We start from the raw sequence: 114,411 nt of genomic DNA, 5'->3' as shown, positions 1-114,411 counted from the left end.
CCGGGTCTGTTCGGCACGGCGCGCGAAGACCGCGACCTCGTGCTGCAGCGTGTCGAGGAGGCCGGTGTCACCGACGGTCGTCATGTCCATCGACATTTCAGGTGTTGTGGGCATGGCCGGGGGCTCACTTCATGAAGGGGGTGCTGGGTTGGGGGACAGGGTACGCGGCTGGAAGGCGGGCCGTACCGGCGCTGCGCAAACCGGTCTCGGAGGTTGGTCACAACGGCCGTTCCCGCCTGTGAACTGCGATGCTGGGGTCATGAGCTATGGCACGGCTGACTCCTTGCGGTCCGTCACCCTCGACGACGTGCGGGGCGCCCAGAAGATGCTGTCGGGTGTGGCGCGGGTGACCGCGATGGAGGGCAGCAGGCACCTCTCCCAGCTGGTCGGGGCGCCGGTGCACTTCAAGTGCGAGAACCTCCAGCGGACGGGATCGTTCAAGCTGCGCGGCGCGTACGTCCGGATCGCCGGGCTGCTGCCGGAGGAGCGGGCCGCCGGGGTGGTCGCCGCGAGCGCCGGCAACCACGCGCAGGGCGTCGCGCTGGCGTCGTCGCTGCTGGGTGTGCGGTCGACCGTGTTCATGCCGAAGGGCGCCCCGCTGCCGAAGATCAGCGCGACCCGGGAGTACGGCGCCGAGGTGCGCCTGCACGGGCAGGTGGTCGACGAGACGCTGGCCGCGGCGCAGGAGTACGCGGCGGAGACGGGCGCGGTGTTCATCCACCCCTTCGACCACCCGGACGTCATCGCGGGGCAGGGCACGGTCGGGCTGGAGATCCTCGAGCAGTGCCCGGAGGTGCGCACGATCGTCGTCGGGATCGGCGGTGGGGGGCTGGCCGCGGGCATCGCGGTCGCGGTGAAGGAGCTGAGGCCGGACGTGCGGATCGTCGGTGTGCAGGCGGAGGGGGCGGCGGCGTATCCCCCCTCGCTGGCGGCCGGGCGTCCGGTGGCGGTGGAGAACCCGGCGACGATGGCCGACGGCATCAGGGTCGGCCGGCCCGGCGACGTGCCGTTCGGGATCGTGGGCGACCTGGTGGACGAGGTGCGCACGGTGACGGAGGACGAGCTGTCCACCGCGCTGCTGCTCTGCCTGGAGCGGGCCAAGCTGGTCGTGGAGCCGGCCGGCGCAAGTCCGGTGGCGGCGCTGCTGAGCGAGCCCGGCGCCTTCGAGGGCCCGGTCGTCGCGGTGCTCTCCGGCGGCAACGTCGATCCGGTGCTGATGCAGCGCGTCCTGCGGCACGGCATGGCCGCGCAGGGCCGCTACCTGGCCGTACGTCTGCGCCTGACGGACCGGCCGGGCGCTCTCGCGACGCTTCTCGGGGTGTTGTCAGTGGTCGACGCTAATGTCCTCGACGTGAGCCATGTACGGACCGATCCCCGGCTCGGGCTCACGGAGGCGGAGGTCGAGCTGCACCTGGAGACGAAGGGTCCGGCGCACTGCGCCGAGGTCGGCCAGGCCCTGCGCGAAGCGGGTTACCTGGTCATCGACTGAGGTCAGGGCGCGGTCGGGATCCTCCTCGTCACTCGTTCGAGAAAGTACGTTGAGAGACGCGATACATCGCGTTAGGGTGTGGCGCGCGCCACCCGCCTTCGGGTGGTGTGACACGTACGAATTCAGGCTTTCTGAAGATTCCCCAACGACGTGGAGACTCATATGCCAGGCGCCATCTACGCCGAAGGTCTGGTGAAGACCTTCGGTGACGTAAGGGCTCTGGACGGCGTCGACCTCGACGTCCCGGAGGGCACGGTCCTCGGCCTGCTCGGGCCGAACGGCGCGGGCAAGACCACCACGGTCCGTTGCCTGACCACCCTCCTGCGCCCCGACAGCGGCCGCGCCGTGGTCGCCGGCCTCGACGTGCTCAAGCACCCCAACGAGGTACGTCGGTCGATCGGCCTGTCCGGCCAGTTCGCCGCGGTCGACGAGTACCTGACCGGCCGCGAGAACCTCCAGATGGTCGGACAGCTGTACCAGATGCGGGCCGGGGCGGCGAAGGCCCGGGCCGCCGAGCTGCTCGACCAGTTCGACCTCGCGGACGCCGCGGACCGCCCCGCCAAGACGTACTCGGGAGGCATGCGCCGCCGCCTCGACCTGGCCGCCGCGCTGGTGGTCTCGCCGCCCGTGATGTTCATGGACGAGCCGACGACCGGCCTCGACCCGCGCAACCGCCAGCTGCTGTGGGACGTCATCAAGCGACTCGTCTCCGGCGGTACCACCCTGCTGCTGACCACCCAGTACCTGGAGGAGGCCGACCACCTCGCGCACGACATCGCGGTCGTCGACCACGGCCGGGTCATCGCCCGCGGCACCTCCGACCAGCTCAAGGCCCGCACCGGCGGCGAGCGCGTGGAGGTCGTGGTGCACGAGCGCGAGCACATCCCGGCCGCCGCCGAGGTGCTGGCCGGCTTCGGCAAGGGCGACACCACCGTCGAGGAGCACACCCGCAAGCTCACCGTGCCCGTCAACGGCGGTGCGAAGCTCCTCGCCGAGGTCATCCGCGAGCTGGACATCCGCGGCATAGAGATCGACGACATCGGTCTGCGCCGCCCCACCCTGGACGACGTCTTCCTGTCCCTGACGGGACACGCGGCCGAGGCCGGGACCGACGAGAACGACGACAACGGCAAGGAGGCCGTGAAATGAGCGCCGTGACCGACGCCGTCCGGAGTACGGCGCCCACCCGCCCCTTCGGGCAGGCCGTCCGCGACTCCCTGGTCGTTGCGAAACGCAACTTGATCAGGATGTCCAGGATCCCCGAGATGGTCATCTTCGGGTTGATCCAGCCCATCATGTTCGTGGTGCTGTTCACCTATGTCTTCGGCGGCTCCATGCAGATCGGCGGCAGCACCAGCGCCACCGACTACACCAACTTCCTCATGGCGGGGATCTTCGCCCAGACCGTCACCTTCGCCACCGCGGGAGCCGGCGCCGGCATCGCCGACGACATGCACAAGGGCCTCATCGACCGGTTCCGCTCCCTGCCCATGGCCCGCGGCGCGGTTCTCACCGGACGCACCCTCGCCGACCTCGTGCAGACCGCCCTGACCCTGCTCGTCCTCGCCGTCGTCGCCCTCCTGGTCGGCTGGCGCGTCGGTTCCGACGGCGACACCGACGCCGCCCGGGTCCTGGCCGCCTTCGGGCTGCTCCTCCTGCTCGGCTACGCGTTCACCTGGATCGGCGCCCTGATCGGCCTGTCCGTGCGCACCCCCGAGGCGGCCACCTCCGGTGGACTGATCTGGCTCTTCCCGGTCACCTTCATCTCGAACGCGTTCGTGGACACCGGCAACATGACGCCCTGGCTGCGGCACATCGCCGAGTGGAACCCCTTCAGCGCCACCGTCCAGGCCTGCCGTGTCCTTTTCGCCAATCCCGGACAGTCCACGTCCGACGCCTGGCCCATGCAGCACCCGGTGTGGGCCTCGCTGATCTACTCGGTGCTCATCGTCCTGGTGTTCCGGACGCTGGCGGTCCGCAAGTACCGCTCCGCCACCGCCTGACCGCCACCGCACCGGGAGCGGCCTCATGACCACCGCATGACGAGGCCCCCGGCGCCACGGGGGCGCCGGGGGCCCGGTCAAAGCGGATGTCGACGGGGACGGGCCGGTCAGCCGTTGTAGGGCTCGGCCTTGAGGATGCGCACGGAGGCCTTCTTGCCGTTCGGCAGCTCGTACTCCGCGTCCTCGCCGACCTTGTGGCCGATCACGCCGGCACCGAGCGGGGACTGCGGCGAGTAGGTCTCGACGTCGGCGCTCGCGTACTCGCGCGAGGCCAGCAGGAAGGTGAGGGTGTCATCCTCGTCACCGTCGAAGGCGATCGTCACGACCATGCCGGGCGCCACGGCACCGTCCGCGGACACCGGGGCCTCGCCGACCTTCGCGTTCTCCAGGAGCTGGGTCAGCTGGCGCACACGGAGCTCCTGCTTGCCCTGCTCCTCCTTGGCCGCGTGGTACCCGCCGTTCTCGCGCAGGTCGCCCTCCTCGCGCGCGGCCGCGATCTTGGCCGCGATCTCCGTGCGCGCAGGACCAGTAAGGTACTCAAGCTCGTCCTTGAGCTTGTTGTACGCCTCCTGGGTCAGCCAGGTGACGTTCTCGCTGGTCTGGGTCACAGGGTGCTCCTCGTCGGTACTGGGAATACAAAGCATCGCCCTACCCGGAAGCATGTTCCTCCAGGGATGGGCGAAACCACGAGCCTAACAATTGAGTGGCCGAAGGGGGAGGACATAAGCCACCAGATTCACGTCAACGCAGGTCAGCGTGTACGTATTCCGGAGGGCGAGCCCGTGGTCTCAGTCGGCGTGACAGCCGAGCAGCTCGGCAGACGTGCCCCTGGCCGTCGTACGGAGCGTGACCACCTTGTCGATCCTCGTGTCGGAACCGGAGAAGCGGAAGTCCTTGCGGCCCACCTCGGTGCCGTCCTCCGCCCGCGAGCGGACCGTGCAGTAGCCGCTCGCGCCCGCGTCCTTGCGGACCTCCAGATGCACCTTCACCGCGTCGTCCGAGATCGAGAAGGCGATCAGCTCGCCGCTGATCTTGTTCCCGCCGACGTAGTGGTAGCCGAAATAGCCCACCAGAGCGAGCAGCAACGCACCCAGGACCGCGCCGGCGACCTTGAGCGTGCGGTCGGCCCGCTGGTCCGAGGAACGGCCGTAGCGGCCCTCGGGTGCTCGCGTGCTCGCCGTACTCATGATCGTCCTCTCGACAACCTCGACAGGGACGGGACGAAAAGTCCCGAAAGGGTTCCTGGGGCACCGCTCAGGAATTATTGACCCCCCGATTCGGTCACTATAGAAGCCGCCGATCGCACCCGTGCCCACGGGGGCGCCGACATACCGAGGATTGAGTCTTGACTGACCAGCTGCGACTGATGGCCGTCCACGCGCACCCCGACGACGAGTCGAGCAAGGGCGCGGCCACCATGGCGAAGTACGTGTCCGAGGGGGTGGACGTGCTGGTCGTGACCTGCACGGGCGGGGAACGCGGCTCCATCCTCAACCCCAAGCTGCAGGGCGACAAGTACATCGAGGAGCACATCCACGAGGTACGCAAGCGGGAGATGGACGAGGCCCGGGAGATCCTCGGCGTCCGTCAGGAGTGGCTCGGCTTCGTCGACTCCGGCCTCCCCGAGGGCGACCCGCTGCCGCCGCTGCCCGAGGGCTGCTTCGCCCTGGAGGACGTCGACAAGGCGGCCGGCGAGCTGGTGAAGCAGATCCGTTCCTTCCGTCCCCAGGTGATCACCACCTACGACGAGAACGGCGGATACCCGCACCCCGACCACATCATGACCCACAAGATCTCGATGGTCGCGTTCGAGGGCGCGGACGACACCGAGAAGTACCCCGAGTCCGAGTTCGGACCGGCGTACCGGCCGCTGAAGCTCTACTACAACCAGGGCTTCAACCGCCCGCGCACCGAGGCGCTGCACCAGGCGATGCTCGACCGGGGCCTGGAGTCCCCCTACGGGGAGTGGCTCAAGCGCTGGGACGAGTCCGGGCACAAGGACCGCACCCTCACCACGCACGTGCCGTGCGCCGACTTCTACGAGATCCGCGACAAGGCGCTGATCGCGCACGCCACGCAGATCGACCCCGACGGGGGCTGGTTCCGGGTGCCGCTGGAGCTCCAGAAGGAGGTCTGGCCGACGGAGGAGTACGAGCTCGCGAAGTCGCGGGTGGATACCTCCCTCCCCGAGGACGACCTCTTCGCGGGCATCCGCGACAATGCCTGATATGAGCGCAAGCGTGAGCCTGGCAGTGACGCAGTTCGCCACCCTCGCCAAGGAGGTGGACGAGGACAAGGTCACCCCGGGCGTCCTCGGATTCATCGTCTTCGCGGTGATGGCCCTGGCCGTGTGGGGCCTGATGAAGTCCATGAACAAGCACATGGGCAAGGTCGACTTCAAGGAGGCCCCGGAGGACACCTCCGACGAGGGCGCCTCCGGCAAGGGCGCCGCGGGGAAGGCCTCCCCGGCGAAGGGCTGAGCCCCGGCACCGGCCGCCGGTCCGGCTCGCGGCCGGGATTCCCGGTACCCGGCCGGGCCGCGATCGGCCGTGCCGTGTGGCGTGCCGCTCTGCACACCGGCCGACACCGGGCCGGAGACCGACACCCGGCCGCACCGGGCCGCACCTGGCCCGCACCGGCCCACACCTTGGGGCCGGGCAGGCTGCTGGCACTGCGCTACCCGGCCCCTGGCTCCAGCCGCTCGGGGCCGGTTCCGAGACCCGCCCCCAGCCTCGCCGCCTCCCGCTCCCCCCTCCCCGTCCTCCCCCCACCTCGTCCCGCCCTCTCACCCCTCCCCGTCCTCGCCGTCCTCCTCCACCACCACTCCCATGACCTCCCGCGCATGCCTCCCCGGCACCATCCCGAGGCGCCACGCCTGCCAGCCCGACTCCAGGCGGATGCCGCGGTCCAGCAGCAGGGCGTAGGCCTCCGCCGACTCGGTGAGCTTGGCGTCCCGTAGGGGGTGGGGTGTGCCGGAGAGCTGTGTCAGTTCCTGCTGGGCCACCGCCGTGCCCACCTCCACGCCGCCCGGCGCCGCGTACGGCAGCAGGGTGCAGCGCAGGAAGCGGGCCCAGTCCTCGCCGCGGCGGTCGCCGTAGGAGGCGAAGAGGGCCGTCGCCTCGTCGCACAGGGCCAGGGCCTGCTCGGTGCGGGCGTTGCCCGCGTCGACGATCGCGAGTTCCAGGCAGGACCAGGCCTCGCCGTGGGCGACGCCGATGCGCTGGAAGTCGGCGCGGGCGTCCACCAGCAGCTGGCGGGCGAAGCCCGAGTTCCGCAGCGAGCCCGTCTGCGCCGCGCGCTGGTCGCGGGTCACCCGCGCCGAGTGATGGCGGGCGCAGGCCAGGCCGTAGACGTCGCGCATCCGGGAGAAGAGGGACCTCGAGCGTTCCAGTTCCCGGACCGCCTGGTCGAGGTCGCCGGTCTCCTCCAGGGCGAGCCCCAGGTAGTAGATCGTCCAGGCCTCGCCCCGCACGTCCTCGTTGTCCCGGTGGCGGGAGGCGGCCGCGCGCAGGCCGTCCACCGCGGGGGACGGGTCGCCGGCGACCAGAAGGGCGCGGGCCAGCTGGGTCAGCGCCCAGGCCTCGCCCCGGCCGTCGCGGGTACGGCCGTACAGGTCGAGGGCGCGGCGCAGCTCGGTCTCCGCGCGTGGGACGTCGCCGCGGCGCAGGTTCAGCTGGCCGAGCTGATAGTGCGCCCACGCCTCGCCGTGCACCGAGCCGCCCTCGCGGTGCAGGACCAGGGACCGGCGCAGCAGGTCCCGGGCCTCCGCCAGCCTCGCCCGGTCCCGTTCCACCGCCGCCAGCGCGTGCATGGTCCACGCCCGGTCCGTCGCCAGCTCGGGGACCGCCTGGAGGTCGAGGGCCTCCCGCAGCTTCGCCGCGGCCTCGGTGAGATGGCCCTGGTGGTGCAGGGTGATGCCCAGGGAGCACAGGGCACGGGCCGCGCCCGCGTCGTGATGGGCCCGCAGATAGAGGTCGACCACCGAACTGAGCGTCGTACGGGCCTTGTCCAGCTCGCCGAGCTGGCGGGCGGCGATGCCCGTACGCCACTGCACGGACCGGACCAGCAGGTCCTTGCCGACCGACTGCGCCAGCTCGCTGATCTCGCCGAGGCGGTAGAGGTCGCCGCGCAGCAGGCAGTAGTCGCACAGGGCGCCGAGCAGGCTGAGGACGGCCGACTGGTCCACGCCGTCCGCCTGGCGCAGGGTCGCCGTGATGAAGCTCGACTCGTCGTCCAGCCAGCGCAGCGCCTCGTCCAGGGAGCTGAAGCCGTGCGGGGTGAAGCGGTCGGAGCGGGTGGACATGTTGCCGTCGACCAGGCGCAGCACCGAGTCCGCGAGTTCGGCGTGGCTGACGATCAGGCGCTCCTGGGCGGCCGTGCGGTCGGCCTGCTCCTCCTCGTCGACCAGGCGGGCCTGGGCGAAGGCGCGGACCAGGTCGTGCAGGCGGTAGCGGTCGCCGCGCACCTGGTCGACCAGGCCCGCCTGCGCGAGGACCGTGAGATGACGGGTCGCCTCGGTGCGGTCGGTCGCGAGGAGGGCCGCCGCGGCGGCCGCGCCGAGCGAGGCGCGTCCCGCCAGCGCCAGCCGCCGCAGCAGCCGGCGGGTCGCCTCCGGCTGGTCGGTGTAGCGCAGCCACAGCGCGCGCTCGACCGGGTCCACCGGGCCGTACGCCTCCAGGTCCGTCGCCAGCCGGCGGGGGGAGCGCGGGCCCAGCGAGGAGCCCGCCACCCGCAGCGCCAGCGGCAGCCCGCCGCACAACTCCCGTATCCGGTCGGCGGATTCGGCGTCGTAAGGGCCCGAGGCGTCCTGTGCGGCCGCGCCCAGCAGCTCCTCCGCGCCCGCCGCCTCCAGGGGCCGCACCGGAAGCTGGTGCACCCAGGCGGACAGGTCCGCGGGCGGGGTCAGCGGGGACCGTGCCGTGACCAGGACGAGGCTGTCGGAGCGTTCCGGGACCAGCGCGCGGACCTGGTCCGGGTCGGCGGCGTCCTCCAGGACCACTGTCACCGGCAGGCCCGTCAGATGCTGGTGGTACAGCTCGCCCAGCCGCTTGACCTGCTGCTCGGGCGAGGAACGCTCACGGAAGAGCAGTTGCTCGCGGGGCGCGCCGAGCCGGTTCAGCAGGTGCAGGAGCGCCTCCCGGGTCGACAGCGGTTCCTCCCGCGCGCCGTGCCCCCGAAGATCGACCACGCACGCGCCCCGGAACCGGTCCCGCAGATCGTGCGCGGCCCGGACCGCGAGCGTGCTGCGGCCACTGCCGGGCGCCCCGTGCAGGACGACCACCGTCGGCCGGGTCGGCGTACTGGCCCGGGCCGTCCGCACCCACTGCCGGATCTGCTCCAGTTCCTGCCGCCGCCCCGCGAACGGCTCGGCCGGCTCGGGCAGTTGGCCGTACGACTGCTCCAGCGCCGTCCGCCCGCGTGCCGCCGCGCTCTTGTCCGCGCCGCGCAATCGCGGGCCCGGCTTCCGCGGTCCCGTCGTCGCGCTCAGCACCCGCTGCTGGTCCAGGAAAGGACGGATGCCGCGCACCTCCAGCGCCGTCAGCCACTCCAGCCGCAACTGCTCCGGCCCGCCGGGCCGGCCGGCCTCGCCCGCGCGGTGGTGCGCGGCCGGCCGATGGGACCCGGCCACCTTCACCACGGTCGTCGCCGCACCGACGACCCCGACGGCCACACCGGCGCCGAGCGCCGTACCCGGACCCGTGCCCAGTGCCAGGTCCGCGACGGCCGTCGTCACCGCCGCGACCCCCGCCACCAGCAGCGGGGCGCCACCGGCGGACTCCCGAGCGTACCGCTGACCGAAGCTGAGCCGGCCCGCCTCCGCCTCCGCGACGGCCCGGGCGTACGCCGCGTACTCCTCGGCGGCGGTCTCCAGCATCGCCTCCAGCGCGCCCCGCGCCCGTGTCGTCAGCACCTGCCGGTCGGTACGGCCGCCCGAACGCCGTACCTCTTCCTCCACGGCCCGTACCAACAGCCGCTCGGCTTCCGCCCGATGGCTGTCCCGCATCTTCACGTCCCCCTCCGGCGGCCACAGCGTGTCCTGGCCAAGTGTGCTGCGGAGGGCGCACGGGCGCGAGGGTGCGGACGGCGACCGCTCGCCGGGGTGCGCCGGCGGGCGTCTCCCGCCCGGCGCGTGCGGGGCGGGAGAGGTCTGACGCGTGCCGGGCGGGGTACTGCGGCAGGATGGACTCCATGGCGAACCGACTGGCCCATGAGACCTCTCCCTACCTCCTCCAGCACGCCGACAACCCGGTCGACTGGTGGCCCTGGTCGGCGGAGGCGTTCGAGGAGGCGCGCAGGCGGCAGGTGCCGGTGCTGCTGAGTGTCGGTTACTCGAGCTGCCACTGGTGTCACGTCATGGCCCACGAGTCCTTCGAGGACCAGGCCACCGCCGACTACCTCAACGAGCACTTCCTGAGCGTCAAGGTCGACCGGGAGGAACGCCCCGACGTCGACGCCGTCTACATGGAGGCCGTGCAGGCCGCCACCGGGCAGGGCGGCTGGCCGATGACCGTGTTCCTGACCCCGGACGCCGAGCCCTTCTACTTCGGGACGTACTTCCCGCCCGCGCCCCGCCACGGGATGCCGTCCTTCCGGCAGGTCCTGGAAGGCGTCAACCAGGCGTGGAGCGACCGGCGAGAGGAGGTCGCCGAGGTCGCCGGGAAGATCGTGCGGGACCTGGCCGGGCGGGAGATCTCCTACGGGGCCGGTACGGCGCCGGGGGAGCAGGAGCAGGCGCAGGCGCTGCTCGGGCTGACCCGGGAGTACGACCCGCAGCGCGGCGGGTTCGGCGGGGCGCCGAAGTTCCCGCCGTCCATGGTGATCGAGTTCCTGCTGCGCCACCACGCCCGCACGGGCGCCGAGGGCGCGCTGCAGATGGCCCAGGACACGTGCGAGCGGATGGCCCGGGGCGGGATCTACGACCAGCTCGGCGGCGGCTTCGCACGCTACTCCGTCGACCGCGACTGGATCGTCCCGCACTTCGAGAAGATGCTGTACGACAACGCGCTGCTGTGCCGGGTGTACGCCCACCTGTGGCGGGCGACGGGCTCCGAGCTGGCGCGCCGGGTGGCCCTGGAGACCGCCGACTTCATGGTGCGCGAACTGCGCACCGCCGAGGGCGGTTTCGCCTCCGCGCTGGACGCCGACAGCGACGACGGCACCGGGAAGCACGTCGAGGGCGCTTACTACGTCTGGACTCCCCAGCAGCTCACCGAGGTGCTCGGCGCGGAGGACGCGGAGCTGGCCGCGCACTACTTCGGGGTCACCGCGGAGGGAACCTTCGAGCAGGGTTCGTCGGTCCTGCAACTTCCCCAGCACGAGGGCGTGTTCGACGCCGAGAAGATCACGTCCGTGAAGGAGCGGCTGCTCGACGCGCGTGCACGACGACCCGCGCCCGGCCGGGACGACAAGGTCGTCGCCGCCTGGAACGGGCTCGCCATCGCCGCGCTCGCCGAGACCGGCGCCTACTTCGACCGCCCCGACCTGGTCGACGCGGCCCTCGCGGCCGGCGACCTCCTCGTCCGTCTGCACCTCGACGACCAGGCACGGCTGGCCCGCACCAGCAAGGACGGGCACGTCGGGGCCAACGCGGGGGTGCTGGAGGACTACGCCGACGTGGCCGAGGGCTTCCTGGCGCTCGCCTCCGTGACCGGGGAGGGAGTGTGGCTGGAGTTCGCCGGCTTCCTGCTCGACCACGTCCTCGTCCGTTTCACCGACGCCGAGTCGGGCGCCCTGTACGACACGGCCGCCGACGCGGAACGGCTCATCCGCCGGCCCCAGGACCCGACCGACAACGCGGCGCCCTCCGGGTGGTCGGCCGCCGCCGGGGCGTTGCTGTCGTATGCCGCCCACACCGGGTCGGAGCCCCACCGGTCGGCCGCCGAGCGGGCGTTGGGCGTCGTGAAGGCGCTCGGGCCGAGGGTGCCCCGGTTCATCGGCTGGGGGCTCGCGGCGGCGGAGGCGCTGCTCGACGGGCCGCGGGAGGTGGCGGTCGTCGGACCGTCCGCCGACGATCCCGGCACGCGTGAGCTGCACCGGACCGCCCTGCTGGGGTCCGCCCCGGGCGCGGTGGTCGCCTGCGGCACGCCGGGTGGCGACGCGTTTCCGTTGCTGGCCGACCGTGTGCTGGTCGAGGGGAAGCCGACGGCGTACGTCTGTCGGGGCTTCGTGTGCGATCTGCCGGTCACCGACGCGGCCGCGTTGCGGGAGAAGCTCACTCCCTGAGGGGTGGTCTCGTCCGCGGGAGGGTGCGGCGCCGTCGTGGCCGGTCGCGCGGTTCCCCGCACCCCTCAGGCGGGGGTTCTCGCCGGGGGTCGACAGGTGCCCGCGATCCTGAGGCGGGGATGCGCGCCCGGCCCACCGGCTGCCCGTGCCCCCGAGGCGGTCGCCCCAGGCCTGGATGAAAGAAGAGCCTGGATGAAAGAAGAGGGGCCGGGGGAACATGCCCCCGGCCCCTCGACGTCCGGTCAGCCCAGTGGATCCGGTACCGGATCCGGCACCGGTTCCGGGGCGGGCCTGGTGACCGTGACCGCCGTGTCCCGCGTGCGCAGGCGGCGGTACACCCACCGGTCCACGACCAGGAAGCGGGCCGTGAAGACGATGGCCATGGCGAGGGCCGTCGCGGGCAGGGCCGCCATGCCGGCCGCGCTGATGAACAGCGCCGCCAGCGGGATGCGGGCGACCAGGTCGGCGTTGCCGACGGCGGCGAACGACAGCAGCCGTACGCCCCGCCGGTGGTGGCGCCGCTGGTTGCGGTAGACGAAGGAGTCGATGAGGGCGAAGTTCCACAGCAGCCCGGCCTGGTTGGCGATGATTTCCGCCGGGGCGTAGTGGAGGCCCGGCGCCCAGGTGGTGAGCAGCCAGAGAAGGGCCAGGTTCGGGACGAAGCCCGACAGGCCGATCAGGCCGAAGACGACGGCCCGGGCGCGGGGGTCGGCGGTGCGCAGGGTGATCAGGTGGCGCAGGAAGCGCATGCCCTCGCGGGCCGTCGACTTGGACTCGCCCGCGTGCCGCTCCCCGAAGGCGTACGGCACCTCGGCGATGCCCTGCGGCCGGCACCGTACCGCCAGTTCGAGGAGGATCTTGTAGCCGAGGGGTTGCAGGCCCTCGTCCTGAGTCGACGCCCGGTCGACCGCCGTGCGGCGGATGGCGAAGAAGCCGCTCATCGGGTCGGTGAGGCCGCTCAGGGCGCGGGGGAAGAGGGACTTGGTGACCAGCGTGGACGTGCTGGAGACCAGCTTGCGGTAGCCGCCGTCCAGGCCGCTGCGGTCGCCGCCGGACGCGTAACGGCTGGCCACGACGAGTTCGGCGCCCGTCACCTCGCCCCGGGCGATCAGGTCGGGGATGAGTTCGGGCGGGTGCTGGAGGTCGGCGTCGATGACGACGATCCAGGGCGCCGAGGCGCGGGCGATGCCCTCGACCACCGCGCCGCCGAGTCCGCCCTCGGGGACGGGGCGGTGGTGCAGGACCACCGGGACGGGGCTGTAGGCGGCCGCCTCCTCGATGACCGCGCAGGTGTGGTCGGTGGAGTCGTCCGCGAAGACGACCTCCGCGCGGGTCCCGGGGGGAATCGCGGCGGAGATGCGGGACAGCAGCTCGTGGATGTTGTCGGCTTCGTTGAAGGTCGGGACGACGATGGACACGTCGGCGGGCAACGCCGTCACCGTGCCTCCTGGGGCTGCGGGGTCTGGACGGGGAGGTGGGCGCCGACGTGCGAGGTCAGCTCCCAGTCGCGGCGCCCGGTGTACTCGCGCCACACGGCGCGCAGCGCGGCGGCCGCGAGGATCACGGCGTAGACGGGACCGCCGAGGATGAGCTTGGCGTAGTGCCCGAAGCCGATGCGGAAGCCGTACTCGCGGCCGAAGTCGTGCAGCGCGACCGCCTCGAAGACGATCATGGCGGCCATCGGCAGCATGGGCAGCCAGGCGAACATCGAGAACGGCAGCGGGACACCGCCGATGACGGCGAAGAGGATGCCCAGCGGGATCATCACGCCGGTCGCGGCCTGCACGAACGGGGTGCTTAGCGTGTAGCGGGCGAGCATCCGCTGGCCGAAGCCGGGCAGCCGGCGCCACTCGCCCTTGCGCAGGACCTGCAGGAAGCCCTGGTTCCAGCGGGTGCGCTGCTTGTAGAGCGCCTTGATCGAGTCGGGCGTCTCCTCGCGGGTGACGAGCGCGGAGTGGTAGGCGACGACGACCTTGGCGCCGCCGCTGGACAGCCGCACGCCCAGGTCGCAGTCCTCGGCGAGGCAGTTGCCGTCCCAGCCGCCGGTCTCCCGCAGCAGCGCGGACCGGACGAAGACGGTGTTGCCGCCGAGCGGGATGAACCCCTTGCGGGCGTGCAGGTGCAGCCGGCTGCGGAACCAGAAGAAGTACTCCAGGCAGTTGCGCAGGCTGTACCAGCTGCTCTGGTAGTTGATCAGCTGGACGCCGCCCTGGACGACGTCGGCGTTCTCCCGCCGGAAGGCGAAGTCGACGTGGCTGAGCAGCTCGGAGTGGACGACGTCCTCGGCGTCGAAGACGCCGATGACCTCGCCGCGGGCGTGCGGCAGCGCCGTGTTGAGGGCGCGGGGCTTGTTCTTCTTGGCGTGGGTGTCGACCACCGTGCGCACCTTGTCGGGGTGCTCGGCGGCCAGTTCGTGGGCGATGGCGGCGGTGCCCGGGTCGTCGTGTCCGACGATCAGCAGGATCTCGTAGTCCGGGTGGTCGATGCGCAGCATCTGCTCGACCGTGTGCCGCAGGACCGCCTCCTCGTGCCGGGCCGGGACCAGGAGTGAGAAGGACAGCTCCGCTCTGCCGTCCGGCGTGGCGAAGGCCGTCGACTCCAGTGTCTCCGGGGTGCGCCAGGCGTGGAGCATCCACCACAGGGTCACGCCGGCGGCGGCCATGAGGATGATCGAATCGATGAAAAGAATGGCGGAGACCACGAATTCCCCCCTCGGTCTTTCTTGGTCACCCTTGATGTGAACGGTTGTTCAACTCGTACGTACGTGGAATGTTCCCGTCCGTCTGCGGCCCCCCGGCCGACGGGACTTCCAGCGGTACTCGCGATCATTCGTGGCCCTTGGCGAGGGGCCGGTTCCCGGCCGGTCCCCTCCCCGGTTCCCCGGAGTTTTCGCGCATGATCGAAGCGGGCTCACGAGCAAAGTATGGCCGAAGTTAGCAGGTTCGGCATTTCCACCGCAATGTGGCCTCGCCGTGATGATCGCCGACGCAAACGGAATCTTAGGTTTCGCTCATATCGGGCCCGGACGTGTGTCATGATGCTCCGGCATGCCTGATTCCGGGGGGTTTCAAGGGGGAGGCCCACGGCTGTCGTCAGGCCTAGAAGTGGGTGGGGGGATTCCGCATGGGGACCGCAATACCGCACACACGTGCGCGTGATGCGTCCGAAACCGCAGTTTCCGAAGGTTCGTCTTCCGTTTCCCGGCCGACGCCGGGAGATTCGGGCAGTGGGCGCACCTCCATACGCGGAAGCGTGTTACGGAATGATGTTTTCTGGGTTGCCCCCGTATTCCTCGCCGGTCTCGTGGTGAGGATCCTCGGAATCGGTAATTACCCCTTCCCGAATGACGACGAGGGCACCTATCTCGCGCAGGCGTGGGCCGTACAGCACGGAGAACTCGCGCATTACACCTACTGGTACGACCACCCGCCGCTGGGCTGGATCCAGCTCGCCGGCTTCTCCTGGCTGCCGAACTGGCTCCTGCCCGACCTGCCCACCTTCGTGCAGGGGCGGATCGCCATGCTGCCGGTGGCCGCGGTGTCGATGGTCCTCGTCTACGTCATCGGCCGGCGCCTCGGCCTGGCCCGTCCCACGGCCGCCGTCGCGATGCTGCTGTACGCGCTGTCGCCGCTCGCCGTGGTGCTGCACCGGCAGATCTACCTCGACAACCTCGCCGTGCTGTGGGTGCTGGCGTCCTTCGCGTTCGCGCTCTCACCGCGCCGTCACCTGTGGCACCACGTCGCGGCCGGCATGGCGTTCGCGGTGGCGGTGCTCTCCAAGGAGACCATCGGGGTCCTGCTGCCCGTCCTGCTGGTCACCCTGTGGCAGGGCAGCCACCCCAGCACCCGCAAGTTCTCCTTCGCCGGCTTCGGCTCCGGCTTCGTCCTGACCGGCCTGTTCTATCCGCTGTACGCCCTGCTCAAGGGCGAGCTGTTCCCCGGCGACGGACACGTGTCGCTGCTCGGCACGCTCAAGTTCCAGCTCGGCGGACGCGAGGGCAGCGGATCGGCCTTCGAGGAGGGCACCGATGCCCACCTGCTGTTCACCGACTGGCTGGACCGGGACCCGTACCTGCTGATCGGCGGTGCCGCCGCGGCCCTGTGCGCGTTCGCCGTGCGACGGCTGCGGCCGGCCGCCCTCGCCGTCCTCGTGCTGGCGCTGGTCGCCCTGCGGCCCGGCGGATACCTGCCGCAGATGTACATCGTGCAGGTCCTGCCGTTCCTGGCGCTCACCCTGGCCGGGCTCGCCCAGGCCGTGGTGACCCGGCTGCCCGGCAGGCCGCACCTGCGGACCGCCGCCGCCGTCGCGGCCGTGGCCGCCGCCGCGGCCTTCGCCGGACCGCACTGGTACGAACGGGACCGCGCCGCCGTGAACGCCGACGACAACGGCGTCTACCACGACGCCTCGCGCTGGCTGCGCGAAACACCCGTCGGCGACCGCGCGAAGGTACGCATCGTCACCGACGGCGTGCTGTGGCTCGACGCGGTCGACGCCGGCTACCGCCCGGGCACCGGTGTCATCTGGCACTACAAGCTCGACCAGGACCCGGCGGTCACCAAGACACTGCCGCACGGCTGGAAGGACATCGACTACGTCGTGTCCACCGCGGCCCTGCGCGGTGAGCGTGAACACCTGCCCACCCTGCGGGCCCTGTTCGCGCACGGCACGCCCGTCGCCACCTTCGGCGAGGGCGGCGGACGGATCGACATCCTCCGCATCGACAACGACGAATGACGCACCACCCGTAATGCCGGGGGGCTCGTGAACAAGGGGGGAACCACCATGTACGGAGCCCGAAGACAACCATGGCGGCGGTCGCTGCCGCGCGGAAGAACCACCCGTCTGCTGCTGACCGCCCTCATGCTCTTCGCCGCCGCCCTCGGGCTCAGCCCGCTGGGCGCCCAACCCGCCACCGCCGCCACCAACCTGGTCAGGAACCCGGGCCTGGAGATCCTCGACGGGCCCTCCCAGTTCCCGCAGTGCTTCGAGAAGTCGGGCTGGGGGGACAACGACTTCACCTTCACCGTCACCGACGACGCCCACTCCGGCAGCCGGGCCGTGCGCATCGAGCTGACCCGGCGCGCCGACGGTGACCGCAAGACGATGATGCTGGAGAACACCTGCGCTCCGCAGGTCACTCCGGACCACCAGTACGACCTGTCGTTCTGGTACAAGTCCACGACGCCGAACGTGGCGTTCACCCTGTTCCGTCACGACACCGTCCAGGGCTGGGTCTACTGGACCGACCTCAAGACCCTGCAGCAGTCCGCCGGCTGGACCCGCACCGAGGTCCGCACCCCGGTCATCCCGCCGGGCACCGACCGGATCACCTGGGGCGGCGCCCTCTACGGCGTGGGCACCCTCACCACCGACGACTACGCGATGACGGACGCCACCGTCCCCTCCGGCCCCGACCCCTGCACCACGGGCGGCACGGGACCGGAGTGCAAGGGGGAGTGGACCGTGCAGACCACCGAGATGCCCGTCCGGGCCATCCACTCGGTGCTGCTGCACACCGGCAAGGTGCTGCTGATCGCCGGTTCCGGCAACGACCTCGACATGTTCGAGGCCGGCACCTTCAAGACGTCCGTCTACGACCCGGTGGCCGGCACCTACACCGACATCCCGACGCCGGAGGACTTCTTCTGCGCCGGACACGTCCAGCTCCCCGACGGCCGCGTGCTGGTCATGGGCGGCAACAAGGACTACGCCCTGCCCGACGGCAGCGTCGGCTACAAGGGCCTGCGGTCCAGCTACGTCTTCGACCCGGACCAGAACAAGTACATCAAGGTCAACGACATGCTGGCGGGCCACTGGTACCCGTCGGCGACCGCGATGGGCAACGGTGACGTCATCTCGCTGGGCGGACTCGCCGAGGACTCCTCGGGCACGGTCGTCAACGAGCACTTCTCCTACGCCCAGAACAAGTGGCTGCCGCTCGGCGAGGCCAAGCAGGCCTGGTCCTTCTGGGGCCTGTACCCGTCGATGATCCTGCTCCAGGACGGCCGCCTCTTCTACACCGGCAGCCACGTCTTCGGCAACGGCCTGCCCGGCACCGGAGCCTCCGTCTACGACTACCAGGCCGGGACCATCGCGGACGTGCCGGGCCTGCGCAAGAAGGACGAGCGGGACCAGTCCATGTCGGTGCTGCTGCCGCCCGCACAGGACCAGAAGGTCATCACCATCGGCGGCGGCAACCACACCGTCTCGCCCGACGCGCACCGGCTCGTCGACGTCATCGACATGAAGGCCGACGCGCCGCGGTACGTACCCGGGCCCGACCTGCCGCAGGGCCACTACCAGGACGGCACCCCGCAGACCGGCGACCAGGGCAAGGTGTACGTCTCGGCGGTCATCCTCCCGGACGGCAAGGTCCTGGAGACCGGCGGCGCCCTGCACACCTACCGCGAGGACCCCGTCTTCGAGGCGTCGATGTACGACCCGGCGACCAACAGGTTCGAGCCGGGCCTGGCCACCGACCCGGTCCCGCGGACGTACCACTCCTCGTCCCTGCTGCTCCCCGACGGCCGCGTCCTGAGCGTCGGTGACAACCCGGGCGACGGCTCCTTCGACCAGCGTGTGTCGATCTACAAGCCGCCGTACCTGTTCAAGGGCGACCGGCCGCAGATCACCTCGGTGGCCAATACCACCTGGGCGTACGGCACCGCGCAGCGCATCACGGTCGACAAGCCGGTGGTCAAGGCGTCCCTGATCCGCCCGGCCGCGATCACCCACTCCTCCGACCCCAACCAGCGTTACGTGGACCTGCCGATGACGGTCGAGGGCAACACCATCGACCTCAGCCTGACCAGCAATCCCAACCTGGCGCCTCCCGGCTGGTACATGCTGTCGGTGGTGGACGCGAACGGCGTTCCGTCGGTGTCCAAGTGGGTGCGCATCGGCGGGAGCGGCCAGGTCGCGGCGGCCCGGGTGCAGCAGTTCGCTGAGGACCTGACCGAGGTTCCGGCGAGCGAGAAGAGCACGGTGAGCCCGAGGAGCACCGCCAGGACCGACATCCAGCACCACCAGGGGCACAAGGGCCACAAGATGCCCGCCGGCTTCGACGGCTGCGACCACTCCTACGGCACCATCAGCCAGTGCGTGCCGTGGACCTTCCCGAAGAAGGTGGACAAGATCGCCGAGCGGTGCGACTGGCTCAAGAAGAAGGGCTACGGCACCGGCCTCCCGGTCGGCGGCCGTGACCGCCACGGCCTGGACCGCAACAAGGACGGCATCGCCTGTGGAAAGGGCGACGTGAGGAGGACGTAGGGCTAGCGGTCGCCCGCGAACTCCTCCAGGGCGCGCTCCACGATGGCCTCCAGCTGTTCGTGGTGCGCGCCCTTCCAGTACGCCCGCCCGCACTCCCGGCACTGCGCGAACACGTCGTACGACCGCTGCGTGCCGTGCTTCAGCTGGTGGGCGACCTCGTCCTTGCTCGCCTCCTTCAGCAGCCCGTTGCACGCGGTGCAGCGCGTCCACGGGTGCAGCTCGGGCGCGAACCGGTCGAGGACGTCCCGGAGTTGGTCGTCGGGGCGGGTGCTGTACACGAACGCGCCGGCCCACAGTTCGCGGCGGCGCAGCAGGCCGCGGTCGCGGCTGAGCATGACCCGCTTCTCGGCGGCGGAGCGGGCGGCGAGCGCCGGGTCGCCGATGTCGGTGGACTCGTACGCCGTGTCCACGCCGAGCAGGCGCAGCCGGCGGGCGAGGGTGCCGAGGTGGACGTCGAGGAGGAAGCGCAGGGGCGCCCCCGGAACCCGCTGCGGGCGCTCGACCGGGCGGACGCTCACCGCCTCGCCGTGCGCCGGGATGTGCGAGACCGGCACCGGACGGCCGTCGACGACCAGCGCGCCGACCTCGGTCAGCGGGACGCCGAGCGACTCGACGACGTGCCCCAGGGTGGAGACCCCGTCGACGGCGAGGGGGCGGACGCCCCCGCGCCGGGCGTGCGGGACGAACAGGGCAAGCTCGGGCGCGACTTCGACGTGGATCTCGGGTGTGCTCACTCGGTCAGGATGGCACGGGGGAGCGGCGGAGCCTCAGGGGTTTTCCCGGGGGAGGCCGTGCTGGAGGACCGCGAGGGCGCGGTCGACGAGGGAGGTGAGGTCGTCCTGGTGGCCCCGCTCGGCCCAGTACAGGGACGCCTCCATCAGCCCGCCGATGAGGGCCATCGCGTAGACCCGCACCTCCAGGCCGTCGGGATCGCGGCCGGTGCGCTCGCCGATGGCGGCGCAGAGCGTGCGGCCGGTGACCGACATGCTCTCCATCATCCGGGAGCGCACCGCGGGGACCTCGACCATCAGCCGGGTGCGCAGCCGCGCCACCTCGACGTCCTCGTCGACGCCGGTGCGTATGGCCTCGCGCATCACGTGCCGGATGCTCTCCGGCCAGGGTTCCTCGGCGGGCCGGGACCGCAGGCCCTCCAGCAGGACCGGGTCGTACTCGTCCGTGAGGACGATGTCCTCCTTGGTCGGGAAGTAGCGGAAGACGGTCGACGGTGACACCTCGGCCCGCTCGGCGATCTGCTCGATCGTGGTGGCCTCGTACCCGTGCTCCGTGACCAGCGCGTAGGTCGCCGAGCGGATCGCCTCGCGCGTCTTGATCTTCTTGCGTTCGCGGAGGCCGAGCCGGGGGCGGTCGGCGGGGGCGAGGGGGGAACGTGCGGCCGTCATGCTGGTCATTGTCGGGCATCGGCCGTCGGGGCGGCCATGCCTGGCGCGTCGGCTTCCGTGCGGCGCGCCGTCCCCGGCAGGAACACGGCCGCCAGCAGCGCCGAGACCAGGGCGGCGACACCGCACACGATCAGGACCAGGCCCATGCCGTGGACGTACACGCCGTTCGCCGAGGCGGCGAGGGGCGCGGAGCCCGCCCGCTCGGCGATCAGGTGGGCGGCGACCACCGAGTCCCCGGCGGTGTCGGCGGCCCCCGCGGGCAGACCGGTCACGTCGAGACGGTCGCGGAAGGCGGCGGAGAGCAGGCTGCCGAGCACCGCGATGCCGATCGCCGCGCCGACCTGACGGAAGGTCATCAGCAGGTCGGAGCCGCTGCCGGCGTGGTCGGCGGGCAGGGTGGCGAGCGCCCGGTCATGGCCGGCAGGAGGGCTAAGCCGAAGCCCAGGCCGGTGATCACGAGCCACAGCGCGGTGAAGCCGTATCCGGAGCCGGTCGCGGTGCGGCCGCCGAGGAGGCCGGCGAAGGCGAGGACCGCCAGGCCCGCGGCGACCGAGGCGCGCGCCCCGAACCGGGCGGCGCGGGGGCGGGACCGCCTTCGCGGCCACCGTGAAGCCGCCGACCAGCGGGAGCAGGCGGATGCCGGTGCCGAGGGCGTCGTTGCCCTGGACGGCCTGGAGGTAGGGCGGCAGGACGAACAGCAGCCCGGACAGGACGAACATCACCAGGGTCGCGGCGACGGTGCTGAGCAGGAAGCAGCGGTGGACGAGGAGGGGCGATGCGTTGTCATGATGGTCTCCGCTGTCGGGGTGGTCGTCGGCGCACGCGAAAGGGCCACGGCTCGCAAGCCGTGGCCCTGGGAGGAGGCGGAAGAAGGTCTACGCGTGCTGGTACGCCACCAGCGAGATGCCGACGTAGTGCACGACGAAGGCGGCCAGCGTGAAGGAGTGGAAGACCTCGTGGAAGCCGAACCACCGCGGTGAGGGGTTGGGCCGCTTGATGCCGTAGATCACGCCGCCCGCGCTGTAGAGCAGGCCGCCGACGACGACGAGGACCAGCACGGCGATGCCGCCGGTGCGCAGGAAATCCGGCAGGAAGAAGACGGCCGCCCAGCCCATCGCGATGTAGCAGGGGGTGTAGAGCCAGCGCGGTGCGCCGACCCAGAACACCCGGAACACGATCCCGGCCACCGCGGCGGCCCAGATGCCCCACAGCAGCCACTGGCCCTTGGCCTCCGGCAGGAGCAGCAGGGTGAGCGGGGTGTAGGTGCCCGCGATGATCAGGAAGATGTTCGCGTGGTCGAGGCGGCGCAGGATGCCGTCCATGCGCGGGGACCAGTTGCCCCGGTGGTACAGCGCGCTCACACCGAACAGCAGGCACGCGGTGAGGGCGTAGATGCCGCAGGCGACGCGGCCGCGCGCGGAGTCGGCGAGCGCGGTGAGCACGAGGCCCGCGATGAGGGCGGCCGGGAACATGCCGAGGTGCAGCCAGCCGCGGAGCTTGGGCTTGACCGGATGCGGCAGGGAGAGCGCGACGGGACCGCGGCCGGCGGCCGGCGTGTCCGTGGGCGCGTCAGGGGCGGACGCAGTCATGCGCCGCATCGTACCTACGGAACCGTAAGTAACGGATCGGTCGGGCGAGATGAGGCACGAAGAGTGGCCATCATCTCACGGTCACCCCCACGTGTGGGAAGAGTGCCCCGGGGGTACACGTGGCGAGCCTCACCCTGCTCATCTGTGACGTCCTCTGGACAGATGCGCTGGAGCGTCGGATGATCAAATGAGTGCGGTCGGCACCGGATGAGCGCTCAGCAGCTCGCTGCGAAGCATCCGGGCCGCGGCCCCCACGGGGCAGACAAGGACAAAATCCCTCACCTAGGAGCGATCGTGGCGCGCGACATCGCGGCTCCCCCCGTCATCCCCACCCAGCACCAGGAACTGATCTCGTGGGTGAACGAGATCGCCGAACTGACGCAGCCGGACAACGTGGTCTGGTGTGACGGATCCGAGGCCGAGTACCAGCGGCTCTGCGATGAGCTGGTCGAGAAGGGCACCTTCCGGAAACTCGACCCGATCAAACGCCCGAACTCCTACTACGCGGCCTCCGACCCGACCGACGTCGCCCGGGTCGAGGACCGCACCTTCATCTGCTCCGAGAAGGAGCAGGACGCGGGCCCGACCAACCACTGGAAGGCCCCCGCCGAGATGCGGGAGATCTTCCAGGGCGAGAAGGGCCTCTTCCGCGGCTCGATGCGCGGCCGGACCATGTACGTCGTGCCCTTCTGCATGGGCCCGCTCGGCTCCCCGCTCTCCGCGATCGGCGTCGAGATCACCGACTCGGCCTACGTCGCCGTCTCCATGCGCACCATGACCCGGATGGGCCGGCCGGTTCTGGACGAGCTCGGCTCCGAGGGCTTCTTCGTGAAGGCCGTGCACACCCTCGGCGCCCCGCTGGAGCCCGGCCAGCAGGACGTCCCGTGGCCCTGCAACCAGACCAAGTACATCTCCCACTTCCCGGAGACCCGCGAGATCTGGTCCTACGGTTCCGGCTACGGCGGCAACGCCCTGCTCGGCAAGAAGTGCTACGCCCTGCGCATCGCCTCCGTCATGGCCCGCGACGAGGGCTGGCTCGCCGAGCACATGCTCATCCTCAAGCTCACCCCGCCGCAGGGCGAGTCCAAGTACGTCGCCGCCGCCTTCCCGAGCGCCTGCGGCAAGACCAACCTCGCCATGCTCGAGCCGACGATCTCCGGCTGGACGGTCGAGACGATCGGCGACGACATCGCCTGGATGCGCTTCGGCGAGGACGGCCGCCTGTACGCCATCAACCCCGAGGCCGGCTTCTTCGGCGTCGCGCCCGGCACCGGCGAGCACACCAACGCCAACGCGATGAAGACGCTGTGGGGCAACTCGGTCTTCACGAACGTGGCGCTCACGGACGACAACGACATCTGGTGGGAGGGCATGACGGAGGAGACCCCGGCCCACCTCACCGACTGGAAGGGCAACGACTGGACGCCGGAGTCCGGGACGCCCGCCGCCCACCCCAACGCCCGCTTCACCGTCCCCGCGGCCCAGTGCCCGATCATCGCGCCCGAGTGGGAGGACCCCAAGGGCGTGCCGATCTCGGCGATCCTCTTCGGCGGGCGCCGCGCCACAGCCGTCCCGCTGGTGACCGAGTCCTTCGACTGGAACCACGGCGTTTTCCTCGGTGCCAACGTGGCCTCCGAGAAGACCGCCGCCGCCGAGGGCAAGGTCGGTGAGCTGCGCCGCGACCCGTTCGCCATGCTGCCGTTCTGCGGCTACAACATGGGCGACTACATGGGCCACTGGATCGACGTCGCCAAGGACAAGGACCCGTCCAAGCTGCCGAAGATCTACTACGTCAACTGGTTCCGCAAGGACGACGAGGGCAAGTTCGTCTGGCCCGGCTTCGGCGAGAACTCCCGCGTCCTGAAGTGGATCGTGGAGCGCCTGGAGGGCAGGGCCGAGGGCGTCGAGACGCCGATCGGCATCCTGCCGACCAAGGAGGCCCTGGACACCGACGGCCTGGAGCTGGCCGACAAGGACCTGGACCTCCTGCTCACCGTCGACAAGGAGGTGTGGCGCGAGGAGGCCGCCCTGGTCCCCGAGCACCTCAACACCTTCGGCGACCACACGCCCAAGGAGCTGTGGGACGAGTACCGCGCACTGGTGCAGCGCCTGGGCTGAGTGAGCCCACCCAAGACGCCGCGGCCGGCTCCGATCGTGCCCTGACCAGCAACATCGTCACGGCCGGCCGCGGTGAGCACCATGGACCGGCGAGGCTCCGCACAACGGCGTGCGGGGCCCTGGGCCCGCCGTCGTCCTCCGTCCGCCCCGACGCGAGGACGACGGCGGGCCCTCGCCCGTCGGCCGGCCGGGGCGTGGGTGGTCCGGGCGGTGAGCTGGCGGTGGACGAGATCCCCGCTCGTGCCCTCGAAGCGGACCCAGGATGTCGAGGACGTCCTCCGTCACCGGCGCCACCGACATCGGAACGCGTCCCGCACGCGTCGTTCGAAGGGATCGCGTCACTGCGCCGCAGAGTGGGCGCGGCCGTCGACGCGGATGTGCCGTTCATGGCGCCCGGTCCGCGCGTCGCTGCGGGTGCACGCGGACCGGGGCCGTTCGAGGGACCCCAGAGGGGTCAGCCGGCGGCGGTCAGTTCCTCTTCCGCCAGCGCGGCGGCGTGCGCGTCCATGCGCTGTGCCGCCAGGATCGCCGCCGCCGTGTCCGCGCGGGACGCCGCGACGACGAGCGCGCGGCCCGCCAGCGTGTGCGCCCGCTGGTGGAGCGCCGCCAGCGGCGGCTCGGACCGGTTGGCGGTCGGGGTCGTACGGACCGGCGTCCGTCCTCCCCGCAGCCGGGCCACCTGCTGCGCGAGCCGTTCGGCCGCGTTGTCCAGGTCGGTGGACGGTGCCGGCGCGCGCAGCTCGTCGGTGACGGCGAGCAGCGCGGCGAGATGGCCCGCGAGCTGGATGTCCAGCTCCTCCTCGCGGGACCGGTGAGGGAAGTCGGAGGTGGCGCCGGCCATCGTGCTGTGGACCGACTTGGTGCGGATCGGTTCGTACATGAGGATGGCCTCCCGTGCTCTGACAGGAAGCCATCCTAGCTTAGATTCCGTCTAAAGTTGAGCCGACCGCAAGATCAGACCTGTGTGACCACGCAGGGTGAGCTCAGGGCTGGCTGTAGCCGTCCAGGAAGCGACCGATGCGGCCCATCGCGTCCCGCAGGTCCGTCACCGTCGGCAGGGTCACCACCCGGAAGTGGTCCGGCTCCGGCCAGTTGAAGCCGGTGCCCTGGACGACCATGATCTTCTCCCGCCGTAGCAGGTCCAGGACCATCCGCCGGTCGTCCTTGATCTTGAACACCGTCGGGTCCAGCCGCGGGAAGAGGTACAGCGCCCCCTTCGGCCGTACGCACGTCACGCCTGGGATCTGGGTGAGCAGCTCGTACGCCGTGTCCATCTGCTCCTTGAGCCGCCCGCCCGGCAGGACGAGGTCGTTGATGGACTGGCGTCCGCTCAGTGCGGCCACGACCCCGTGCTGCCCCGGCATGTTGGCGCACAGCCGCATGTTCGCCAGAATCGTCAGGCCTTCGATGTAGGAGTCGGCGTGGGCGCGCGGGCCGGAGATGGACATCCAGCCGACCCGGTAGCCGGCCACCCGGTACGCCTTCGACATGCCGTTGAAGGTGAGGGTCAGCAGGTCCGGGGCGACCGCGGCGGTCGGGGTGTGCCGGGCGCCGTCGTAGAGGATCTTGTCGTAGATCTCGTCGGAGCAGACCAGCAGGTTGTGGCGGCGGGCGATGTCCGTCAGACCGCGGATCATCGCCTCGTCGTACACCGCGCCCGTCGGGTTGTTCGGGTTGATGATGACGATCGCCTTGGTGCGGTCGGTGACCTTGCGCTCGACGTCCGCGAGGTCCGGCATCCAGTCCGACTGCTCGTCGCAGCGGTAGTGGACGGCCGTGCCGCCGGAGAGTGAGACCGCCGCCGTCCACAGCGGGTAGTCCGGCGCCGGGACGAGGACCTCGTCGCCGTCGTCCAGCAGGCCCTGCATCGCCATCACGATCAGCTCGGAGACCCCGTTGCCGATGAAGACGTGCTCGACGTCGGTCTCGATGCCCAGGGTCTGGTTGTGCATGACGACCGCCCGGCGCGCGGCCAGCAGGCCCTTCGCGTCGCCGTAGCCGTGGGCCGAGGAGACGTTGCGGAGGATGTCCTCCAGGATCTCCGGCGGGCAGTCGAAGCCGAAGGCGGCCGGGTTCCCGGTGTTCAGCTTGAGGATGCGGTGCCCTGCCGCTTCCAGGCGCATCGCCTCCTCGAGAACCGGGCCCCGGATCTCGTAACAGACGTTGGCGAGCTTCGTCGACTGGATCACCTGCATGACTGGGAGCTTACGGCTCGGTAACGCTCCGCGGGGGGTGTTTTCCGCCACGTGAGACGAGCGGTTTGTGGGGGTATCGCCGTCCGCTGTCCCAGGCGCACCACCGGTATCTACAATGCGCGGTCATGTCCAGGCCAGGTGAAAGTGGGATGCCCCCGGTGCGGCCGAATGTGTACCTCCCGAGCGGCGAGGACGCGCCGGCGTACGACGGGTATGCCGATCCGGCCGTCGCGCACGGCTGGCAGAACGCGTACGACGAGACGGCCGAGCTGCCTCGTGTCGGCGCCGCGGCCGGCTCCCCGGCCGACGGGGCGGGTGGCCGTGCCGACCGGCGGCGTGCGGCACGCCGGCCGGGCCGTGTGGCGGTCGGCGCCGGGGCGCTCGGGGTCGTGTCCGTGGCGGCTCTGATCGCGGGGCTGACCCTTTCCGGGGGCGCCGAGGACGCGGAACACGGGAGGCCGGACGGCACGCGGTCGGCATCCGGCGAGCCGGCGGCGCCCGCGGAGTCCGTGTCTCCGTCCGTCTCGGGCTCCGCCGGTACCGCGGAGCCGGCGCGCGATGCGTCTGCCGGGCCGAGTGCCGGGCCGTCCGCGAGCGCCACCGCGTCCGAGGCGCCCGCTGCGTCCCCTTCGGCGAGCGCGGTCACGAGTTCCGCGCCGGCCGCCGTGAGTTCCCCTTCCGCGTCTCCCTCCGGCAAGACCAACGGGAAGGGGCGGGGTCCGGGGGCTTCCAAAGGCCCCCGGTAGGTGGGTGCGCTCCTCCTGAGCCGGGCGTACCGCGGGCGGGGCTTCCAGGGGGCCCCGGTGGGCGGGTGCGCCTCCTGAATCGGAGGTTCCGCGGGGCGCCCGGTCCCGGCTGAAAAGCGGTCCTTGTCGTCTCCCCTCCGCGCACTAACAATGCGCATGACAAACCAGCGGGCGACCGGAAGATCTCCGGTCGCCTCGTCATAAGAGGGGACCCCCACATGAGAAAGCCTCTCGTCGCCGCGCTCTTCGCCCTGGCGATCGCCGGGGCCGGCGCGGCACCCGCGGTCGCGGCGCCCGTGACCGCGGCTCCGGCGGCCACCGCCGAGCCGACGGCCGCCGAGCCGACGGCCGCGGAGCGGGCCGACGCCCGGGCCGCGTCGCCGGCCCTCCAGGCCGTCACCCTCGCCGGGACCGTCGCGCTGAGCAACTGTTCCGGGTCCGTCGTGCGCTTCCCGAAGTCCCTCGACACCGACCCGGCGCTCGTGCTCACCAACGGCCACTGCCTGGAGACCGGCTTCCCGGCGCCCGGCCAGGTGATCGTCAACCGCGCCTCCAGCCGCACCTTCGGCCTGCTGAACTCCGCCGGCACCCGCGTCGCCACGCTGCGCGCCAGCAAGATCGCCTACGCGACGATGACCGACACGGACGCGACGATCTACCAGCTCACCACCAGCTACGCGACCATCCGGAACTCCTACGGCATCAGCGCGCTCACCGTCCAGGACACCCACCCCACCGCCGGCACCGCGATCACGGTCGCCTCCGGCTACTGGAAGCGGCTCTACAGCTGCACCATCGACGGGTTCGTGTACCGGCTGAAGGAGGGCGACTGGACCTGGAAGGACTCGGTCCGCTACACCTCCGCCTGCCAGACGATCGGCGGCACCTCCGGCTCGCCGGTGATCGACCAGGCCACCGGCAGGGTCGTCGCCGTCAACAACACCGGCAACGAGGACGGCGCGACCTGCACGGTGAACAACCCCTGCGAGGTCGACGAGAGCGGCGGCGTCACCGTCCGCCAGGGCATCAACTACGCCCAGCAGACCTACCAGTTCCCCGCCTGCTTCACGACCCGCAACCAGCTGAACCTCAGCGCGAGCGGCTGCACCCTGCCCAAGCCGTAAGGGTCTACGACGGGGTCCTGCGCACCGCCCGCCCCGCCAGTACGTCGGTCCGCCGCCCGTCCTCGATCACGAACCGACCGTCGACCAGGACGTACGGGATGCCGGTGGGCGGCGTGCGCGGGGCGTCGTAGGTGGAGCCCGCCGCGACCGTGCGCGGGTCGAAGAGGACCAGGTCGGCCCGGTACCCCTCACGGACCAGCCCGCGGTCCGGCAGCCGCAGCCGGGCCGCCGGGCGCCCCGTGAGGTGAGCGACGCACTCCTCCAGCGACAGCACCCCCAGCTCCCGGACGTAGTGGCCGAGGTAGTGGGGGAAGGTGCCGTAGGCGCGCGGATGCGGCTTGGCGCCCTGGAGGATGCCGTCCGAGCCCCCGGTGTGCACCCGGTGGCGCATGATCGCCCGGACGTTCTCCTCGTGGCCGACGTGTTGCAGGATCGTCGGGGCCAGCCGGTCCTGCAGCAGGAGGCGGCGGGCGGTGGTCCACGGGGCCTCGCCGCGCAGGTCCGCCGACTCCTGGACCGTGCGGCCGACGTACGCGCCGAGGCCGGGGCTGCCGACGCCCGAGATCTCGATCGTGTCCCACTCGACGGGCACGCCGTGGCAGCCGTCCGCGCCGAGGACCTCCAGGTGGTGGCGGATCCGTTCGGCGGTCTCCTCGTCCGCCAGCCGCCGCAGCACCGCCTCGGGCCCGCCCTCGCTCGCCCAGCTCGGCAGCAGCGCCACGAGCGTGGTACAGCCGGGCGTGTACGGATACGTGTCGAGGGTGATGTCGGCGCCCGCGGCCAGCGCGTCGTCCAGGAGGGCCAGCAGCTCCGGCGCACGGCCCTTGTTCACGCCGAAGTTCATCGTGGCGTGGGCGAGGTGGAGCGGACAGCCCGCCTCCCGGGTCAGCGCCACCATCTCCTCGTACGCCTCCAGGGCGCCCGCGCCGTAGGAGCGGTGGTGCGGGCAGTAGTAGCCGCCGTACGAGGCCACCACCCGGCACAGCTCGGTCAGCTCGGCCTCCTTGGCGTACATGCCGGGCGTGTAGGTGAGGCCGGAGGACAGGCCGACCGCGCCCTGCTCCAGCCCCTCGGCCACCAGCCGCCGCATCCGGTCCAGCTCCTCGGGCGTCGCCTCGCGGTCCTCCCAGCCGACGGCGAGCGCGCGGACGGTCCCCTGGGGGATCAGATAGGCCGCGTTGACGGCGATGCCCCGGTCCAGCCGGTCCAGGTACTCGCCCACCGACCGCCAGTCGAAGTCGATGTCGTCGCCGTGGCCGTTCCAGCCTGCGATCGCACGGCGCACCTCGTCGAGCGTGCGGTCGTCGACGGGCGCGTACGACAGCCCGTCCTGACCGAGGACCTCGAGCGTGACGCCCTGCGCGGCCTTCGCGCTGTGGTCGGGGTCGCGCAGCAGGGCGAGGTCGCTGTGGGCGTGCATGTCGATGAAGCCGGGGGAGAGGACCAGCCCCTCCGCGTCCAGCTCCCGCATCGCCCGGGGCCGCTGGCAGCCCGCCGCCGCGGCCTCCTTGACGACGGACACGATCCGCCCGCGGTCGACCACCACGTCGGCGCGGTACGACGGTTCGCCGGAGCCGTCCACGACGTCCGCGTCCCGGATGACGAGCTCTTCCACGCCTGACCTCCTAGAAGAACGTGCGGATGTAGTCGACGACCGTGCCGTCGGCCTCGGCCAGCGGGATCAGCGCCCACTTGTCGAAGGACGTGCACGGGTGGGACAGGCCCAGGCCGACCCAGTCGCCGACCTCCAAATCCGCCTCGCCGGTGGTGCGCAGCCAGGCGTGCTGGTCGGACAGGGCGGTGACCGAGACACCGGTGGCGGGGCGCTCCGCGCCGTCCCGGCGGATCACCTGGGCGAAGGGCAGGTCCAGGTCGTAGGCCGCGTCGCGCTTGCCCGCGTTGACGAAGGCCTGGTCGGCGGAGGGCCGGGAGACGACCTGCGTCCACAGGCGGAACGCCGGTTCCAGAGCGCCCTCCTCGGGGACGCGGTTGAAGGGCGTCAGCTTGCGGTAGTGGCCGTCGTCGTGCGAGACGTAAGCGCCCGAGCGCAGCAACTTCAGCACGGGAAGGGAGAGTTCGGGGATCTCGGCGAAGACGTCGGCGACCGCGTCGAACCACGCGCTGCCGCCCGCGCTCACCACGATCTCCTCCACGCCCGCGAACCGCCCCGCCTTGTCGAACTCCACGGCCAGGGCGACCAGCCGGCCCAGCCAGGCCCGCACCCGCTCGGCGTCGGCCTGCGGGACCTCGCCCTCGTAGCCCGCCACACCCACCAGCCGCAGGCCGCGCGCGCCGGCCACCGCGTCCGCGACCGCGGCGCACTCCGCCTCCGTCCGCGCGCCGGTGCGGGCGCCCTCGCCGGCGGCCAGTTCGACGACCACGTCGAGCGGGCGCCGCGCCCCGCGCAGGGCCGCGTCCATCAGCTCGACCCCGCGGACGGAGTCGACGTAGCAGACGAGGCGGAAGGCGTCGTCGGCGTCGAGCCGGCCGGAGATCCAGCGCAGGGCCGCCGGGTCCACGACCTCGTTCGCCAGGAAGACCCGCCGGACGCCGTACGCCACCGCCACCCGTACCTGGTGGGGGACCGCGAGGGTGATGCCCCACGCGCCGTGGTCGATCTGCCGTTGGAAGAGCTGCGGGGCCATGGAGGTCTTGCCGTGCGGGGCGAAGGCCAGGCCGTGGCGGGTCGCGTAGGTCTCCATCAGCTCCAGGTTGTGGGTCAGGCGCTCGGCGGACAGGGCGAGGACGGGGGTGGTGAAGCCGCCGGTGAAGAGGTTGCGGCGCTGGGCGGCCAGTTCGCCGACCGTGAGCCCGTCGGCGTCCGGCGGAAGGCCCTTGAAGCGGTGGTCGACACGCGCCTCGGCGAGACGGGCGACGGCTTCGGTACCGGTGTCCAGGGCCATACAAGCCTCCTGAAGTGGTGCGTTGCACTGACTGCAACACTCATTGCGTATATCGCTGAGGGCTGTCTAACATCTCGGCGAACCCGGGGTCAACGGAGCCGCCGCCCCCACGCACGACCTGCCGAGACTGGAGCTACGACCATCGTGACCGCCACCGGACCCTGCAACGCCCCCGACGTCGTGGACGTCGTCGCGCTCGGCGAGTCCATGGTCGCCTTCCTGCCCTCCCGGCCCGGGCGCCTCGCCGACGTCCCCTCCTTCGACCGGGCCATCGGCGGCGCGGAGTCCAACGTGGTGTGCGCCCTGGCGGCCGCCGGGCACCCGGCGCGCTGGGTCAGCCGCGTCGGAGCCGACGGCTTCGGGGACCACCTCGTCGAGACCGTCGGCTCGTACGGGGTCGACGTGACGTCCGTACGGCGGGACGCCGGCCGCCCGACCGGCGTCTACTTCCGCACCGCCGGGGACCGGGCCGCGGACGACCACGAGGTGGCGTACTACCGGGCCGGGTCGGCGGCCTCCGCGATGTCGGCCGGGAACACGGACCTGGCGGCCGTGCGCGCCGGGCGCGTGCTGCACCTGACCGGAATCACCGCGGCCCTGTCCGACGACTGTCTCGGGCTGCTGCGGGAGGCCATGGCGCCCGGCCCCGGCCGGCCGCTCATCTCCTTCGACGTCAACCACCGGCCCGGCCTCTGGCAGGACGGCGCCGGCCCCCGGGTGCTGCGGGAACTGGCGCGTGGCGCCGACCTGGTGTTCGTCGGCGAGGACGAGGCGGAGCAGGTGTGGGACCTGCGGGGCGCCGACGCCGTCCGGGCGGCGTTCCCCGACCCCGAGGTGCTCGTCGTGAAGCAGGGCGCGCGCGGGGCGACCGTCTTCGCCGAGGGGAGCGCCCACCACGTCCCCGCCCCGCGGGTCGACGTCGTCGCCGCCGTCGGCGCCGGGGACGCCTTCGCCGCCGGCTTCCTCTCCGCAACCCTGCGCGGACTGCCCGTACGGGAGCGGCTGCGGCACGGACACCTGGTGGCGGCCGCCACCCTCACCGTGCCCGGCGACCTCGCCGTCCCCCCTCCCCGCGACCTCGCCGACCGGCTGGCCGCCCTCGACGAGGAGACGTGGGGGACACTTCGACTCGGCCCCGGCTGGACCGAAGCCGCGCAGGCCCCGGAGGAGGTACGCACCCCATGAGCCAGACCGTCGACCGCGCCCTGAGCATCCTGCCGCTGCTCGCCGAGGGCCCCGCCGACCTCGGACAGGTCGCCGACCGCCTCGGCGTGCACAAATCAACGGCGCTGCGCCTGCTGCGCACCCTCCACGAGCACGGGCTCGTCTACCGCCAGTCCGACCAGCGCTACCGACTCGGCGCCCGCCTCTTCGCCCTCGCCCAGGAGGCGATGGAGAACCTCGACATCCGCGAGATCGCCCACCCCCACCTGGTCCGGCTCAACGAGCGGTGCGGACACACCGTCCACCTCGCCGTGTACGAGGAGGGCGAGGTCCTCTACATCGACAAGGTGGACAGCCGCTACCCGGTGCGGATGTACTCGCGGATCGGCAAACCCGTCGCGATCACCGTCGCCGCGGTCGCCAAGCTGCTCCTGGCCGACCTGCCCGAACCCGAGCGGCGCGCGGTCGCCGAGAAACTCGACTACCCCCTGTACACGGCCCGTTCCACCGCCAACGCCCCCGCCTTCCTGCGTGAGTTGGAGAAGGTGCGCGAACAGGGCTGGGCCACCGACCTCGGCGGCCACGAGGAGTCCATCAACTGCGTCGCCGCGCCGATCCGCGGCGCCGACGGCCGGGTGGTCGCCGCGATGTCGGTCTCCGCGCCGAACGTCGTCGTCACCGCCGACGAACTCCTCACCCTGCTCCCGCAGGTGCGCCGCACGGCGGACGACATCAGCGGCGAGTACTCCGGAAGAACCCCAGTGAAGGACCCCGCATGACGGACAAGACCGCACTCACCCCCAGCACCCACACCACCCCGCCCGCGAAGTTCTCGCACGGCGTGCGCAAGGGCAACATCCTCCAGGTCGCGGGCCAGGTCGGCTTCCTCCCCGCCGAGGACGGCAAGCCCCCGACGCCCGCCGGGCCCACCCTGCGCGAGCAGACCCTCCAGACCTTCGCCAACGTCAAGGCGATCCTCGAGGAGGGCGGCGCGAGCTGGGACGACGTGATGATGATCCGCGTCTACCTCACGGACGTGGACCACTTCGCCGAGATGAACGAGATCTACAACGCCTACTTCGAGGAGCAGGGCCTCACCCAGCCGCCCGCCGCGCGCACGACGGTCTACGTCGGCCTCCCCGCCGGGCTCCTCATCGAGATCGACGCGCTCGCCGTGCTCGGCTGAGCAGCTGACGGTCGTTCGCCTCCCCACACCCACGACGACGGCACGGCGCCCCCTGTCCCAGGGCGCGCCGTGCCGCGATCCCCCCTGCCCGAAAGCTGCATGTACTTACCCAGAGGACCCCCTTATGCCCCACCCGCTCGCGGCCACCGCTCCCGTCGAAGCCCCGCCCCACACCGGCGGCCTGCTCCTGCTCCTCGACGGCACCGCCGGACTCCTGACGGTCGCCGCCGTCGGTATCGCCCTCCTCCTCTTCCTGATCATCAAGGTCAGACTCCAGCCGTTCGTCGCCCTCCTCGCCGTGTCCATAGCCGTCGGCCTGCTCGCCGGCCTGTCGGTCACCGAACTCTTCGGCACCGTCCAGCGGTCGGCCGCCGTCTCCACCATCGAGTCCGGCATGGGCGGCATCCTCGGCCACGTCGCGATCATCATCGGCCTGGGCACCATGCTCGGCGCGGTCCTCGAGGTCAGCGGCGGCGCCGAGGTCCTGGCCTCGCGCCTGCTGGGCCTGTTCGGCGAGAAGCGGGCGCCGCTCGCGATGGGCATGACCGGCCTCGTCTTCGGCATCCCGGTCTTCTTCGACGTCGGCATCTTCGTCCTCGCGCCGATCGTCTACGCCGCCGCCAAGCGCTCCGGCAGGTCGATCCTGCTGTACTGCCTTCCGCTGCTCGCCGGTCTGTCGATGACCCACGCCTTCCTGCCCCCGCACCCGGGCCCGGTGGCGGCCGCCGGCCTCCTCCACGTCGACCTCGGCTGGGTCATCCTCATGGGCGTCGTCTGCGGCATCCCCGCGGTGCTCGCGGCCTGGGCGTACTCGGCGTGGATCGGCCGTCGCCTCTTCGTCGCCGTGCCGCAGGACATGGTCGAGGCCGCGGCGGAGGCCCGGCTCGCCGTCGTCGAGGAGCAGCGGGCGCAGGGCGTCGAGCCGCGCGAGGACCCGGTGCCGCTGGGCACGGTCCTCGGCATCATCGGTACGCCGCTGGTGCTGATCCTCGCGGCCACCTTCTCCTCGATCGCCCTTGCCCCCTCCACCGGCCGCTCGGTCGTCGAGTTCTTCGGCAGCCCCTTCGTGGCCCTGACCATCGCCCTGCTGCTCGCCTACTACCTGCTCGGCATCCGGCGCGGCTGGTCCCGCAAGTCCCTGGAGACCGTCTCCACGGCCTCGTTGAAGCCGGTCGGCAACATCCTGCTGGTCGTCGGCGCGGGCGGCGTCTTCGGCGCCGTCCTGAAGGCGAGCGGGGTGGCCCAGGCCCTCTCGGACACCTTCAACGACGTCGGCCTGCCGGTGATCGTCCTGTCGTACCTGATCTCGGTGGTGCTGCGGGTCGCCCAGGGCTCGGCGACGGTGGCCATCGTGACGACGGCGGGCATCGTGGCCCCCCTCCTCGCCGAGGGCGACCACTCCCAGGCCTTCGTCGCCCTCGTCATCATGTCCATCTCGGCCGGCTCCATCTTCGCCTCGCACGTGAACGACGGCGGCTTCTGGATGGTGGCGAAGTACTTCGGCATCAGCGAGCGGGACACCCTGAAGACGTGGACCGTGCTGGAGACGGTGCTGTCGGTGGTGGGCTTCGTGGCGGCCGCCGTGCTGAGCCTGCTCGTGTAGGCGTCTGATAACGAAGTTGGGGGCTGGCTGTGTCCGGCACAGGATCGTCGACCATACTGCCCGCTGTGGAGCAGCGCATAGGTTCGAGCAGCCAGCCCCTGGAGGGCGCCGGATTCGACCCGGCATTCATCCCCGGGCTCACCTCGCCCGTGACCGCGGAGCCGGAGGACGCCGGGTCGGAGCCGACCGAGGCGGAGAGCACCGGGACGGACGGCGACGAGGCGGTCGTCGGCAAGGGCGCCGCCTCCGAGGCCGAACCGGCCGACGACGGCGAGGAGGAGACGGGGGAGACCCCCGACGGCCCCGTCTTCGAGGCCGCCGACCGCCGGGCGCGGATCACCGCCGACGCCAGGGGCGTCCGTCTCCGCCTCGACGAGGAGTCGTGCGAGTTCCGCTGGGACGAGATCGGCGCGGTGGAGACGGAGTCGCCCCGGTTCGGCAAGCGGTACACCGTCACCGTGCACACCCCCGACCGCCGTTGGTACCCGATCGAGATCGAGGCGACGGCCAGGGGGCGCTTCAAGGAGTGGGACGAGCAGCTGGACGCGGTGCTGGACGCCTACTTCGACGACAAGGCCGAGTAGCGCCGGCAGGCCCTAACCGCAGTACTGGGCCTCCTTGCCGATCGACCGGTACATGCAGTCCGCGTTCTCCAGCAGTTGGAGGACGGCGTCCTTGTTGCGCGCGGTCTCCCGCTCGATCACCTCGTCGGGCGGGTAGAACCCGCCGCCGGAGGCCGAGCCCGGGTACATCTCGAAGGTGTACCCGAAGATCTTGTGCGTGCCCCAGAGGTAGTCGTCGATCGACCCGTCCGTGATGTACAGGTCGCTCGCCTGCTCCGCGGTGTACCCGTTGCTGGCCGCCATCGAACGGCCCACCGTCGCGAAGGCGTTGCGGTCGTCCGCCGTCATCCCGGTCGTGGTGTCCGCGTACGTGTACCCGAAGGGCCACAGCACCAGCTCGCTGTACGTGTGGAAGTCGATGCCGGCCTTGATCTGCTGGGCGCCGCCGACCACCCGGCTGCGCACGAAGTTCGCCACGACCTTCACCTCGGGCGCCGACTCGGCCGCCGTGCCGCGGTACGTGTCGGAGGACGCCGAGCCCGACGATCCCCCGCAGCAGCCCCACCGGTAGGCCCAGTTGCGGTTGAGGTCCGTACCGACGTACGAGGAACCGGAGTTGGGCTGGCGGTTCTTGCGCCACGAGCGGTAGGAGCCGGTGGCGATGTCGTACTCGCCGCCGTCCGGGTTGATGTCGGGGATGATCCAGATCTCCCGGTTGTTCACCATGTTCGTGACGCGGGAGTCGGTGCCGTAACCGGCGCCCAGCTCGCGGATCAGGTACAGGGCCATCTCGACCGTCAGGTGCTCGCGGGCGTGCTGGTGGTGGGTGAACAGCACCTCCGGCTCGGCCTCGTCCGTGCCGACGTTGTCGCTGATCTTGACGGCGACGATGTCCCGGCCCTGGTACGACTTGCCGATTACCCGCTTGCTGATGACGCCCGGGTAGGCGGCGATGCGCTGGTCGATCTCCGCGGTCATCTCGGCGTAGTTGTGGTACCGCGAGTCGGCGGACGGGAAGTCGTACAGCCGCACCTCGCCCGCGGCGGTGCGGTCGGGCGCGGCACCCACCGGCGCGACCTCGTAGCCCTGCGCGCGCAGCTTCCTGATCTGGTCCGCGCGGCCGGAGACGACGACGGTCTCCTCGTCGGCCTCGTCGACGCTCACCCCGGACGCGGCGATCGCGGTGCGCATCTGGGGCGTGCTGTGGTGGATGTGAATCTCGTACTGGGCGATGTCGTCGACGCCGGCGGCCGCCTTCGGGGCGCTGCCCGCCGCCGCGTCGGTGGCCGTCGCCGAGAGGGGTGCGGCGAGGGCGAGGGCCATCAGAGCGGCGAGGGCGGCGGTTCGTCTGCCGGTGCGGGCCCTCGAGCCGGAGGAGCCGGAGCCCTGTGGGGCCGAGCCGCGCGTGCCTGAGCCGCGTATGCGGAGTCGCATGAACTCTCCTCGATTCTCCAGAAGTCCGGGATCACCGGACATGTGGGGGAGTGGAGCGGGGGGTGGTTCTTCGTGCGACGTGCGGGGTGTGCCGTGCGCTTGCCGCTGCGCTTCCCGTGCGGGATGCGGCTTGCGGGTGCTTGCGGAGGCGCGGGGTGCGGGGTGCGGGGTGCCGCTCATCGTCCGTGTCTGACATGGTCCGGTCAAGAGTGCGCCGACCGCCGGATGGCCGGATCCCTGCGCAACTCGGCCGTACGGCCGCGCGGTTGAGCCTTCCCGGCGGGTCGGGTGGCCGCGCAGTGTACGCGCGGCGGGCGTTCCCGGAGCAGTCCTCGGCAAAGGTCACCCGCGGGTGTGAGACGCGCGTGCATATATGTACGGACCGGGGAAGGCTGAGGGTCCGCACGAACAGGAGCCGCGTCCCCCAGCGCCTCCGACCACACCCTCAGAGGACTGGCTGATCATGGGCGGATCAGCGCCGCGACGGGACTGCCACCTGCCGGTGGAGACGACCAGCTTCGTCGACCGGCGGAGCGAACTGGCCGAAGGGCGTGAGCTGTTGACCAGGGCCCGGCTGGTCACCCTGACCGGCCCCGGAGGCGTCGGCAAGACCCGCCTGGCCGGCCGGATCGCGGCCCGGGTCGCCCGCGCCTTCCCCGACGGCGTGCGCTTCGTGCACCTGTCCGGCCTGTACGACCCGGCCCTCGTCCCGCACGCCGTCGCCGACGCGCTCGGCCTGCGCGACTACTCCGACCGCCCCGCGCTGGCCGCCCTGGTGGAACGCTTACGCGACCGAAGGCTGCTCCTCGTCGTCGACAACTGCGAGCACCTGCTGCCGGCCTGCGCCGAGCTCGCGGGCGCCCTGCTGCACGGCACCACCGGCGTCCGCCTGCTCGCCACCAGCCGCCACCGGCTCGGCCTCACCGAGGAACACCTCCTCGACGTCAGGCCGTTGCCGGTCCCCGACCCGGACGGCGACCTCTCCGCCGCCGACTGCTACCCGGCCCTGGCCCTGTTCGCCGACCGGGCCGCCGCCGTGGTGCCCGGCTTCCGCCTCACCGCCGCCAACCGCGCCTCCGTCGCCCGCCTGTGCCGTCGCCTCGACGGCCTGCCGCTCGCCATCGAACTGGCCGCGGTCCGCATGCGCGTCCTCGACGTCGACCAGCTCCTGCGCCGCCTCGACGACCGCTACCGCCTGCTGACGGCCGGCAGCCCCACGGTCGCCCCCCGCCACCAGACCCTCCGCGCCGCGGTCGACTGGAGCCACGACCTGTGCGGCGAGGTGGAGCAACTGGTCTGGTCCCGTCTGTCGGTCCTGGCGGGCAGCTTCGACCTGGAGACGGCGGAGGCGGTGTGCGGGGGCCCGGGCCGGGCCCCCGCCCCCGCGACCCCGACGGGAAGCGGAGTTCCCTGGACCGCCGCGCCTGCGCGCAGCGCGCCCGCGCCCGCCCCCGACCCGGCTCGGCCGGACGGGAAGCTGCCGTCGACCCCGCCGCCCACCTCCCGGCCCGCCGGGACGGGCGGCCGCCGGACCGAGGCCGGGGGGCCGGGAGCGGAGCCCCCGGGGACGATGCGGGTCCTTCCGCTGGAGCTCGAGCGAAGCCGGGAGCGGGGGACGGAAGGCGCGGCGGGAGCCGAAGAAGCCACGCCCCTCCACCCGCACGACGTCCTCGAAGCCGTGGCCGGCCTGGTCGACAAGTCCGTCCTCAGCCGCGAGACCGACCCCCGAGGTGGCGTCAGGTACCGCCTCCTGGACACCCTCCGCGACTACGGCCTGGAACGCCTGAGGGAACGCCCCGGTGAGGAACACGCCACCCGCCTGCGCCTGCGCGACTGGCTGCAGCACCGGGCCGCGGTCTGCGAACGCGACTGGTTCGGCCCGGACCAGCCCGGCATCGTCGCCCGCCTCCGCGCCGACCAGGACAACCTGCGCGCCGCCCTCGACTTCAGCCTCACCACCCCCGGCGAGGCCCTCGCGGGCCTGCGCCTGGCCGGCACCCTGTGGTTCCACTGGCACGCCTGCGGAGCCCCCCGCGAGGGCCGCTACTGGCTCGACCGTGCCCTGGACGCCAACCCCGAGGACACCCCGGAGCGCGCCCGCGCCCTCTGGGCCGCCGCGCTCCTCGCCGGCTGCCCCGAGGACCTCACCCGGGGCCGCCGCCGCGCCGAACAGGCCCGCGACCTGGCCCACCGCCTCGGTGACGCGGCCGAGGCGGCCCACGCCGAGTACGTCGTCGGCGTCATCCGCCTCTTCAGCGACGACCTCGCCGGGGCGCTGGACCACTTCCGGGCCGGCGTCGCACGCGGCCGCGTCCCCGGCCAACACCTCAGCCTCGTCGGCCTGGACCGCGTCGAACTCGCCTGCGCCCTGTCCTTCCTGGGCCGCGCCGACGAGGCCGTCGCCGTCTGCGAGGAGACCCGCAGACTGTGTGCGGAGCACGGCGAGCGGTGGGTGCTGTCCTACGTGGAACGGATGCTGGCCCTCGCCCACACCGTGAAGGGCGACTGGCGGCAGGCGGAACGGCACGGCCGTGAGGCGCTGCGCCTGAAGCTGGCGGTGCACGACATCCTCGGCATGGGCCTCACCCTGGACCTGCTGGCCCGTATCGCCGCCGAGCGCGGCGCCCACGAGCACGCCGCCGTCCTGATCGGCGGCGCCGACCGCGCCTGGGCCGACGTCGACAGCAGCCGCTGGGGCTCCGCGGCTCTCAACGCCACCCGGCGCGGCAGCGAGGAACGGGCCCGCCGCGCGCTGGGCCGCACCGCCTTCCGCCGGGCCTACGAGCGGGGCGCAGCCCTCGCCCTGACGGACCTCGCCACGCACGCCCTGCGGGACGACGAGCCGGCCCGGCGCACCCCGGGCCAGGCCCGCTCCTCGTCCCCGGCGGGCGAGGCGGTCCCGCGCCCGGCGTCTCCCGCGGGGCCCCGGCCGGCCACGAGCCCCGCACCCGCGACGCACGGGCCGGACACCGTCCGACTCACCCACCGTGAGGCACAGGTCGCCGAACTCATCGCCGAGGGCCTCGCCAACCAGCAGATCGCCGACCGTCTGGTGATCGCCCGCCGCACCGCCGAGGGCCACGTCGAACGCATCCTCAGCAAGCTCGGCTTCAGCAACCGCAGTCAGATCGCCGCCTGGGTGACGGCCCAGCGGTGAGACCCACATCCCACCCGCGGACGGGCACCGCACCCCACCAGCCACACCCACCCACCTGAAGCCCACCCACCTGAAGCCCACCCACCTGAAGCCCACCCACCCACAAACCACCCACCACAACCACCCACCGCAACCCGACGCACACCACAGATGGGGGATCGATGTCCAATCAACCCGTGCGCACGACCGGCTCCTTCGACCACCGCATGGCCGCCCCCGCCACGGACGACGCCTTCCTGGCCGCAGCCCTCCCCTTCCTCGAAGAAGGGCTCACGGCGCCCGACGAGCCCCCGCCCGTGGCCATCGTCGCCCCCGCCAAGCTGGACCTCCTGCGCGACGCCCTCGGCCCCGACGCGGAGAAGATCGGCCTCGTCCCGCACACCGACTGGTACACCGGCTCCGCCGCCAACGCCGTCGCCCGGGCCGCCGGTCACCTCGCCGCGCACGCCGGCCCCGGCGGCCGTCTCCACCTCCTCATGGAGCCGGTGTGGAACGGGCGGGCCGGACGCTCCCCGCGCGAGAGCGCCGAGTGGATCCGCTACGAGGCCCTCGCCAACCTCCTCTTCGCCCCCACGGCCGCCACCGCCCTGTGCGTCTACGACACCCGCACCGCCGGTTCCGCTCTCATCGAGGCCGCCCGCCGCGCCCACCCGGACACCGGGGTGTACGAGCAGCCGGCGCGACTCGCGGCCGAGCTGGACGCCGTACCGCTGCCGCCGCCCCCGAGCGACGCACACCGCCTCGCCGAGCCCGCGCCGGACGCCGTGCGGGCCTGGGCGGCCGGGCGCGGGCTGGGTGCCGCCGACGCCGAGCTGTTCGCGACGGCCGTCACCGAGGCGGCGTCACTCGGGCCGGTCACCGGCGCCCTGCTGTGGGGCGAAGCCCCCGGCTGTGTCTGCGAACTGACCGTGGCCCGTCGCGTCGACGACCCCCTCGCCGGTTTCGTTCCCCCCTCCACTCCCGACCTGGCGCCCGGCCAGGGCCTGTGGTTCGCCCGCCAGGTGTGCGCCTACGTCGACCTCCGCGACGCCGGCGGGGGCCGTACGGCCGTACGCCTCCAGTACGGGTGACCCCTACGTCCCGTGGGTGCCCCCGGGTACCTACAGGTACGGAATCGGGTAGTCCTCCCCGTGTACGGGGTGTCCGGGGAGGTCATCCTGAAGCCATGCTGGAACTCTCCGGGGGGCGCCTCCCGGACCCCCACCCTCCGTACGGCGCCTGTCTCCAACCGCCCCTCAGGGCGGGCAACCTGAGCGTCGGGTACGACCCCCGGCCGTCCGCGGTCGGCGAGGCGCGCGCCGAGGTGCGCCGACAGTTGGAAGGGTGGGGGCTCGCCGATCACGGCGATCTGCTGGACACGGCCGTCCTGCTCGTCAGCGAGCTGGCCACCAACGCCCTGCTGCACTCCGCGAGCCACTTCCGGCTCACGCTGTCCGCCGCGCACGGCGTGCTCCGCTGCGAGGTGACCGACACCGGCCGCCGCACCCCGCAGGTCCTGGAGGCGGGCTGCGCGGAGAGCGGCCGCGGGATGTTCCTGGTGGAGGCGCTCGCCCGGCGCTGGGGCTGTCATCAGGACGGGACGGGCAAGACCGTGTGGTTCGAACTCGGCACCTGTGGGTGCGACGGCTGCGGCCGGCGACTGCGGTAGCGCACCGGCGGGCCGGGCCGCGGCGGCCCGCCCCGCCGCCGGGGCCCGGCCCGGGTGGTCGGCCGGTCCTTGAGCACATCGGGTGGAGATCGCGCACGCCCCCTTGCCGGACCGGCTCCTTTGGGCTTTCTTGACGCTCATGGCGGACACCACGGGAAACCCCACGGACACCGAGGCATCATCCGGCGGCAACGACAACTCGACCCCCCGCAATTCCAGTTGGCGCTACATCGGGCCCGGCATCGTCGTCGCCGCGACCGGCGTCGGCGCCGGTGACCTGGTCGCCACCCTCATCGCCGGCAGCAACTTCGGCTACACCCTGCTCTGGGCGGCGATCCTCGGCTGCCTGGTGAAGATCTCCCTCGCCGAGGCGGCCGGCCGCTGGCACCTCTCCACCGGCCGCACCCTCTTCGACGGCTGGGCGAGCCTGGGCCGCTGGACGACGTACTTCTTCGTCGTCTACGCCGTCGTCTGGGGCTTCGTCTACGGCGCGGCGGCGATGTCGTCCAGCGCGCTGCCGCTGCAGGCGCTGTTCCCCGACGTGATGGACCTCAAGTGGTGGGCCGTCGCCTGCGGGCTGGTGGGCCTGGTGTTCGTCTGGTTCAACAAGTACGCGGTCTTCGAGAAGGTCATGACGGTCCTCGTGGGCGTCATGTTCCTGGTGACCGTGTACCTGGCGATCCGGGTCACCCCGAACCTCCCGGACGCCCTCGCCGGCCTCCTGCCCGTCCTCCCCGACGAGAAGGACTCGGTCCTCAACACCCTCGGCCTGGTCGGCGGCGTCGGCGGCACCATCACCCTCGCGGCCTACGGGTACTGGGTGAACGCCAAGGGCTGGACCGACGCCGGCTGGATGAAGGTGATGCGCCTGGACAACCGCGTCGCCTACGCCACCACCGGCATCTTCGTCATCGCGATGCTCTTCGTCGGCGCGGAACTGCTGCACTCGGCGAACGTGGCCATCGCCGGCGGCGACAAGGGCCTCGTCCAGCTCGGCGACATCCTGGAGAAGGAGTACGGCACGGCGACGGCCAAGTTCTTCCTCATCGGCTTCTTCGCCACCTCCTACACCTCGCTGATCGGCGTCTGGCACGGCGTGAGCCTGATGTTCGCCGACTTCGTCGCCCGCTACCGAGGCCGGGAGGGGACGACCGGCGAGGAGGTCGCCTCCGGTCGGCGCGAGCGCTCCTGGCCGTTCCGCGCGTACCTGCTCTGGCTGACCTTCCCGCCGATCGTCCTGGTCTTCCAGGGCCAGCCGTTCCGCCTCATCATCCTCTACGGCGTGCTGGGCGCGGCCTTCCTGCCGTTCCTCGCGGTCACTCTGATCTGGCTCCTCAACTCCTCCCGCACGCCCAGGGAGTGGCGCAACGGATGGGTGAGCAACGTGATGCTCGCGGGGGCCGGACTGCTGTTCCTGGTGCTGTGCGTGAAGCAGGTCTGGGACCAGCCGTGGTCGGAGTTCTTCTGAACGCGCCGCCGCTCCCTGGCGGCCACCGCCGCTCCGGCGCCGGTCGGGCCGTGACCTCTCCCGCACCGGTCAGGGCATGACCACTCCTGTGCCCGCCAGGCGTGACCACTCCTGTGCCCGTCGGGGCGTGACCACTCCGGAGCCCGTCAGGGCGTCACCTCGCTCTGCTCCCAGGTGGAGCTGAGCGCGATCTTCCGCATCTGCTCGATCGTCAGGGCGGGGTCCTCGCGGGTGGCGTCCTGGTTTTGGTCGCCCGTGTTGAAGGCGCTGACGACCACCCGCAGACCGTCCTTCCGCAGGGTGTCGACCGTCCACATCACCACGCCGGCACCGCCCTTCTCACCCGGCCCCTGACGCGTGTCCACCCGCGTGCCGTCGGCGAGGGTCTCCGCGTCGCTGCCGAAGAGCGTGCCGGCGAGGTCGGACATACCGGGCTGCACATTGACCTGGACGAGGCTCTCGCCCTTGCCGTCGTCGACCACGAAGGAGCCGAACTCCGTCTCCTGGCTGTCGCTCGACACGACCTTCAGGTGCGCGGGCAGCAGGAGCCTGAGCTTGCGCAGGATCGCGACTCCGGAGGTGGGCGGGCCGACGGCGACCGACCCCTCCCCGGCGGCGGTCGGCTTCGGCTCCTCCGGCATGGCGTCGATGATCTCCCGCCACTCCGAGGACGCAGCCAGCGCCTTCAGCTGCGCCGTCGTCAGAGGCGGTTCGGGACGGGTGAGCGGCGCGCCCTTCTGCGCCGGCGAGTTCCACTCGATGACGCTGACGTGGTGCCCCGCCGGGGTGACCAGGTCGGCGCCCCAGGCCTTCGTCTCCACACGGCGGTCGGGATACTCGTAGCCCTGGTAGACGGTGACGGCGGACCCGTCGGGCAGCAGCTCGGTGTCACAGCTGTCCATACCCGACGTCCCGGCTCGCGGGCAGGGCATCACCTGGGCGGACGGGTTGATCTCCCCGGTGCCCGAGTCGACCCGGTCCAGACCCACGGAGACGGAGCCCTCGCCCTTGCCGTCGTCGAACACGCCCACCGCGAGCGGCGGCAGGTCCTCGTCTGTGCCCCTGGCTTCCGTGCTGCGGAACTTGCCATCGGGGAGCAGCCGCTGGAGCGTACGGACCATCTCGTCGGCGGAGACGGCCGCCTTGGCGGTGTCCTTCGGCCCCGGGGTGCCCTTCGCGGCCACCGACGAGGTGCGCGCGTCGGGCGCGGCGCCCCCCGGGAGCAGCAGCGCCCCGCCGACGCCCACGAGGGCGAGGGCGGCCGCGCCCCCCACGATCGCCGCGCGGCGCTGCAGCTGGAGCCTGCGGCCACGGGCCGCGCCGGCGGCGGGGAGTTGGGTGCGGGGGGAGCCGAAGGTGCCGCCTGCCTCGTGCAGGGCGGCGGAGAGCCGGTCCTCGAAGGGATCGCCGTGCTGGTCTGCGGGCATGGTGAACCACCGTTTCCACGAGCTGGTGATGAAGTCGGAGTGGGAGAGGGGCCGGGGGCTACTGCGTGCTGGGGCGTTCGTCAGGGCCGGGCGTACTCGCCGATGTCCTCGCCGAGCAGCTCCCGCAGTCGTCCGAGGGCCCGCGTGCACCGGGTCCGTACGGCCGCCGAGCTGGCGTTCATCGCCCCCGCGGTCTCCTCGATCGAACGGTCCTCCCAGTACCGGAGGACCACGACGGCCCGGTCCTTGGCGGGCAGCCGTCCGAGCGCCTGCAGGAGCGTGAGCCGCAGCGGTACGTCGTCCCCGGCGCCGTCGGCCCGCTCAGGGAAGACGTCCACGGCACGCTCACCGCTGCTGCGCCGCCGCTGGTGTGCGAGGAACGTGCGGGTGAGGACGGTCTGCGCGTACCCGGCCGGGTTGTCGGCCCGCGAGACGCGCCCCCAGCGGACGTACAGCCTGCCGAGGGTCTCCTGGACCAGATCCTCGGCGAGGTGCGTGTCCCCCGCGGTCAGCAGACACGCGGACCGGTACAGCTGCCCCGCGCGCGCCGCAGCGAACTCCGCGTACTCGTCCACGCGGGCCTGCCTCATGAAGCTCCCCCGGATTCTGTCTCGGTCCTCGTCCGCACTGTCCTCACCCCATTGATGGGGTGGGGCGGGGGAAATGTTTCATGGGGAGGGAAAGAATGTGCACAGTCTTCGCATCACCGCGACGCAGGAGGAACCGCCGGATGAGCCAGCAGCCACCGCCACCGGGCTTCGGCCCGCCCCCACCGCACTACGGCGCCCCGCCCCCGTACCACGGCGCCCCGCCCCCGCCCCCGCCCCCGTATCCCGCGCAGCCACCCCGGTACGCCCCGCCGCCACCCCGGTACCCCGCCGCCGTACCGCCCTCCCACCCCGCGCCGGCCGGCCCCGAGTTCATCGCGGTCGACAAGCACAACTCGGTCGTCGTGGACGCCTCGGGCGTGGCCTTCGAGGTGGACGGCGTGTCGGCGGACTTCGACTGGCCCGAGATCCGCAGCGTCCACTACAAGGCGAGCCCCAACGGCAAGGCCCTGATGGTGGCGGTCGTCCACGCCGACGGCAGACTCTACGAGGCCGTGGTGGACGCCAGGCCGCGGGATAAACTGGCGGGCTGGTTCGGGCAGTTGGCGTGGGTGCTGGGGCACTACCGGCCGATGGGGTAGCCGTCAGGGCTGCACAGGGTGCGTCACGACCGCTGCGATCGGCAACGGAGACGTCGTGAGCACATATCCACACGCTTGCGGCGGCCACGGCGGTCCGACGGCCTGGCCGATCAGGCGGGGCGAACCCGGGTGGTGGGGTCGGAGAAGGGGTTCTCCACGTCACCCCAGCTGAAGACGTAATCGCCGGCCGACGCGCTGAACACGGCGGCCACGCCGTTCATGGGAAGTCCGCATTCCTCCCGCAGCCACAAGTCCATGGCGAGTGCGGCTACTTCGGCCCTGTAGTCGCTCAACGGCATGTCGAGGGCGAGCACACGGATCGTGACACCGTCGGGGAACCTGGCGTTGACCTCCCGCGCGTTGAGGGCGACGCCGAAGGACAGCCAGGCAGCATCCTTCCAATGGAGGCCGCCGGGCGGCAAAGCCAACCGCAGTTTCCCGTACACCTGGATGTCCGGAGCGACGGAATCCGTGGACTGCCGTATCTCTGCGGTGAGATCGGCCGTCAGACCCCCGATCGGGCTGCGCAGGCGATACCTGACTGTCCGTGCCATCTCGTCCTTCCGGCGCGCGAGGCCTGCGATCGTCAGGACGTGCGCGCGTCCGGCTGCGGCATGCGCCGCACATCGGTCACCTGCACGTCCTCCGTCTCCGGAGCCCCGAACGCCTCGACGAGGACTCCGTTGGCGGTGCCGGTGACCTCCAAGGCCAAGTGGCTGCCCAACACGCGCAGGTCGAGCCGCGCCCGGGGCGCGCCCGCACGGTCCGGCATCCGGTGGATCCGCGCAGCAGGGTAGTCCAGGGCCGTCAGCTTGGTCTGCATCACCTGGTAGCCGGCCGTCTCGGTGTTCTCGAACGCCTCGATGACGCGCTGAGCGTGCTCCCCGCCATGGCACTCCTCGACGCCGGTCAGCGGCACCTCGTTGACCGGCGCGCGCCCTGTGGAGTCAGAGGTCGAGATTTTCGGGGTCGGCGTCGGCGGTGCGGGATCATCCAGGGGAACCGGTATGTCCCCCTCGGCGTTCGGCACACCCGGCGGGGTCTCACCCGGCCCGTATCTTGGCGTGGACTCACCCTCGTAACCCGGCAGGTCCTCCGGCCTGGGCACGCCTTCGCCGCCGCTGACGCCGGGGGCGTCCGGAGCACAGCTCTGCGTGACGCGGGTCATCAGCGCGAGGAACCGCGTCTCCGGTTCGCCGTCGATCGTCGGAGCGTCCGAAACGGCGGTCGCCGAGACGGCGCTGCCCACGGGCGTCTGCTCGGTGGCGGCGTTCTGTGCACCGCACCCGGCCAGGACCATGCAGCCGAGCGCGGCCGCCGGCACAGACTTCGGGAAGGAGATCGATCGCATGCACGAACCCTGCAGGCTGCCGATCACCACGCACATGAGCGCTCGTACTCACCTCCACCCGTGCAGACACGAAGCCCGCCGCTCACGGCGTCAGAGGAAGTGGTTGGCCTTCCTCGCCTTGATGCCGAGCATCCAGCGAGCCGCCGACGCGGAAGGTGCGCAGACGCAGGGAGGAGTCCGGCGTACCGAGGCGACCGGTTACGCGGTACCGGTCAGGATGGTAGAGACCGTTGGCCAGTCGCTACGCGACTTCGCAGCCGGGTGAGGGCAACAAAGACGCCGTCGCCGCCACTGCCCACGTCCAGGGCCACCCCGACACCGGCATCGCAGCACCGCGGGAAAACCGCGCCGGTCCCGTGCGTGCTCCATGCGCGGATCGTCACATCCGTGGATTGCCGGATGCAATGTGGGCTCTCCGAAAGCCGTTCGGCAGTGGCCCGATGTCGACACCCGGTCCCCATGCCGACGCCCGGCCCCCGGTCGACGCCGAGGACCGGGCGTCCTTCACTCACCCCCCGGCAGGTCTCACGGCAGTGCGTGCACGTGCGGGCCCACCGCGTTCGACCACGCGTTGCCCGCCGTGGCGTCCCAGTTCGTCGACCACGTCATCGCGCCCCGCAGGTCGGGGTACGTCCGCGGCGGCTTGAAGGAGCCGCAGGCGGTGCCCTTCGTCAGGCAGTCCAGGGCGTTGTTGACCACCGTCGGCGAGACGTAGCCGCTGCCCGCGCCCCGGGTCGAGGCCGGCAGGCCCAGGCCCACCTGGGACGGGGCGAGGCCGTTCTCCAGCTGGATGCAGGCCAGGGCGGTCAGGAAGTCCACCGAGCCCTGGCTGTAGACCTTGCCGTCGCAGCCCAGCATCGAACCGCTGTTGTAGTACTGCATGTTGACGACGGTCAGGATGTCCTTCACGTTCAGCGCGGTCTGGAAGTAGGAGTTCGACGTCGACTGCATGTCGATCGTCTGCGGCGCCATCGTGAGGATCATCGACGGGCCCGCCTTCGCCGACAGCGCCCGCAGCGCCTGCGTCATGTACGTCGCGTTGAGGCCGTTCTCCAGGTCGATGTCGACGCCGTCGAAGCCGTACGTCTGCATCAGGGCGAACACCGAGTTCGCGAAGTTGGTCGCGGACGCCGCGTCGTTGACCGTCACCGTGCCGCGCTCGCCGCCGACCGAGACGATGACCTTCTTGCCGGCGGCCTGCTTGGCCCTGATGTCGGCCTTGAACTGGTCGACGGTGTAGCCGTTGAGGCCGGCGGAGTCCAGGTTGAACGTCACCGCGCCCGGTGTCGTCGTCGCGTCGGCGAAGGCCACGGCGATGATGTCGTACTGGGGGGAGACGTCCGAGATCCGCTGGACCGTGGCTCCGTTGTTGAAGTTCTGCCAGTAGCCGGTGACCGCGTGCTTGGGCAGGGAGCCGCCGCCTCCGCCGGTCGCGGCCGTCCTCGCCGTCACCGCCGCCGACTTCACCGACTCGCCGGCCGCGTTGGTCGCCGTGACCTGGAAGGTGTACGAGGTGGAGGCGGCGAGGCCGGTCACGGTCGCCGTCGTGCCGGTCACCGCCGTCACCTTCGCGCCGTCGCGGTAGACGCTGTAGCCGGTGGCGTTCGACACGGGGTTCCATGCCAACGACACCGAGGAGGACGTCGTGCCGGAGACCGCGAGTCCGCTCGGCGCCGACGGGACCGTGGGGGCCGGGTCGCCGCCCCCGCCGCCGTCGGGGCCGTAGACCGAGACGTCGTCGGCGTAGTACGCGGCCTGGCCGTACCAGCCGTGCGTGTACACCGTCACCGACGTGGTCGAGGAGCCCGTCGTGAAGCTCGTCGACAGCTGCTTCCAGGAGGAGGAGTCGGGCGTCCACGTGGACACGTCCGTCGTGCCCGTGCCGGTCGCGCCGAGGTAGGCGTAGCCGCCCCGGACCCACGCGCTCAGCGTGTACGTCGCGTTGGGCTTGACGGCGACCGTCTGGGTGCAGCGGGCGTTGTCCTGGCCGGCCGGGGTCGCCTTCAGGGCGGCCGCGCCGGTGTGCACGGGGGAGGAGACGGTCGTACCGCTCGCCGCCGAGCAGGTCCAGTTGGTGAGGCCGGACTCGAAGCCGGCGTTCTTCGCGTTGTTGACGTCCGCGGCGGACGCCTGAGCCGCGCCCGCCAGGGTGAGGGCGAGCGCGGCGGTCACCGCTCCCGACCAGAACCGAGTCGATCTTTTGTGTGGGGACATGACAACAAGTTGGTCCAGACCAATTGCGTTGTCAAGACGTCCGCATGAGGAGGACCCGTGTGCGCAACCTGCCCCGCTTTGGCCGGACTTGAACGATGAGCAGTTGGTGCACAGCCACGGAAAGTGGTTCTCCGGCCACAGGGGCGTGGATACAGTGCTGAGGTAGTCACGCAATGAAGTCACCTCGGTGCACCGGAGTAACGCCGGTGGGCCGGACCGCGGGAATCGGGGAGCTGCGCGTGCCAACAGCCATTGCCGTGACCGGTGCCGACCTGGCGCTGCCACCACAGGACGAGCGGACCCTGCCCGCCGCCGTCCTCGACGGCCTGGACCGCCGGCCCCTCGACCAGGCCGTCGCCGACGTCCAGATGCTGCTGGAGCAGCACGGGCACCTGATCGTCGTGTACTCGCGGGCCGTCCCCGCGGCCGTCGAACACCGGCTGCACACCATCCGCTCCCTGCTGGAGAGCGACCGCATCGCCCTGTTCCGGCCCGACCTGCCCCCGCTCGGACTCGCCGTCCTGGCCCGCCAGTTGCGCCAGCTCGCCTCCTGCGACCTCGGCCCCGGCGTCCTCGCCTCCGCGGGCCGCCTGCTCACCCACTACATCCACGCGGGAGCCCTCCTCTCCTCCGTCGCCCGCCTCGACCGGATCCCCGTCGGCCTGAAGTCGCACGCCAGGTCCTGGGTTCCCGGCAGCCAGTTCGGGGTGCTCGCCCACCCCACGCCGCAGTTGGTGAAGGTGAGTCCCGAAACCACCCTGCCGGGTCCGGAGTTCGGCACCTGGATGCTGGTCGCCCGGGGACAGCTCACCTCCGACTGGGTCACCGGCACCCTCGCCCCCGCCTGGAAGGTCCAGGGCCTGCGCGAGACCGAGCCGCCCGCCGAGTCCGCCGACTGGTGGGGCACCGGCAGACTCGTCGAGTTCTGCGCCTACCTGCCCGACCTGTCCGTCCTCTACCAACTGGTCACCTCCGTCCGGCAGACCGTCTGCCACTGGTGCGGCATCGACGTCATCGGCGACCGCTGCGTCTTCTGCTCCGCCACCCCGCCTCCCGACTCCGAGACCGCACACCCCGTCCGCGCGCTCACCTCGGGCGGCGGCCGGCACCGCGCGCTCACCGCCGGCGGCTGAACCAGGACCACCGCTCCGACCGAACCCGTCCGCTCGACCCGACCCCCAACGAGGTTGCACGGTTCATGAACTCCCGTCAGCGCCGCGGCGTGATCCTCCTGCTCCTGTCGGTGTTGTGCGCCCTCGGCGCCTTCGCCGGCGTCCTCTCCGTCATCGACGACGTGGAGTCCAAGGTCGGCCCCGAGGTCGCCGCGTACCGGCTCAGGTCCGACATAGCGCCCTACACCCCGCTGACCACAGGACAGTTCGAGAAGATCGAGATGCCGGAGCGCTGGCTCTCGAGGAACGCGGTGACCGACCTCGCCGCCATCCGCGGAAAGATCGCCGTGACGACCCTCAAGAAGGGATCGCTGCTGCAGAGCGACATGATCGTCGAGCAGCCCGCCCTCCAGCCCGGACAGCAGGAGGTCGCCATCATGATCGACGCGGCGACCGGTGTCGCCGGCAAGATCACCCCGGGATCGTCCGTCAACGTCTACGCGACCTTCGAGGGCGCCAAGGACACCGACCCCGACCAGTCGAAGATCATCGTCACCAACGCCCGCGTCCTCGACGTCGGCGAGCTGACCGCCCTCGAACCCGACGCCGACGACCGCGGGCAGCGGCCCACCGACGCGGTCCCCATCACCTTCGCGCTGTCCACCCTCGACGCCCAGCGCATCACCTACGCCGAGTCCTTCGCCAAGCGCGTCCGGCTGGCGCTGGTGGCGCCCGGCACCGACACCGCGGTCCCCGAACAGGACCGTACGTACGAACTCGCCACGGACAAGTGAGAGGCCGCCGCCATGCCCACGAGGATCCTCCCGGCCGTCGGCGACCCGGACGCGGTCCGCTCCCTCACCACCCTGCTCAGTCAGCTCCCCGACGCCGAACCGGTCACCCCGGTCGCCGACTCCACCCAGCTGGTCGACACCCTCGCCCGCCTCGCCGCCGAGTCGGCCGACGAACTGCCCGAGGTCGTGATCGTCCACGAACGCATCGGCCCCGTACCCGCGCTGGAGCTGGTCCGCGAGGTCGCCCTGCGCTTCCCGGCGGTCGGCGTCATCCTCGTCACCACCGACGCCGGCCCCGCCCTCTTCTCCGCCGCCATGGACTCCGGCGCCCGCGGCCTGGTCACCCTGCCCCTGAACTACGAGGAGCTGGCCAACCGCGTCCAGGCCGTCGCCCAGTGGTCGGTCGGCGTACGACGCCATCTGGGCCACGGCGGCGACGTGTTCACCGGCGCCGGCGGCACCGTCGTGACCGTGAGCGGCGCGAAGGGAGGCGTGGGCGCGACCCTCACGGCCGTCCAGCTCGCCCTGGCCGCCCAGGCGTCCGGCCGCCCCACCGCCCTGGTCGACATGGACCTCCAGACCGGTGACATCGCCTCCTACCTGGACGTCCAGTTCCGCCGCTCGGTCGTCGACCTGGCCGCCATCGCCGACATCTCGCCCCGCATCCTCGCCGAGGCCGTCTTCCGCCACGACACCGGCGTGGCCCTCCTCCTCGCCCCCGGCGAGGGCGAGCGCGGCGAGGAGGTCACCGACCGCGCCACCCGCCAGATCGTCAGCGCCCTGCGCTCCCGCTACGAGGTCGTCGTCATCGACTGCGGCGCCCAGCTCGGCGGGGCCGGCGCGGCCGCCGTGGAGATGGCCGACATGGCGCTGCTCGTCACGACCCCGGACGTGGTGGCGGTGCGGGGCGCCAAGCGCACCGTCCGCATGTGGGACCGCCTCCAGGTCCGCAAGGCCGAGGAGACCACCGTCGTGGTCAACCGCCACAGCCGCGCCACCGAGATCCAGCCCTCCCTCATCCGGAAGATCACCGGCACGGCCGTCGCCACGACCACGATCCCCGCCCACTTCAAGGAGCTCCAGGCCGCGGTCGACGCCGGCCGCGTCCACGCCCTCGACGCCAAGGGCAGCGTCCGTCAGGCGATGTGGGCGCTCGCGGGAGAACTGGGCCTGGTCCAGGTGCCGGAGGACGCCCTGCAGCGCAGAGCCGGACGGGCCGCGCGGGGCGGGGACCGGGGGCCTGCGGGCTTCCGGCGGAGGAGGGACTGACGGTGTCTTCACCAGCCGCGCGAGGTGTGTCGTTCCGGGGCGGGCCCAGAGCCCGCGACCGGGGCCAGGTCACCATCGAGTTCCTCGGCATGACCCCGCTGATCATCGTGACCCTGGTGGTGGTGTGGCAGTTCGTGCTGGTGGGGTACACCTTCACGCTCGCGGGGAATGCCGCCGACGAGGCGGTGCGGGCGGGGACGGCGGCGCATCGGGGGGAGCGGGACGCGGCCTGCCGACAGGCCGGCCTGGACAAGCTGGGGGATGCGTGGAGGGGGAACGCCGACGTGACCTGCGGCGGCACCGGCTATGTGAGGGCGGAGGTCACGCTGCGCGTCCCCGTCCTCTTCCCGGGCCTGATCGACTTCCCGTTCCCGGTGCGCGGCCACGCCGGCGCCGTAGAGGAAGAGGACGACTGAGATGTCGTACGACGGACGCGGCAGACGTGACCGGGGCTCAGCACGGGGAAGCCGGCGGGGGAGCGAAAGCAACCGGGGCCGAAGGCGGGCGACCGGAGGGGACCGCGGCCAGGTCGCCCTGGAGTACCTGGGCTTCCTCCCGATCCTCCTCCTGGTCGCCCTGGGCGCCGTACAACTCGGCCTGATCGCGTACACCGCCCAGCAGGCGGGCACGGCGGCCCGGGCGGGAGCCCGCAGCGCGTCCCTCGACCAGGGGGCCGACGGAGCCTGCCGGAACGCCGTCAGCCCCTGGCTGGCCGACGGCACGAGTTGTACGAGCGCGAGCCTGGGCGACGAGGTCCGGGTCACCTCCAGCATCACCATCCCGTCCGTCATCCCCGGCATCGGGGACTTCGGCCGGGCGAGCAAGACGGCCACGATGCCGGTCGACCACTGAGGCCATCGAAGGAAGGCACCGGACATGAGCCTGCGCGCACGCATCACCTCCCCGGAGGAGACGGGCAGCCGTGGCGAGGACGGCCACCTGGTCGCCTCCTACCGCGCCAAGCTGCTGGAGGAGATCGACCTCGCGGAGATGAGCTCGCTGGCCGCGGCCGAGCGCAGGGCCCGCCTGGAGCGGGTGCTGGGCCACATCATCAGCCGCGAGGGCCCCGTGCTGTCGACGGTGGAGCGCTCCCAGCTGATCCGCAGGGTGGTCGACGAGGCCCTCGGCCTCGGCATCCTGGAGCCGCTCCTGGAGGACGCGTCGATCACGGAGATCATGGTGAACGGCCCGGACGCGATCTTCGTGGAGCGGGCGGGCCGGGTGGAACAGCTGCCGCTCCGGTTCGCGTCCGACGACCAGTTGATGCAGACCATCGAGCGCATCGTCTCGACGGTCAACCGCCGCGTCGACGAGACCAACCCGATGGTCGACGCGCGCCTGCCGTCGGGCGAACGCGTGAACGTGATCATCCCCCCGCTGTCCCTGACCGGCCCCACCCTCACCATCCGCCGCTTCCCGCGCTCCTTCACCCTCCACGAACTGACCGGCTTCGGGTCGCTGGACGAGCACATGGTGTACCTGCTGGCCGGCCTGGTGCAGGCGAAGTTCAACGTGATCGTGTCCGGCGCGACGGGCACGGGCAAGACGACCCTGCTGAACGCCCTCTCCGGCCTCATCCCCGAAGGCGAACGCATCATCACCATCGAGGACTCGGCCGAACTCCAGCTCCAGCAGTCCCACGTGATCCGCCTGGAGTCCCGCCCGCCGAACGTCGAGGGCAAGGGCCGCATCACCATCCGCGACCTGGTCCGCAACTCGCTGCGCATGCGCCCGGACCGGATCGTGGTGGGCGAGGTACGCGGCGGCGAGTCGCTCGACATGCTGCAGGCCATGTCGACGGGGCACGACGGCTCCCTGGCCACGGTGCACGCCAACAGCGCGGAGGACGCGCTGATGCGCCTGCAGACCCTGGCCTCCATGTCCGACGTGGAGATTCCCTTCGTCGCCCTCCACGACCAGATCAACAGCGCCGTGGACGTCATCATCCAGCTCACCCGCTTCGCGGACGGGGCACGGCGGGTGACGGAGATCGCCCTCCTCGACAGCCACGGCGGAGAGCCGTACCGCCTCGCGACGATCGCCCGCTTCAACGCCCGGCCGATGGCGGCGGACGGCCGGATCCACGGCGTTTTCGAGTACTTCCCGCTCCCGCGCCGCGCCGCCGACCGCCTCTACATGGCGAGCCAGCCCATCCCGCAGGCCTTCGGTGTGGCCCGCACGTTCGACGAACTGACGACCCGCGAAGCCCGGTAGACAGGACAGGCAGGACACCGCCCCATGGATCTGAACAACCTGATCGCCCTCACCACCGGCGTGACCCTCCTGACCTGCGTCCTGGCCGTCGCGGGCGTCCACACCTACGCCAGGGGGCGCGCCCAGCGGGCGGCCCTGGTCGACCGTCTCTCCGCCACCGGCCGGATCCCGCTCACCGGCCGCAGGCGCCGCTTCCGCACCCTGGACCGGCGTCTGCGCGGTACGCGGCTGGGCCGCAGGCTGGAGCTGAAGCTGGCGGCGACCGGCCTGGACGTGACGCCGGGCGAGTTCTTCGCGTACATGCTGGCGGCCGTGGCGGCCCTGTGGCTGATCGGCCAGGCCACTTTGGCCCCGTTCTTCGGCCCCCTGGCCGGCCTCCTCGGCGTCTGGGCGGCGTGGCAGTTCCTCACCTGGCAGCGCCAGAAACGCATCGAGCGCTTCATCAACCAACTCCCCGAACTGGCCCGCATCCTGGCCAACGCCACCCAGGCCGGCCTCGCCCTGCGCACCGCGATCGGCATGGCGGCGGAGGAGCTGGAGGCACCGGCCGGCGAGGAACTGGCCAAGGTCGCCGACCAGTTGGCCGTCGGCCACTCCCTGGACGACGCCCTCGGCGAGCTGGCGGACCGTCTCCCGTCCCGGGAGCTGGTCGTCCTCGTCACGACCCTCGTCCTCTCCAACCGGGCGGGCGGACAGGTGGTGGGGGCGCTGCGGAACCTGACGGAGACCCTGGAGGAGCGGAAGGAGACACGGCGGGAGGTGCGGACGCAGTTGTCGCAGGTCAACATGACGTCGTACGCCGTGCCCGTGCTGGGCGTCGGCGCGCTGTTCCTCATGAACAGCGTCGAGGACGGCACCCTCGACCGCATGACGGGCTCACCCGTCGGCCAGGCCGCCGTGATCATCGCCTTCGGCCTCTACGCCGTCGGCTTCCTCCTCATCCGCCGCATGTCCCGCATCGACGTCTGAGGCCAGGGGAGGAAACCCGCGCCATGGAACTGCTGCTCGCACTCGTCATGGGCCTCAGCGTCTGGGGCTTCTTCACCGGCCTGCGCATGTACCGCGCCGACGCCAAACTGCCCCCCGACCTCGCACTGGCCCTGGAAGTCGGTTCCACCCGCACCGGCGCGGTCGGCTCCCTCATCGACCGCCTCGGCATGCGGTACGCCCCCGCGGTCCTGCGGCTGATGGGCCCCGGGCAGGTCGCCAGGTACCGGCGCAGGATCGACCTCGCCGGCAACCCCGGCGGCCTGACGATCGACCGCTACGCGGCCCGGCGCGCGGTCTACGGGACGGTCGGCGCCGTCGGCGGCCTGGTCGCGCTCCTCCAGGGCAGCTTCTTCCTCGCCCTCCTCATGGTCGCCTTCGGAGCGTTCTGGTCCGAGGTCGGCATCTGGTCCGCGATCCGGGTGCGCAAGGACGCGATCGAACGGACGCTGCCGGACTTCCTGGACGTGCTCGCCGTCGTGGTGAGCGCGGGCCTCGGCTTCCGCCAGGCCCTCGACCGGGTGGCGTCCCGGTACGAGGGCCCGTGGGCGGACGAGATCCGCATCACGCTCCGCCAGATGGACCTCGGGATGAGCCGCCGTGAGGCCTTCGCCGAACTGCGCCGCCGCAACGACTCCGAGCAGGTCGCCATGTTCGTGACGGCACTCCAGCAGGGCGAGGAACTGGGCGCCCCGATCGTGGACACCCTCGTCTCCATCGCCAAGGACATGCGCCGCACGGACGCGCAGAACGCCCGCCGCAAGGCGGCCCGCGCGGTCCCCAAGGCCACGCTGATGATCACGACGTTCATGGTCCCGGCCACGATGCTCCTCCTCGGCGCGGGCATGCTGCTCGGCTCCGGGACCGACTTCAGCTCCATCACGGGCGAGTAGGCGGGCGGGGCGATGGCCATGACGACACCCCTGAAGGGACGCGGCGGACTGCTCAGGCGTCGCCGCCCGACCGGAGCGGACGGCACGCCGGTTCCCACTCGGACGCAGGATCCCGTCGCCGGCCCATCGCACCGCGCCCCTGAGCGGGAGGCGAAGCGGGAGAGGGGGCTGGACGCGGGGCTGTATGCGGGGCTGGACTCGACCTCGGAGACGGACCCGACCCCGACTGGGGGCGCGGCCCAGGACGCGGACCCGACCTCCTCGACTTCGGGCGCGGCCCCGTACACGACTTCGGCCGCGGTCACTTTGGACGCGGACTCGACCCCGCCCTTGGCCGCGGCTCTGAACGCGACTCCGGCCGCGGCCCCGAACGCGTCTGCGGACACGAACGCGTCTGCGGCCCCGAACGCGTCTGCGGACACGACTCCGGACGTCCCGAGCGGACCGCGGAACCCGCCACCCCCCATCCCCCTCCAGATCAACGCCCTCCAGGCGATGTGCCGCCAGGTCTTCGGCTTCCGCCTCGCCATGATCGCCCTGGCCGCCCCCGCCGCCCTCCTCAACGCGTCCCCCGGCCTCGGAGTCCGCCTGGTGGGGGCGGCCGTGGTCGTCACCTTCATGGGCTCGTACGTCCTCTTCCGCGACTGGGAGCGCTTCGGTCCGCTTCTCCTGCGCCACCCCACCCTCCTGGCCGTGGACACCGTCTTCGGCACCCTGCTGCTGATCTCCGCCGGCCCGGACACCACCCTCGCCTACGTCAGCGTCTGCACCCCGCTCCTCGCCGGCATCGTCTACGGCTGGCGGGGCGCCGCCTGCTTCGCCTCCCTCCAGTCGCTCATCCTGCTGCTGGTCCACGCGACCCTGGAGCACGCGTCGGGCGCCGGCCTCGCCGAGAGGCTGCTGCTTCCCGGCCTGTGCGTCATCACCGGTGCTGTCGGCTCCACCCTGCGCAACCTGATGCTCCGCTTCGGCACCGCCACCCACGCCCTCACCACCGTCAAGGCCCGCCTCGCCGTCACCGAGGCCGTCGCCGCCGAACGCGCCCGGCTGGCCCGCGAGATGCACGACTCCGTCGCCAAGACCCTGCACGGCGTGGCCCTCGCCGCGGACGGCCTGGCCCGCTCGGCGGGAGCCGCGACCATGGACCCGGCCCGCGTACGGCAGCAAGCCGCACTGATCGCCCGCGCCGCACGCCGCGCGGCCGCCGAATCGCGCGAACTCCTCACCGACCTCCGCCGGGAGACGGACCCGACACAGGGCATCGACGTCCTGTCCGAACTCGCGGCCCGCACCGAGGCCTTCGCCGCACGCACGGGCCTGACAGCCACCCACGACCGCACAGGAGACCGCACCACGCTCCTCGTGCCACCGGCGGCGGCCCGCCACCTCCTCACGATCGCCTCGGAGGCCATGGAGAACGCCCACCGGCACGCGGACGCGACCCGTGTCGAGGTACGAGCAGGGGTCCACGGCGGCCTGCTCACCGTGAGCGTCCTGGACGACGGACGCGGCTTCCCACCCGGCGCCACCCTCGATCAGCTCCGCCGCGCCGGGCACTTCGGGGTCGTCGGCATGGCGGAGAGGGCGGCCTCCGTCGGCGCCCGCATCAGCATCGGCCGCGGCCCGCACGCCCGGGGCACGGAGGTGTCCCTGCACCTCCCGCTCGCGGCCCTCCCGCCACCGACCCCGTGACCGGCACGCCGTACCCGACCCACCCCCACCCCACGAGAGGAGGCCGCCCGATGCACCGAGAGGCCCTTCCGGTACCGCCCGTGTCCCCGCCGGTGCGCGTGGTCGTGGCCGACGACAACCCGGTGGTCCGCGCGGGCCTCACCGCGCTGCTCTCCAGCCACGAGGACGTGATGGTCGTCGCGGAGGCAGCCGACGGCCGCGAGGCCCACGAGGCCGCCCTGCAGCATCGTCCCGACGTCGTCCTCCTGGACGTCCGCATGCCCGGTGTGGACGGCCTCGCGGCCCTTCCCCACCTGGTGCGGATCGCCCCGGTCCTGATGCTCACGTACAGCGGCGAGTCCGAGATCGTCGAGGAGGCCGTGCGCCGAGGGGCGGGCGGCTACCTGGTCCACGGCGAGTTCACCGTGGAGGAACTGCTGACCGCGGTGCGGGACATCACCCAGGGCCGCGCCCACTTCACCCCCACCGCGGCGACAGCGGTACTCGCCCAGCTGCGATCGAGTGCTACTGCACATGCTGACGCATCCTCACCACCCCCAGTTTTCACGACTTCTCCAAAACGACTTTCGCAACTGCAACCGACTGTGGGACAGTCGCGTCGGGAGTTCCAACTCAGCGCGAGGGAGGCGGAGATCATGGACCTGATCGCATCAGGGATGACCAACCAGCAGATCGCCGCCACCTGCTTCATCAGCGAGAAAACGGTCAAGAACCACATCAACCGCATCTTCGCCAAGCTGCACAGCAGCAGCCGCGCCGAGGCCACGGCCAAGTGGCTGGGAACGGCGGTGACGTCGTGAGACGCCACCGGCCCTCCCCTTGGGCCCGGAATTGGGCCCTGGGACCCTCTGCCGAGGCCTCCGTTCCGCCTTACGTTCCTCGGGCCGACAGCGCCACCAACGGAGAGGAACGCCATGAGCGACCTGATGCTGAAGACCGCCGTCGCGGCCAAGGTCCGGGTGAGCGGCTGGACGAACACCACAGCGGCCGCCCTGCGGCGCCGCGCGGCCGACGACAGGGGTCAGACCGCGGTCGAGTATCTCGGGATCATCGCGGTGGTGGTGGCGATCGTGGTGTTGATCGCGAACACGAACCTGGGACAGACGATCGTCGACAAGCTCAGGGCTCAGATCTCCAAGGTGGCTCCCTGACCCGATCCCGCATCCACGGCGACGCAGGGCAGGTCTTCCCCATCTACATCATGGTGGTGGCGGGCCTGCTCTTTCTCGCGTTCGCGTACTTCGCGGTCGGCCAGGCGGCGGTGAACAGGAACGGAGCCCAGACCGCAGCCGACGCGGCGGCACTGGCGGCAGCCCAGGAGACCAGGGACCAACTCGCCGCCCAGTGGCTGCTGGACGTCCTCGATCCCACGAAGTGGCAGGGCATCTTCGACGGCAACGGAGCGAGCGACTCGTGCTGGCGGGCGGCGCAGCTCGCGGCACTGAACGACGCCGGCAACGTTCAATGCGCGCCCGAGGGTCTTCTGGCATACAGAGTCACGGTCCAGGCGAACAAGTCCGCCGGTCAGTCCGTCATTCCGGACACGAGCACGACGAGGGCACACGCCTCCGCCACTGCCGTGATCGAGCCGCTGTGCACCTTCGAACTCCCTGGTGAGGACGCCGAGGACGACGTACTGCCAAGCCTCACCTGCGACGACAGGGACTGGACCTTGGACCCGGAAGACCTGACTGATCTACCGGGGCCCGAGGACCTCTTCGATGTGCATCTGGCCGACTGACGTGCGAGCGACGAGTGGAGAAGGAAGCAGAGTGATGAGCATGCGGTTCACCGCGATGGCCCGCAGGGGGATGGTTGCGCTGGCCGCTGCGACCGGGCTGGCCCTCGGTGCGGCCGCCTGCAGCGGCGGCGGGGGCGACGACGACAAGAAGCCGCAGAGCTCGGCCTCCGCCTCACAGGGCAGTGGATCGCAGCCGAGCGCGCAGGAGGGCAAGACCGGCACACTCCTGGCGGAAGTGAAAGGCCCGAGTGGACTCCTCCTGCAGATCACCTCCGCCACGCGCGACTCCGGTGGCTTCGTCACCGTGAATGGAGCCCTCAAGAACGACAGCGGGACGGAAGCGGTGATTCCGTCCGCGTTGAGCGGCAACGAGACCGAGATCATCAACAACGGACTGTCCCTCGGTGGCGCCACCCTCGTCGACTCCAAGAGCAAGAAGCGCTACTACGTCCTGCGCGACACAGAAGGCCGCCCCCTGACGACCACGGGCTTCTCGACACTCAAGGCCGGGGAATCGATCGACGTGTTCCTGCAGTTCCCGTCGCCGCCCGCCGACACGACCGACGTCTCCTTCCAGCTCCCGCTGTTCCCCAGCGCGGTCATCAAGATCTCCGGGTGAGGCCGGTCATGATCCGCACCCGGACGACGTACGCTCCCCTCACCCTGGCGGTGGTCACCGCGACGCTTGTGATCGTGGGACCGGCCCCCGCCCGAGCCGACGACCCCAGCGTCCCCCCTGGGACCGAGCCCACCGCCACGGCTCCCGTCGACGTCGACCCCAACGACCCCGACCTCAAGCTCCCCGAGGGCGCCACCCTCGCCGAGCCCAAGGTTCTGGACATCAAGCAGGTGGTCGAGGACCAGAGCGGTGACGAACGCCGGGAGGACACCAACGCGGACGTGACGTTCGCCCTCCAGGCGGAGGTGCTCTTCGGCAAGGACAGTGCCAAGCTGAGCGCCGAGGCGAAGGCCCGCATCGCCGTGATCGCCGCGGAGATCAGCAAGCAGAACGCCACCCGGGTCCGCGTCTTCGGCTTCACGGACAACCTCGGGTCCTCCGCCCACGGGGACGTCCTGTCCAAGCAGCGCGCCAACGCCGTCCAGGCCGCCCTCGCCGGCGACCTGAACAACCCCGGCATCATCTTCGAGGTACGCGGCTACGGCGAGCAGTTCCCCATCGCCGACAACTCCACCGAGGCCGGCCGCAAGAAGAACCGCCGAGTGGAGGTCACGTTCCCGCGGACAGCGAGCTGAAGGAAGCGGCGGCGGGGAGACCCCTCGATTCCTGAGAAAGCCGTACTCAGGCGCCCGGTGGGTCTGGGGGCGGTGGTGGGGGTGGCACCCGTGGCTGGGCCGCCCGCGCGACGGGCGGCGGAGGAGGCGGCCCGTCGGGCGCCTGAAAACGCTGCCGGGGCGGTGGCGTTGACCCGGCCGGGGGGCGGTGGAGGGGGCGGCGGGGGTGGGGGCTCGACGAACACCGACATCATCGGTCCGCCGCTGCGCAACCGCTGGATGGTCCGCTCGGCGCGGCGGCGGGCGAGGGGGCTGTCATCCCCTCGGTAGATGAGGAGCCAGCCGAACCTGCGGCGGTTGACGCAAGAGACCAGCCGGTAGCCGAGCTGATGGGCGATCTCCTCGTTCCGGCGCATCTGCGCAGCGGCCGCAAAGCGGCCGATCCGCAGCTCAGCCTCACCACGGCCGTCGAAGTACTTGACGATCTTCTCGTCCTCCATAGTTCCCCCTCAGCTGTCCTTGTAGTGGAACCTCCCCCCTCGCACGTCGTCCGGTGTAGGCCTCTCAAGCGGGCGGTCATGACCGGGCACCGCAGCTCCGTGCAGTCCGCAGTTACGCCACCGGTCCTCACGTGCTGCCTTGATCGTCTCGTGGCGTCGACGGCCGAGCTCCGTACGTGAGGCATCGGCTGCCACTGGCCGGAGCGCGAGGTGTGGTCCAGTGGGAGCCATGACGATGTAAGCGTTGGCCACCGACATGGAAATTTTGGCGAGAATGCTCACCGAGACGCCGTCAGTCAACAGCCTCGATCTCAATCCCGACACCCACCCGCACTCCCCACCCCTTCATAACCCCCGCCCCCGCCTCCAGCACGTGCCGGGCCCGCAGCCGGGGCATGCCCAGGCGGCCGGGGGGCATGGTGCGGACGGCAAGGACTCTCATCCTCCGATCGAGGTACGCCACGTCGATCGGCATCCGCATCCCGAAGGTGTGCACGCTGTTGGCGGGCGTCAGAAGCATCGCCCCGTCGACGGAGTCCCGCCCGAGCAGCCCTTTCCGGCGAGCGCGGTAGGAGGCGGCGATCTCCACGGGGACCCGGAGGCCGGCCTCCCCGCCCACGACGAGTTTCCCCCGCCCGTCACGCCAGCGCGTCATGCCCCGTCTCCCCTCCGCCGTCTCGCTACCCCTCGGCACCGTAGCGAGCCGGACGCGAAGAGGTGGCCGTCGTGTGCGGAAGATCGTCCTAATGATGTCGGTGTCTCGTGACGGGTACGTCGAGGAGCCGGACCGAGACATCTCCTCGCACCGCGTCGACGACGAACTTCACCACCACTTCAACGACACCAACCGACAACTCGGCGGCCTGCTTCGCGGCCGGGTCACCTACGACCTCATGGCCGCCTTGTGGCCCACGGCCGACGCCGACCCCAAGTCACACCGTATACGGCAGAGTTGGCCACCCTCTGGAGGGACATCCCGAAGTACGTCTACTCCCGTACGGTGGAACACGCCGACTGGAACACCACCGTCGTGCGGCAAGTTCTTCCGGAGGAGGTACGGGCCCTCAGGATCAACCCGGTGGCGATCTGGGCCCTCGGCGAAGGCATACCCCTCTTTCCGCAGACCGACGCGACGACCGCCGTCCACCTCACCGAGTCCCACACCTTCGGCAACGGCGTCATCCTGCTGCGTTACGGGGTGGACGGCTGACGGCACCCAACCGTCGGCAATCTTGGCTGGATAACTACGCGTTGTGCGCCGGTCGTCACTGCAGCCCCATCGTTTCGTGGATTAAAGTCCGCGCAAAGGGCCCGCAATCAGTTGCGCGTGGCCACCGCTTGCCCGGCGCTTCAGGCGCATCGCGAGCACGGCGGGAACGGGGAGCTATGGGAGGGCACACGCATGGCGTGGGGCGAATGGGAGCAGCTGAAGGCCGACGCGGCTGAGCGCGGTTCGACGCAGATGCGGCTCAACCAACTGCCCGCCGAAGGTGGCGGAGACGGCGGTACCCAAGCTGACCTGGTCGTCAACCAGGACGACCTCGGCGCCGTAGGCCATGACGCGCACAGCCTCTACGAGGACCTGCGGGTCGGGGCGGACATCGTCGGCGCGGGTTCGAACAAGGATGGCACGGGGTCCACGGGCCAGGCCGCGGCAGCATTGAAGTCGCACGGCTTTGAAACGGGCAGTGCCTTGGAGACGACGGTCGACATCTGGACGTCGCAGCTCAACACGGTGCTGCAGGCCTGCGCCCACATCTCCGACCACCTCGACTTCAGTAAGAAGCTGCATGCCCAGGAGGACGCCAAGATCGGCGCCGTGATCCTCGGCAGCGACGGTGGTGCCCTACCCGTGTCCGAGATCAGCAAGTACTTCAAGTAAGGGCTGACTGATGGCTCTCACATACATGGACCTGGTCGAGGTCGATCTCGGCAAGCTCGGCACCGCGGTCTCCGACTGGAAGAACAGCGTGGACGCGCTCAAGACCGCGGCGGAGAGTGCCCGCGACGGCATGCAGGCCAAGTCGGACAAGGCCCGGTGGGCCGGTGCGAACGCGACGGTGACACGGGAGTTCGTAGCCAAGACGGCGAAGGAGATCGCTGACCTGCACACCGAGGCCGGCAGCATCCACAGGGTGCTTGTCGACGGCCACACGGAGCTCGTCGCGCTTCAGAAGAAGATCAGGGCCGCCGTCGAGCAGGACGCCCCGAACCTCGGGGTCCGCGTCGAGGACATCGGCGAGGGAAAGGTCCGCTGCTTCTTCCCGCACATCCGGGGAGACAGCGACGACCGCACACAGGAACAGCTCGACGCCCAGCAGGAGCTGGAGGACCGCATCAACCGGCTCGTCGCGCACGCCTCCGAGATCGATTCCTCGCTGGCTCGCGCGTTGGCGAAGAGCCACGGGGGCGACAAGCACAACGCGGGTCACAAGTCGTACGAGTCCCTCGACGACGCCCAGGCCGAGCGTGCGGCTGAAATTGCGAAGCTCGGGCCGGAGATGAGCGACAGGCAGTACATGGAGCTCAACTCCATCATGAGGTTCAACGTCAGGGATGCGGACTTCTCCACGGACTTCTACAAGTCGCTCGGCGGCCCCAAGGAGGCTTTGGAGTTCTACGGACGCATGTCGCTGGACGGCACGATGGGCGACGACAAGAAGCGGCTCGCCCTCACTAGGCAGCTCCAGCGCAACATGGGCCTGGCCCTTGCTTCCGCGACCGACCCCGACAACAGGTCCCATCTGCCGGGGAGCTGGGCGTCGGACTTCCGCAAGCTGGGCACGCAGCGGGTCGAGCTCTACCCTGGGGCCGGCAGATCCCCGTACGGCTACCAGCTGCTGGGCGGAATGCTGCGCTACGGCAATTACGACGCGAGGTTCATCAACCCCATCGCCGAGCACGTCGTGCAGCTGCACAAGAAGGACCCTTACCGGTTCATGGACAACAAGCCCATGGCCCCCGGGTCCGACCTCGACTGGGGCTTCAACCCGTCGGGCAAGAACGGTGCCGGCTACGACCCGCTGACCAGCGTCCTGGAAGGGCTCGGCCACAGCCCCGAGGCCGCGAAGAAGTTCTTCACCGACCCGCCGACCGCCTACAAGGAGGACGGCACGGTCGACAAGAACGCCACGCTTGGCTTCGACTCGTACTTCGATGAGCTGACGAAAAACGACTTCGAGTGGGCTCCCGACAGCCTGGCCCATGCCGGCAGCGACGAGGCAAAGCACGCGCGAGAGAGTGGCCCGGACGCTCTGGGGCACGCGCTGGAGGCTGCAACGACAGGAGGGGCGTGGGATGCGGAGCCGCCAGAGCTGCATCGGGACGAGCAGACCTGGAAGATCATGGAGAAGGTGGTCCTCCGCTTCAACGTCACGGACGCGGACGGGCCGCACGAGGTGATGAAGGACAGCCTGGCCCGCATGGGCGCGGCGTACATCGACGACCTCAACTACTCGATCATGGACTTCGGTGGCTCCGGCGACCCATTGGAGCGTGAGACGCTTTTCGGACACAGCAGCGACGGTTCGACGCGCAATTCCTTCGGCGAGCAGCAAGCGCGGAACTTCATGATGCTGGTGGCAGGCGACGAGGACGGCTACAAGACGCTGACCTCAGCTCAACAGTTGTACATGGCGAGTGGCCTTGCAGCGTTCGAGAACAACCAGGACAACGGGGTTGCCTTCGCCCAGAATGCCGCCAAGGTGCATGGGATTCTCGATGAATCGCGGTCCCATGGGATCCGTGAGGAGTTCAAGAATTCGGAAGGCGCCCAGCAATTGGCCCGGGATCAGAACGGGGAATGGCGTAAGTCGCTTGTCAGCGGAGGAGTCACCGTGGCGGTGACTGTTGGAGCCGCGATGCTCGTCGGTCCTGCAGCGGGAGTCGTGGCCGCAACCGCCGTTCCGCTGGTGATGGAGTCCGCCGGGTCGGCGGTCAGCACCGCTTACGGTACCCACACGATGGAGTACTTGAAGGATAATGAGTACAAAAACGACCCGGAGGCGCTTCTCGCCGTGCAGGACGTGGAGGAGATCGGAGAGCGAGCGGTCACGCAACCCGTCTTGAACTATGCCCAGGCCACAGGAATGAACAACGCGGAGTCCCGCGCACTGATCAACGAGATCGAGCAGTCCTACCTGGCGGGGAAAACCGTCATCTCGAACAACGAGAAGGTGTCGTCGTGAGGTCTCTGATCCGGGTTGCCTGGTGTGGTGCGCTAGCGTCCTCGGTTTTGTTGACCGCTTGCTCGGATGGGCAAGCTCTGAGCGAGAAGTACCCAACGCAGTGGAAGACCTGTAACACCCTGTTCGGCGCCAAGAACATGGAATCGCTGCGGGACATCGTCGGACCCGATGACCTCAAACTCGCCAACAGTGCCCTTTCCGTGGACGAGCTCAAGGATGGTCTGACGGAAGAGGCGCTCGAGCCCTATGACCGAAACAAGGGATTTGACGAGTACGAGGTCTGTCGGCTTTCGGGTGATCATCGCTTCTCCGCCATGGTGGCGTGGGCCGCAGACTCCCTGAAGGCGGTGCAGACCTACACCGAGCGCTGGAATCGAGTGGGGACGGACGTCTACGTAGCCAGCAACACCCTCATCCACATGGTCTTCCGCTGCGAGATCAAGGGCGCAGCAAGCGGGCAGCAGGAGCAGGTGCTCCTCGACGTAAGGATCCCAGAGGTGAGCAGCCCGAAGTTTTCGGAAGCCTTCCATGAACAGTTGACCGTGAAGTTGGCCCGCACGCTCCGGGACGAGTTGGCTTGCGCCAACAACCCCGATATCCCGGACGACTTGGCGATCAGTGGGTGAGCGCACTCATGCGGTGTGCCGGGAGGCCTCGACCGTAATGCAGTTGTCGCCGAAACGCTGGCCCACTAGGAAGAATCCATGACCCACATCGGCGCCATCTTCCGCCCCCAACTACCCCCCGAGCGCCTCCGGACCATCGCCCGGCTCGCCGACTCCAGCGGACTCGACGAACTCTGGCTCTGGGAGGACTGCTTCCGGGAGGCCGGGGTCTCCGCGGCGGCGGCCGCGCTCGCCTGGACCGAGCGGGTGCGGGTCGGCGTCGGTCTGCTGCCCGTCCCGCTGCGCAACGTCGCCCTGACCGCGATGGAGGCCGCGACCCTGCACCGCATGTTCCCCGGCCGCGTCATCCTGGGCGTCGGCCACGGCGTCCAGGGCTGGATGGGCCAGGTCGGCGCCCGCGCCGAGTCCCCGCTGACCCTGCTGGGCGAGTACACCCTCGCCCTGCGCGGTCTGCTGAACGGAGAGCGGATCACGACCGAGGGGCGGTACGTGAAGCTGGACGACGTCGCTCTCGACTGGCCCCCGGAAGGCGGCGCCGAGGTGCTCGTCGGCGGTGTCGGGCCGCGCACGCTGCGGCTGTCCGGTGAGGTCGCGGACGGCACCGTCCTGAACGAGGTCTTCTCGCCGGACGGCGTGCGCGAGGCCCGCCGGATCATCGAGGAGGGAAGAGCGGCGGCCGGGCGCGACGCGGAGCGGCCGCACAAGGTCGTCGTCTACCTCTTCGCCGCCACCGGACCCGACGCCTCCGCCCGCCTCCAGCGCGAACTGTCCGCGACCGGCCTCACCGACGTCCCCGGCCTCGGTGTCGCCGGCGACGCCGCCCGGGTCGCCGAGACCGTCCAGCGCTTCGCCGACGCCGGCGCCGACACGGTCGTTCTCCTTCCGACCGCCGACGAGCCCGACCCCGAGGGCTTCGTCCGGTTCGCCGGGGACGACGTCCGAGCCCTGGTGAAGTGAAGGTCCGCTCATGAGCCGTCGCGACAACCGCACCTTCGAGGACCTCGTCGCCGAAGGCGCGGCCGTCCCCACCGAGGGCTGGGACTTCTCCTGGTTCGAGGGGCGTGCCACCGAGGCGCGGCCCTCCTGGGGGTACGCCGTGTCGCTGGCCGGGCGGCTGGCCGCCGCGAGCGCCGCGTTGGACGTGCAGACGGGGGGAGGGGAGGTCCTGGACTTCGCCCTCGGCCGGGCGGCGCCGACGGCCCCCGTCCTGACCGTCGCGACCGAGGGCTGGCCGGCGAACGTCGCCAAGGCCACCGCCCTGCTCCGGCCGCGCGGCATCGCCGTCGTCGCCTCCGCCGAGGACGCGCCCCTGCCCTTCGCGGACGGCACCTTCGACCTGGTCTCCAGCCGCCACCCGGTTCGGCCGCTGTGGGAGGAGATCGCCCGTGTCCTCCAGCCGGGCGGTACGTACTTCGCCCAGCACGTGGGACCGCGCAGCGTCTTCGAGCTCGTCGAGTTCTTCCTCGGGCCGCTGCCGGAGGAGGTGAGCAGCGGCCGCCACCCCGACCGGGAACGTGCCGACGCGGAGGCGGCCGGCCTGGAGGTCGTCGACCTGCGGGCCGAGCGCCTGCGCGTCGAGTTCCACGACATCGCCGCCGTCGTCCACTTCCTGCGCAAGGTGGTGTGGATGGTGCCGGGCTTCACCGTGGCGGCGTACGAGCCTCGGCTGCGCGCTCTGCACGAGCGGATCGAGTCGGAGGGCCCGTTCGTCGCCCACAGCACCCGTCACCTCTTCGAGGCCCGTAAGCCGAGCCGGTGACCCGGGCGTGCGGCCCGGCCGGCCAACGGTCCGATCACCAACTCGGTCTCCCACCCGGCCTCCCACCCGGCCTCCGATCCGACCACTTCGCCCACCCGCAGGATCCGCTCGCCCAACTCCCGTTCCTGCCGCACCCCCAGTCGCCCGTTCGGCTCCACCGTGAACGAGGCACGACGGCGCCGGCGCCTCTTCCGGACCGCGCCGACCGCGCCGACCGCGCCGCCCGCGCCATCGGCACCGCCCGGCAACGTGGCGCTCGGCAGCGGCGGTTCACGAGCGGGAAGCACATGCACGGCCTGCCGCGCGGACCACGCCGACAGGCCGGCGACCGGCCCCCTCCCCGCAGTACAGCCCGCACCTCCACCCGCTCCTTCGCCCGCACCTCCACTCGTGTCACCCCTGCGGCGCGCCCCCCTACGACAGCTCCACCGCCGACAGCTCCAACCGCCGACGGCACCCCTGCGGCGCGCCCCGATCGACGACTCCCCCTCCGACGGCACCCGCGTGCGCCCGAGCATCACCGCGACACCATCGCGACCTCGCCGCGACACCACCTCCGCGGGTGTCTCCAGGGTGCCTTCAGGCCCCCGCGGCGGGATTGGCCATTAACTGCCGTCCGAGCCACCGCGCACTCACCTCCCACCGACCGATGGTCAGGGTCACACCACCGACGGTGGAGACGAAAGAGGACAAACCCTGTCCTCGGCGCGCATCTCCGGAACCCGGCATTCCCGACCACTCCGCGACAGAACGACCTTCACCTCCACGGGGTTTCCACATCGTTATCGCGAACGGCTCGCATCTGCCGCCCGCCTCACGTAAGTTCAAGGCCAGGCAATTCGCGCCAGCAAAGCTGCGCGGGCGTCACCGCGCAGTGGAGGGGGCTGCGCGGTGCCGTCCGCGTCAAGGCGGCGTACGCGCCGGGGGTAGCCCGTCGGGGGGACGGTCGCACGCACGCCCGGCAGAGGTGAAGTGGGATCAACGCCTCCACTTCATCGCCGTACGACTTGATTCGCCTGGGAATCCGCTGTCTTTCGGCCATGAATCACCGGAATCGCCGCCTCCGGCAGCCAGCGCGGCGTCGCCGGACGGTTTCGGAGAGTAATTGTGGCGCGCTGATGCACGCAGCATCCCTCACGAAGGGTTATGGTGGAAACCCCCCCTCGGGCCGGTCCGTCTCCCCCCCACGGACCGGCCCGTTTTTTCTGCGCACGCAACCCGCCGCGACCGCGCACCCGCTGACCCGCCCCGGCAACCCCCTGCCGGGCGACCCGCGCTCCGCGGGGGTAGGCTTCCGCCTCGCGGGGACCGCATCCGCACGGAGGGGCTGACAATCACGTGAACCTGCGCGACAAGCTGCGCGGCCTGTTGGTGAGGCTGTACGCACGCCGGGTGGAGGGCCACCTGGACCACGCCCAGGTGCCCAAGCACATCGGCGTCATCGTCGACGGCAACCGGCGCTGGGCGAAGGCCGCGGGTTCCACCACCGCCCAGGGGCACCGCGCCGGTGCGGACAAGATCGAGGAGTTCCTCGGCTGGTGCTCCGAGACGGACGTCGAGGTCGTCACCCTCTGGCTGTTCTCCACCGACAACTTCGGCAGGCCCCAGGAAGAGCTCCGCCCGCTCTTCGAGATCATCGAGGACACCGTCCGCTCCCTCGCCGCCGACGGCCGCTGGCGGGTGCACCACGTCGGCACGCTCGACATGCTGCCGCAGGGCATGCAGCGCACGATCAAGGAGGCGGAGGAGACCACCGCCGACATCGACGGGATACTGGTCAACGTCGCCATCGGCTACGGCGGCCGCCAGGAGATCGCCGACGCCGTGCGCTCGATGCTCCTCGACGCCGCCGACAAGGGCACCTCGCTGGAGCAGCTCGCCGAGGCCGTCGACATCGACATGATCGGACGCCACCTCTACACCGGCGCGCAGCCCGACCCCGACCTGGTGATCCGCACCAGCGGTGAGCAGCGGCTGTCCGGATTCATGCTGTGGCAGACGGCCCACGCGGAGTACTACTTCTGCGAGGTCTTCTGGCCGGCCTTCCGGAAGGTCGACTTCCTGCGCGCCCTGCGCGACTACGCGGCACGGCACCGCCGTTACGGCAGCTGACCGGCGGGCCGTGAAATCCCCACGGCCGGGACGGAAGTAACAGGGAGTTCACCGGCGCGCCGTCATGGGCGTCGGCATGGCGCCGCGTGTTCGAGGGCATAAGCCAAGCAGGTCGACGCCCGAACCACGGGTGTCGGATCTCAGCGGACGGCACGGGGCCGTCCGCCCGGGAGGCCCTTTGCACCAGCCTGATCGTGCGGTCAGCACGGACGCGGCGGAGGGCCGGTTTTCGGCCCGTGCAGGGCGGCCGATCTCCGGTCCAGCTCCACTCCGTCGCTCCCCGACCTCATCCGAGGGGGTACGTCCTTCCGTGGTGACCAGCACAAAGCGCCACAAGCCCGACCGGCGCACCTACGTTCTCGACACCAGCGTCCTTCTGGCCGACCCGAACGCCCTGACCCGCTTCGACGAGCACGAGGTCGTGCTCCCCATCGTCGTGGTCACCGAGCTGGAGGCCAAGCGGCACCATCCCGAACTCGGCTACTTCGCCCGGCAGGCCCTGCGCCTGCTCGACGACTACCGGGTGCGGTACGGACGCCTCGACGCCCCCCTCCCGATCGGGGAACTGGGCGGGACCATCCGTGTCGAGCTCAACCACTCGGATCCCAGCGTGCTGCCCACCGGCTACCGCCTGGGGGACAACGACTCACGCATCCTCGCGGTCGCCCGCAACCTGCAGGCCGAGGGGTACGACGTCACCGTCGTGTCGAAGGACCTCCCGCTCAGGATCAAGGCGTCCTCCGTCGGACTCCTCGCCGAGGAGTACCGCGCCGAGCTCGCCATCACGGACGCCTCCGGCTGGACCGGAATGTCCGAACTCACCCTGTCGGGCGAACAGGTGGACATCCTCTTCGAGGAAGGTCACGTGTACGTGCCGGAGGTCTCCGACCTTCCCGTGCACACCGGCCTGACCATCCAGTCCGAGCGCGGCAAGGCGCTGGGCCGGGTCACGCCCGAGGGCAATGTCCGTCTGGTGCGCGGCGACCGCGAGGCGTTCGGCATCAAGGGCCGCAGCGCCGAGCAGCGCATCGCGCTCGACCTGCTGCTCGACCCGGACGTCGGCATCGTGTCGATGGGCGGCCGGGCCGGCACCGGCAAGTCGGCGCTCGCGCTGTGCGCCGGCCTGGAGGCGGTCCTGGAGCGCCGCCAGCACCAGAAGGTGATGGTCTTCCGTCCGCTGTACGCGGTGGGCGGGCAGGAGCTGGGCTATCTGCCCGGCACCGAGGCCGAGAAGATGAGCCCCTGGGCGCAGGCGGTGTTCGACACGCTGTCCGCGGTCACCAGTCGCGAGGTCATCGAGGAGGTCACCGCCCGCGGGATGCTGGAGGTCCTCCCGCTCACCCACATCCGCGGCCGCTCCCTCCACGACGCGTTCGTGATCGTGGACGAGGCCCAGTCGCTGGAACGGAATGTGCTGCTGACGGTGCTGTCCCGCATCGGCGCGAATTCACGGGTCGTTCTGACCCATGACGTGGCGCAAAGGGACAATCTGCGCGTCGGTCGCTATGACGGTGTGGTCGCCGTCGTGGAGAAACTGAAGGGGCATCCGCTGTTCGCGCACGTCACCCTGAATCGGTCCGAGAGGTCCCAGATCGCGGCCCTTGTGACCGAAATGCTGGAGGACGGGCAGATCTGACCTTCCTGACCGTTTTCTCAGGCCCTGAACGGTAGTTGGCGCCGCCCGGCAAAGGCTGTGAGCCTAGTCGGGCGGCGCCTTCATATGTGGGCGAACGATGAAATCCCCAGGGGCAAACCGGATGTGAGCTTTCACACGCAACTCGGAATTGCCTTGCGGCGCAGGGTTACGGCAGAGTCTCACTCCTGTCAGGCCCCGCATACGACACACCTGTACCCCCTGGGGTGCTCCCACGCCCTCGAGGCAGTGGGAGAGGTACGGCACCACAGGGCGCAACCGTCAACTCCATACCGACCGTCGTATGCCGCCCGAGCACCACGCGGCGCTCCCCAGCGGGGAGTTGCCCACCGGGCCCGCGCCTCCCGTGACCCCGCAGTTGGGAGGCCAGTGCCAGGGGCACGATTGCGTCCGCCAGGGTCACCGAAGCGGGCGATGCTGGAAGGAAACCGTGTGAGCCGGATCTCGGTCCGGGGATTCGCAGTGGCCTCGGCCACCGCGGTCACCGCTGTCGGAAGCGTCGTCGGCGTTGCCTCGGGCAGCACCGCGCAGACCAACGACGCAGAAACGACGGCGAGCGACTCGACGCTCCTCGCGGACATACCCGTCGGCCAGCAGGCCCAGGTGCAGACCGCGTCCCTGACGCAGCAGGCCAGCGTCCAGGCGATCGCCGCGGACGAGAGCGCCAAGAAGGACGCCGAGGAAGCGGCCCGCAAGGCCGCCGCCAAGACCGCGATCGCGAAGAAGGAGGCCGCCGAGAAGGCGGCCGAGGAGGCCAAGGAACGCGCCGAGGCCAAGGCCGCGGCGAGCCGCAGCGTATCCGACTTCCCCGTCCAGAGCTCCTACACCATCGCGCAGATCAAGGCGATGGCGCAGCAGATGGTTCCCAGCGGCCAGTGGCAGTGCTTCAGCAACATCGTTGACCACGAGTCCGACTGGAACTACCGGGCCGTGAACCCCTCCTCCGGTGCCTACGGCCTCTTCCAGGCCCTGCCCGGCTCAAAGATGTCGTCCGTCGGCGCCGACTGGCAGACGAACCCGGCCACCCAGATCAAGTGGGGCCTCAACTACATGAACGACCGGTACGGCAGCCCCTGCGACGCCTGGTCCTTCTGGCAGGTCAACCACTGGTACTGAGCGCTCCGCCGGGCGCCCGGTGACACCCGGCCCGCCGAGACCGCCGGTGGGGCCCACGCCCGCGCCCGCTTGCTCAACCCCGCGCAGCCCCTCCCCGTCCTAGGGGGAGGGGCTTTCGCCCTGTACGGTCGGAGCCGACGACTCCAGGGGGAGTGGTGCGGAGAGACGGGGGAAGAGGACGGATCATGTCGCGAGTGCCAGGGTGGCTCGGCCGGCTCGGCGCCGGTCTGACCGAGATGGGTGAGCGGCTGGACAAGCGCCGTGCCGAGGCCCGGCGGGAGAGCGAGGAGGCCGACGGGCCCGGGTTCCCGCCGGACACCCCCGTGGTGCTCCCCGAGGAGCTGCCGCCCCCCGCCCCGCGCCCCGATCCCGCACAGGTCGTGCCGTGGGGGGTCCGGGTCGCGGCCGAGGCGGGCTGGCGGCTGCTGGTGCTCGCGGGGACCGTCTGGGTCCTCATGAAGGTGATCAGCGCCGTCCAACTCGTCGTCCTGGCCTTCGTGGTGGCGCTGCTGCTGACCGCCCTGCTGGAGCCCACCGTCGCCCGCCTCCGGCGCCGGGGCGTGCCCCGGGGGCTCGCGACCGCGCTGACGGCGATCCTCGGGTTCGTCGTCATCGGCCTGATGGGCTGGTTCGTGACCTGGCAGGTCATGGAGAACATCGACGACCTCTCCGACCAGGTCCAGGACGGCATCGACGACCTGCGCAACTGGCTGCTCAACAGCCCCTTCCACGTCACCGACAAGCAGATCAACGCCATCGCGAAGAACCTTCGGGAGGCGGTCGGCGCCAACACCGACGAGATCACCTCGGCGGGCCTGGAGGGCGTCACCGTCGTCGTCGAGGCCCTCACCGGCATCCTGCTGTCGTTCTTCGCGACGCTCTTCCTGCTCTACGACGGCAAGCGCATCTGGGAGTGGACCCTCAAGCTGGTGCCGGCCGCCGCCCGGCCGGGCGTGGCGGGCGCGGGGCCGCGGGCCTGGGCGACGCTCACGGCGTACGTGCGCGGCACCGTGGTGGTCGCGCTGATCGACGCGATCTTCATCGGGCTCGGCATCTACTTCCTCGACGTGCCGATGGCCGTCCCGCTCGCCGTCTTCATCTTCCTGTTCTCCTTCATCCCGCTGGTCGGCGCGGTCGCTTCTGGAGCGTTGGCCGTCGTGGTCGCGCTGGTGACGCAGGGGGTGTTCACCGCGGTGATGACCCTGGTGGTCGTGCTGGCCGTCCAGCAGATCGAGGGGCACATCCTCCAGCCGTTCATCCTGGGCCGCGCGGTGCGCGTCCACCCGCTCGCGGTGGTCCTCGCGGTCGCCTCCGGTGGCATGGTCGCCGGGATCGGCGGTGCGGTGGTGGCCGTACCGCTGGTGGCGGTGACGAACACGGTGGTGACCTATCTGCACGCGTACTCACGGGAGCCGGCGGCGCGGACCTCTCCGAGGCCGAGGGGCGCCACGGCGGTGGACGTGGCGCCGGTGAGCCCGCCCCCGGAGCCCCCGCCCCCGAACGCCCCGCCGTCGTAGCGGCGGGGCGCAGGAACGGCTGGGCCCCGTCCACCGGGAGGTGAACGGGGCCCGCGGTGTGTGGGTCACTCGGAGAGGACCGACTCCGCGTCGAGGGTCACGCCGACCGCCTGGATCACCGAGGCGATCTTGAACGCCTCCTGGATCACCTCGCGCTCGACGCCCGCCTTGCGCAGGACCTGCTCGTGCGAGTCGAGGCAGAGGCCGCAGCCGTTGATGGCGGAGACGGCGAAGGACCACAGCTCGAAGTCGACCTTGTCGACCCCGGGGTTGCCGATGACGTTCATCCGCAGGCCCGCACGCAGATTGCCGTACTCGTGGTCCGACAGCAGGTGGCGGGTGCGGTAGAAGACGTTGTTCATCGCCATCACCGCGGCGGCGGCCTTCGCGGCCGTGTACGCCTCCGGCGAGAGGTTCGCCTCGGCCTCCGGCGCCAGCTCGCGCAGGACGACGGGGGAGCGGGAGGCGATCGCGGTCGCCAGCACGGTGCCCCACAGCTGCTGCGCGGGAAGGTCGGAGTTGCCGATGACCGAGCCCAGGTTGAGCTTCAGGTCCTTGGCGTAGTCCGGTATCGCGGACTTCAGGGTGTCGAGGGACATGTCAGCTCACTCCCCGGCCAGCAGCGCGACCGGGTCGAGGGTGTCCTCGCCCTTGGTCCAGTTGCAGGGGCACAGCTCGTCGGTCTGCAGGGCGTCCAGAACCCGCAGGACCTCCTTGGGGTTACGGCCGACGGAGCCCGCGGTGACCATCGTGAACTGGATCTCACGGTTCGGGTCCACGACGAAGACGGCGCGCTGCGCGAAGCCGTCCTCGCCCTCGATGCCGAGGTCGCGCATCAGCTCGTGCTTGGAGTCGGCCATCATCGGGAACGGCAGGTCCGTCAGGTCCGGGTGGTCCTTGCGCCAGGCGTGGTGGACGAACTCGGAGTCGCCGGAGAATCCGAGGATCTGCGCGTCGCGGTCGGCGAACTCGTCGTTCAGCTTCCCGAAGGCGGCGATCTCGGTCGGGCACACGAAGGTGAAGTCCTTCGGCCACGCGAAGACCACGAGCCACTTGCCCTCGTAGGACTTGTGGTGGATCTGCTCGAACTCCTTGCCCTTCTCCAGCGAGACGCAGGCGGTCAGTTCGAACTCGGGGAACTTGTCACCAACAGTGAGCACACGCTCTCCTTGCAGCGAAGAAGCGTCCGGATCGCGGACGCTTCCCATGGGTCGGACGAGATCGATCGTGGCACACGGTGCATTGATCGCGGAAATGGCTACACTCGATAGGGTTGATCGGAGGCAGCTATCAGTGACCGTGAGTAATGTGGGGGCCAAGAGGAGGCAGCCCAGTCTGGCCCAGTTGCGGGCCTTCGCGGCCGTCGCCGAGCACCTGCACTTCCGGGACGCGGCCGCCGCCATCGGCATGAGTCAGCCCGCCCTGTCCGGCGCCGTCTCCGCGCTGGAGGAGACGCTCGGCGTGACCCTTCTCGAGCGTACGACCCGCAAGGTGCTGCTCTCCCCGGCCGGCGAGCGGCTCGCCGTACGGGCCAAGGCGGTGCTGGCCGAGGTCGGGGCGCTGATGGAGGAGGCCGACGCGGTGCGGGCGCCCTTCACCGGCATACTGCGCCTCGGGGTCATCCCCACGGTCGCGCCCTACCTGCTCCCCACCGTTCTGCGGCTGGTCCACGACCGCTACCCGCACCTCGACCTCCAGGTCCACGAGGAGCAGACCGCCAACCTCGTCGACGGCCTGGCCGGCGGCCGGCTCGACCTGCTGCTGCTCGCCGTCCCGCTCGGCATGCCCGGGGTCGTCGAACTTCCCCTGTTCGACGAGGACTTCGTGCTCGTCACCCCCCTCGACCACGGGCTCGGCGGCCGGGAGGGCATCCCGCGCGAGGCCCTCAAGGAGCTCAACCTGCTGCTCCTGGACGAGGGGCACTGCCTGCGCGACCAGGCCCTGGACATCTGCCGGGAGGCCGGACGCGAGGACGCCCCCGTGACCACGACCGCCGCCGGGCTGTCCACGCTGGTCCAGCTCGTCGCGGGCGGGCTCGGCTGCACCCTGCTGCCGCGCACCGCCGTGACCGTCGAGACCAGCCGCAGCACCCAGCTGCTCACCGGCTCCTTCGCCGACCCCGCCCCCTCCCGCCGCGTCGCCCTCGTCATGCGCGCGGGAGCCGCGCGCGGAGCCGAGTACGAGGAGCTGGCGGCCGCCCTGCGGGAGGCGCTGCGACCGCTGCCGGTGCGGGTGCTCGGGGCGACGACCGATGACCGGCATGCGGTCGAATGAGCGCCGAGCAAAACGAATGGAGCCGCCCGCGGGAGCAACTTCCGTCGGCTGAGGGCAGCTAGGGAACCCCCTCCTGGGAAATGCGCGCCGGCTGCACCTTCCCTCCTCAGCGCTACGCGTCAGGCGTCTGTGCGACAGGCCAAGGGGCGTGATGTCGGGCTACGAGCTGCCGGCACGCGACCTGGCCGTGTGCGGGCGTGACGGCTGCACCGGGGAGGTGCGGGTGTCCGGCTCGCCCGGCGGCACCGTCCACCTGCGCGGCGGGCTGGTCGTCGCCGTCGAGTCGCCGGGCGCGCCCGGGCCGAAGGCCCTGATGCTGCGCTCCGGGCGGATCGGCGGAGAGGAGTGCGCCGCACTGGTGCGCGAGTCCGGCGGGGCGCGCCGGCCGCCGGGCTCGTCGCGCACGGCTGCACGGGAGCCGCCCAGCTCCGGGTCGTCTGCGCGACGGCCCTGAAGGACGCCGCGTTCGCGGTCGTCGCGGGCGGCGTCGACGACTGCGAACGCGGTCCGGCCACCGAGCCTCCGCCCGGAGCGGTCACCGTGGGGAAGCCGCCCACCCGCCGCAAGTCGGTGAACGTGGGGATGCTGTTCGCGCAGGTGCGGAGGGTGGTGAAGGAGTACCGGCTGTGAGCGGCCTTTCCGGGCGCGCCGAGGGCCCCTCACCGGTTCACGTCCGGGAGGGGCCCTCCGCCCTGCGGGGCGGCTACTCGGTACGCAGCCCCTCCGGGCGCATCAGCCGCACCAGCGGCGGCAGGCTCAGCAGCGTGACCAGCAGGACGACCGCCGCACCGATGCCGGTCATGGACAGGACACTCGCCCAGTCCGCACTCACCGGTGTGCCGGTCATCTTCAGCAGGATCGCGCCCAGGACGAGGCCCACCGCGGCGGCCAGGAACAGGCCCAGCGCGATCGGGATCGCCGTCTGCCACAGCACCGACAGGGCCAGCGTGCGGCGCCGGGTGCCGAAGGCGACCAGCGACGACAGCAGCTTGCGGCGTTCGCGCAGCTGCTCGAGCTGGGACACCAGAAGGCTCGCACCGATCAGCGCCAGGACGCAGACGGCGCCCACGAGCAGACCGGTGCGGACGGATTCGAACCTGTTCGACGTCCGGGTGGCCGACCAGGTCGCCGTGTAGGCCAGCGGGCCCACCGACGCGGTGGTGTTGCGGGTGTACTCGTAGGCGTCGGGCACGGACTCGTCGATGGAGAGGTACACCTGGCCGCTGACCGACTTCCTGAGGTTCTCGGGCAGCGCGGCCGGTGTCATCAGGAAGCCGCCGCGCCGGGTGCCGGTCGGGTCCTTGATCGAGCGGGCCTCGATGACGCCGGCCGGGACCGTCCAGGTGGCCTCCGTGCTGACCCCGGACGCCGACGACTCGATGTACAGCTTCTTGCCGGGCTTGTTCAGCTTCGGTCCGTCGGCGGAGAACTGGTCGCCGTCGAGGACGAACACGTCGCCGTCCGCGCAGGAAGGCAGCTCGGCCACCTCGCGCAGGGCCGCGCAGTCCGCGACGGTCAGCTCGGCGGCGAGGGCCGGGCCGTTCTCGGTCTTCCAGGAGCTGTCGCCGAAGTAGCCCTCCCACAGGGCCGTGACCTTACGTACGCCCTTGGTGTCGGCGAACTTCTGCGCGGTCGCCGCCAGCGGGGTGCCGTCCGGCACGCGCACCGACATCTGCGCCCGGTTGAGGTCCAGCTTCGTGTCCTCGGTGTACTGGTTGTCGACCCCGGCGAACAGCATCTGCAGCGCGATCGCACCGGCCACCGCCACCGCGATGCCGTTGACCATCCGGGCGGCCGTACCGCTGCTCAGCTGGAGGCGCCGTACGGCGAGCTGCCAGGCGACCCCGCCCGAGCCGAGCCGGGCGACGACCGTCTCCACCAGCCACGGCAGCAGCGCGGTGACACCGACGAGCACCAGCAGGACACCACCGACCACCAGGTACTGGTTGAAGTCGCCGTTCTCGCGGCCCTGTCCCACCATCGGGTAGAGCATGGCGAGACCGGCCACCGGCAGCAGCAGCCGCCACCACAGCCGGCGCCGCGAGGGCTTCGCGGCGCGCACTACGCCGAGCGGCTCGATCACCACACCGCGCAGCGCGAGGAGGGTGACCAGCACGGCGGCCGTCGGGACCGCCACCGCGACCAGCGCGGCCAGGACGGGGGAGGGATCGAGGTAGCTGGGCCAGACGCTCTCCCCCAGGACCTCGACCGATCCCGCCAACTGGCGCCCCATCAGGAAGAACCCGGTGCCGAGAACCAGGCCGAGCAGCGAGCCGGCCATCGCCTCTCCCGCCGCGATCCGCCGGGCCATCCGGCCGTCGGCGCCCACCAGGCGCAGGGCCGCGAGCCGGCGGTCGCGCCGCTCGCCGCCGAACCGCACGGCCGCCGCGATGAACACCGCGACCGGCATCAGCAGCACCACGATCACGACGATGTTCAGCAGGATCAGCACCGGGTCGGGCTCCTCCGGCGCCGGGTCCGTCTCCCCGAACCGCTCGAGGCGGTACACGTCGCCGTCCCCGATGTGCCGGGCCAGCCCGGAACCGCCCGCGTAGTAGGCGAGTTCCTGGGACCCGATGAGCCCGGTCTCCCCGACGGTGCCGGTGATCCGGTAGGGCAGCCGCTCGCGCAGCAGCTTCCCCGAGTCGGAGGCGAGCAGTTCCTTCAGCGCGGGCGAGACCACCATCTCGCCGTCGGCCGGGAACGCGCCCAGCCCCGGCGGAAGCGGGGCGCGCGGCCCTTCCGGCTCCAGCAGGCGGCCGCGCACCCGCTTGTCGCGGAAGTCGGTGTCGACGTGGGCGACCACCACGGTGTCGTCGGCCTTGGGTGGCGTCTCGGCGCTGAACGCGTAGTCCAGGCGGGCCTCTTCGCGGTCGTGCCGCACCGCGAGCGCGTTCGGCAGGGCGGTCGACAGCAGCAGCAGCGCCACGCCGAGCCCCACGCCGACGGCCGTCAGGACCGCCCGGACCCAGCCCTCCCGCCCGCCGGCGAAGGCGAACCGGACCCCCAGGGCCAGGTCCCTGGACCACTGACGGAGCAGGTTCATACGACCCGCTCCATGTCCCGGGACTTCCCGTCCCGTACGACGATCTCGCGGTCGGAGTAGGCGGCCACCCGCGCCTCGTGCGTGACGAGGACCACGGCCGCGTTGGCGGACCGGGCGGCCTCGGTGAGCAGTTCCATCACGCGCTCGCCGTTGAGCGAGTCCAGCGCGCCGGTGGGCTCGTCGGCGAACACCACCCGCGGGCCGGTGACCAGCGAACGCGCCACGGCCACCCGCTGCCCCTGCCCGCCGGAGACCTCACCGGGCCGTTTCCCGCGCAGGTCGTCGACCTCCAGCCGCTCCATCCAGGCCAGCGCGGTGCGCTCGGCCTGCTTGCGCGGGGTGCCGTTCAGCCGCAGCGGCAGCGCCACGTTCTCCACGCAGGTCAGTTCCGGTACGAGCTGCCCGAACTGGAACACGAACCCGAACTCCGAGCGCCGGAGCGCGCTGCGCCGGGCGTCGCTCATCGTGGCGAGCTCCCGCCCGTCGTAGAGGATCGAGCCCGAGTCGGGCGTCACGATCCCCGCGAGACAGTGCAGCAGGGTGGACTTGCCGGATCCGGAGGGTCCCATCACGGCGACGACCTCGCCGGGGTGGATGGAGAAATCAGCGCCGTCCAGCGCCATCGTCGGCCCGTACGCCTTGCGCAGGTTCTCGGCGGCGAGCAGCGAGCCCGCGGGAGCGTTCACGCGGTCACCGCCTCACGCAGCCTGTCGAGGCGCGCGGTGGTCAGCTCCAGCCAGCGCAGGTCGGCCTCGAGGTGGAACAGGGCGTGGTCGCAGATCAGCTGGTCGGCGAGGTCGCCCTTGCGCTTGCGGTCGGTCAGGATGCGCATGCTGCGCAGGTGCTCGGCGCGCTGCGTGTCGAGGATGTCGGCCGCGTCGCGGTGGGTGAGCAGCGCCAGGACGACCTTGGTGTAGAGCGTGGACTGCAGATACGGCTCGGGCGTCTCGGGGGTGGCGAGCCAGCGGGCGACGTCGGTGATCCCGGCGTCGGTGATGGCGTACCGCTTCCGCTCCGGGCCGCCGCCCGCCTCGATGCCGTCGACCTCGACGAGTCCGTTCTTCAGCAGCCGGGACATCGTCGAGTAGACCTGGCCGTAGTGCAGTGGCCGGTCGTGTCCGAACTTCTCGTCGAAGGCCCGCTTCAGGTCGTAGCCGTGGCGGGGCCCGGACTCCAGGAGCCCCAGGAGGGTGTGAGGGATCGACATGGAAGGGACTCTACACATGGTGTATACGCCGTGTGTATACGCGGAGTGCGGAGGTGGTGGCGGGGTGTGGGGCGGCGCAGGTGGGGGCCTTTTGTCACAGCTCTGCTACAGCGCCGGACGCCGTCCTCAGGACGACGGGGGCTTGGGGGCCGCGCCTCCCGGAGGGCGGCCGCGGCGGGGGAGCGGGCCGGTGCCGCCGGGAAGCCGCCCGGCGTCCTGGAGCGCCTTCCGCAGCAGGAACTCGATCTGCGCGTTCGCCGACCGCAGCTCGTCCGAGGCCCACCGGGCCAACGCGTCGTAGACCAGCGGATCCAGCCGCAGCAGCACCTGCTTGCGCTGCTGCGGCCGACGCTGGGGGGCGCCGCCCCCTTCGGGAACCGTCACTGGTAGAGGGTTCCGGTGTTGAGCACCGGCTGGGGAGCCCGGTCCCCGCACAGCACCACCATCAGGTTGGACACCATCGCCGCCTTCCGCTCTTCGTCCAGTTCCACGATGTCCTGCTCGGCTATCCGGCTGAGGGCCGCCTCCACCATGCCGACCGCGCCGTCCACGATCTCCCGCCGCGCCGCGACCACCGCGCCGGCCTGCTGCCTCTGGAGCATCGCGGAGGCGATCTCCGGAGCGTAGGCGAGGTGCGTGAAGCGGGACTCGATGATCTGCACGCCGGCCGCCTCCACGCGTGCGTGCAGTTCGGCGGCGAGCTTCTCGGTGATCTCCTCGGCGTTGCCGCGCAGTGAGAGCCCGCCCTCGTCGTGGGAGTCGTAGGGGTACTCGATGGCGATGTGCCGCACGGCGGCCTCGGTCTGGGTGGAGACGAACTCGAAGTAGTCGTCCACCTCGAACGTGGCCTGGGCGGTGTCCCGCACCTTCCACACCACGACCGCGGCCAGCTCGATGGGGCTGCCGTAGGCGTCGTTGACCTTCAGGACCGCCGTCTCGTGGTTGCGGACGCGGGTGGAGATCTTCTCCCGGGAGGTGAAGGGGTTCACCCAGCGCAGGCCGTCCTCGCGGATGGTCCCCCGGTAGCGCCCGAAGAGCTGGACCACCCGGGCCTCGCCCGGCGCCACCGTGTTCAGGCCGCACATGGCGAGGAACGCGGCGAGGGCGACGAGGATGCCGACGGTGATCAGCGCGGCCTTGGCGGCGGTCGCGGCCACCGTCGCGCCGACCGCGACCAGGCCGGCGCCGGCCAGCAGCCCGATCAGGCCCAGCAGCAGCGCGAGTCCGCCGCCCACGCTGCGCGCGGGGAACTCCGTCACGCGCGGGGCCGGCATCTCGGGTACGTCCACGTCGATCGGGGCCTCGGAGGCGGCCGACGGGTGCTGTGGGGCGTGCGGGTCGTGCGTGGACACAGGGATCCCCCGTTTCTCGCGAGTGCTGCTTCGCGTTAGCTTCGATCTATCTAAGTGATATCACTTTATCGTCGGATGGCAACCCTCGGCGCCTCTCGAACGTCGATCTCGGTGGAACGGTGCGCCGGTTCCGCCGGGCGGGGTGCTGATTCTCACGCCCGCCCAGGGCCGGATCGATGCCCGTTCGTCACAGAGAGCGGTGTTAGCTTTCTGAGCTGACCTGCCCCCGGGCGCTGGTGTGACTGCCGAGTAGGAAGCGGAGCGAGCGGACTCATGGGACGAGCGGAAGAGAGACGAGCGCGACAGCGCGGTGGCCGCCGCGCCGCGCCCAAGAACCGCTCGTCGCGAGCGACGGGCCCCGCCTCGCGCAGCGAGTCCGTGGCGCCGGAGGAGGAGGCGACGACCCGCGCCGCGTCCGGCGGGCGCGCGGCGGCCCGCAGGAGCGCGAAGCAGGGCGGCAAGGGCGCCAAGGGTGAGAAGGGCCGCATACGCCGGCTCTTCACCTGGAAGAAGATGCTCGGCACCTTCCTCGGCATCTGTCTGCTCGGCATCGGCGCCTTCGTCGCGCTGTACCTGACGACGCCGATCCCCGACACGGCGAACGCGGACGCCCAACTCCAGAGCAACGTCTACAAGTACAGCGACGGCACGCTCCTGACCCGCGACGGCAAGCTCAACCGCGAGAACGTGGACCTGGCGGACGTCCCCAAGCCCGTCCAGCGCACCTTCGTCGCCGCCGAGAACAAGACCTTCTACAACGACGCCGGCGTCGACCTGAAGGGCACCGCGCGAGGCATGCTCAACACCCTCATGGGCAAGGGCGCCCAGGGCGGTTCGACGATCACCCAGCAGTACGTCAAGAACTACTACCTGACGCAGGAACAGACCGTCACGCGCAAGCTGAAGGAACTGGTCATCTCACTGAAGCTGGACCGGGAGAAGTCCAAGGACTACATCCTCGCCGGCTACATCAACACCAGTTACTACGGCCGCGGCGCCTACGGCATCCAGGCCGCCGCCCAGGCCTACTACCGCGTCGACGCCGACAAGCTGACCGTCGAGCAGGGCGCCTACCTCGCCGCGCTGCTCCAGGCCCCCAGCCAGTACGACTGGGCCGTCGCCTCCGACACGGGCAAGACGCTGGTCCAGCGCCGCTGGAACTACGTCCTGAACAACATGGTCGAGGAGGGCTGGCTCGACAAGGCGAAGCGGGACGCCATGAAGTTCCCGGTGCCCAAGGAGCCCAAGGCCGTCCCCGGTCAGGAGGGCCAGGTCGGCTACCTGATGAACGCGGCCAACAGCGAGCTGGAGCGGCAGCTGGTCGCCCAGGGCATCGCCGAGAGCGCCAAGGAGGCCGAGGCGATGGTCGGCGCCGGCGGCTGGAACATCACCCTCAACATAGAGAAGAAGAAGCAGAAGGCGCTGGAGCAGTCCGTCAAGGAGCAGCTCACCAGCAAGCTGGACAAGAAGAAGCGCTCGGTCGACGGCGACGTCCAGGCCGGCGCCGTCTCCGTGAACCCGAAGACGGGCGCGGTCGTGGCGATGTACGGCGGCGTGAACTACGTCGAGCACTACACGAACAACGCCACCCGCACCGACTACCAGCCCGCCTCCACCTTCAAGCCGGTGATCCTCGCCGCGGCCCTGGACCAGGGCGCCGAGACCCAGGACGGCGACGAGATCACCGCGAACACCCTCTACGACGGCACCAGCAAGCGTCCCGTCGTGGGCAGCGACATCGGCTTCGCCCCGGAGAACGAGGACGACGTCGACTACGGCGACGTCACCGTCCAGACGGCGATGAACAAGTCCATCAACTCCGTCTTCGCGCAGATGGGCGTCGACGTCGGCATGGACAAGGTGCTGAAGACCGCGAGCGACCTCGGCATGGACACCGAGGACCTGAAGGCGGTGCCCGCGCAGACCCTCGGCACCATGGGCGCCAGCCCCCTGCAGATGGCCGGTGTCTACGCCACCCTCGACAACCACGGCAAGAAGGTCACCCCGACCCTCATCAAGTCGGTGGAGAACAGCCGCCACGCGGTGAAGCCGGCCGAGCCCATCGGCGACCAGGTCATCAGCCGTGAGGCAGCCGACTCGGTGACCTCCGTGCTGACGGGCGTGGTCGACGACGGCACGGCCAAGAAGTCCGTGCGGGACAACCCCCTGCGCAAGGGCCAGAAGGTCGCCGGCAAGACGGGCACCTCCGACGACAACAAGTCGGCCTGGTTCACCGCCTACACCCCCGACCTGGTCACCTCGGTCGGCCTGTTCGGCGAGTCCGCCAAGGCCCCGCACCCCCAGGTCACGCTGACCGGCGCGACCACCGGCCTGACCGGCGACGCGGGCCGTGTCAACGGCGGTGGCTTCCCGGCGCAGATCTGGGCGGCGTACACCTTCGGCGTCTCCACCAAGGTCACCAAGTTCGACCTGGAGACCGACCAGGGCGCCGCGGTCCAGCCGAGCGTCACCCCCAGCGCCTCCCCGTCGCAGTCGCAGGAGCCGTCGGAGGAGCCCAGCACCGAGGCCCCGACGACCAGCGCGCCTCCGCGGACCCAGACGCCCTCCCAGGAGCCGACGACGCAGGAACCCTCCGAGCAGCCGACCACGGGGGAACCGTCGGAGGAGCCGACCACGGAGGATCCCTCCACGGAGGAGCCCGAGAACCCACTGGATCCGCAGTTGGGTCAATAGGCCCCCAGGCACGGAGAAAGGGCGCCCGGCGATCGCCGGGCGCCCTTCGTCCGCGCTCTCGCGGGAGCGTCAGCCCCGGTTCAGCTCGAACCAGACGACCTTCCCGGTGCTCAGCCGGGTCGCACCCCACCGCCGGGCCAGCCGGTTCACGAGGAACAGCCCCCGACCGCCCTCGTCCGTCGCCCGCGCCTGGCGCAGCCGCGGCAACTGCGGCACGTCGTCCCCGACCTCGCACCGCAGCACGTCGGTACGCAGCAGCCGCAGCGTCACCGGCCGGGAGGCGTACCGCACCGCGTTGGTGACCACCTCGCTCACCAGCAGCTCGACGGAGTCGGTCAGCTCCTCCATCCCCCAGCGGTCCAGCGCCCGCCGGGCCAGCCGCCGCGCCTTCCCCGGTGCGGCGTCCTCCGGCTCCAGGAACCAGTACGCCACGTCACTCGGCGCGATCCCGTCGAAGCGCGCGGCGAGCAGCGCGATGTCGTCGTCCCGGTCGCCCGGCCCGAGCATGTCGAGCACCTCGTCGCACAGCGCCTCCAGGGGCGGCGGATGGTCCGGCCCCGTCAGCTGCGCGGTCGCCGCGAGCTTCTCGCGAAGCTGCTCTATGCCGGTCGCCACGTCCCGCAGCCGGGACTCCACCAGGCCGTCGGTGTACAGCAGGAGGGTCGCCCCGGCGGGCGCGTCCAGCTCCACGGCCTCGAAGTCGACGCCGCCCACACCGATCGGCGCACCCGGCGGCACCCGCAGCACCTCGGCCCGGCCGCCCAGGTGCAGCAGCACGGGCGGCGGGTGGCCGGCGTTGGCGATGGTGATGCGGTGCGAGACGGGGTCGTAGACGGCGTACAGGCAGGTCGCCATGCGGTCGGTGCCCAGGCGCTGGGCCTGCTCGTCGAGGTGGTGCAGCACCTCCTGCGGCGGCAGGTCGAGCCCCGCGAGCGTCTGGGCGGTGGTCCGCAGCTGACCCATGATGGCGGCGCTGGTCATGGAGTGGCCCATGACGTCGCCCACCACCAGCGCCACCCGGCTGCCCGGCAGCGGGATGGCGTCGTACCAGTCGCCGCCGACCCGTGCCGTCTCCGCGGCGGGCAGGTAGCGGGAAGCCAGCCGTACGCCCGTGGGGCGGGGCAGCGTCTCCGGGAGCATGGTGCGCTGGAGTTCGTCGGCGATGTACGCCTCACGGTCGTACAGCACCGCCTTGTCGATGCCCAGGGCGCTGTGGGTGGCGAGCTGGGCGGCGACCAGCAGGTCGTCGTTCTCGAAGGGGATGCGGTCCGGGCGGCGGACGAAGACCGCGGCGCCGATCACCCGGCGCCGGCCGCGCAGCGGGGCCAGGATCGCCCGCTGGTCGTCGGGGACGATCAGCTGACTGTCCTCGCCGATGAGTTCGGGCAGCGCGGCGCGCGCCGCCGGGGTGTCCGCGAACACCGGACGCACCCCGCGCAGCACCTCCGCGAGCGCCCCGCCCGGCCGCACCTCGCACAGCTCCGCGACCGCGGCCGACAGTTCGGACACCTCCGGCGCCTCCTGCGGCGGCACGGACAGCAGCGCGAACCCGATCTCGGGGTCCCGCTCCTCCGGGATCCGGTCGGTGCGCCGCAGCCGCAGCACGACCCGGTCCGCCGCCGGCCGCTCGTCGCCGACCGGCAGCGGGTCGCGCAGGTAGACGAGGATCGCGTCGGAGAAGGTCGGCACGGTGGCCCGGCACAGCCCCATCACGATCTCGTCCAGGTCCAGGCCGCGGGCGATCCGCCGCGTCGCCGCGCCCACGAAGCGCAGCCGGTCCCCGTCCCGCCGCATCGGCGTGGGCCGGCCGGGCGCGGGCACCTGTCCGCTGCGGCGCTCCTGCCCGTCCGGACCGCGCTCGGGCCGTGCCTCGGCGCCCGGCTGGAGCGGGATGGACTCCGGCGCGGGACGCGGCCGGTGCTCCTCCACGCCCGGCTGTGCCCGTCCGGGAGGCGCCGCCATGGTCTCGTCGGCCGCGGGCTGCGCGTGCTCGGGACCGGACGCGGCCGGATCCTTTCCCATGCTGCCCTTGCCCCCCTTTTTCCCCTTGCCTCCCTTGACTCCGTTCCCGCCCTTCCCGTACGGCGCCGGGGAACCCGGTGAGGTCGTGCCCGGCATCCCGTCGGGGGTGCGGGCCTGAGCGGCGGGGGACGGTAAGGCGGTGGAGCCGGGTGCGGGCGCCTGGGAACGCAGGAGCGCCCCGCGGGGGTCCGTGGGGTCGACGCCCTGGGGGCGTTCGTAGGAGGTGGGCTGCTCCGTCACGCGAGTCGAATCCGTCCGTCCGGGGCTGCGCGCCGCGCGTGCAGTTGGTCCCGCAGAGAACCCGATACCCGGAATACGTGTCCCCGGAACGGATTTCCCGCGTGGTCAGAGGCTGTTCCTGTGCAACCGGTGCACCGGGCGCGGCCCTCGGGGCCGGCGTCGGCCCCACCGGTGTTGCCCTCGTACCCCTCGCTCACGTCCTGCCGCCCCTCGGTGACGTTGGGTCAGACCCGGTGCCTGCTCCGGGAGTTGTCGTCGCGTCCTGCCCTTGCGGAGGACGATCCTACGTTTGATGCCCGGGGGCGCAGCAAGGGTCTCATGTGGACAGGTGCGCGGGCATCCGGTCCCAGTCCTCCGGCAGCAACGGTACGGCCCAGGACGGATCCGGGCGCCAGTGCTGCCAGCCGTCGCCGAACGGCGGCCCCCAGGCTCGGATCACCTCCACCGCCGACCTGCCCGCCTCCCGGACCTGTTCGGCCACCGCCGCGTCCATCAGGCCGTCCTGCTGGGCCTGCGCGAACTCGTCCTCGTCCCGCCAGCCCCAGGTGCGGTCCGGGTACACGCAGATGTCCAGAAAGTGGTCCTCGGAGTCCACGCCGCCGTCCCAACGGGCCAACGGCGTCTCGAGGTTGACGTACCAGTTCTTGAACTGCCAGCCCGGCTCCCAGAACAGCCACACCGACCAGGGCTCGCCGGGCCGGGCCAGCTTCAGCACTCCCGTGCCGAACCAGCGGTCGACCACCACGCTGCGCGGCTTGGTGTACCGGGTGCGCAGCGGTTCCTGGTGCAGGGGCGTGCCGTCGGCGAGCACGGGTTTGACGCACTGGGTGCCGGGGGCCATCCACACGGCGAGCAGTTCCTCGTCGTCACGCACGACGGTGACGGGCCGGGCGATGTGGAAGCGCTCGCCGCCGTTCTCCCGGTACCGCCACAGGATCTGGTCCCCGGGCTCCCAGTGGACCGCCGCACCGCCCGTTCCCACGCGTCTCACCGCTCCACCGTCTGCCATGAACAGATATTAGGTGCCATGGGCATACGACGCTGCGGCGCGCGTCACGGTTCTCGCGCCGGGCGGAAAGGTCACGGGTGTGTCATCCGCAGGACGTCCAGCGCCTCGTCGAGCTGTTCGAGCGTCAGGTCCCCGCGCTCCACGTACCCCCCTTCGAGCACGGTCTGCCGGATGGTCTTCCGCTCGGCCAGCGCCTTCTTGGCGACCTTCGCGGCCTCCTCGTAGCCGATGTACTTGTTGAGCGGGGTGACCACCGACGGCGACGACTCGGCGTACTCGCGGGCCCGCTCGCGGTGGGCGACGATGCCGTCGACGGTCCGGTCGGCGAGCAGCCGCGACACGTTGGCGAGCAGCCGGATCGACTCCAGCACGTTCTTGGCGATGACCGGCAGCATCACGTTGAGCTCGAAGTTGCCGGCCGCTCCCGCCGCGGCGACGGTGGCGTCGTTCCCGGTGACCTGCGCGGCGACCATCAGCACGGCCTCCGGGATCACCGGGTTGACCTTGCCGGGCATGATCGAGGAGCCGGGCTGCAGGTCGGGGAGGCTGATCTCCGCGAGCCCGGTCCGGGGCCCCGACGCCATCCAGCGCAGATCGTTGGCGATCTTCGTCAGGCCCACGGCGACGGTCCTGAGCTGACCGCTCGTCTCCACGATGCCGTCGCGCGCGCCCTGCGCCTCGAAGTGGTCGCGCGCCTCGGTCAGCGGCAGGCCGGTGACGCGGGCGACCTCCTGGATGACGGCCGCGGAGAAGCCCGGGGGCGTGTTGATGCCGGTGCCGACGGCGGTGCCGCCCAGCGGCAGTTCGGCGAGCCGGGGGAGCGAGGACTTCAGCCGCTCGACGCCGTACCGCACCTGGGCGGCGTACCCGCCGAACTCCTGACCGAGCGTCACCGGCGTGGCGTCCATCAGATGCGTCCGCCCGGACTTCACGACGTCACCGAACTCCTCCGCCTTCCGTTCGAGGGCGGTGGCCAGGTGCTCCAGGGCCGGGATCAGGTCGCGGGTGACGGCGGCGGTGGCGGCGATGTGGATGGACGAGGGGAAGACGTCGTTGGAGGACTGCGAGGCATTGACGTGGTCGTTGGGGTGGACGTCCCGCCCGAGGCGTTCGCTCGCGAGGGTGGCGACGACCTCGTTGGTGTTCATGTTGGACGAGGTCCCGGACCCGGTCTGGAACACGTCCACCGGGAAGTGCTCGTCCCACCGTCCCTCGGCCACCTCGGCGGCCGCCTCCTGGATCGCCTCCGCGATCTCCTTGTCGAGCACCCCCAGTTCGGCGTTGACCTTCGCCGCCGCCCCCTTGATGCGTGCGAGCGCCTCGATGTGCGCCCGCTCGATGCGCTGCCCGGAGACGGGGAAGTTCTCCACCGCGCGCTGTGTCTGGGCCCGCCACTTCGCGTGCGCGGGGACGCGGACTTCGCCCATGGAGTCGTGTTCGATGCGGTAGTCGGTCATACCCGGTTCAGCGTGGGAGCGGGCGCGGTTGTTCCGGGAGTGGGCTGTCCGGGGGACTTCCCGCGACCGCCGCCCCCGCCCCGGGCCGGGGCCCTCAGGGGCGGGACGCCGAAAGGACGGCGGGGGCGAGGGAATTCCCCTCGCCCCCGCCGTACGCGGTCCTAGGCCAGCCCGGGCCCCCGCACCGGGATCGACGTGAACGTCGGTGCCGGCGCCGGGTCCTTGAAGAAGTCGTTGCCCTTGTCGTCGACGACGATGAACGCCGGGAAGTCCTCGACCTCGATCTTCCAGACGGCCTCCATGCCGAGCTCCTCGTACTCGACGACCTCGACCTTCTTGATGCAGTCCTGGGCGAGGCGGGCGGCCGGGCCGCCGATGGAGCCGAGGTAGAAGCCGCCGTGCGTCCCGCACGCGTCCGTGACCTGCTGCGACCGGTTGCCCTTGGCCAGCATCACCTTGGAGCCGCCCGCCGCCTGGAACTGCTCGACGTAGGAGTCCATACGGCCGGCCGTGGTCGGTCCGAAGGAGCCGGACGCGTAACCCTCGGGCGTCTTCGCCGGGCCGGCGTAGTACACCGGGTGGTCCTTCAGGTACTGCGGCATCTCCTCGCCCGCGTCCAGCCGCTCCTTGATCTTGGCGTGCGCGATGTCACGCGCCACGACCAGCGGCCCGGACAGCGACAGCCGCGTCTTCACCGGGTACTTCGTCAGCTCGGCGAGGATGGCGTCCATCGGCTGGTTGAGGTCGATCCTGACCACGTCGCCCTCCGACTCCAGGTGCTCGTCCGTGGTGTCGGGCAGGAACCGTGCCGGGTCGGTCTCCAGCTGCTCCAGGAAGACGCCCTCGGCGGTGATCTTCGCGACGGCCTGGCGGTCGGCCGAGCAGGAGACGGCGATGGCCACCGGGCAGGACGCCCCGTGCCGCGGGAGCCGCACCACGCGCACGTCGTGGCAGAAGTACTTGCCGCCGAACTGCGCGCCGATCCCGATCTTCTGCGTCAGCTCGAAGACCTTCTCCTCCAGCTCCTTGTCGCGGAAGCCGTGCCCGAGCGGCGACCCCTCGGCCGGGATCTCGTCCAGGTAGTGCGCGGAGGCGTACTTGGCGGTCTTCAGCGCGTACTCGGCGGACGTGCCGCCGACGACGATCGCCAGGTGGTACGGCGGGCAGGCCGCCGTACCGAGCGAGCGGATCTTCTCCTCCAGGAACTTCATCATGGAGGCCTCGTTCAGGACGGCCTTCGTCTCCTGGTAGAGGAAGGACTTGTTGGCGGAACCGCCGCCCTTCGCCATGAACAGGAACTTGTAGGCGCCGCCGTCCGTCGCGTACAGCTCGATCTGCGCCGGCAGGTTGGACCCGGTGTTCTTCTCCTCCCACATGGTCAGCGGAGCCATCTGGGAGTAGCGGAGGTTCAGCTTGGTGTAGGCGTCGTAGATGCCGCGGGAGAGGGCCTCCTCGTCGCGGCCCTGCGTGAGCACGTTCTGCCCGCGCTTGCCCATGACGATCGCCGTGCCGGTGTCCTGGCACATGGGCAGCACGCCCGCCGCGGCGATGTTGGCGTTCTTCAGCAGGTCGAGGGCGACGAACTTGTCGTTGCTCGACGCCTCGGGGTCGTCGATGATCCGGCGCAGCTGTGCCAGGTGAGCCGGGCGCAGGTAGTGCTGGATGTCGTGGATGGCCTCCTCGGCCAGCTTGCGCAGCGCCTCCGGCTCCACCTTGAGGAAGGTCCGCCCGTCGGCCTCGAAGGTGGAGACACCCTCCGAGGTCACCAGCCGGTAGGGGGTGGTGTCCTCTCCCATGGGAAGCAGATCGGTGTACTCGAACTCAGGCATCGGTGCCCATTCCTCTTCGACAGACAGCGCGGCCGGCCCCCGGCTGACCGGCCCGCGGCGTGCCTCCAACGGCAGCGTCCACCAGCGTAGGACCTGCCGTCGGCGGCGAGCTTGTGAGGTAAGGCTCAGTTCGACACCGATCGATGCCCCGCAGGGCTATCGCGATCTATCGTGTTTCGGTACGCTGCTGCCGTGGACCTTCAGAAGCAGACCGAACCGCGTGCCTCCGTCGCCGAGTTGCGCGCCTCGGACGCCGACCGTGACCGCATCGCCGACATCCTGCGCGAGGCCCTCGCCGAGGGGCGCCTCACCGCCGAGGAGCACGCCGAGCGCGTCGAGGGCGTCCTGGCCGCCAGGACGGTCGGCGAACTGGACACGTTCGTCCGGGACCTGCCCGCCGCCCACCACCGCCACGCCCCGCCGCACGCCCCGGCCCCCAACCGCCCCCCGGCCGGCGCGATCCCCGCCGACCCGGACGACAGCATGGTCGCGGTCTTCAGCAACAGCGTCCGCAAGGGCCGCTGGCGCGCCGGCCGCCGCATCCACGCGTACGCGATCTTCGGCAGCGTCGAGATCGACCTGAGCGAGGCCCTCTTCGAGTACCAGCAGGTCGTCATCAAGGCCGTCTCCGTCTTCGGCAACGTCGAGGTCCGCGTCCCGGAGAACGTGTCGCTGCGCGGCACCGGCGGCGGCGTCCTCGGCAACTTCGAGGTCGACACCCTCGACTCCGCCGACCCCGACGCCCCGGTCGTCTACATCGACGGCTGGGCCGTCCTGGGCAACATCGAGGGCCGGCCGAAGCGCGGCCGGATCGTCACCGACATCCTCGACCGGGTGCACCGCAAGGTCGACAGGAGCCTGCGCAGACACCTGGACCGTTGACGGCGGTGAACGCCGGGAGGCCGCGGAGACCGGTGGTTCGGGACTCAGTGCATAGGCGCGCGTACAGCGGGTAGGGCTTGCTGCATCGTCTCTCGCTCGCGAAGCCGTCGTCAGGAGTAGACCGTGCTGCAACCGCCGCATTCGTCCCTGCAGGTAGCCGCCGTTCCGGCCCAGCGGGTGCCAGCGCGCGACAGGGACCAAGACACTCCCTGGCACACCGAGGCCGTGTGCCGGCGCGACGAGGCGGGCCTGTTCTTCGCCCCGTCCAAGGAGCCCACCGCCGCACGCCTCTCCCGCGAGGAGGCGGCCAAGCGGGTCTGTGCCCGCTGCCCGGTCATGGTGGAGTGCCGCGAGCACGCCCTCCTGCAACCCGAGCCCTACGGCGTCTGGGGCGGCCTCACCGCCGCCGAACGCCGTGTCGTCCTCGCCCGGCGCCGCCGTCGCGACGTGGAGCTGAAGAAGGCGGCGAGCGCGGCGAGCCGCATAGCGGCAGCCGGCTGACACACGCAAGGGGGCGCCCCCTCCGCACCGGGGGCGCCCCTCTTCGGGATGTCCGGGCGCGACGAGCCGCGTACGGCCCGCGGTCGTCCACGCCCCGCGGTCACCCCCTACTTCGCGCGATCGAAGTCGATGGCGCTGTAGGCCCGCAGCTTGCTGAGCCGGTGCTCGGAGTCGATCCGCCGCACCGTCCCCGACTTCGACCGCATCACGATCGAGTCGGTCGTGGCCGTCTCCGAGCGGTACCGCACGCCCCGCAGCAGCTCGCCGTCGGTGATGCCGGTGGCCACGAAGAACACGTTCTCCCCGGTCACCAGGTCCTCGGTCGTCAGCACACGGTCGAGGTCGTGCCCGGCGTCGAGCGCCCGCTGCCGCTCCTCGTCGTCCTTGGGCCACAGCTTGCCCTGGATCGTGCCGCCCAGGCACTTCACGGCGCAGGCCGAGATGATGCCCTCGGGCGTACCGCCGATGCCGAGCAGCAGGTCGACGCCGGTGCCCTCGCGCAGCGCCAGGATCGAGCCGGCGACGTCGCCGTCAGAGATCAGCTTGATGCGCGCGCCGGTCTGCCGGATCTCCTGGATGATGCCCTCGTGCCGCGGCCGGTCCAGGATGACCACCGTGACGTCCTCGGGAGTGGCCCGCTTGGCCTTGGCGACCCGGCGGATGTTGACCTCGACGGGTGCGTCGATGTCGACGAACTCGGCGGCCTCGGGGCCGGTGACCAGCTTGTCCATGTAGAACACGGCCGACGGGTCGAACATCGAGCCGCGCTCGGCGGCCGCGAGGACGGCGATCGCGTTCGGCATGCCCTTGGCCGTCAGCGTGGTGCCGTCGATCGGGTCGACGGCGATGTCGCACTCGGCGCCGGTCCCGTCGCCGACGCGCTCGCCGTTGAAGAGCATCGGAGCCTCGTCCTTCTCACCCTCGCCGATGACGACCACGCCGTTCATCGAGACGGTGGAGACGAGGGTCCGCATCGCGCGCACCGCGGCGCCGTCGGCGCCGTTCTTGTCGCCGCGCCCCACCCAGCGGCCCGCGGCCATGGCCGCCGCTTCGGTCACCCGGACCAGTTCCAGGGCGAGGTTGCGGTCGGGGGCCTCGGAGGGGACATCGAGTTCGGACGGCAAGGCATGATGCTCGGTCATCGGAGCGCACCTTTCTGATACGACGACGGCCGGATGAGGGTTCGGGGTCGACTCTATCGTCAGTCCGACAAAATGAGCAGGGGACCCCACGGATGAGCGAGCCGGGTACCTGCGACGATAGGGGGCGTGGCAGCTTCGAAAGGCAAGAGGCAGACGGTCCGGGACATGGTGCTCTCCCTGGGCCTGATCATGGTCGCCGGTCTCGTCATGTACCTCTTCATCCCGCACGACGACACGGCGCCCGACATCAAGCGGGTTGACTACCGCGTGGAGCTGCTCACGGCACGCCGCGCGGCCTCGTACCCGGTGGCCGCGCCCGAGGGACTGCCCTCGACCTGGAAGGCGACCTCCGTGCGGTTCCGGGGTGACGACTTCGACGCCTGGCACCTGGGCTTCCACCTCCCCGACGGCGACTACGTCCAGGTCGAGCAGTCCACGCAGAAGCGCTCCACGTTCATCGACGAGGCGACCCAGGGCGCCCGGAAGTCGGAGAAGACGGAGCAGCTGGCCGGCCGGACCTGGGTGCGCTACACCGACGGCCGCTACGACGCCCTCGTGCTGGAGAGCGCGGACGGCTCGACGACGGTGGTGGCCGGTACCGCGTCGTGGGCCGAGTTGGCGCGGATGGCCGAGTCGCTGAAGACGGCCTGACCGCACCGCGTCCGGACATGACCGAGGCCCCCGGCTCGATCGCCGGGGGCCTCCGTCACGCCGGTGCTCAGACCGTGGTCACGACCTGCTCGTACGCCAGGCGCGGGGAGCGCGGGTAGGAGGCGTTCTCGCCGGGCTTGCCGATGTTGACGACGATCAGCGGGGTGTGGTCGTCGTCGAGGAACTCCTTGCGGACGCCCTCGACGTCGAATCCGGTCATCGGGCCGGCGGCGAGGCCCGCGGCCCGGACGCCGACGATGAAGTACGCGGCCTGGAGGGCGGCGTTCAGCGCGGCGGCGTTCTCCCGGGCCGCGCGCTCGGCGAAGAAGACGTCCTTGGCCTGCGGGAACGCCGGGAACAGGGTGGGCAGCTCCTCGTGGAACTCGTTGTCCGCGGAGAGGATGGCGACCAGCGGGGCGGTGGCCGTCTTGGCCTGGTTGCCCTCGGCCATGTGCTGCACCAGGCGCTCCCGGGCCTCGGCGGAGCGGACCAGGGTGATGCGGAGCGGGGTCTGGTTGAAGGCGGTCGGGCCGTACTTGACCAGGTCGTAGATCGCCTGGACCTGCTCCTCGGTCACCGGCTCGTCGGTGAAGGTGTTCGCGGTGCGGGCCTCACGGAACAGCAGGTCCTGGGCGGTGGGGTCAAGGACGAGAGACATGCGTGGACTTCCTTGGGTACGCGTCCGGATCCGGGTACCGGACCGTGGTCCGGATCGGCTGACGTCGTCGACGGTACGCCAAGGAAGTTCAAGGTTCAACAATGGTCGGGCCTCGGTGACCCGGTTCACAGCCCGCCCCGGACGGTCACCTCTCCGCCTCTTCCCCTTCCTCCTCCTCGGCCTCTTCGGCCAGGGCCGCGTCCAGCCGCGCCCGGGCGCCCTCCAGCCAGCGCCGGCACACCTTGGCCAGCTCCTCACCGCGCTCCCACAGGGCGAGGGACTCCTCCAGCGTCGTACCCCCCGCCTCCAGCCGGCGTACGACCTCGATGAGCTCGTCGCGCGCCTGCTCGTACCCGAGCGCCTCGTCCGCCTTGCTCGTCATGCACCCATCCCTAACCGGCAGCCGTCCCCGACCGCCCGTCGACTCGAACCGTGAACTCGCCCTCGGCGACGCGCGCGCGCAGCGCCTCGTCCGCCGTCACCTCGCCCGGATCCCGCACCACGTGCCCGTCGGCCCGCTGCAGCACCGCGTACCCCCGCTGCAGCGTCGCGGCCGGCGAGAGCGCCACCACGCGCGCGTGGGTGTGCGTCAGCTCGGAGTCCGCGCGGTCCAGGAGGTGCCCCACGGTGCGCCGGGCACGGTCCACCAGCGAGGCGATCCGGTCCGCCCGCTCGTCGACCATCCGGTGCGGGTCCTGTATCGCGGGCCGGGCCAGCGCGTGCGCGAGCCCGCGCTCCTCCCGCTCCACGAACGCCTCCATGCACCGCCGGGCCCGGCCGCGCAGCATCCGCACCCGCTCCAGCTCCTCACCGACGTCCGGCACGACCTTCTTCGCCGCGTCCGTGGGCGTCGAGGCCCGCAGGTCGGCCACGTGATCCAGCAGCGGATTGTCGGGCTCATGGCCGATCGCCGACACGACCGGCGTACGGCAGGCCGCGACCGCCCGCACCAGCTGCTCGTCGGAGAAGGGCAGCAGGTCCTCCACGCTGCCACCGCCCCGCGCGACGATGATCACGTCCACGTCCTCGAGCGCGTCCAGCTCCTTCACGGCCTGGACCACCTGCGGCACGGCGTGCACGCCCTGCACGGCGACGTTGCGCACCTCGAAGCGGACGGCCGGCCAGCGGTGCCGGGCGTTCTCGAGGACGTCCCGCTCCGCCGCCGAGGCCCGCCCGCACACGAGCCCGACGAGCTGCGGCAGGAAAGGCAGCGGCTTCTTGCGCTCGGGAGCGAACAGCCCCTCCGCCGCGAGGGACTTCTTCAGCTGCTCCAGCCGGGCCAGCAGCTCCCCGACCCCGACCGGCCGTATCTCCACCGCCCGCAGCGACAGCTGCCCCCGCGGCGCGTACCACTCCGGCTTGGCGTGGACGACGACCCGCGCGCCCTCGCCGACGACGTCCGCGACCGCGTCGAACACCTGCCGGAAGCACGTCACGCTCACCGAGATGTCGTACGACGGATCGCGCAGCGTCAGGAAGACGACGCCCGCGCCCGGACGCCGCGAGAGCTGGGTGATCTGCCCCTCGACCCACACCGCGCCGAGCCGGTCGATCCACCCCCCGATGAGCCGGGAGACCTCGCCGACGGGCAGCGGGGAGTCCGCGGACGTGTTCACAGCCATGCGCCCGAGAGTATCGGCCACGACCGACATGGCGGCCGGCGTTCACCTCGCGACGCCGGTCGAGGCCACCCGGCCCGTCCGGCGACTGAGGAGCAGCACCCGCAGGCCGGAGCCGGGAGCCCGGGGGCGGCACCCCAGTGACGCCATCGGCGGACGCACCCGGCCTTACGATGGGACCCATGACCGCTTCGCCTGGCCGCCGTGTCCTGCTCGCCGCCCCCCGAGGCTACTGCGCGGGTGTGGACCGCGCCGTGATCGCCGTCGAGAAAGCCCTGGAGCAGTACGGCGCTCCGGTGTACGTCCGGCATGAGATCGTCCACAACAAGTACGTCGTGCAGACCCTGGAGAAGAAGGGCGCCATCTTCGTCGAGCGGACGGAGGAGGTGCCGCCGGGCAACATCGTGATGTTCTCGGCGCACGGCGTCGCCCCCGTCGTCCACGAGGAGGCCGCGCGCGGACGCCTCGCCACCATCGACGCGACCTGCCCGCTGGTCACGAAGGTCCACAAGGAAGCCGTCCGCTTCGCCAAGGAGGACTACGACATCCTCCTGATCGGCCACGAGGGCCACGAGGAGGTCATCGGCACCTCCGGCGAGGCCCCCGACCACATCCAGCTCGTCGACGGTCCCGCCGACGTCGCCAAGGTCGAGGTCCGTGACCCGTCCAGGGTCGTCTGGCTCTCCCAGACCACCCTGTCGGTCGACGAGACCATGGAGACGGTCGACGCCCTGAAGGAGAAGTTCCCGCAGCTGATCTCCCCGCCCAGCGACGACATCTGCTACGCCACGCAGAACCGTCAGCTCGCGGTGAAGCAGATGGGCGCCGAGGCGGAGCTGGTGATCGTCGTCGGTTCGCGCAACTCCTCCAACTCCAAGCGGCTCGTGGAGGTCGCCAAGCTGGCGGGCTCGCGCGAGGCGTACCTCGTGGACTTCGCGAGCGAGATCGACGAGGCCTGGCTGAAGGGCGTGACCACGGTCGGCGTCACCTCCGGCGCCTCCGTCCCGGAGGTCCTCGTCGAGGAAGTGCTGGAGTGGCTCGCCGAACGCGGTTACGGGGACGTCGAGCTGGTCAAGGCCGCCGACGAGCACATCACCTTCTCGCTGCCCAAGGAACTCCGCCGTGACCTGCGCGAAGAGGCCGCGGCGCTGGTCGCCGAGCGGGGCGGCAGCGGCGCGGAGGCCGGCTCGGCGGAGTGAGGCGCCCGGCGGCCGGCGAAGTGACGGTCGGTCGGTCGTCGTAACGTGGAGCCATGCAGATCTTCGGCGTGGACATCGGTGGATCCGGGATCAAGGGCGCCCCTGTGGACCTGGACAGGGGCGACCTCGCCCAGGAGCGGTGCAAGGTGCTCACCCCGCACCCGGCGACGCCCGACGGTGTCGCCGACGGCGTGAAGCAGGTCGTCGAGCACTTCGGGTGGACGGGGCCGGTGGGGCTCACCTTCCCGGGCGTGGTCACCGGTGGATCCACCATTCGCACGGCGGCCAACGTCGACAAGAGCTGGATCGACACGGACGCGCGTGCCCTGTTCAGCGAGCGGCTGGGCGGGCTGCCGGTGACGGTCGTCAACGACGCGGACGCGGCGGGCGTCGCCGAGATCGCGTTCGGCGCCGGCCGCGACCGCAGCGGCACGGTGATCCTGCTGACGTTCGGCACGGGCATCGGCAGCGCGCTCTTCGTCGACGGCGCCCTCGTCCCCAACACCGAGCTCGGCCACCTCGAGCTGAACGGCCATGACGCCGAGAAGCGCGCCTCCAGCAAGGCCAAGGAGGACGGCAACCTCACCTGGGAGCACTGGGCGCGCCGCGTCCAGAAGTACCTCGCCCACGTCGAAATGCTCTTCTCGCCGGAGCTGTTCATCATCGGCGGCGGCGTCAGCCGCAAGGCGGAGAAGTTCCTGCCCTTCATCACGGGCATCAAGGCGGAGATCGTCCCGGCGCAGCTGCAGAACAACGCGGGGATCGTCGGGGCGGCGATGCGGGCGGCCAAGGACGGCTAGGCCGCCCGGAGGGCCCTGACGCCGGCAATCCCAAGGGCGGGCGGCGCGGTCACCGCCGGCTTCCGGCCGGGCGGCGCTCCGCCCGGCCCGCGCCGCCGATCCGGCGCACCAGCACCACCAGTCCCGCGACGAGCGTCCCGCCGTACAGCCAGCCCACCTGCGTGGCCAGCGCGGTGACCAGGCCCGTCAGCCGGTCCTCGATCCCGGCGCCGCCGTCGACGAGGGCCAGGAGTCCCACGGCGAAGGCGATGGGTGCGGCCACGGGCGCGGACAGCGGTTCGGCCCTGCGCACCCACAGCGCGGTCAGCAGACAGACCGGCAGGAACAGCGCGCCGTACACCGTCGGCGAGGCGTCGAACAGCAGCCGGTCCAGCCAGCCGAACAGCAGCATCAGCACCCCGCTGAACAGACCGCCGCCGAGCCCGGTGAGCCGCAGGTCGGGCATCCGGCGCGCGGCGGGCGCGGGGGGCGGGGCGGGACCCCTGGGCGCGCGTGCGGGCCGGGGGAGTCCCGGAGAGCGGGCGGCCCTCGGTGACGTACCAGGGCGGGGTGCCTTGGACGACGTACCGACGCGGGAAGCCTTGGACGACGTACCGGATCGGGAGCCCGACCTGGACCTGGATCCGTTACTGGACCCCGATCCGCTAGCGGACCCGGAAGCGCCAACGGATCGGCCACCGGATCCGGGAGCCGGACGGGAGGTCACGTCGGCCGCGGAGCCGGATCCCCGCTTCGGCGACCCCGAGCGCCGGGCGGCCGGCGGCGCGTCCGCCCGGCCGGCCCGCACCGCACCGTTTCTGTCCCTGCCGCCGCCGCCCCTGCCATTGCTTCCGCCGCCCCTGTCCCCGCCTCCGCCGCGGCCCGTCTGCGGCGGCAGGGGCGGGGTTCCGCGTCGCGCCCCGTTCTGCTGCGGGCGCGTGCTGTGCTGCTCCATCGGTCCAACTTAGGTCGTTTTATGTGCCGAATCGGGCGCGGGACACGCCGGGGGGAGAGCTTGGCCATGCGTTCGACAGGTCCGCCGGGGCGGGCACGGGCACCCCGTAAACTGGTGGATCGGCCGCCCTCCGGCCCCCTGACCCTCTCACTACGGGAAGTCGCAACGTGTCGCTCACGATCGGAATCGTCGGTCTGCCGAATGTCGGCAAGTCGACCCTGTTCAACGCCCTGACCAAGAACGACGTGCTGGCGGCCAACTACCCGTTCGCCACGATCGAGCCCAACGTCGGCGTGGTCGGCGTCCCCGACGCCCGCCTGACGAAGCTCGCGGAGATCTTCAGCTCGCAGCGGGTCCTCCCGGCGACCGTCGACTTCGTCGACATCGCGGGCATCGTCCGGGGCGCGAGCGAGGGCGAGGGCCTGGGCAACAAGTTCCTGGCGAACATCCGTGAATCCGACGCGATCTGCCAGGTCATCCGCGCCTTCAAGGACGAGAACGTCGTGCACGTCGACGGCAAGGTCTCGCCGAAGGACGACATCGAGACGATCAACACCGAGCTGATCCTCGCCGACCTGCAGACCATCGAGAAGGTCCTGCCGCGCCTCCAGAAGGAGTCGCGCATCAAGAAGGACGTCGCCCCCAAGGTCAAGGCCGTTGAGGAGGCGAAGGAGATCCTGGAGAAGGGCGACACGCTCTTCGCCCACGGCATCGTCCAGGGCACCGAGCGCAACGAACTCCTCCACGACCTGCATCTGCTCACCACCAAGCCGTTCCTCTACGTCTTCAACGTCGACGAGGACGAGCTGGTCGACGAGACCTTCAAGGACGAGCAGCGCGCCCTGGTCGCCCCCGCCGAGGCGATCTTCCTCAACGCCAAGCTGGAGGCGGACCTCGCCGAGCTCGACGAGGAGGACGCCCTGGAGCTGCTGGAGTCGGTCGGCGCCGAGGAGCCCGGCCTGGCCACCCTGGCCCGCGTCGGTTTCAACACCCTCGGCCTCCAGACCTACCTCACGGCCGGTCCCAAGGAGTCCCGCGCCTGGACCATCAAGAAGGGCGCCACCGCCCCCGAGGCCGCCGGTGTCATCCACACCGACTTCCAGAAGGGCTTCATCAAGGCGGAGGTCATCTCCTTCGACGACCTGGTGGAGACCGGCTCGGTGGCGGAGGCACGCGCCAAGGGCAAGGCCCGCATGGAGGGCAAGGACTACGTGATGCAGGACGGGGACGTCGTGGAGTTCCGCTTCAATGTGTGATGCGTCAGTTACAGCACGTTAGGCAGTGCGTCAAGCGTGCGGTCGGAAGGTGCCGAGCTCTGGCGAGCCCGGCACCTTTTGCGTTCCCGTGCTGACTTCGTGCTGCGTTCTACTTGCTCCGCGGCGGGGTGAGCTTGTCGAGATCCAGGCTGATCTCGAAAGGCACAGGGCGCTTGAGGGCGCCCCGGAAGATGCCGGCCGGCGCGTAGACGCCAGTCGGTTCGTCGAGTTCGTAGACGTGGACGACGGGGGCGCCGCTCTCATCCTCGATGCACCAGTAGTGCGGGATGCCGGCCTCTGCGTACTTGCGAAGCTTCACCGTGCGGTCCCGGTGGGCGGACTCGGGCGACACGACCTCGATGACGAGTCGTACCTCGTCCGGTGCGAACCAGGTGCGGTCGCCGTCGTAGTCGGCCGTCGTCACCAGCAGATCCGGTTCGGGCCGGTTGCGCTGGTCGAGCCTTATGGTCATCTCGCGGCCGACCCTGACGTCGGTGGGGGCTTGCTCCATGAGGGCGACGGTGAGCATGGTGACGAGGTGGCCGTGCCACCACCGCTGGGGCGACATCATGAAGACGAGGGCTCCGTCGATGAGCTCGGTGTGGCGGGGTGCCTCGGGGAGGCGGTCCAGGTCCTCCGCGAACCAGCCTTCCTCGCGCGGTGGGCGCATCCAGTCGGGCAGTGCGGTCATGGCTCAACCGTAGCGACTGCGGAAGTCCTGGGGCACGAGTTCGTCAACGCAGCGGCCAGTGCGTGGATCCTCGCCGCCCGCTATCACTACTAGAGGCCGGGCCGTGCGCGCCGGGCTGCCGCTCCCGTGCTGGGGCAGTGGGCCGTTCGGAGCGCTCGTTCCGCAGGGTGGGCCACAGGAGGCGACGCGGTTCAGCGTCGGCCGTCTCACGCGCCCCGCCCCGCCGCGGCGCCCGCCACCGCCCGTCGGCAGGCGTCCGCGTACGCCCGTACCAGCGGGCGGTGGCCGTCCTCGCGGCGCCAGGCCAGGACGCAGCGGCTGGGGGTGACGCCGTGGAGCGGGCGGGTGACCACTCCGCCCAGGCTGACGAGCAGGACGTTGCCCGCGGCCACCAGCCAGATGCCGAGGCCGGCGACCAGGGCCTCGTACGTCTCCTCGGTGCCGGCGATCTCCGCGCCGATTCTCGGCGGGCGGCCGTCGCGCGCGTCGAGGGCGAGCCAGTGGTCACGCAGCGGACCGGTGCTCTCGGGAAGGGCCAGGAACGGTTCGTCCAGCAGATCGGTGAAGTCGATCTCGGGGCGAGCGGCCAGGCGGTGGGTCTCCGGGAGGGCGACGTGGACCGGTTCCTCGGCGATCAGCGTCCAGGCGTAGCGGTCCTGGTCGGGCAGGGGCAGCCAGACGAAGGCCAGGTCGCTGTCGCCGTCGGCGAGGCCGGCGGTCGGGTCCTCCCAGTTCACCTGGCGCAGCCGGACGACGGTCCCGGGGTGCGCGGCCGTGAACCGGGAGCGGATCGCGGGCAGCAGGCCGCCGCGGCCCAGGCTGGTGCTCATCCCGACGACGAGTGTGCCGCGCTCCGCCGCCCGCGCCCGTTCCACGGCCGCCGCGGCCTCCCCCCACGCGTCCAGCACCCGCCGGGCGTGCGGCAGCAGCGCCGCGCCCGCCGCCGTGAGCGTCACGCCCTGCCGGTCGCGCCGGAACAGCTCCACGCCCAGCTGCCGCTCCAGGGCCCGGATCTGCTTGCTCAGCGCGGGCTGCGACACGTACAGTCGCTCGGCCGCCCGCGTGAAGTGCAGCTCCTCGGCCACCGCGGCGAAATAGCGGAGATCCCGGACATGAACGTCGGTCGTCATAGCCATCGGTTATCACCGTGGGTCTTGGACGGGCAACCGCCTTCCCCGGCACCGTCGTCGGTGGAAGGCGGACGGACCGACGACTACGGAGGAGCGGTCATGGACAAGGTGTGGCTGGTGACGGGCGCGAGCAGTGGTTTCGGCCGGGCGATCGCCGAGGCGGCGCTGGCCGCGGGCGACGTGGTGGTCGGCGCGGCCCGGCGGGCCGAGGCGCTGGCGGACCTGGTGGCCGCCCACCCCGACCAGGTGGAGGCGCTGCCCCTGGACGTCACCGACACGGCCGCCGCGGAGGCCGCCGTACGGGACGTCGTGGCGCGGCACGGGCGGATCGACGTGCTCGTCAACAACGCGGGCCGTACGCACGTCGGCGCCTTCGAGGAGACCACGGAGGCCGAGTTGCGGGCGCTGTTCGACGTGCACGTCTTCGGGCCCGCCGCGCTCACCCGGGCGGTCCTGCCGCACATGCGGGAGCGGCGCTCGGGCGCGATCGTGCAGATGAGCAGCATGGGCGGGCAGATGTCGTTCGCGGGCTTCTCGGCGTACAGCGGGACGAAGTTCGCGCTGGAGGGCCTGAGCGAGGGGCTCGCCGACGAGGTGCGGGAGTTCGGGATCAAGGTGCTGATCGTGGAACCCGGCGCGTTCCGCACCGGGCTGTTCGAACCGGGCCGTGCCGGTGCCAGCGCCGACAGCGGGGTGTACGCCAAGGTGAGCGACACCCGCGGCTTCATCTCCGGCGGCGACGGCAGCCAGCCCGGCGACCCGGCGAAGGCGGCCGCCCTGATCCTCGCAGCGCTCGAGGCGGAGGAGACCCCGCTGCGGCTGCCCCTCGGCGACGACGGCGTCACGGCCGTCCTCGGCCACCTGGACGCCGTACGGGCCGACATCGCCGCCTGGGAGAAGCGGAGCCGGGCGACCGGGTTCGACGACTGAGGTGCGGGTGGTGGTCCGAGCCGCGCCGTCACCCGGCCGGCAATGGCCGCCCTCCCGGAACGGGCTCGGCTCGGTGACCCGGCCGGGGCTCGAACTGCCGGTGCCCGGCGCCGGGCAGTCGGCCCGGGCCGGCAGGAGTCGGGAGGGTCGGGACCGCCGCACACGCAGACCGGCCCGGGCTCACCCAGGGCAGCCGACGGGCAACCCCACGGCCGTGCCGGGCCGTTGCGGCGGCGCGGAAGCCGTGGCCGGCGCACATGCGCCGGTGCGATGACCGAGGTGAGGGGGCGGGGACGCAGCGGCGACGACGTCCGTCCGCCGGCAGGCCACGTCGTCGACGTCGTCACGTCTCTCGGCGTGGGTGCGGACGCGCAGGTCGGTCCCTCCACGGACCCGAGCCGTCCCGGCAACTCCCGCGCCACCTCGCCCGCCTGACGCTCCGGCACCCATGGCCCACCACGCGGCCAGACCCTCAGCCGTCCCGATCGGGCCCCTCACCGTCCCGATCGTGCCCTCGACCGTCTCGATCAGGCCGTTCACCGCTCCTGCCGTCGCGTTCGCGACCCCCGTACCGCGCCCGCGCGCGCCGCGCTTACCATGCGCGCAGTCGTACGTCAGTTCTGCGTCAGTCAGGAGCACGGTACTCGTGTCCATACCCCCGCCGTCCGGGCCCCAGCAGCCCGAGGACCCGTACCGGCCTCCGCAGCCGCAGGGCCCGTACGCGCCCCACGCTCCGGGGCCGGTCCAGGGACCGCCCCCGGGTCCGCCCTACGGAGGATCGCCGTACCCGGTGTGGGGGCAGGGGTACCTGCCCCTCACCCCGCCCGCGCCGGTCAACGGCGTCGCCATCGCCGCGCTCGTGCTCGGGGTGCTGTGCTTCCTGCCCGCCGTCGGGCTGATCCTCGGGGTCGTGGCGCTCCTGCAGATCCGCAAGCGGGGGGAACGGGGCAAGGGGATGGCGATCGCCGGCGCCGCGCTGTCCTCCTTCGGCCTGGCGCTGTGGGTGGTGATGCTGGCCACCGGAGGCGCCTCCGCCGTGTGGGAGGGGTTCAAGGAGGGCGCCGCGGGCACCAGCTTCACGCTCGCCAAGGGCGAGTGCTTCGACGTGCCCGGTGACACCTTCCGCGAGGACGTCTACGACGTCGACAAGGTGTCCTGTTCCGGTGAGCACGACGGCGAGGTCTTCGGCACGGTGCCGCTCCGCGGGAGCGGCTACCCGGGTGACGACCACGTCACCGACACGGCCGAGGACAAGTGCTGGGACCTCCAGCAGAGTTACACGATGGACCCCTGGGCGCTGACCGAGGACGTCGACGTCTACTACCTCACTCCCACCCGCGACAGCTGGAGTTGGGGCGACCGCGAGATCACCTGCGTCTTCGGCAACAGCGACGAGCGGGGCACCCTCACCGGCTCGCTGCGCCACGACGAGACGACCCTCGACGCCGACCAGCTGGCCTTCCTGGAGGCGATGGCCGCCGTCGACGAGGTGCTCTACGAGGAGCCGGAGGAGTACGCCGAGGAGGACCTGTCCGCCAACCGGACCTGGGCGGCCGACGCCGGGGACGTGACCGCCGAACAGGCCGAGGCGCTGCGCGGGCGCGGCTGGCCCGCCGAGGCGCAGACGGCCGTCGCCGACCTGGTGAAGGACATGCAGGCCGCCGGCAGGGAATGGGCGAAGGCGGCGGACGCCTCCGACGCGGACACCTTCTACGAGCACTACGACAACGCCTACGCCTATGTCGACGGCGACTCCACCGTCACCGCGCGCGAGGCTCTGGGGCTGGCCACCACCCCGCCGACCTACGACGAGGAGCCCGGAAGCGGCGGCAGCACCGGGGACGAGGGCGGCCTCGATGTGTGATCACCTCCATAGCGGGGAGAAAGTGCCTGCGTAAAGCCTCCCCCCGGGATAAGTCATCACATCGAGTGATTCTCTGGCCTTTGCTTGCATGGCACAACCCACGGTTGCCAGGCTGTAGCTGTCTGTACAACCTGATGGGAGCGGCCAGTGACATTCGGTGAGCAGCCGGCGTACCTGCGCGTCGCGGGTGATCTCCGCAAGAAGATCGTCGACGGCTCGCTGCCACCGCACACCCGCCTCCCGTCCCAGGCCAGAATCCGCGAGGAGTACGGCGTCTCGGACACCGTCGCCCTGGAGGCGCGCAAGGTCCTGATGGCGGAGGGGCTGGTGGAGGGCCGCTCCGGGTCCGGGACGTACGTCCGCGAGCGGCCGGTGCCGCGCCGGATCGCCCGCTCCGGCTACCGGCCGGCCACTGGCGCGACGCCGTTCCGGCAGGAGCAGGCCGACGCCCGCGCCCGCGGGACCTGGGAGTCCCGCAGCGAGCAGACCGAGGCGAGCCGGGCCGTCGCCGAGCGGCTCGGCATCCAGCCCGGTGACCGTGTGATGTGCACGCGGTACGTCTTCCGGGAGGCCGGCGAGGCGATGATGCTCTCCACCTCCTGGGAGCCCCTCGCCGTCACCGGCCGCACCCCCGTCATGCTGCCCGAGGAGGGACCGCTCGGCGGCATGGGCGTCGTCGAGCGCATGCGCGCCATCGACGTCATCGTCGACAACGTCACGGAGGAGGTCGGCGCCCGCCCCGGCCTCGCCGAGGAACTCCACGCCCTGGGCGGTGTCCCCGGCCACGTCGTCCTGGTCGTCCACCGCACGTACTACGCCTCGGGCCGCCCGGTGGAGACGGCGGACGTGGTGATTCCGGCCGACCGGTACCGCGTCGCCTACCACCTCCCGGTGAAGTAGCCGGGCCCGGGCCGGTGGTGAGGCGGAGAGGCGACCGCCGGGGGTGAGGTGCCCCGGCCGGTGAGCCCGCCGGAGGCGCCCCCACCGTGGGTTCCCCGCCCTCCCGCCGCCCCCTCGGTCGGGGTTCCGGGTGCCGGGTGAGGCCGGGTGGTCGTGAGAGAGGTGGCGCACTGCGCGGGGACAGCGCACACCCCTCCGGCAGTTGCCCCCGGAAACCCGCGCTCCGCGGGGGTGGCCGTGCGCCGTCGGAATCCGGTCGATTTCCGTCGTTCCCGCAGGTCGTCCGCCGGGTGACCGACACGCCGCCGACCGGAGGCGTCGCGCCGCGCGCACGGCGCGTTCGGTCCCGTGCGCCCCCTCCGTCTTGGCTGGTTGCGTACCTGTTTGTGAAAAGGCGTGTTCGCTGCGTAAAGGTTAGGCGTACGCTCGGGCATATGCGGATTGCGGTTTCCTCAGAGGGCGGGGCGCGGAGCGTGCTGCGCACGGGATCCCGGCGCGGCAGGGCGGGAAGGGGGCGTGGGGCGTGATGAACGACGGCACCATCTCTCTGCCCTGGCTCGTCATACGGCAGGACGACAACGGCAATCGCTACCGCGTGGGCCGGTACGCGACGCGGGCCGAGGCGCAGAAGATCGCCGACAGCCTCGACACCCGCGGACACAAGCAGCTCTACTGGGTCGAACGCATCGGGCAGAACGGGGACGCCTCCCGCAACTGACCCCGTGCTTCCCGGGACCGACCTCCCGGGCGTTCCCGTAGGCTCCGGCGCATGACGGAACGGATCGTGGTGGTCGGAGCCGCGCTGCTCGACGGCGACCGCCTGCTCGCCGCGCGCCGCAGCGCACCCCCCGAGCTGGCCGGGCGCTGGGAGCTGCCCGGTGGCAAGGTCGAGCCGGGCGAGCGGCCCGAGGAGGCCCTCGTGCGCGAGCTGGGCGAGGAACTCGGCGTGGCCGCCGAGGCCGTGGCACGGGTGCCGGGGGAGTGGCCCCTGAGATCCCCCTACGTCCTGCACGTCTGGACCGCCCGGCTACGTCCCGGCTCCCCGGCCCCCCAGCCCCTTCAGGACCATGACGCCGTGCGCTGGCTCGGCCCCGGCGAAATCTGGGACGTCAACTGGCTTGACCAGGACGTGCCGGCCGTCCGGGAGACGATCGCCCGGCTGGGGGCGAACGCGCGTTGATCCCCGTCCCTGACTGCCCCCGCCCCGCATCGAGGACGGACTGCCCAGGTTCCTGATGCGCCGTTGGTGCCACAGCACGCTCTGCCGCGCGGTACTGGCCTCGTGATATCGGGTATGTGCCCCTTAACCCTACGAAACCGGACATGGGTGCACCTCGCTGGCCTGGGAAGTGATCGGCGTGATCGACACCGAAGGCGACCGCGCCGAGTGGACGTTCCCCGCGGACCCCGGTGCGGTGCGCACCGCCCGCAGCGCGGTACGGGGCCAGCTGCGCGGCTGGGACCTCGACAGCCTCGGCGATCTCACGGCCCTCCTGGTCAGCGAGCTGGTGACGAACGCCCTCCGGCACGCCACCGGTCCCATCGGCGTCCGCCTGGTCCGCCCCGCCGGTCTGGAGGGCGTGCTGCTGGTCGAGGTCTCCGACCCGCTGCCCGACCCGCCGCGCGAGCGCGTCGCCCGGCCCGACGAGGAGGGCGGCCGCGGACTGCAACTGGTGGCCTCGTCCTCGCGGCGCTGGGGCACCCGGCCCGGCGACACCGGCAAGACGGTGTGGTTCGAACTCGCGGTGCCCGACTGACGCACGCCCGGGTCTGGGAGGCTTGGGGACCCAGGGTGCGCGCCCGTCGGCGGCCCTCCCCGGCGACCGGTGCCGGAAGGGGTGATTCGACGACGTGTCCGCTGGTTAGAAGACTGGAAGTGTTGTCACGGAACGGTCCGGAAAACGCCTGGACCGTGCTGTGATCGTGAACATCGTGCCGCGCGGCGCCGTAGTGCTGGATACTGCGGGCAGCCGCCACCGGTGACCGGTGCCGGGCGCGGTGAGCTGGAGGGGACGGTTCGCGTGAGCGAGATACCAGCGAAGGCCACGGAGTCCGAGGACCCGTCGGACGGCGCGAGGGCCCGGGCCGGGGGCGCGAGGGCCGCGGGCGCGCTTGCAGCCGACGCCGCGCACACCCCGGACGACGGCGCCCTCGCCGAGGGGCCCGGCGGCGAGGGCGAGGTGCCGGCCGGGGACGCCATGTGGCAGAGCAGTCCGCCCGGCTCGATCTACGACTACATCAAGGTCGCATCGTTCTCGATCGGCGCCGACGGGCTGGTCGACCAGTGGAGCCTGCGCGCGGAGCAGATCTTCGGCATCCCGGCAGACCGGGCGGTCGGCATGGATCCCATCGACGCCTTCGTCGACCCCGACCTGCGCGCACGCGGCCAGCGCAAGATGGCCGAGATCCTCGACGGGCGGGAGTGGACCGGCGTGGTCCCCTTCCGGATGCCCGACACGGAGGACGGCCGACGCGGCGAGGACGGCCTCGCCGAGGTGTACGTCATGCCGACGCGCACCAAGGACGGCGAGAAGGCCGCCGTGTGCATCGTCGTCGACGTCCGCACCCTGCGCAGCATCGAGACCGACCTCGCCGCCTCGCAGGCGATTTTCGGTCAATCTCCGTTCGGATTCCTGCTGATCGACCCCGACCTGCGGGTCCGCCGTGCCAACCAGCGGTTCGCCTCCCTCTTCGGCGGCAGCCCCGACGACCACCGCGGCCACGGCGTCCACGACTACCTGCCGCGCGGGGAGGCGGAACGGGTCGCGGCGACCCTGCGCAGGGTCCTGGAGACCGGCGACTCCGTCACCGACATGCACGTCACCGGCTTCCTGCCGGGCTCCGACGAACGCCGCCACTGGTCCGTCAATCTCTACCGCGTGCACAGCGGTTCCGGCCGCCCGATCGGCATCGCCTGGCTCGGCATCGACATCACCGCCCGCCGCGCCGCCGCCCGCGAGGCCGCCGCCGCCCGGCGCAATCTCGCCCTTTTGAACGAGGCGGGCGCCCGCATAGGGAACTCCCTCGATCTGGAGACGACCGCGCGCGAACTCCTCGACGTGGTCGTGCCCGGCTTCTGCGACCTGGCCACCGTCGACCTCTACCAGGGCCTCCTGGTCGGCGACGAGACCCCGCCCGGGCTCGCCGACGGCAGCGCCGAACTGCGCCGCGTCGCCTTCGCCTCCGCCGTCTCCGACGTGCCCTTCGCCGGCACCGGCGCGCCCGTCCCGCTCGGCGCGGTCCACCACTACCCGTTCAACTCGCACTGCGCGGACGCCCTGCGCGCGGCGCGCCCGCAGATCATCCCCGGCGAGGAGGGCGGCCTCGTGCAGTCCACGCTCGCCATCCCGATGGTCGCCCACGACACCGTCGTGGGCCTCGCGCAGTTCTCGCGGACGAAGGGCAGCGAGCCGTTCGGCGACCGGGACCGGGACCTGGCGGTGGAGCTGGCGGCGCGTGCCGCCGTCTGCATCGACAACGCGCGCCTGTACCGGCGGGAGCACGAGCGGGCGTTGATACTGCAACGGTCCCTGCTGCCGCCGGGCGACCCGGTCGCCTCCGGCCTGGACATCGCCTGCCGCTACCTGCCCGGCAACGCCTCCACCGGCCGCCCCAGCGAGGTCGGCGGCGACTGGTTCGACGTCATCGAACTCCCCGGCCACCGTACGGCCCTGGTGGTCGGCGACGTGATGGGCCGCGGCCTGCGCGCGGCCGTCGCCATGGGCGAACTGCGCACGGCGGTACGGACCCTGGCGCTGCTGGACCTCGAACCGGCCGAGGTCCTCTCGGCGTTGGACGAGATCGCCCGCGGCCTCGGCACCCCCGGCGGCGTCCAGCAGGCCACCCGGGCGGCCCGCCGCCCCCGCGAGGCCGACCTGTCCGAGGTGTACCTCGCGACCTGCGTCTACGCGGTATACGACTCGGTGACCCGGCGCTGCACCTTCGCCAACGCGGGCCACCTGCCACCCGTCCTGGTCGAGCCCGGCGAGGCGGCCCTCATGCTCGACGTGCCGCCGGGCATGCCGCTCGGCGTCGGCGGGGAGCCCTTCGAGGAGGTCGAGGTCGAACTCCCCGAGGGCGCGCTGCTCGCGCTCTACACGGACGGCCTCGTCGAATCCCGCGACCACCCGCTGGACGAGGGCCTCCAGGCCTTCGTGGGCGCGCTCACCGACCCCTCCAGCCCCCTGGAGGACGTCTGCGACCACGTTCTCCACACCCTCGACACGCACCACGGCGAGGACGACATCGCGTTGCTGATGGCACGTGTACAGGGCCTCCCGGCCGAGTCCGTCGGCGACTGGACCCTGCCCCGCGAGCCGCGCAGCGTGGGCCGCGCCCGTGAGTACGCGCGCGGCCAGCTCCTCAGCTGGGACATGGAGCCGCTCGTCGACACGACCGAGCTGCTGGTCAGCGAGCTGGTCACCAACGCGCTGCGGTACGGCGAGGGCGAGATCAGGCTGCGGTTGCTGCTCGACCGCACGCTGGTCTGCGAGGTCTGGGACGCGGGCCTGGTCCAGCCACGCCGCCGCCGCGCCCGCGACACGGACGAGGGCGGCCGGGGCCTGCAACTCGTCGGCCTGCTCTCGGCGGCCTGGGGCTCGCGCCGCACCCCACGCGGCAAGACGGTGTGGTTCGAACTGCCCCTGCCCGACGGGGAAACGGGGCTGACGGACCCGGCGGAGGCGCTGTTGAGCCTTTTCTAGCCCGGATCAGCGGTGCGGGTGGGGTGGTGCGCCGGTGTGCCCCACCCCATCGACAGGAGCATGGCGCGTGCGCTCACGTCCCGTGGGAAATGCGCCGCACCAGGTGCGTTTGATGAGGACGGCGGGCAGGTGTTCCGACTCGACCTCGAGGGGGACGCGGGCGTCGTGGGCGAAGCACGCCATGGCGAGCGGGGCGAGGGCTACGAGCCCCGACGCCTGGAAGGACCTGCTTCGGCCTCACGGACGACGCGGTGGAGCACCTCCATCGGCGGATACAGCAGCTTGCCCACCGTCTCCGGGTCGGCGACGGCTTCCGGGTCGGTGGCATCGACCCCGGCCCGGCTCAGACCTCGAACTCGCCCAACCAGCCGCGCTGCAGCAGGTGCTTGGGCAGGTAGTCCGACTCCACCTCGATCCGGATCTCTCCGTCGTGGGCGAGGCAGGCGATGGCGAGGGGGCCCAGGGCGATCCGGCCTTCGGGGTCCTTGGCCCGGTCCTCGTCCGCCGTCCAGTAGCTCTTGTGCAGTTGCAGAGCCTCGACGAGGGCTTGGTTGAAGCCGTCGTGGTCCTTGCGCAGGAAGCGGTGGAAGAGGTTGATCGGCGGATACAGGACGTGCTGCAGGAGGTCGCGGGGAGCGGTGGTGGCCACGTCGGGGTGCGAGCCCTGCAGCGTCGCGGTCAGTTCCTCCACCAGCCCCGGCCTCTGGAGCCAGTACGCCTGGAGGGCGGCCACCCAGTGGTAGACGTACTCGTCGAACTGGCCTTCGGGAGAGCGCAGCCGGTCCACCGGGATCTCGCAGAGCCGGCTCATCCGCTCCTGGTCGCGGCAGACGATCGCCAGCCAGAAGGCGGTGAGCCAGTTGCCGGCGTCGGCGTACGGACGAGGGCCGAGCGCGGGGATGCGCCGGACCTTGTGGTGGATACGGGTTTCGACAACACCGTCACTGCTGTTGGTCACCGCGAACAGAGCCGAGCCCAGCTGCATGGCCGCGACCACCGACTCCCACGTTTCGAGCGCTGCCGCCCGGGGGTCCACAGTGCAATGCGCCCGTACGTTCAGCAGCGACTTGGAGAACGTGGTGTCGATCATGCCGGGCGCCTCCTCCAGGCGCTCGATCGACGCGGCCGTACTCGCCTCGAGCGCCTCGGCGAAACGCTCGGCGTTCGGCCCCGGCACACCATGCCGGGCAATGGTGACGGTCACGGCGTGCTCCTGTCGGCGATGTCGAACTGCCTCATGTGGTAGCCAGCGTACTCGCCGGTGTTCTTCTCTCCCTTGACCACGATGTAGTCCACATCGCCCCTGGCCAGCGCCGCTTCGAGTTCGTCCGCAAGCAGCAGTTCGTTGGGGTTGTCCTCGCCGCGCTTGCGCATCTCGTCGAGAATGTCCAGGAAGTATTCCCTGGTTCCCTGCGAGACCCGCTTCCCGCTCGGCAGATTGCGCGCCCCGAGCTCCGTGGTGACGCTGCTCTTGGCCTCCACGACGACGAAGCCGCCGTCCTCACGCCGCCAGACCTGGTCGAACTGGTCGTTGCCGTTGGCCGGGCCGTCCAGCGGCTCCCGGGTGGCGTTCGGATAGTGCTCCGGGATGACGTGGTGTTCGGCGATGGCTTCGCCGTAGGCCTCCGCGTTCCTCACCATGTCGCGGTGCGCGGACTTGTACTCGTAGGTGCGCTCGACCTGGTCCAGTGCCGTTTCGGGTGTGGGGTCGGCCTTGTGCGCCTCGACGGCCTCGGCCTTGTGGCGGCCGGCGGCCGTGTCGTAGCCGATGGAGTAATGCCGGTCGGCCGCCGCCTGGTCGAGCGTCTTGAGAGCGTCGGGGCTCGCGGTCTCACGCCCGGCCTTGACGGCGTCGCCGAGGTAGTGCGGCTTGAGCGGTTCCGGCGCGTCCTTGACCGAGACCCACGGGTGCTGGGGCGTCTCCCGGGTCAGCTGCGGAGGGGTCGTGCCGCTCTCGTCGACGAGCTCGAGGCTCTTCCGGTTGCCGTTGGACTTGTAGAACTCGTCGAAGTACCCGGGTTCGTGGTTGGCACGGTAGATCTGGATCTCGTGGATCTGCTCGGGGGTGAGCGAGCCCTCAGGCCCGTACGGGTTGTCGCCGTCCCGCATGAAGCTGGGCCGGGCGGCTTCCGCGTCCCGAGGGGGCGCGCTTCCCTCCGGCCCGGGCGATGCGTTGTCCCCCACGCCGGCCGCGTCGTCGCCGAGGCCGTCCAGGCCGCTGAGGCCCGCGGGCGGTTCGACGCCGTGGCTGCCGCCGGGCAGCGGGGTGTCGCCGCCGTTGTGGCCCGGCAGGTCCCGGCCGGGGGTGTTGACGTCGGTGGCGTGCCCGCCCGGCAGCTGGTCGCCCGTCCGGGTTCCGGGCACCGCGTTGTCCGTGGTGCCGGCGGGGACGTGGGTGTCGACGCTGTTGGTCGGCATGTTGCCACCGACCCCGCCGCCCGGGAGGTGGTCGGCGGTGCCGCCGGGGAGGTGGGTGCCCGCGCCGGTGCCGGGCAGGTCGGTGCCGGCGTGGACGGTGGGCAGGTCGCCGCCCGCGTGGACGGCGGGCGTGC

At 71.4% G+C, this 114,411-nt stretch carries 100 protein-coding genes and 2 pseudogenes (1 of these 102 only partly in view); 61 read left to right on the top strand and 41 right to left on the bottom strand.

Annotation, left to right across the window (positions count from 1 at the left end; genetic code table 11):
* Positions 1 to 96, bottom strand: partial view of a MarR family transcriptional regulator gene (locus tag ACIHAR_RS31600; RefSeq protein WP_365461265.1) — the 5' end (the start) only. Its footprint begins 411 nt before the window's first position; the window shows 96 of its 507 coding nt (coding positions 1–96); its start codon is at positions 94 to 96; its stop codon lies beyond the left edge, outside the window.
* A gap of 163 nt (positions 97 to 259) precedes the next feature.
* Here ACIHAR_RS31600 and ilvA point away from each other — a divergent pair, with 163 nt between their 5' ends.
* From ilvA to ACIHAR_RS31585, 3 genes are all read left to right on the top strand, one after another.
* Positions 260 to 1,489 carry a threonine ammonia-lyase gene (gene ilvA / locus ACIHAR_RS31595; protein ID WP_400022815.1) on the top strand — a complete coding sequence of 410 codons (1,230 nt, stop codon included), beginning with the start codon at positions 260 to 262 and terminating at the stop codon, positions 1,487 to 1,489.
* A 162-nt stretch (positions 1,490 to 1,651) separates the two neighbouring features.
* A complete protein-coding gene (locus ACIHAR_RS31590) occupies positions 1,652 to 2,638 on the top strand; it encodes an ATP-binding cassette domain-containing protein (protein ID WP_365461269.1) in 987 nt (328 codons plus the stop codon).
* On the top strand, positions 2,635 to 3,492 hold the full coding sequence (locus tag ACIHAR_RS31585; RefSeq protein ID WP_365461271.1) for an ABC transporter permease: 858 nt from the start codon (positions 2,635 to 2,637) through the stop codon (positions 3,490 to 3,492). Before ACIHAR_RS31590 ends, ACIHAR_RS31585 begins: the two co-directional genes overlap by 4 nt.
* 107 nt (positions 3,493 to 3,599) lie before the next feature.
* On the opposite strand, the gene greA is transcribed toward ACIHAR_RS31585, so the two are convergent.
* The gene (gene greA, locus ACIHAR_RS31580) at positions 3,600 to 4,100 is read right to left on the bottom strand and encodes a transcription elongation factor GreA (RefSeq protein WP_365461273.1); all 501 of its coding nucleotides are present in this window, start codon (positions 4,098 to 4,100) and stop codon (positions 3,600 to 3,602) included.
* A gap of 180 nt (positions 4,101 to 4,280) precedes the next feature.
* Positions 4,281 to 4,679 (bottom strand): DUF4307 domain-containing protein, encoded by a 399-nt coding sequence (locus tag ACIHAR_RS31575; RefSeq protein ID WP_365461275.1) that lies wholly within the window; start codon positions 4,677 to 4,679, stop codon positions 4,281 to 4,283.
* 179 nt (positions 4,680 to 4,858) lie between these two features.
* Between ACIHAR_RS31575 and mca the strand changes: the two genes are divergently transcribed.
* Positions 4,859 to 5,719: a mycothiol conjugate amidase Mca gene (gene mca / locus ACIHAR_RS31570; RefSeq protein ID WP_365461459.1), complete on the top strand. Its 861-nt coding sequence runs from the start codon at positions 4,859 to 4,861 to the stop codon at positions 5,717 to 5,719.
* Entirely contained in the window at positions 5,712 to 5,972 is a 261-nt protein-coding gene (locus ACIHAR_RS31565) for a hypothetical protein (RefSeq protein ID WP_365461277.1), read from the top strand. Before mca ends, ACIHAR_RS31565 begins: the two co-directional genes overlap by 8 nt.
* Positions 5,973 to 6,277: 305 nt before the next feature.
* Here ACIHAR_RS31565 and ACIHAR_RS31560 read toward each other — a convergent pair whose 3' ends face one another.
* Entirely contained in the window at positions 6,278 to 9,496 is a 3,219-nt protein-coding gene (locus ACIHAR_RS31560) for a tetratricopeptide repeat protein (protein WP_400022814.1), read from the bottom strand.
* Between the two features lie 185 nt (positions 9,497 to 9,681).
* Here ACIHAR_RS31560 and ACIHAR_RS31555 point away from each other — a divergent pair, with 185 nt between their 5' ends.
* Positions 9,682 to 11,715 carry a thioredoxin domain-containing protein gene (locus ACIHAR_RS31555; RefSeq protein WP_400022813.1) on the top strand — a complete coding sequence of 678 codons (2,034 nt, stop codon included), beginning with the start codon at positions 9,682 to 9,684 and terminating at the stop codon, positions 11,713 to 11,715.
* Between the two features lie 242 nt (positions 11,716 to 11,957).
* On the opposite strand, the gene ACIHAR_RS31550 is transcribed toward ACIHAR_RS31555, so the two are convergent.
* Together ACIHAR_RS31550 and ACIHAR_RS31545 are read right to left on the bottom strand one after the other, a co-directional pair.
* Positions 11,958 to 13,154, bottom strand: coding sequence for a glycosyltransferase family 2 protein (locus ACIHAR_RS31550; RefSeq protein ID WP_365461283.1), 1,197 nt, complete (start codon positions 13,152 to 13,154; stop codon positions 11,958 to 11,960).
* On the bottom strand, positions 13,151 to 14,377 hold the full coding sequence (locus ACIHAR_RS31545) for a glycosyltransferase (RefSeq protein ID WP_384646576.1): 1,227 nt from the start codon (positions 14,375 to 14,377) through the stop codon (positions 13,151 to 13,153). Before ACIHAR_RS31545 ends, ACIHAR_RS31550 begins: the two co-directional genes overlap by 4 nt.
* 644 nt (positions 14,378 to 15,021) lie before the next feature.
* On the opposite strand from ACIHAR_RS31545, the gene ACIHAR_RS31540 reads away from it, so the two are divergent.
* Together ACIHAR_RS31540 and ACIHAR_RS31535 are read left to right on the top strand one after the other, a co-directional pair.
* On the top strand, positions 15,022 to 16,449 hold the full coding sequence (locus ACIHAR_RS31540; protein ID WP_400022812.1) for an ArnT family glycosyltransferase: 1,428 nt from the start codon (positions 15,022 to 15,024) through the stop codon (positions 16,447 to 16,449).
* Positions 16,450 to 16,497: 48 nt separating this feature from the next.
* The gene (locus ACIHAR_RS31535; RefSeq protein ID WP_400022811.1) at positions 16,498 to 18,984 is read left to right on the top strand and encodes a galactose oxidase-like domain-containing protein; all 2,487 of its coding nucleotides are present in this window, start codon (positions 16,498 to 16,500) and stop codon (positions 18,982 to 18,984) included.
* Between the two features lie 2 nt (positions 18,985 to 18,986).
* Here the strand turns inward: ACIHAR_RS31535 and ACIHAR_RS31530 are convergent, their stop codons facing one another.
* The 4 genes and pseudogenes from ACIHAR_RS31530 to ACIHAR_RS31515 form a co-directional block, all read right to left on the bottom strand.
* The gene (locus tag ACIHAR_RS31530; protein ID WP_400022810.1) at positions 18,987 to 19,718 is read right to left on the bottom strand and encodes a Mut7-C RNAse domain-containing protein; all 732 of its coding nucleotides are present in this window, start codon (positions 19,716 to 19,718) and stop codon (positions 18,987 to 18,989) included.
* 33 nt (positions 19,719 to 19,751) lie between these two features.
* On the bottom strand, positions 19,752 to 20,393 hold the full coding sequence (locus ACIHAR_RS31525; RefSeq protein ID WP_365461289.1) for a TetR family transcriptional regulator: 642 nt from the start codon (positions 20,391 to 20,393) through the stop codon (positions 19,752 to 19,754).
* A pseudogene (locus ACIHAR_RS31520) lies at positions 20,390 to 21,154 on the bottom strand (MFS transporter); the annotation flags it as partial. The gene ACIHAR_RS31525 and the pseudogene ACIHAR_RS31520, both read right to left, overlap by 4 nt.
* Positions 21,155 to 21,259: 105 nt before the next feature.
* Complete coding sequence (locus ACIHAR_RS31515; protein WP_400022809.1) at positions 21,260 to 21,973, bottom strand: hemolysin III family protein; 714 nt, start codon at positions 21,971 to 21,973, stop codon at positions 21,260 to 21,262.
* Between the two features lie 294 nt (positions 21,974 to 22,267).
* Between ACIHAR_RS31515 and ACIHAR_RS31510 the strand changes: the two genes are divergently transcribed.
* A complete protein-coding gene (locus ACIHAR_RS31510) occupies positions 22,268 to 24,091 on the top strand; it encodes a phosphoenolpyruvate carboxykinase (GTP) (protein ID WP_365461292.1) in 1,824 nt (607 codons plus the stop codon).
* Positions 24,092 to 24,545: 454 nt separating this feature from the next.
* Here the strand turns inward: ACIHAR_RS31510 and ACIHAR_RS31505 are convergent, their stop codons facing one another.
* Together ACIHAR_RS31505 and ACIHAR_RS31500 are read right to left on the bottom strand one after the other, a co-directional pair.
* Positions 24,546 to 24,971, bottom strand: a complete 426-nt coding sequence (locus ACIHAR_RS31505) for a hypothetical protein (RefSeq protein ID WP_365461294.1) — start codon at positions 24,969 to 24,971, stop codon at positions 24,546 to 24,548.
* A gap of 103 nt (positions 24,972 to 25,074) precedes the next feature.
* Complete coding sequence (locus ACIHAR_RS31500) at positions 25,075 to 26,286, bottom strand: pyridoxal phosphate-dependent aminotransferase (protein ID WP_365461296.1); 1,212 nt, start codon at positions 26,284 to 26,286, stop codon at positions 25,075 to 25,077.
* A 964-nt stretch (positions 26,287 to 27,250) separates the two neighbouring features.
* Here ACIHAR_RS31500 and ACIHAR_RS31495 point away from each other — a divergent pair.
* Entirely contained in the window at positions 27,251 to 28,156 is a 906-nt protein-coding gene (locus ACIHAR_RS31495; protein ID WP_400022808.1) for a serine protease, read from the top strand.
* Positions 28,157 to 28,160: 4 nt separating this feature from the next.
* Here the strand turns inward: ACIHAR_RS31495 and ACIHAR_RS31490 are convergent, their stop codons facing one another.
* A complete protein-coding gene (locus tag ACIHAR_RS31490) occupies positions 28,161 to 29,771 on the bottom strand; it encodes an amidohydrolase family protein (RefSeq protein WP_400022807.1) in 1,611 nt (536 codons plus the stop codon).
* 10 nt (positions 29,772 to 29,781) lie between these two features.
* On the bottom strand, positions 29,782 to 31,059 hold the full coding sequence (locus ACIHAR_RS31485) for an alanine racemase (RefSeq protein ID WP_400022806.1): 1,278 nt from the start codon (positions 31,057 to 31,059) through the stop codon (positions 29,782 to 29,784).
* A 144-nt stretch (positions 31,060 to 31,203) separates the two neighbouring features.
* Here ACIHAR_RS31485 and ACIHAR_RS31480 point away from each other — a divergent pair, with 144 nt between their 5' ends.
* The 5 genes from ACIHAR_RS31480 to ACIHAR_RS31460 all read left to right on the top strand — a co-directional run bounded on the left by ACIHAR_RS31480 (position 31,204) and on the right by ACIHAR_RS31460 (position 35,596).
* Positions 31,204 to 32,244, top strand: a complete 1,041-nt coding sequence (locus ACIHAR_RS31480; protein ID WP_400022805.1) for a sugar kinase — start codon at positions 31,204 to 31,206, stop codon at positions 32,242 to 32,244.
* Positions 32,241 to 33,002 (top strand): IclR family transcriptional regulator, encoded by a 762-nt coding sequence (locus ACIHAR_RS31475; RefSeq protein ID WP_365461306.1) that lies wholly within the window; start codon positions 32,241 to 32,243, stop codon positions 33,000 to 33,002. Before ACIHAR_RS31480 ends, ACIHAR_RS31475 begins: the two co-directional genes overlap by 4 nt.
* The gene (locus ACIHAR_RS31470; RefSeq protein WP_365461308.1) at positions 32,999 to 33,409 is read left to right on the top strand and encodes a RidA family protein; all 411 of its coding nucleotides are present in this window, start codon (positions 32,999 to 33,001) and stop codon (positions 33,407 to 33,409) included. Before ACIHAR_RS31475 ends, ACIHAR_RS31470 begins: the two co-directional genes overlap by 4 nt.
* A gap of 124 nt (positions 33,410 to 33,533) precedes the next feature.
* Positions 33,534 to 35,012, top strand: a complete 1,479-nt coding sequence (locus ACIHAR_RS31465; RefSeq protein WP_365461310.1) for a gluconate:H+ symporter — start codon at positions 33,534 to 33,536, stop codon at positions 35,010 to 35,012.
* A gap of 65 nt (positions 35,013 to 35,077) precedes the next feature.
* Positions 35,078 to 35,596, top strand: a complete 519-nt coding sequence (locus ACIHAR_RS31460) for a hypothetical protein (protein ID WP_400022804.1) — start codon at positions 35,078 to 35,080, stop codon at positions 35,594 to 35,596.
* 12 nt (positions 35,597 to 35,608) lie between these two features.
* On the opposite strand, the gene ACIHAR_RS31455 is transcribed toward ACIHAR_RS31460, so the two are convergent.
* A complete protein-coding gene (locus tag ACIHAR_RS31455) occupies positions 35,609 to 37,009 on the bottom strand; it encodes a M14 family metallopeptidase (RefSeq protein ID WP_400022803.1) in 1,401 nt (466 codons plus the stop codon).
* A gap of 463 nt (positions 37,010 to 37,472) precedes the next feature.
* On the opposite strand from ACIHAR_RS31455, the gene ACIHAR_RS31450 reads away from it, so the two are divergent.
* The 4 genes from ACIHAR_RS31450 to ACIHAR_RS31435 all read left to right on the top strand — a co-directional run bounded on the left by ACIHAR_RS31450 (position 37,473) and on the right by ACIHAR_RS31435 (position 43,282).
* Positions 37,473 to 40,166 carry an ATP-binding protein gene (locus ACIHAR_RS31450; protein WP_400022802.1) on the top strand — a complete coding sequence of 898 codons (2,694 nt, stop codon included), beginning with the start codon at positions 37,473 to 37,475 and terminating at the stop codon, positions 40,164 to 40,166.
* Positions 40,167 to 40,327: 161 nt separating this feature from the next.
* A complete protein-coding gene (locus ACIHAR_RS31445) occupies positions 40,328 to 41,236 on the top strand; it encodes an MEDS domain-containing protein (RefSeq protein ID WP_365461318.1) in 909 nt (302 codons plus the stop codon).
* Between the two features lie 95 nt (positions 41,237 to 41,331).
* Complete coding sequence (locus ACIHAR_RS31440; protein ID WP_400022801.1) at positions 41,332 to 41,814, top strand: ATP-binding protein; 483 nt, start codon at positions 41,332 to 41,334, stop codon at positions 41,812 to 41,814.
* A 139-nt stretch (positions 41,815 to 41,953) separates the two neighbouring features.
* On the top strand, positions 41,954 to 43,282 hold the full coding sequence (locus ACIHAR_RS31435; RefSeq protein ID WP_400022800.1) for an Nramp family divalent metal transporter: 1,329 nt from the start codon (positions 41,954 to 41,956) through the stop codon (positions 43,280 to 43,282).
* Positions 43,283 to 43,428: 146 nt separating this feature from the next.
* On the opposite strand, the gene ACIHAR_RS31430 is transcribed toward ACIHAR_RS31435, so the two are convergent.
* Both ACIHAR_RS31430 and ACIHAR_RS31425 read right to left on the bottom strand, forming a co-directional pair.
* Positions 43,429 to 44,709, bottom strand: a complete 1,281-nt coding sequence (locus tag ACIHAR_RS31430; RefSeq protein WP_400022799.1) for a hypothetical protein — start codon at positions 44,707 to 44,709, stop codon at positions 43,429 to 43,431.
* Between the two features lie 80 nt (positions 44,710 to 44,789).
* Positions 44,790 to 45,299 (bottom strand): SigE family RNA polymerase sigma factor, encoded by a 510-nt coding sequence (locus ACIHAR_RS31425; protein ID WP_365461326.1) that lies wholly within the window; start codon positions 45,297 to 45,299, stop codon positions 44,790 to 44,792.
* A 377-nt stretch (positions 45,300 to 45,676) separates the two neighbouring features.
* Between ACIHAR_RS31425 and ACIHAR_RS31420 the strand changes: the two genes are divergently transcribed.
* Positions 45,677 to 45,898 carry a hypothetical protein gene (locus tag ACIHAR_RS31420; RefSeq protein ID WP_400022798.1) on the top strand — a complete coding sequence of 74 codons (222 nt, stop codon included), beginning with the start codon at positions 45,677 to 45,679 and terminating at the stop codon, positions 45,896 to 45,898.
* A gap of 110 nt (positions 45,899 to 46,008) precedes the next feature.
* Here the strand turns inward: ACIHAR_RS31420 and ACIHAR_RS31415 are convergent, their stop codons facing one another.
* From ACIHAR_RS31415 to ACIHAR_RS31405, 3 genes are all read right to left on the bottom strand, one after another.
* Entirely contained in the window at positions 46,009 to 46,452 is a 444-nt protein-coding gene (locus tag ACIHAR_RS31415) for a hypothetical protein (RefSeq protein ID WP_400022797.1), read from the bottom strand.
* Between the two features lie 32 nt (positions 46,453 to 46,484).
* Positions 46,485 to 47,249, bottom strand: a complete 765-nt coding sequence (locus tag ACIHAR_RS31410) for a hypothetical protein (RefSeq protein ID WP_400022796.1) — start codon at positions 47,247 to 47,249, stop codon at positions 46,485 to 46,487.
* 525 nt (positions 47,250 to 47,774) lie between these two features.
* Positions 47,775 to 49,463: a chitinase gene (locus ACIHAR_RS31405; protein WP_400022795.1), complete on the bottom strand. Its 1,689-nt coding sequence runs from the start codon at positions 49,461 to 49,463 to the stop codon at positions 47,775 to 47,777.
* Between the two features lie 239 nt (positions 49,464 to 49,702).
* On the opposite strand from ACIHAR_RS31405, the gene ACIHAR_RS31400 reads away from it, so the two are divergent.
* The 14 genes from ACIHAR_RS31400 (at position 49,703) to ACIHAR_RS31335 (ending at position 61,419) form a co-directional block, all read left to right on the top strand.
* Positions 49,703 to 50,596 (top strand): hypothetical protein, encoded by an 894-nt coding sequence (locus tag ACIHAR_RS31400; RefSeq protein WP_365461342.1) that lies wholly within the window; start codon positions 49,703 to 49,705, stop codon positions 50,594 to 50,596.
* Positions 50,597 to 50,661: 65 nt separating this feature from the next.
* Entirely contained in the window at positions 50,662 to 51,369 is a 708-nt protein-coding gene (gene cpaB / locus ACIHAR_RS31395; RefSeq protein ID WP_365461344.1) for a Flp pilus assembly protein CpaB, read from the top strand.
* A 12-nt stretch (positions 51,370 to 51,381) separates the two neighbouring features.
* On the top strand, positions 51,382 to 52,638 hold the full coding sequence (locus tag ACIHAR_RS31390; RefSeq protein WP_400022794.1) for a CpaE family protein: 1,257 nt from the start codon (positions 51,382 to 51,384) through the stop codon (positions 52,636 to 52,638).
* A gap of 89 nt (positions 52,639 to 52,727) precedes the next feature.
* Positions 52,728 to 53,054, top strand: coding sequence for a pilus assembly protein (locus ACIHAR_RS31385; RefSeq protein WP_365461465.1), 327 nt, complete (start codon positions 52,728 to 52,730; stop codon positions 53,052 to 53,054).
* Position 53,055: 1 nt separating this feature from the next.
* Positions 53,056 to 53,490: a TadE family protein gene (locus tag ACIHAR_RS31380; protein WP_400022793.1), complete on the top strand. Its 435-nt coding sequence runs from the start codon at positions 53,056 to 53,058 to the stop codon at positions 53,488 to 53,490.
* 24 nt (positions 53,491 to 53,514) lie between these two features.
* Positions 53,515 to 54,852, top strand: coding sequence for a CpaF family protein (locus ACIHAR_RS31375; protein WP_365461350.1), 1,338 nt, complete (start codon positions 53,515 to 53,517; stop codon positions 54,850 to 54,852).
* Positions 54,853 to 54,876: 24 nt separating this feature from the next.
* Entirely contained in the window at positions 54,877 to 55,821 is a 945-nt protein-coding gene (locus ACIHAR_RS31370; RefSeq protein WP_400022792.1) for a type II secretion system F family protein, read from the top strand.
* Positions 55,822 to 55,844: 23 nt separating this feature from the next.
* The gene (locus ACIHAR_RS31365; protein WP_400022791.1) at positions 55,845 to 56,732 is read left to right on the top strand and encodes a DUF5936 domain-containing protein; all 888 of its coding nucleotides are present in this window, start codon (positions 55,845 to 55,847) and stop codon (positions 56,730 to 56,732) included.
* A 306-nt stretch (positions 56,733 to 57,038) separates the two neighbouring features.
* Complete coding sequence (locus ACIHAR_RS31360) at positions 57,039 to 58,424, top strand: sensor histidine kinase (RefSeq protein ID WP_400022834.1); 1,386 nt, start codon at positions 57,039 to 57,041, stop codon at positions 58,422 to 58,424.
* A gap of 50 nt (positions 58,425 to 58,474) precedes the next feature.
* Positions 58,475 to 59,224, top strand: coding sequence for a response regulator (locus ACIHAR_RS31355; protein WP_400022790.1), 750 nt, complete (start codon positions 58,475 to 58,477; stop codon positions 59,222 to 59,224).
* A gap of 114 nt (positions 59,225 to 59,338) precedes the next feature.
* Positions 59,339 to 59,575, top strand: coding sequence for a Flp family type IVb pilin (locus tag ACIHAR_RS31350; RefSeq protein WP_400022789.1), 237 nt, complete (start codon positions 59,339 to 59,341; stop codon positions 59,573 to 59,575).
* Positions 59,576 to 59,625: 50 nt separating this feature from the next.
* Positions 59,626 to 60,165, top strand: coding sequence for a pilus assembly protein TadG-related protein (locus ACIHAR_RS31345; protein WP_400022788.1), 540 nt, complete (start codon positions 59,626 to 59,628; stop codon positions 60,163 to 60,165).
* 34 nt (positions 60,166 to 60,199) lie between these two features.
* Positions 60,200 to 60,784 (top strand): hypothetical protein, encoded by a 585-nt coding sequence (locus tag ACIHAR_RS31340; RefSeq protein ID WP_400022787.1) that lies wholly within the window; start codon positions 60,200 to 60,202, stop codon positions 60,782 to 60,784.
* Between the two features lie 8 nt (positions 60,785 to 60,792).
* Complete coding sequence (locus tag ACIHAR_RS31335; protein ID WP_400022786.1) at positions 60,793 to 61,419, top strand: OmpA family protein; 627 nt, start codon at positions 60,793 to 60,795, stop codon at positions 61,417 to 61,419.
* 771 nt (positions 61,420 to 62,190) lie between these two features.
* On the opposite strand, the gene ACIHAR_RS31330 is transcribed toward ACIHAR_RS31335, so the two are convergent.
* Positions 62,191 to 62,553, bottom strand: a complete 363-nt coding sequence (locus ACIHAR_RS31330) for a DUF192 domain-containing protein (protein WP_400022785.1) — start codon at positions 62,551 to 62,553, stop codon at positions 62,191 to 62,193.
* 297 nt (positions 62,554 to 62,850) lie between these two features.
* On the opposite strand from ACIHAR_RS31330, the gene ACIHAR_RS31325 reads away from it, so the two are divergent.
* From ACIHAR_RS31325 to ACIHAR_RS31280, 10 genes are all read left to right on the top strand, one after another.
* Positions 62,851 to 63,108: a hypothetical protein gene (locus ACIHAR_RS31325; RefSeq protein WP_400022784.1), complete on the top strand. Its 258-nt coding sequence runs from the start codon at positions 62,851 to 62,853 to the stop codon at positions 63,106 to 63,108.
* Between the two features lie 192 nt (positions 63,109 to 63,300).
* Positions 63,301 to 63,780 (top strand): hypothetical protein, encoded by a 480-nt coding sequence (locus ACIHAR_RS31320; protein ID WP_400022783.1) that lies wholly within the window; start codon positions 63,301 to 63,303, stop codon positions 63,778 to 63,780.
* Between the two features lie 10 nt (positions 63,781 to 63,790).
* On the top strand, positions 63,791 to 66,085 hold the full coding sequence (locus tag ACIHAR_RS31315; RefSeq protein ID WP_400022782.1) for a hypothetical protein: 2,295 nt from the start codon (positions 63,791 to 63,793) through the stop codon (positions 66,083 to 66,085).
* A complete protein-coding gene (locus ACIHAR_RS31310; protein ID WP_400022781.1) occupies positions 66,082 to 66,711 on the top strand; it encodes a hypothetical protein in 630 nt (209 codons plus the stop codon). Before ACIHAR_RS31315 ends, ACIHAR_RS31310 begins: the two co-directional genes overlap by 4 nt.
* A 78-nt stretch (positions 66,712 to 66,789) precedes the next feature.
* Positions 66,790 to 67,668, top strand: coding sequence for an LLM class flavin-dependent oxidoreductase (locus tag ACIHAR_RS31305; protein ID WP_400022780.1), 879 nt, complete (start codon positions 66,790 to 66,792; stop codon positions 67,666 to 67,668).
* 10 nt (positions 67,669 to 67,678) lie between these two features.
* Positions 67,679 to 68,470, top strand: coding sequence for a class I SAM-dependent methyltransferase (locus ACIHAR_RS31300; protein WP_400022779.1), 792 nt, complete (start codon positions 67,679 to 67,681; stop codon positions 68,468 to 68,470).
* Positions 68,471 to 69,808: 1,338 nt separating this feature from the next.
* Positions 69,809 to 70,582 (top strand): isoprenyl transferase, encoded by a 774-nt coding sequence (locus ACIHAR_RS31295; RefSeq protein WP_365461378.1) that lies wholly within the window; start codon positions 69,809 to 69,811, stop codon positions 70,580 to 70,582.
* A 310-nt stretch (positions 70,583 to 70,892) separates the two neighbouring features.
* Complete coding sequence (locus ACIHAR_RS31290) at positions 70,893 to 72,218, top strand: PhoH family protein (RefSeq protein WP_365461380.1); 1,326 nt, start codon at positions 70,893 to 70,895, stop codon at positions 72,216 to 72,218.
* A gap of 450 nt (positions 72,219 to 72,668) precedes the next feature.
* The gene (locus ACIHAR_RS31285; RefSeq protein ID WP_365461382.1) at positions 72,669 to 73,352 is read left to right on the top strand and encodes a transglycosylase SLT domain-containing protein; all 684 of its coding nucleotides are present in this window, start codon (positions 72,669 to 72,671) and stop codon (positions 73,350 to 73,352) included.
* Between the two features lie 185 nt (positions 73,353 to 73,537).
* Positions 73,538 to 74,869, top strand: a complete 1,332-nt coding sequence (locus ACIHAR_RS31280; protein WP_365461384.1) for an AI-2E family transporter — start codon at positions 73,538 to 73,540, stop codon at positions 74,867 to 74,869.
* A gap of 65 nt (positions 74,870 to 74,934) precedes the next feature.
* Here ACIHAR_RS31280 and ACIHAR_RS31275 read toward each other — a convergent pair whose 3' ends face one another.
* Together ACIHAR_RS31275 and ACIHAR_RS31270 are read right to left on the bottom strand one after the other, a co-directional pair.
* A complete protein-coding gene (locus ACIHAR_RS31275) occupies positions 74,935 to 75,468 on the bottom strand; it encodes an alkyl hydroperoxide reductase (protein ID WP_365461386.1) in 534 nt (177 codons plus the stop codon).
* A 6-nt stretch (positions 75,469 to 75,474) separates the two neighbouring features.
* Positions 75,475 to 76,029 (bottom strand): peroxiredoxin, encoded by a 555-nt coding sequence (locus ACIHAR_RS31270; protein ID WP_365461388.1) that lies wholly within the window; start codon positions 76,027 to 76,029, stop codon positions 75,475 to 75,477.
* Between the two features lie 148 nt (positions 76,030 to 76,177).
* Between ACIHAR_RS31270 and ACIHAR_RS31265 the strand changes: the two genes are divergently transcribed.
* Both ACIHAR_RS31265 and ACIHAR_RS31260 read left to right on the top strand, forming a co-directional pair.
* Positions 76,178 to 77,143 (top strand): LysR substrate-binding domain-containing protein, encoded by a 966-nt coding sequence (locus tag ACIHAR_RS31265; RefSeq protein ID WP_400022778.1) that lies wholly within the window; start codon positions 76,178 to 76,180, stop codon positions 77,141 to 77,143.
* A gap of 345 nt (positions 77,144 to 77,488) precedes the next feature.
* Entirely contained in the window at positions 77,489 to 77,773 is a 285-nt protein-coding gene (locus tag ACIHAR_RS31260; RefSeq protein ID WP_400022836.1) for a hypothetical protein, read from the top strand.
* 73 nt (positions 77,774 to 77,846) lie between these two features.
* On the opposite strand, the gene ACIHAR_RS31255 is transcribed toward ACIHAR_RS31260, so the two are convergent.
* The 5 genes from ACIHAR_RS31255 to ACIHAR_RS31235 all read right to left on the bottom strand — a co-directional run bounded on the left by ACIHAR_RS31255 (position 77,847) and on the right by ACIHAR_RS31235 (position 82,748).
* Positions 77,847 to 80,189 (bottom strand): ABC transporter permease, encoded by a 2,343-nt coding sequence (locus tag ACIHAR_RS31255; RefSeq protein WP_400022777.1) that lies wholly within the window; start codon positions 80,187 to 80,189, stop codon positions 77,847 to 77,849.
* Positions 80,186 to 80,875, bottom strand: coding sequence for an ABC transporter ATP-binding protein (locus ACIHAR_RS31250; protein WP_365461396.1), 690 nt, complete (start codon positions 80,873 to 80,875; stop codon positions 80,186 to 80,188). The genes ACIHAR_RS31255 and ACIHAR_RS31250 overlap by 4 nt, the downstream gene beginning before the upstream one ends.
* Positions 80,872 to 81,396, bottom strand: coding sequence for a PadR family transcriptional regulator (locus tag ACIHAR_RS31245; protein ID WP_365461398.1), 525 nt, complete (start codon positions 81,394 to 81,396; stop codon positions 80,872 to 80,874). Before ACIHAR_RS31245 ends, ACIHAR_RS31250 begins: the two co-directional genes overlap by 4 nt.
* A gap of 126 nt (positions 81,397 to 81,522) precedes the next feature.
* On the bottom strand, positions 81,523 to 81,780 hold the full coding sequence (locus tag ACIHAR_RS31240; RefSeq protein WP_365461400.1) for a hypothetical protein: 258 nt from the start codon (positions 81,778 to 81,780) through the stop codon (positions 81,523 to 81,525).
* Entirely contained in the window at positions 81,777 to 82,748 is a 972-nt protein-coding gene (locus ACIHAR_RS31235) for an SPFH domain-containing protein (protein ID WP_400022776.1), read from the bottom strand. Before ACIHAR_RS31235 ends, ACIHAR_RS31240 begins: the two co-directional genes overlap by 4 nt.
* A gap of 273 nt (positions 82,749 to 83,021) precedes the next feature.
* On the opposite strand from ACIHAR_RS31235, the gene ACIHAR_RS31230 reads away from it, so the two are divergent.
* Positions 83,022 to 85,442 carry a transglycosylase domain-containing protein gene (locus ACIHAR_RS31230; protein WP_400022775.1) on the top strand — a complete coding sequence of 807 codons (2,421 nt, stop codon included), beginning with the start codon at positions 83,022 to 83,024 and terminating at the stop codon, positions 85,440 to 85,442.
* Between the two features lie 69 nt (positions 85,443 to 85,511).
* Here the strand turns inward: ACIHAR_RS31230 and ACIHAR_RS31225 are convergent, their stop codons facing one another.
* The 4 genes from ACIHAR_RS31225 to ACIHAR_RS31210 all read right to left on the bottom strand — a co-directional run bounded on the left by ACIHAR_RS31225 (position 85,512) and on the right by ACIHAR_RS31210 (position 91,999).
* Entirely contained in the window at positions 85,512 to 87,704 is a 2,193-nt protein-coding gene (locus tag ACIHAR_RS31225; protein ID WP_400022774.1) for a SpoIIE family protein phosphatase, read from the bottom strand.
* A gap of 316 nt (positions 87,705 to 88,020) precedes the next feature.
* Complete coding sequence (locus ACIHAR_RS31220) at positions 88,021 to 88,713, bottom strand: DUF402 domain-containing protein (protein ID WP_365461406.1); 693 nt, start codon at positions 88,711 to 88,713, stop codon at positions 88,021 to 88,023.
* 71 nt (positions 88,714 to 88,784) lie between these two features.
* Positions 88,785 to 90,170, bottom strand: a complete 1,386-nt coding sequence (locus ACIHAR_RS31215) for a class II fumarate hydratase (protein ID WP_365461408.1) — start codon at positions 90,168 to 90,170, stop codon at positions 88,785 to 88,787.
* Between the two features lie 161 nt (positions 90,171 to 90,331).
* On the bottom strand, positions 90,332 to 91,999 hold the full coding sequence (locus ACIHAR_RS31210; protein WP_400022773.1) for a fumarate hydratase: 1,668 nt from the start codon (positions 91,997 to 91,999) through the stop codon (positions 90,332 to 90,334).
* A 192-nt stretch (positions 92,000 to 92,191) separates the two neighbouring features.
* Between ACIHAR_RS31210 and ACIHAR_RS31205 the strand changes: the two genes are divergently transcribed.
* On the top strand, positions 92,192 to 92,881 hold the full coding sequence (locus ACIHAR_RS31205) for a DUF1707 domain-containing protein (protein ID WP_365461413.1): 690 nt from the start codon (positions 92,192 to 92,194) through the stop codon (positions 92,879 to 92,881).
* A 123-nt stretch (positions 92,882 to 93,004) separates the two neighbouring features.
* A complete protein-coding gene (locus tag ACIHAR_RS31200) occupies positions 93,005 to 93,382 on the top strand; it encodes a WhiB family transcriptional regulator (protein ID WP_365461415.1) in 378 nt (125 codons plus the stop codon).
* 107 nt (positions 93,383 to 93,489) lie between these two features.
* Here ACIHAR_RS31200 and glpX read toward each other — a convergent pair whose 3' ends face one another.
* Positions 93,490 to 94,524: a class II fructose-bisphosphatase gene (gene glpX / locus ACIHAR_RS31195; RefSeq protein ID WP_365461417.1), complete on the bottom strand. Its 1,035-nt coding sequence runs from the start codon at positions 94,522 to 94,524 to the stop codon at positions 93,490 to 93,492.
* Between the two features lie 126 nt (positions 94,525 to 94,650).
* Between glpX and ACIHAR_RS31190 the strand changes: the two genes are divergently transcribed.
* Entirely contained in the window at positions 94,651 to 95,175 is a 525-nt protein-coding gene (locus ACIHAR_RS31190; RefSeq protein WP_400022772.1) for a DUF4245 domain-containing protein, read from the top strand.
* Between the two features lie 67 nt (positions 95,176 to 95,242).
* Here ACIHAR_RS31190 and ACIHAR_RS31185 read toward each other — a convergent pair whose 3' ends face one another.
* The 3 genes from ACIHAR_RS31185 to xseA form a co-directional block, all read right to left on the bottom strand.
* On the bottom strand, positions 95,243 to 95,833 hold the full coding sequence (locus ACIHAR_RS31185) for a malonic semialdehyde reductase (RefSeq protein ID WP_400022771.1): 591 nt from the start codon (positions 95,831 to 95,833) through the stop codon (positions 95,243 to 95,245).
* A gap of 145 nt (positions 95,834 to 95,978) precedes the next feature.
* Complete coding sequence (locus ACIHAR_RS31180; protein ID WP_365461423.1) at positions 95,979 to 96,215, bottom strand: exodeoxyribonuclease VII small subunit; 237 nt, start codon at positions 96,213 to 96,215, stop codon at positions 95,979 to 95,981.
* A gap of 10 nt (positions 96,216 to 96,225) precedes the next feature.
* Positions 96,226 to 97,455 carry an exodeoxyribonuclease VII large subunit gene (gene xseA / locus ACIHAR_RS31175; RefSeq protein ID WP_365461425.1) on the bottom strand — a complete coding sequence of 410 codons (1,230 nt, stop codon included), beginning with the start codon at positions 97,453 to 97,455 and terminating at the stop codon, positions 96,226 to 96,228.
* Between the two features lie 179 nt (positions 97,456 to 97,634).
* Between xseA and ACIHAR_RS31170 the strand changes: the two genes are divergently transcribed.
* Both ACIHAR_RS31170 and ppgK read left to right on the top strand, forming a co-directional pair.
* A complete protein-coding gene (locus tag ACIHAR_RS31170) occupies positions 97,635 to 98,651 on the top strand; it encodes a 4-hydroxy-3-methylbut-2-enyl diphosphate reductase (protein WP_400022770.1) in 1,017 nt (338 codons plus the stop codon).
* Between the two features lie 53 nt (positions 98,652 to 98,704).
* On the top strand, positions 98,705 to 99,451 hold the full coding sequence (ppgK, locus tag ACIHAR_RS31165; RefSeq protein ID WP_365461429.1) for a polyphosphate--glucose phosphotransferase: 747 nt from the start codon (positions 98,705 to 98,707) through the stop codon (positions 99,449 to 99,451).
* A gap of 49 nt (positions 99,452 to 99,500) precedes the next feature.
* On the opposite strand, the gene ACIHAR_RS31160 is transcribed toward ppgK, so the two are convergent.
* Entirely contained in the window at positions 99,501 to 99,896 is a 396-nt protein-coding gene (locus ACIHAR_RS31160) for a DUF6542 domain-containing protein (protein WP_400022769.1), read from the bottom strand.
* 656 nt (positions 99,897 to 100,552) lie between these two features.
* Here ACIHAR_RS31160 and ychF point away from each other — a divergent pair.
* Entirely contained in the window at positions 100,553 to 101,641 is a 1,089-nt protein-coding gene (gene ychF, locus ACIHAR_RS31155; RefSeq protein WP_365461433.1) for a redox-regulated ATPase YchF, read from the top strand.
* A 109-nt stretch (positions 101,642 to 101,750) separates the two neighbouring features.
* On the opposite strand, the gene ACIHAR_RS31150 is transcribed toward ychF, so the two are convergent.
* Together ACIHAR_RS31150 and ACIHAR_RS31145 are read right to left on the bottom strand one after the other, a co-directional pair.
* A complete protein-coding gene (locus ACIHAR_RS31150) occupies positions 101,751 to 102,332 on the bottom strand; it encodes a Uma2 family endonuclease (RefSeq protein WP_365461435.1) in 582 nt (193 codons plus the stop codon).
* A gap of 206 nt (positions 102,333 to 102,538) precedes the next feature.
* Positions 102,539 to 103,462, bottom strand: coding sequence for a LysR family transcriptional regulator (locus ACIHAR_RS31145; protein WP_400022833.1), 924 nt, complete (start codon positions 103,460 to 103,462; stop codon positions 102,539 to 102,541).
* Positions 103,463 to 103,561: 99 nt separating this feature from the next.
* Here ACIHAR_RS31145 and ACIHAR_RS31140 point away from each other — a divergent pair, with 99 nt between their 5' ends.
* The 8 genes from ACIHAR_RS31140 to ACIHAR_RS31105 all read left to right on the top strand — a co-directional run bounded on the left by ACIHAR_RS31140 (position 103,562) and on the right by ACIHAR_RS31105 (position 111,859).
* The gene (locus ACIHAR_RS31140) at positions 103,562 to 104,392 is read left to right on the top strand and encodes an oxidoreductase (protein WP_365461439.1); all 831 of its coding nucleotides are present in this window, start codon (positions 103,562 to 103,564) and stop codon (positions 104,390 to 104,392) included.
* A 270-nt stretch (positions 104,393 to 104,662) separates the two neighbouring features.
* Positions 104,663 to 104,827: a hypothetical protein gene (locus tag ACIHAR_RS31135; RefSeq protein ID WP_365461441.1), complete on the top strand. Its 165-nt coding sequence runs from the start codon at positions 104,663 to 104,665 to the stop codon at positions 104,825 to 104,827.
* Positions 104,828 to 105,038: 211 nt separating this feature from the next.
* The gene (locus tag ACIHAR_RS31130) at positions 105,039 to 106,256 is read left to right on the top strand and encodes a DUF4190 domain-containing protein (RefSeq protein WP_365461443.1); all 1,218 of its coding nucleotides are present in this window, start codon (positions 105,039 to 105,041) and stop codon (positions 106,254 to 106,256) included.
* 147 nt (positions 106,257 to 106,403) lie between these two features.
* Positions 106,404 to 107,156: a GntR family transcriptional regulator gene (locus ACIHAR_RS31125; RefSeq protein WP_365461445.1), complete on the top strand. Its 753-nt coding sequence runs from the start codon at positions 106,404 to 106,406 to the stop codon at positions 107,154 to 107,156.
* Positions 107,157 to 107,682: 526 nt separating this feature from the next.
* Entirely contained in the window at positions 107,683 to 107,874 is a 192-nt protein-coding gene (locus ACIHAR_RS31120) for an SPOR domain-containing protein (protein ID WP_365461447.1), read from the top strand.
* Positions 107,875 to 107,925: 51 nt separating this feature from the next.
* Positions 107,926 to 108,336: a (deoxy)nucleoside triphosphate pyrophosphohydrolase gene (locus ACIHAR_RS31115; RefSeq protein WP_365461449.1), complete on the top strand. Its 411-nt coding sequence runs from the start codon at positions 107,926 to 107,928 to the stop codon at positions 108,334 to 108,336.
* Between the two features lie 169 nt (positions 108,337 to 108,505).
* Positions 108,506 to 108,913 (top strand): ATP-binding protein, encoded by a 408-nt coding sequence (locus ACIHAR_RS31110; protein WP_400022768.1) that lies wholly within the window; start codon positions 108,506 to 108,508, stop codon positions 108,911 to 108,913.
* A gap of 264 nt (positions 108,914 to 109,177) precedes the next feature.
* Entirely contained in the window at positions 109,178 to 111,859 is a 2,682-nt protein-coding gene (locus ACIHAR_RS31105) for a SpoIIE family protein phosphatase (protein WP_365461453.1), read from the top strand.
* 343 nt (positions 111,860 to 112,202) lie between these two features.
* Here ACIHAR_RS31105 and ACIHAR_RS31100 read toward each other — a convergent pair whose 3' ends face one another.
* Both ACIHAR_RS31100 and ACIHAR_RS31095 read right to left on the bottom strand, forming a co-directional pair.
* Positions 112,203 to 113,063, bottom strand: coding sequence for an immunity 49 family protein (locus ACIHAR_RS31100; RefSeq protein WP_400022767.1), 861 nt, complete (start codon positions 113,061 to 113,063; stop codon positions 112,203 to 112,205).
* A pseudogene (locus ACIHAR_RS31095) lies at positions 113,060 to 114,411 on the bottom strand (hypothetical protein); the annotation flags it as partial. The pseudogene ACIHAR_RS31095 and the gene ACIHAR_RS31100, both read right to left, overlap by 4 nt.

This window comes from Streptomyces sp. NPDC052016 (assembly GCF_044548445.1).
Lineage (GTDB): Bacteria > Actinomycetota > Actinomycetes > Streptomycetales > Streptomycetaceae > Streptomyces.
This window is presented reverse-complemented; position numbering and strand designations above follow the sequence as displayed.

Coding starts and splice junctions, on each gene's coding strand:
- ilvA (WP_400022815.1), top strand. CDS start 260: ATGAGCTATGGCACGGCTGACTCCTTGCGGTCCGTCACCCTCGACGAC.
- ACIHAR_RS31590 (WP_365461269.1), top strand. CDS start 1,652: ATGCCAGGCGCCATCTACGCCGAAGGTCTGGTGAAGACCTTCGGTGAC.
- ACIHAR_RS31585 (WP_365461271.1), top strand. CDS start 2,635: ATGAGCGCCGTGACCGACGCCGTCCGGAGTACGGCGCCCACCCGCCCC.
- ACIHAR_RS31575 (WP_365461275.1), bottom strand. CDS start 4,679: ATGAGTACGGCGAGCACGCGAGCACCCGAGGGCCGCTACGGCCGTTCC.
- mca (WP_365461459.1), top strand. CDS start 4,859: ATGGCCGTCCACGCGCACCCCGACGACGAGTCGAGCAAGGGCGCGGCC.
- ACIHAR_RS31565 (WP_365461277.1), top strand. CDS start 5,712: ATGCCTGATATGAGCGCAAGCGTGAGCCTGGCAGTGACGCAGTTCGCC.
- ACIHAR_RS31560 (WP_400022814.1), bottom strand. CDS start 9,496: ATGCGGGACAGCCATCGGGCGGAAGCCGAGCGGCTGTTGGTACGGGCC.
- ACIHAR_RS31555 (WP_400022813.1), top strand. CDS start 9,682: ATGGCGAACCGACTGGCCCATGAGACCTCTCCCTACCTCCTCCAGCAC.
- ACIHAR_RS31545 (WP_384646576.1), bottom strand. CDS start 14,377: ATGGCCGCCGCCGGCGTGACCCTGTGGTGGATGCTCCACGCCTGGCGC.
- ACIHAR_RS31535 (WP_400022811.1), top strand. CDS start 16,498: ATGTACGGAGCCCGAAGACAACCATGGCGGCGGTCGCTGCCGCGCGGA.
- ACIHAR_RS31525 (WP_365461289.1), bottom strand. CDS start 20,393: ATGACCAGCATGACGGCCGCACGTTCCCCCCTCGCCCCCGCCGACCGC.
- ACIHAR_RS31515 (WP_400022809.1), bottom strand. CDS start 21,973: ATGACTGCGTCCGCCCCTGACGCGCCCACGGACACGCCGGCCGCCGGC.
- ACIHAR_RS31505 (WP_365461294.1), bottom strand. CDS start 24,971: ATGTACGAACCGATCCGCACCAAGTCGGTCCACAGCACGATGGCCGGC.
- ACIHAR_RS31500 (WP_365461296.1), bottom strand. CDS start 26,286: ATGCAGGTGATCCAGTCGACGAAGCTCGCCAACGTCTGTTACGAGATC.
- ACIHAR_RS31495 (WP_400022808.1), top strand. CDS start 27,251: ATGAGAAAGCCTCTCGTCGCCGCGCTCTTCGCCCTGGCGATCGCCGGG.
- ACIHAR_RS31485 (WP_400022806.1), bottom strand. CDS start 31,059: ATGGCCCTGGACACCGGTACCGAAGCCGTCGCCCGTCTCGCCGAGGCG.
- ACIHAR_RS31475 (WP_365461306.1), top strand. CDS start 32,241: ATGAGCCAGACCGTCGACCGCGCCCTGAGCATCCTGCCGCTGCTCGCC.
- ACIHAR_RS31470 (WP_365461308.1), top strand. CDS start 32,999: ATGACGGACAAGACCGCACTCACCCCCAGCACCCACACCACCCCGCCC.
- ACIHAR_RS31465 (WP_365461310.1), top strand. CDS start 33,534: ATGCCCCACCCGCTCGCGGCCACCGCTCCCGTCGAAGCCCCGCCCCAC.
- ACIHAR_RS31455 (WP_400022803.1), bottom strand. CDS start 37,009: ATGCGACTCCGCATACGCGGCTCAGGCACGCGCGGCTCGGCCCCACAG.
- ACIHAR_RS31450 (WP_400022802.1), top strand. CDS start 37,473: ATGGGCGGATCAGCGCCGCGACGGGACTGCCACCTGCCGGTGGAGACG.
- ACIHAR_RS31445 (WP_365461318.1), top strand. CDS start 40,328: ATGTCCAATCAACCCGTGCGCACGACCGGCTCCTTCGACCACCGCATG.
- ACIHAR_RS31440 (WP_400022801.1), top strand. CDS start 41,332: ATGCTGGAACTCTCCGGGGGGCGCCTCCCGGACCCCCACCCTCCGTAC.
- ACIHAR_RS31435 (WP_400022800.1), top strand. CDS start 41,954: ATGGCGGACACCACGGGAAACCCCACGGACACCGAGGCATCATCCGGC.
- ACIHAR_RS31430 (WP_400022799.1), bottom strand. CDS start 44,709: ATGCCCGCAGACCAGCACGGCGATCCCTTCGAGGACCGGCTCTCCGCC.
- ACIHAR_RS31425 (WP_365461326.1), bottom strand. CDS start 45,299: ATGAGGCAGGCCCGCGTGGACGAGTACGCGGAGTTCGCTGCGGCGCGC.
- ACIHAR_RS31415 (WP_400022797.1), bottom strand. CDS start 46,452: ATGGCACGGACAGTCAGGTATCGCCTGCGCAGCCCGATCGGGGGTCTG.
- ACIHAR_RS31410 (WP_400022796.1), bottom strand. CDS start 47,249: ATGCGATCGATCTCCTTCCCGAAGTCTGTGCCGGCGGCCGCGCTCGGC.
- ACIHAR_RS31405 (WP_400022795.1), bottom strand. CDS start 49,463: ATGTCCCCACACAAAAGATCGACTCGGTTCTGGTCGGGAGCGGTGACC.
- cpaB (WP_365461344.1), top strand. CDS start 50,662: ATGAACTCCCGTCAGCGCCGCGGCGTGATCCTCCTGCTCCTGTCGGTG.
- ACIHAR_RS31390 (WP_400022794.1), top strand. CDS start 51,382: ATGCCCACGAGGATCCTCCCGGCCGTCGGCGACCCGGACGCGGTCCGC.
- ACIHAR_RS31385 (WP_365461465.1), top strand. CDS start 52,728: ATGACCCCGCTGATCATCGTGACCCTGGTGGTGGTGTGGCAGTTCGTG.
- ACIHAR_RS31380 (WP_400022793.1), top strand. CDS start 53,056: ATGTCGTACGACGGACGCGGCAGACGTGACCGGGGCTCAGCACGGGGA.
- ACIHAR_RS31375 (WP_365461350.1), top strand. CDS start 53,515: ATGAGCCTGCGCGCACGCATCACCTCCCCGGAGGAGACGGGCAGCCGT.
- ACIHAR_RS31370 (WP_400022792.1), top strand. CDS start 54,877: ATGGATCTGAACAACCTGATCGCCCTCACCACCGGCGTGACCCTCCTG.
- ACIHAR_RS31365 (WP_400022791.1), top strand. CDS start 55,845: ATGGAACTGCTGCTCGCACTCGTCATGGGCCTCAGCGTCTGGGGCTTC.
- ACIHAR_RS31355 (WP_400022790.1), top strand. CDS start 58,475: ATGCACCGAGAGGCCCTTCCGGTACCGCCCGTGTCCCCGCCGGTGCGC.
- ACIHAR_RS31350 (WP_400022789.1), top strand. CDS start 59,339: ATGAGCGACCTGATGCTGAAGACCGCCGTCGCGGCCAAGGTCCGGGTG.
- ACIHAR_RS31345 (WP_400022788.1), top strand. CDS start 59,626: ATGGTGGTGGCGGGCCTGCTCTTTCTCGCGTTCGCGTACTTCGCGGTC.
- ACIHAR_RS31340 (WP_400022787.1), top strand. CDS start 60,200: ATGAGCATGCGGTTCACCGCGATGGCCCGCAGGGGGATGGTTGCGCTG.
- ACIHAR_RS31335 (WP_400022786.1), top strand. CDS start 60,793: ATGATCCGCACCCGGACGACGTACGCTCCCCTCACCCTGGCGGTGGTC.
- ACIHAR_RS31330 (WP_400022785.1), bottom strand. CDS start 62,553: ATGACGCGCTGGCGTGACGGGCGGGGGAAACTCGTCGTGGGCGGGGAG.
- ACIHAR_RS31320 (WP_400022783.1), top strand. CDS start 63,301: ATGGCGTGGGGCGAATGGGAGCAGCTGAAGGCCGACGCGGCTGAGCGC.
- ACIHAR_RS31315 (WP_400022782.1), top strand. CDS start 63,791: ATGGCTCTCACATACATGGACCTGGTCGAGGTCGATCTCGGCAAGCTC.
- ACIHAR_RS31305 (WP_400022780.1), top strand. CDS start 66,790: ATGACCCACATCGGCGCCATCTTCCGCCCCCAACTACCCCCCGAGCGC.
- ACIHAR_RS31300 (WP_400022779.1), top strand. CDS start 67,679: ATGAGCCGTCGCGACAACCGCACCTTCGAGGACCTCGTCGCCGAAGGC.
- ACIHAR_RS31280 (WP_365461384.1), top strand. CDS start 73,538: ATGTCGCGAGTGCCAGGGTGGCTCGGCCGGCTCGGCGCCGGTCTGACC.
- ACIHAR_RS31275 (WP_365461386.1), bottom strand. CDS start 75,468: ATGTCCCTCGACACCCTGAAGTCCGCGATACCGGACTACGCCAAGGAC.
- ACIHAR_RS31255 (WP_400022777.1), bottom strand. CDS start 80,189: ATGAACCTGCTCCGTCAGTGGTCCAGGGACCTGGCCCTGGGGGTCCGG.
- ACIHAR_RS31245 (WP_365461398.1), bottom strand. CDS start 81,396: ATGTCGATCCCTCACACCCTCCTGGGGCTCCTGGAGTCCGGGCCCCGC.
- ACIHAR_RS31230 (WP_400022775.1), top strand. CDS start 83,022: ATGGGACGAGCGGAAGAGAGACGAGCGCGACAGCGCGGTGGCCGCCGC.
- ACIHAR_RS31220 (WP_365461406.1), bottom strand. CDS start 88,713: ATGGCAGACGGTGGAGCGGTGAGACGCGTGGGAACGGGCGGTGCGGCG.
- ACIHAR_RS31215 (WP_365461408.1), bottom strand. CDS start 90,170: ATGACCGACTACCGCATCGAACACGACTCCATGGGCGAAGTCCGCGTC.
- ACIHAR_RS31210 (WP_400022773.1), bottom strand. CDS start 91,999: ATGCCTGAGTTCGAGTACACCGATCTGCTTCCCATGGGAGAGGACACC.
- glpX (WP_365461417.1), bottom strand. CDS start 94,524: ATGACCGAGCATCATGCCTTGCCGTCCGAACTCGATGTCCCCTCCGAG.
- ACIHAR_RS31185 (WP_400022771.1), bottom strand. CDS start 95,833: ATGTCTCTCGTCCTTGACCCCACCGCCCAGGACCTGCTGTTCCGTGAG.
- ACIHAR_RS31180 (WP_365461423.1), bottom strand. CDS start 96,215: ATGACGAGCAAGGCGGACGAGGCGCTCGGGTACGAGCAGGCGCGCGAC.
- xseA (WP_365461425.1), bottom strand. CDS start 97,455: ATGGCTGTGAACACGTCCGCGGACTCCCCGCTGCCCGTCGGCGAGGTC.
- ACIHAR_RS31170 (WP_400022770.1), top strand. CDS start 97,635: ATGACCGCTTCGCCTGGCCGCCGTGTCCTGCTCGCCGCCCCCCGAGGC.
- ppgK (WP_365461429.1), top strand. CDS start 98,705: ATGCAGATCTTCGGCGTGGACATCGGTGGATCCGGGATCAAGGGCGCC.
- ACIHAR_RS31160 (WP_400022769.1), bottom strand. CDS start 99,896: ATGCCCGACCTGCGGCTCACCGGGCTCGGCGGCGGTCTGTTCAGCGGG.
- ACIHAR_RS31150 (WP_365461435.1), bottom strand. CDS start 102,332: ATGACCGCACTGCCCGACTGGATGCGCCCACCGCGCGAGGAAGGCTGG.
- ACIHAR_RS31145 (WP_400022833.1), bottom strand. CDS start 103,462: ATGACGACCGACGTTCATGTCCGGGATCTCCGCTATTTCGCCGCGGTG.
- ACIHAR_RS31140 (WP_365461439.1), top strand. CDS start 103,562: ATGGACAAGGTGTGGCTGGTGACGGGCGCGAGCAGTGGTTTCGGCCGG.
- ACIHAR_RS31135 (WP_365461441.1), top strand. CDS start 104,663: ATGACCGAGGTGAGGGGGCGGGGACGCAGCGGCGACGACGTCCGTCCG.
- ACIHAR_RS31120 (WP_365461447.1), top strand. CDS start 107,683: ATGAACGACGGCACCATCTCTCTGCCCTGGCTCGTCATACGGCAGGAC.
- ACIHAR_RS31115 (WP_365461449.1), top strand. CDS start 107,926: ATGACGGAACGGATCGTGGTGGTCGGAGCCGCGCTGCTCGACGGCGAC.